Raw genomic sequence first — 115,343 nt, forward strand, 5'->3', positions numbered from 1 at the left:
TGCTAACCGCCACCATCATAATTAAAATGATCGTTAGCAGATTAATGATTTACTGTTTAGGGAGATATTTCAGAAAACTGCCCCAGCCAGTTGGCTGGGGCATCAACGATTAATACTGATTAAACATCGTCTGGATCTGTTTCGGATCTTTGGTCTGGGTCAACGCCAGTTGCAGCAGCACACGTGCCTTCTGTGGGTTCAGGGAACCAGAGGCAACGAAACCGTACTTCGCATCATCAATTTCAGCATCCTGCGTGGTTGAACCGGTCGGTACGCGGGAAGAACGCACCACAACCGTCCCTTTATGCGCCGCGGTTGCCAGCGTATCGAAGACCGTTTTGTACAGGTTGCCGTTACCCACACCAGCGCTCACAATCCCATCATAACCCGCATCCACCAGCGCTTTTGCCGGCAGATCTGAAGCATTCGCGTAGTTATAGACGATACCCACCTTCGGCAGTTCATTCAGCTTAGAAACGTCGAAAGGCGTGGAGGTGGTGTGCTTACGCGCAGGCGTACGTTGGTAGTCGATTTTGCCGTTATGAATGTAGCCCAGCGGTCCGTAGTTTACGGATTTGAAGGTCGCCACATCCGTGGTATTGGTCTTGGTCACATCGCGACCGTCAAGCACAGTGTCGTTCATCACCACCAACACGCCACGATTAGCAGAAGCTTTATCCGCTGCCGTTACAACGGCGTTGTAGAGGTTGAACGGACCGTCCGCGCTCATTCCGGTAGACGGACGCATCGCCCCAACCAGTACCACCGGCTTGTTGCATTTCACGGTCAGATCGAGGAAGTAAGCCGTCTCTTCCATCGTGTCAGTACCGTGCGTAATCACGAAACCGTCGGTGCTGTCACATTCGGTATTGATCTTCTTCGCCAGGGTTAACCAGACGTCGTCGTTCATATCCTGTGAACCAATATTGACAACCTGTTCGCCCTTAACGTTAGCAATATCCTTAAGTTGAGGAACGGCTCTGACCAGGTTCTCTACGCCAACCTTACCCGCCGTATAGTTGGATTTGGTTGCGGAGTCACCGCCACCGGCAATCGTCCCGCCCGTCGCTAAAATAGTGACGTTTGGTAAGGCGAGCGCCGCGCCGCTGAAGCCCATAACCAGTGCAGCCAGTGCCGTTTTCCTGAAAAACTCCATGTTATTTCTCCAGTTACGTGAATTTGCCGCATTATCCCAATGCCAGAGATGAATAATGTGATTTCATCCAATTAACCAGACAAATGTATCTATCAGATTGTTAAATTTAGAGGTGGATATCAAAACGAGGTGGAAAGGCAAAAGAAAATGGCACAGAGGCGATCTGTGCCATTGTTTTATATGAAAAGTTTATTTAAGGGTGCTGACCAGCGCCTTGCGGTTATCTTCCAGCGTCACCACGCGACTGCACACGTCTTTACCGAACTGCTGGAAATCTTTTTCCTGCTTCTTCCATTCGTCCTGAATCGATGTCTGTAGTCCGCCAAGACTGCCCAGTACGCCCTGCAGCGGGTTACCGCCGCCTTTCAGGACGGCTTTTGCACCCATTTCGTTGATGCTGTCCTGCAAAATGCCGCCCATCGCCTGGTTCACCAGTTGCTGACCGTCGGCACGGACCTGATCGATAGCCTTGTAGTGGAACGTCAGGCCGTCAGTGCGATGCTCGATAATCCGGTTCATCTGCTCTTTCAACTGAGCATCCAGCTTCGTCAGACGACCCCGCATGTTGCTGCTCTCGCCCACTTCTTTGGCGATAATTTTATCCAGTGCCACGCGCCCTTTTTCGACACGATTTCTGGCACCTTCATCAATCCACGGCAGCGCGCTGCGCAGTTCGGCCTGGTAATCTTTCGCCTGCTCGCGCTGTGCGGCGCTCAGCGTGTACTGCTTACCGTTGTATATCACATTGCCGTCCGGCGTGATCACCAGGTTGCCGTTTTCACCCTTCACCTGCACCGTTTGCGGGCTCAGAATCACATCGTCACGCGGCGTGACGCTGCACTGGTAGTCTGCATGAGCGGCCATCGCCGTTACAGAAAGGGCTGCCGCCAGCAGCGTTTTGCGCATCATAACTTTCCCTCAAGACAAATCGGGCCAGCAAATGCTGGCCCCGTATGCGTAGTTAGTCCCACCAAACGTCGAAAAGTTCGCTGGTACGCACTTCTTCAAGTTTGTGTTCTTCCAGCCACTTACGCACAATCGCCTGATGCTCTTCAGTGCATTTGCCGATTTCCTGCATGCAGATCAGACCTTCCCAGGCCAGATAACCGCTGCCGTCAAAGGCCAGTTTGTTCGGTTCAATAACGTCATTGATAAAGTCATCAACGATTTTATCAACCTGCTCTTCAGATGTGCCTTCCGGGAAACGCCATGCCACCGAAAATCCTAATTCCTGGAATTCGTCGATGTGCATTTTTTTACGCAGACGACGGCTACGGTTCTTTGCCATTATTTCACCCTCTCGAACATTAAGTCCCATACGCCGTGACCAAGACGATGGCCACGTTGTTCAAATTTGGTTACCGGGCGCGATGGTGGGCGCGGTACGTAATCGTTACTCTCCGACAGGTTTTTATACCCGTCAATGGAGGACATCACTTCAAGCATGTGCTCTGCATAGGCTTCCCAGTCAGTCGCCATGTGGAACACGCCGCCCAGTTTCAGTTTGCTTTTGACCAGCTCGGCAAACGGTACCTGAACGATACGGCGTTTATTATGACGTGCTTTGTGCCACGGGTCAGGGAAAAAGAGCTGAACCATCGTTAAAGAATTGTCAGGAATCATTTTATGCAGTACTTCGACCGCGTCATGACACATCACGCGCAGGTTCTCAACGCCCTCTTCATGCGCCGACGCCAGACATGCGCCCACGCCTGGTGAGTGAACTTCAATACCGAGGAAATTTTGCTCCGGACGCGCTTTCGCCATCGCCACCAGAGAAGCGCCCATACCGAAGCCAATCTCCAGCGTGACCGGCGCTTCACGGCCAAACAACGTCGCGAAATCCACCGGCTCTTCGCTGAATTCAACGCCCATCACCGGCCAGTAGTTTTCCAGCGCGTGCTCCTGCCCTTTGGTCAGTCGCCCCTGGCGACGAACAAAACTACGAATCCGGCGCAGTGGACGGCCGTTTTCATCAAATTCCGGTGAGATAACGTCGTTTTTCATAAAAGTTAAGTCTGCTTGTGGTTGAGGTCTGAAAACGGGCATTATCCAAAGTTAGTTGCCGGATGCAAGTAAAGGAAGCGCTCACGCTGCGGAAAGTTCCGGTTTACACCCTGTTGCCTCTGTGCTGCAATCTTGCCCCCAACCATAATGAATTCGGTGACCATGCAAGCGTCTCAATTTTCAGCCCAGGTTCTGGACTGGTACGATAAATACGGGCGAAAAACCCTGCCCTGGCAAATTGATAAGACGCCTTACAAAGTATGGCTCTCAGAAGTGATGCTGCAACAGACCCAGGTGACGACGGTCATTCCTTACTTTGAACGGTTTATGGCCCATTTCCCGACGGTGACCGATCTCGCCAACGCGCCGCTGGACGAAGTGCTCCACCTGTGGACGGGGCTCGGTTACTACGCCCGGGCGCGCAATCTGCACAAGGCGGCGCAACAGGTCGCCACACAGCATAACGGCGTGTTCCCGGAAACCTTTGAAGACGTGGCGGCGCTCCCCGGCGTCGGGCGTTCAACCGCTGGCGCCGTACTGTCACTCTCGCTGGGTAAACCTTTTCCGATTCTTGATGGCAACGTTAAACGCGTGCTGGCGCGCTGCTATGCTGTTAGCGGCTGGCCGGGTAAAAAAGAGGTTGAGAAAAAGCTCTGGGATCTGAGCGAGCACGTTACGCCGGTGAAAGGTGTGGAGCGTTTTAACCAGGCGATGATGGATTTAGGCGCGATGGTGTGTACGCGCTCAAAACCGAAATGCTCGCTGTGCCCGTTGCAGAACGGTTGTGTCGCCTGTGCGAATGACAGCTGGTCACTTTACCCCGGCAAGAAACCGAAACAGACGCTGCCTGAGCGGACAGGCTATTTTCTGCTGCTGCAACACCAGGACGACGTTTTACTGGCACAGCGCCCGCCAAGCGGATTGTGGGGCGGGTTATTCTGTTTTCCGCAGTTTGCCAGTGAAGAGGAATTACGGGAATGGCTGGCGCAACGGCATGTGAACGCTGATAATTTGACCCAACTTAACGCGTTTCGCCATACGTTCAGCCATTTCCATCTGGATATTGTGCCTATGTGGCTTACGGTGTCTTCATGCGGTTCATGCATGGATGAAGGCAACGCGCTCTGGTATAACTTAGCGCAACCGCCATCTGTTGGCCTGGCGGCTCCGGTGGAGCGTTTATTACAGCAGTTACGTACCGGTGCCCCCGTTTAACGCACCGGACGATGAAGAGGATGAGTTATGAGCAGAACGATTTTTTGCACTTTCCTGCAGCGTGAAGCAGAAGGACAGGATTTCCAGCTGTACCCGGGCGAACTGGGGAAACGCATTTATAACGAGATTTCAAAAGAAGCGTGGGCGCAGTGGCAGCACAAGCAGACCATGCTTATCAACGAAAAGAAACTCAATATGATGAACGTCGAGCATCGCAAACTGCTGGAGCAGGAGATGATCAACTTCCTGTTTGAAGGTAAAGACGTGCATATCGAAGGTTATACGCCGGAAGATAAAAAATAAGCACGTTGCCGGATGGTTCAACGCTGTCCGGCAACACCGCACAACGACAAACACAACACGCACTCCCGGAATGATGAAAAAATTTCTCGCGCTTGCCGTTATTGCACCGTTGCTTATCTCCTGTTCCAGCTCGACCAAAAAAGGCGATTCTTATAATGAAGCCTGGGTCAAGGATACCAACGGTTTTGACATTCTGATGGGGCAGTTTGCCCACAACATTGAAAATCTGTGGGGCTATCAGGAAGTGCTGATCGCCGGTCCGAAGGACTACGTGAAGTATACCGATCAGTACCAGACCCGCAGCCATATCAACTTTGACGACGGGACCATTACCGTTGAGACCATCGCCGGGACGGAACCTGCAGCACACTTGCGTCGCGCCATCATTAAAACGCTGCTGATGGGTGACGATCCCACCTCCGTCGACCTCTACTCTGACGTCGATGACATACAGATCTCCCGAGAGCCGTTCCTGTACGGCCAGGTGCTCGATCACACCGGACAACCAATCCGCTGGGAAGGCCGGGCGACGAACTTCGCCGATTACCTGCTGCAAACGCGGATGAAAAGTCGCAGCAACGGGATCCGTATGATTTTCAGCGTGACGATTAACCTGGTGCCGAATCACCTGGATAAACGTGCGCATAAATACCTCGGCATGGTGCGCAAGGCTTCCCATAAATATGGCATTGATGAGTCGCTGATTCTGGCGATTATGCAAACGGAGTCGTCCTTCAACCCGTACGCCGTGAGCCGTTCTGATGCGCTGGGTCTGATGCAGGTGGTTCAGCATACCGCCGGGAAAGACGTTTATCGTTCGCAGGGCCGCTCCGGTACGCCGAGCCGCAGTGAACTGTTCGATCCGGCCAGCAACATTGATACCGGCACCGCGTATCTGGCGATGCTCAATAATGTCTATCTGGGCGGAATCGATAACCCTACCTCGCGGCGCTATGCGGTGATTACCGCTTACAATGGCGGGGCGGGCAGCGTACTGCGCGTCTTCTCCAGTGATAAAGTGCAGGCCGCGAATATCATCAACAGCATGACGCCAGGGGATGTGTACCAGACGTTAACCACGCGTCACCCCTCTTCTGAGTCGCGCCGCTACCTGTATAAAGTCAATTCCGCGCAAAAAACCTATCGGCGGAACTGATCCTTCTCTTCCCCGCTCCCGGTAAAACGGCGAGCGGGCGATCCAAAAGCGTGATAACCATCACCCTTTCGCATTGCAAAAAGGTATTGTTTTGCAATTATTTGTCACAGGTAACAAAAAATCACCCATCGTCGTTGATAGAATCACATCATACAGTCACGGCATTTGTGCCAATCGAAACATCCATTCGCCTTCCTGTGTGAGGAAATTAACATGAATCTTAAGCTGCAGCTGAAAATACTCTCCTTTCTGCAGTTCTGCCTGTGGGGAAGTTGGCTGACCACCCTCGGCTCCTATATGTTTGTCACCCTCAAATTTGACGGTGCTTCTATTGGTGCTGTCTACAGCTCGCTGGGGATCGCGGCGGTTCTGATGCCGACCCTTTTGGGGATCGTGGCGGACAAATGGCTCAGTGCAAAGTGGGTCTACGCCATCTGTCACGTGGTGGGTGCGGTGACGCTGTTCATCGCCGCCGAAGTCACCACGCCGGGAGCGATGTTCTTTGTGATCCTGCTTAACTCGCTGGCATATATGCCAACGCTTGGGCTGATCAACACCATTTCCTATTACCGCTTGCAGAACGCCGGTATGGACATTGTTACCGACTTCCCGCCGATTCGTATCTGGGGCACCATCGGTTTCATCGCCGCCATGTGGGCCGTGAGCTTCTCCGGTTTCGAACTGAGCCATATGCAGCTGTATATTGGCGCGGCGCTCTCTGTGGTACTGGTGGTGTTTACGTTGACCCTGCCGCACATTCCGGTGGCGAATCAGCAGAAGAATCAAAGCTGGACTTCTATGCTGGGTCTGGATGCCTTCGCACTGTTTAAAAACAAGCGCATGGCGATCTTCTTCATCTTCTCGATGATGCTCGGCGCAGAACTGCAAATTACCAACATGTTCGGGAACACCTTCCTGCACAGCTTCGACAACAACCCGCTGTTCTCCGGAAGCTTTATCGTTGAGCACGCGTCGGTGATGATGTCGATCTCGCAGATCTCCGAAACCCTGTTCATCCTGACCATTCCGTTCTTCCTCAGCCGTTACGGGATCAAGAACGTCATGCTGATCAGTATCGTGGCGTGGATGTTGCGCTTCGGCCTGTTCGCCTACGGCGACCCGAGCCCGTTTGGTACCGTGCTGCTGGTTCTGTCGATGATTGTTTACGGTTGCGCCTTCGACTTCTTCAACATCTCCGGTTCGGTGTTCGTTGAGAAAGAAGTTCGCCCGGAAATCCGCGCCAGTGCGCAGGGCATGTTCCTGATGATGACCAACGGCTTCGGCTGTATCCTCGGCGGCGTGGTAAGCGGGAAAGTGGTGGAGCATTACACCCTGAACGGCATTACCGACTGGCAGACCGTGTGGCTGATTTTTGCCGGCTACTCACTGGTTCTGGCCTTTGCCTTCGTGGCGCTGTTTAAGTACAAGCACGTTCGCGTCCCGACCGGCACGCAGACCGTCGCACATTAATCTCTCTGCCGGATGGTGACGCTTTCGCGTCTTATCCGGCACACCGAACACCAGGCCGGATAAGCGCAAGCGCTATCCGGCATTCTCCTTCGATTACTTCAAAACATACCCGTACAACCGCTTAATGCCATCGGCGTCGGTTTCACTGTAAACGCCCTGCAACTCCGGAGAGAAGCCCGGCAGCATGTTGACCCCTTCTTCCAGCGTCAGGAAATAACGCTGCACCGCACCGCCCCAGACTTCGCCCGGCACCACGCACAGTACGCCAGGAGGGTACGGTAGCGCTCCTTCCGCGGCGATACGGCCTTCGGCATCACGAATGCGCACCAGTTCAACGTCACCACGAATAAAAGCGCTGTGGGCATCCTGTGGGTTCAGCGCCACCGTCGGGAAACTCTCCTGACGGAACATCGCTTTTTGCAGATCCTTCACGTCAAAACTGACGTACAGATCGTGCATCTCCTGACACAGTTCGCGCAGGGTGTAGTCGCGATAGCGCACCGGATATTTATTGAAGATAGTCGGGAGCACCTGCGCAAGCGGCGTGTCGTCTTCAATATGCTGTTCGAACTGCGCCAGCATCGCCGTCAGATGCGCCATCTTTTCCGGACTCTCGGCGGGCGTCAGCAGGAACAGAATCGAGTTGAGATCGCACTTCTCCGGCACAATACCGTTTTCACGCAGGTAGTGGGCCAGAATGGTGGCCGGAATACCAAAATCGGTATAACGCCCGGTCTGCGCATCAATACCCGGCGTGGTGAGCAGCAGCTTGCACGGATCGACAAAATACTGATCGTCGGCATACCCTTCGAAGCCGTGCCATTTCGCGCCCGGCGCAAAGCTGAAGAAACGCCGCTCGCGGGCAATCACCTCAGTGGGATACGACTGCCACGCCTTATCATCCACAACCGGCGGAATGAACGGCGCAAGCAGCTTACAATGGGTCAGGATCGCCTTACGCGCCTCGATCCCCAGCGTCACGCACTCTGCCCACAGGCGTCGACCACTCTCCCCTTCGTGGATTTTGGCATTGACGTCCAGCGCGGCAAACAGCGGGTAGAACGGACTGGTTGAAGCGTGCAGCATGAACGCGTTGTTCAGCCGCTTATGCGGGCAGAAACGCGCCTGACCACGAATATGGTTGTCTTTCTTGTGGATCTGCGAGGTCTGCGAGAACCCGGCCTGCTGTTTATGCACCGACTGGGTGACGAAAATACCCGGATCGTTTTCGTTGAGCTCCAGCAGCAGCGGCGAGCCGTCGGCCATCATCGGGATAAACTGCTCATAGCCGACCCAGGCTGAATCAAACAGGATGTAGTCACAGAGATGACCGATTTTGTCGATCACCTGACGGGCGTTGTAGATCGTGCCATCGTAGGTTCCCAACTGGATGATTGCCAGCCGGAAGGGGCGCGGCAATTGCGCCTTTTCGGCTGCTACGTCGCGGATCTGTTCGCGCAGATACGCTTCATCAAAGCAGTGTTCATCAATCCCGCCGATAAAACCAAACGGATTACGGGCAGCCTCCAGATACACCGGGGTGGCTCCCGCCTGAATCAGCGCGCCGTGGTGATTCGATTTGTGGTTGTTGCGATCGAACAGTACCAGATCGCCCCGCGTCAGCAGCGCATTGGTGACCACTTTATTCGCCGCTGACGTGCCGTTCAGAACGAAATAGGTTTTATCGGCGTGGAAGACTTTGGCGGCAAACTTCTGCGCATGTTTGGCTGACCCCTCATGAATCAGCAAATCCCCCAATTTCACGTCGGCATTGCACATGTCGGCACGAAAAACATTTTCGCCAAAAAAGTCATAGAAATGACGTCCGGCGGGATGCTTTTTAAAGAACGCGCCGTGCTGATGTCCCGGGCAGGCGAACGTGCTGTTCTTCATTTCCACATACTGCGTTAGCGTGTCGTAAAACGGCGGCAGAAGGTCTTCCTCATACAGGCAGGCGGTAGATTCCAGCTCCAGCCACTCCTGCGCATTGCCGCGAATAACGGCCGTCGCGCCTGCGGGTAAAGCGATGTTCTCTTCGGTGAGAATAAAGACCGGCAGATGAAAGCCCGTGCGTTTGAGTAGCGCAAGAATGCCGCTACGGCTATCGGCAACGGTCATGACGACGGCAGCGACATCGGTAAAGTCGGTACTGTCCAGCGCCACAACGCCGCGATGAGTAGATAAACGAGAAACCAGTTCACTACTGGCGGCAATGTTCATTGATTTCATAAGCGCAAAAACCCGTTTCGGGAGAATAAGAGTCCCGGACAAGGCACATTGCCCTGCCCCACGAGATGTTTAGGTCAAACTGGTCACCAGCTCCGACCGCCAGACATCAGTAAAAGCAGACCGCTTCTGATTTTACTGTTGTCCTGCAGTGAGCATACGTTGCCCTCACCGCATGGTGAGTAAGAGGGAAGGAATAACGAGAAGGGGCAGCCATCGCGCTAAGCGGCGATGCGAAAGGCGATGTGAAGGTGTTGCGTTCATCCCATGCGGCCCCGAACAGACTGGAGAAAATTCGCGCAATCATGGCACCTTTAACCAGGGGGGGCAAGATTTAATTCTTATGCACACTTGTTGCGGTTAAACAACACGGTAAATGAGAATCAGGTCATAATAATGCAATCTGACAAAATAATTAGCAGGAGCTTACGTGGTAATCGGACCTTTTATTAACGCCAGCGCCGTTTTGGCGGGTGGTGTTATTGGCGCCCTTCTTAGCCAACGTTTACCGGAACGGATTCGTGTCTCCATGACCTCTATTTTCGGTCTCGCGTCGCTTGGCATTGGTATCTTACTGGTGGTCAAATGCGCCAATCTTCCGGTTATGGTGCTGGCAACGCTGGTCGGCGCGTTAATTGGTGAGTTTTGCTATCTGGAAAAGGGGATCAACACCGCCGTCGCCAAAGCGCAGACACTCTTTATGCGGTCGGGTAAAAAGCCGCCCCATGAATCGTTTATCCAGAATTATGTCGCCATCATTGTCCTTTTCTGTGCCAGCGGTACGGGGATTTTTGGGGCAATGCGCGAAGGAATGACCGGCGATCCGAGCATCCTGATTGCTAAATCCTTCCTCGATTTCTTTACCGCCATGATCTTCGCCTGCTCGCTGGGTATCGCCGTGTCGGCTATCTCGGCTCCGATGCTGCTCATCCAGCTTTCACTGGCAACCTGCGCGGCGCTGATATTGCCGCTCACTACCCCCGCAATGATGGCCGATTTCAGTTCAGTCGGGGGATTATTGCTGGTCGCCACCGGTTTACGCATCTGCGGGATTAAGATGTTTGCCGTGGTCAATATGCTCCCGGCGCTGCTCCTCGCCATGCCGCTTTCCGCCGCCTGGACCGCGTATTTCGCTTGAGAATGCGTGCAATAACAGCAAAGTGGTGATAGATTGTGCAGTCTGCGTTGAATTGAAGAAATTTCGTTGACGAAACGAGGCGGATCGGTTTTAATGCGCCCCGTTGCCCGGATAGCTCAGTCGGTAGAGCAGGGGATTGAAAATCCCCGTGTCGGTGGTTCGATTCCGCCTCCGGGCACCACTATTCGAAGCACGCTGGTCAGAGGTGAGAAAACTGACGGGCGTTTAACGGGAGTGGTACTTGTTGATGTTGATCCTCACATCAGCATACATCAAGAAGTTACCCTCTCGGTTAGGGAGCCTGTTACCCGCAGGCTCCCTTTTCTCGATCACTGTGAATAATTACAATGACGTGACTGAATGTCAACCATTGTAAAACATCTCTTCAGCCTTATCGGTGTAAAGCGCCATTTCTTTCTCCAGCGCCTTACTGACAATATCCATACTGATATCAACGTATTCCATCGTAGTGCTCACATTACGATGCCCCAGCAATCCCTTAACCAGTTGCAGGTTTCGTTCAGGGGAGCTCATCAGTGTTGTGGCAAGCGTATGCCTGAACCGGTGGGGTGAAATGTCAAATCCGCACTCTTTTGAGAGACGCCGGAAAAATGAACGTAATGGCTGCAGCGAGGGCTTTTCAGAAAGAGATGCCCTGTCAGCAGGCGAAGACACAAATCTCTCATAATGAAACAGCGCGTCATTGTTGCCGGCACCGCAGTCTCTTGCACGTTGCAGCAATCCCTCTAGGCGCGGACGTAAATGGCTGACAACGGGTACCCGCCACTCACGATAGGTTTTGCTGCCTTCTGTTCTCAGCTCAATCCAGCCATCCTCAAGACAGACGTCTTTCAGACGAATGTGCAGCAATTGATTCTGGCGCATCCCTGTATAACGCAGCGTGTCCAGAACTGCCAGCCAGTACCACACAGGGCGTATTGCACATTTTGATTCGGACATTTGTTCAGAAGAAAACTGCTGCATGGTCAGCCAGATCTTTGTCATCTGGTTTTTGGTGAGCGTCTTTTTCCTTTTCTTGTCATGTTTAACCGAAACGCCGCTGAAGGGATTTTTTGTAAAGTCCGTCAGTTGAGAAGTAATGGCAAAATTATACAGTGCGCGCATGTGAGTGACCTTATTGTTCCAGGTATGTGCTGACAGGCCCTGTTTTTTTAATACGTGTCTTCGCCACTCAAGTACTTCACGACTGGTTATACTGTAAGGTGCCCGCGCTTCCCCGATATGCTTTCTGAACCCGCGAACCACTTTCTGATAACTCCATTCTGTGTCTTCACGTAGCGACTTACAGAAAAAATATTCATCCAGAAGTTCTTTCCATAGCCAGTCAGCGTTCATTTCGTTCATTTTCCATTCCTCTCAAAGTTACAGATACGCACCAGATGTCAGACCGCGATTACGGTCAGGGAAACAAAAGGAACTGACTGTCCTGAGGGATTGTCTTTCTGAATACCTGTCTGCTTTTAACCAGATAGCCTTTCATCCGTTTAAACTTGCCTGATTTATCGGGGGTATCGAACAACTGAGCGAAGTAAAACCTCCTGTTATCCCGACGTTTATGTAAATTAAGTTGCTCAAAAGACGACTGAACTTTCTCCCGATTATCTGTGGAGCCGGTGGCCTTAAGGTAGTCAAAAAAAATGCCGGGGACGGGTAAAAAGACGTAACCGGCAATAATGTGAACTTTGTCATCTTTACCATTAAAAGCGATCTCTCCCCGGTTGATCCCTTCCCGAAGCCAGTCAAAAAAACGCGTTCCTTCCACTTCTTCAGTACCGCTGACTGCCCCGGATGCGGAATGTAATCTTTCATCACATTTGTTAACAAAAGCAACTGCAGAATGTTCTGAGTTTTCCTCTGTGGAATGACTGTCTGGACTTTCAGAAAATTCAGTATTTTCAGTGGGGTATGATGGAGAATTTTTCTCGTTTTCAGAGAAGGGCTCTTCAGGTAAAGCCTCACTGCTATCACCGTCTGTTGCCATCTTTTCCGGTACTTCAAACAGAGATAAAAGCACGTCAGTGTCGTCAGCAACTGCCGTCATTACTGTCTCGTTGGCAGGGCTTTCTGATCCGGAATCGCTGAGGTCATCTGACAAAAGGCTGTCAGTTTGAGAAGCCGGCTCAATACTGGAAGCAAGATCAAAAATTGCCGGAGCCGCTAAAGCATCTGCCGTATTCGTATCTGATTGTTGAGAAGAAACGTCCGGGGATAAAATCGAAGTGTGTATCGTCTGAACCGTGGTTTTATCTCCATATAGTCCACCTGCTAAGGTATTTACTACTTCGTCAGTCTCCGACTCTATTAGAGGAGAATCTGTTTTCTCTGCAGCCTGCTTCATCAGACTGCGTATCAATGGCATGCCCGGATGCTGATTCCAGAGCGCGCCGGCCAGGTTGCCCAGTGCCCCGGGATTCTCTGCCAGCCAGCCCGTTGCCTCTGCCGGCATAAGTTGCCCGGCGGCAAGCGCCGCAAACGCTGATGCGTTCTCTGCCTCCCGGAACCGGAAACGATAAGGCGAGTCCGGAACGGTCATTCCCGGAAGCCAGCTTTTACCGTCAAGCAACTCCCCCTCCAGAGTCGCAAGAAGAGGCAGGTGCCAGAACAGCGCCGACCAGTAAATCACCGCATTCCACATCACATTCTGCGCTGCCTGCTCTTCCGGTGCCGCGCCGGGGGGGAACATGTACCCTTTTGCCAGCCTGACCGCACAGGTCGTGAACTGCAGCGTAAGGTCGCCGAAACCGTCTGACTGTGACCACCTTCCCTTTTGTGCGGCCGGCACATTCTGTACCCTGGCTAATAAACCATTAAGAGGTGCCAAATAGAGTTGCTGATAGATGTCTGCGGGCAGAGAACAGTTCTCCCACAATTGCTGCAGGCAGGTTTCACGTAGCGGGCTGGCGCACAGCCTGCTGGCCTCACGCGGGGCGTGGTAGCCGACAGGCGTGACTGTGGATATAGGATGTACTGCTTCTGGTTCGCCTTTTGAAAACAGAGACCTCAGGGTCCGGATTCTGCTGAGCATAATGTTCTCCTGGTACAGGGCTGCTCAGTGTTATGACCCTCCCTGCGCCACACCATGAAAAACCAGTTATTCAGTCCCGGAAGTTTCTCCCGTGTCGCCGGGCATAACGGCATCGTTCTAATCCTCACCCTCACCGGCTTCGCTGCCGTTTTCATCATCGGCCTCGCTGAGCCAGCGCATCAGCTCGTTAAGCACAAGCGTCTCTCTTGCCCGGGTGACAGCCACATACAACAGGTTAGTCTCATCCTGCCGCTCTTCCTGCGAGAGGAGCGGATCGGTAATGTCTGTAAAATCCTCACTGAGCATTACCACCGGCCATTCCAGCCCTTTGCTACGGTGTGCGGTGGAAACCGTGACCTGAGCGTCTTTTTCATGAGTGACTACCTGACGGCGCATAATGGCCAGTTTTTGCGGAAGCGGGAAAAAGTCATCGAGCAGGCGAATAGCCTGATTCATCTCCACGTCCTGGGTGGCTTTGGCTATCGAGCAGTACTCGTCAAAATCCCGGTAGTCCCGGCTGAGGCGCGGGGACTGCATCTTTTCAGGCATATCGGCCGAGAACCAGTACAGGTCTTCCAGCTCTTCCGTTTTATAGCCTTCAATCCCCCCGACCCAGAAGACCTTTTTCTCCATAAGGCTCGCCGTCAGGGCGCTGCCGATCACGCCGGACACCGTACGGCTCAGTACAGCAATGTGCTCAGCCCCTGCCGGAAGGCTGCTGACGACAGCATCCTGGCCTCCGTTACCTGTCACGCGCTTTTCCTCTCCGGCACGTTCAAGCAGGATGTTAGCGATCCGCGCGACCTCAGGGCCAAACCGAAAACTTGCTGTCAGCCACAACCGGTCTGCCTTCGCCAGCTGCGGGGCGCTGAGTGCATTATCTGCTCCGCGAAACCGGTATATCTGCTGGTAACGGTCGCCGACCAGAATGACCCGGCAGGGCTGATTCAGTACAAACGCACTGGTCACCGGATTGGCGTCCTGGGCCTCATCGAAGAGGATGGTATCCCAGCGTTTTGACAGGTCAGGATGAGAAAGCTGGAACAGTTTAAGGTAGGTGTCGTGCGTGACGGGAAAGACTGAATCAGTACGGCTCATTTCATACCAGAGGATCTGAATTGCCCCCAGAATTTTACCTGCATCGAGACCGTGGCGATCATCCTCAGCGGGCAGATGCATCAGCCCAGGATCGGGGTCTGCGCTGCAGAGGAACATGTTCAGCCCGCTGAGCGCCAGTCTGGCCAGCGGCCAGTGGCGGGTGTTGAGCTTTCTGGCCACATCCGTAATGCGCAGACTGGCTGTCAGCCGGTCACGGAAATGTTTCCCGAAACGTGCCCATGCCAGCTGATGCGACGTTTTACACTCTACGTTATAGGGAAATTTGCGTTCAGCCTCATCCCGCACAGCGCGGTTGTAGGCAAGGTAAAGCATTTTACTTTCCGGGTTGGCTTCAGCGTAGTTCACTAACGTGGAGGTTTTTCCTGTGCCGGCAAACGCATTGACCACGAGATGGCTGCCCTTCCACTCGATGATGGCGTTTTGCTCGGCTGTGGTTTTCCAGGTCATGGGGTTCTCCGGCAGGTGCATATGAAATAGCCAGACTGGCAGCGGGAGGCGTTAACTACGATAAAAAACCAGATACCCTGCTTCAGAAATAAAAAACGCTCCCGTTCGGAGCGTATGGTGGAAATTATGAAGCTTGAAAGTACCGCGAATCAAGACCAACAGGCATGCTACCGAGGTGGAGCCGGGGACGTAAAGTTTCCAGCGTCTTTAATACGCCTGAGTGTTATCGGTCACAACCTCGCTGGCAATCTTGCTCAAAGACATAGTCAATATGCCGGAAGAGCTCTGAAAATGGATGGTCCAGTTTCCCGGTTTACTTACACTTTTTCCAGCCCTGTTCTTGGCATTTCAAGCGAGCAAAATAGTTTTAGAACAGCTTGGGCACGAAGCGGACATGCAGTCGCGGCAAGTTCCGCTATGAGCTGTGAGTTCAATGGCTCGATGCAACGCTATCCTTAATCAAGGGGGGACGTTGCCATGAAACGAAGAACTCGTATTAACTACACGCCAGAGCAGAAGGCAATTATCTGGGATAGATATAAACAAGGTGATTCCCTGCATGATATCGCCAGAATGTTCGACAGATTTCATTCTTCTATCATGCCCACAATCCACCAGACAGGTGGCTACCGTCCTCCCGTTCGAAAGCGGCATCGATTAGCGCTTACGCTTGATGAAAGAGAAGAAATATCCAGAGGACTGGTAGCAAAACTCAGTATCAGGGACATCGCTGCCAACTTATCAAGAGCACCCTCAACGAATAGCCGCGAGGTCAGGAGGCACGGAGGTGCCAAGCAATACCGTGCAGCAAAAGCCGACAATGCTGCTTGGGAAAATGCTCTGAGACCAAAACCTTGCAAGCTAATTGAAAGCCCCACATTGTGTAAAATCATTGCAGAGAAGATGCATCAGGACTGGTCGCCGGAACAGATCGCCGGTTGGCTGAAACGCTGTTATCCGGATAATCAGGAAATGCATGTGTCACACGAAACGATTTATAAAACGCTTTTTATACAAACCCGGGGGGCATTAAAAAAAGAGCTGCAGCAATGCCTCAGAAGCGGAAGAGCGGTTCGTAGATCCCGAACGTCATCACTTAAAGGGAAAGGATTAGGGAAAATCCCGAATGCGATACCTATCAGCGAAAGGCCACCGGAAGCCTCAGACAGAGCCATCCCTGGTCACTGGGAAGGTGATCTGATCCAGGGCTCGAAAAACTCCTATATCGTCACCCTCGTAGAACGCCATTCCCGCTTTGTTATGTTAGCCAAAATCAGGGACAACAAGACCATAACGGTTATATCTGCACTCATCAGACAAGCCCGGGAATTACCTGTTGAGCTATATAAAACATTAACCTGGGATCGGGGAGCTGAAATGACCAGCCACACCCGGTTTACTGTAGCAACAGACATCCAGATTTACTTCTGTGATCCTCAATCTCCCTGGCAACGTGGCTCAAATGAAAATACGAACAGGTTGCTAAGACAATATTTTCCAAAAGGAACTGACTTATCGGTTCACAGTCAGCACAGACTAAACAGCGTTGCTAGACAGCTCAACGAAAGACCGAGAAAAACGCTAGACTATGAATCACCCGCAGAACGGTTCAATAAGTGTGTTGCGTCCATCAGTTGAACTCACAGCGAAAAACGGACATTATGGTTAAACGGTAATATCGTTCTGATGTTATTAATTATGAGCTGTTATCAGAAAACATATTTTCAGCCATAGCCACCAGGAAAGTGTTAGCAGAGTTAGCGTAAGTAATGTGACCATCGACTGAGAAAAGAGACTGCTTTTATTTTTTTAGCGTCAATATACTAAAATAGCCTTGACGGTAACGGAGTGAAATTTCATCTCCAAAAAAATTGCAGTAAAGTGACCTTTAACGGCAGGTTTTACTATATAGTGACCATAGCACTAAGAAAATACTGAAAAAAATAATTAATAATCTTAAAGTTACACAACTTCCCGTTCGCTATCGATAAACTCTAAAACACGTATCCCTCACTCCTGTAACAGCTCCTTGAGTTTTGTAGACTGTCGCTTGACGGGGTTGTCTTCGCTCATCTTGCGCTTCTGATGGCTGCGTTAAGGCATCAATAATATTCAATGCCATACATTCACACAATCAATGGTCTGTCATATCAATAATCCATTAGACAAATAACACGTACAGGATAAAGCTAACAGGATATACCAGCCGGAGTATTCCCATGTCGAAAACGCTTGTCTTACTTTTCCATCCTGATATTACTCGCTCCTGTGCAAACGCTGCTCTTTCCTCTGCCGCCTCCAAGCTTGCTGAGGTCGAAATCTTCGATGTACAGCAGGCCTATCCCAATGGCGTGATTGACACCGATGCCGAGGTGCATCGCTTGTTGGTCGTGGAGCGTATCGTCCTGCAGTACCCTATGCAGTGGTACGCTACCCCACCGATATTGAAGGCATGGCTTGATGCCGTGCTAACTCGATTGTTCTACATTAACTACGAGTCGGAGGGGCGCAGGCTACGAGGCATGCCTATAATGGTCTCGGTTACCGCAGGCAATAGTCCTGACGCTTATAGCCAGCGCGGACGTAATATGTTCACCATGTCAGAACTACTTGCTCCTGTTCGCGCTACAGCCCACCGTTGTGACCTGACCTGGAATACCCCATTTATTGTGTACCGTGCCAATCAGCTGTCTCGGGACGAACTCAAGGACGAGGGAACCCGTTATGTTGAGGTATTAAAATCCTGGATTTCTTCAACCGGGCTGCAGGAGATCTGATATTGGTCAGTAGTACAGGATAGCAGACAAGCTTGGTCTTTCTTCGTAAACATCAACTTGTCTCAGCTACTAAGCCCTTCAGGGACTGATATAGCTTTCGACATTCGTACTTATGCCAGAAAGATTAAAGTTCGATAAGATATTATCGAACAGAAGTTACGTTACCCTCTTTTTGAAAGAAGGATCGTAGTGTTTCGATTACATGTTTCACGACCAAATCGCTATCTCTTCGCGTATGCCAGGCTAAATGCAGACTGAAGCCTGGCACCGGGGTAGGTGGCTCGAAAAGCGCCAGGGATTGGGTGTCAGAAAGACAATTCATAGGCGTAATAGCAATCATATCCGTTGCTTTAAGCAAAGGTTCGATCATGGTGAAATTCGGTACAACCGCGCCAACATGACGAGCTTTTCCTTGTTGAGCTAATACTTCTTCCAGAGACCCACGTATATTCCCTTCGCCGGAAACAACTATATGGGGCCATGCCAACCACTCATCCACGTTAAATTTCTGAACAGCAGGATGCGAGGCCCGCATGGCCACAACATAGCCTTCATGTCCAATTTCCTGGCGATGAAATTCTGGAGGAAGCGCAGGAAACGTTGAGATCGCAATGTCAGCCTCACCATTCTCCAGACGATGGAGGGCATCCTTACTGCTGCGCCATGGCAATAGCGCTAAATTCACCTTCGGAGCGCTGGTACTTAATTTGGTTAAAAGATGGGTCATGACCGCCAGGCCTGGTTGATCAGCCATTACCAGACGAACAGTTTGACGAATATGCGTCAAGTTAGTTTGTGGTGTCTCTACAACGGCCGATATGGCAAGCAGTGCCTGGGACAACGGCTCTTTTAACGACTGTGCCTTAGCCGTTAATCGCATTTCACCTGCGACACGCTCCAATAATGGATCATCAAAGACATGTCGACACCTGTCCAGAGCGTTACTGGTTGCTGGTTGTGACAGCGCGAGACGTCGTGCAGCTCGTGTTACGTGCCGTTCCTCTAACAAAGCATGCAGGACGACCAGCAGATTAAGATCCAGAGAGCGAAGATTGGCCATGTCAATTACCAGGATTAAAAGAGTCTGTTATTCAGCATGTTTATTGTTCCCATTGATTTCTTGCCAGATGAGATAGCTATCTCCCCACTCTTTCATAGCGTTGAGAACGGGGGTCAGAGTCAGCCCAAACTCTGTTAGCGAATACTCGACGCGTGGTGGAACTTCGGCAAACACCTCCCGAGAAATAATACCGTGCGATTCAAGCTCCCGAAGTTGCAGTGTCAACGAACGCTGAGTGATGCCGCCGATGAGTTTTCGAAGTTCTCCAAATCGTTTGGTTCCGCTGAGCAGGTAGTAAATAATCAGCGGCTTCCATTTTCCTCCAGCAACCACAACGGTTGCTTCAACAGTACACCGATACTCATGAGTCGCTTGCTTCTTCATCAGTTGAACATCTACCTTAAGTATAAAATATATCCCTATGTATCAAAAGATTCCCTACTTTTCAATGTAAACCATAGTATCTAAAATATCTTTCTCGTAGCGCACGGTACCGTGCCGCGTTCTTTTTTCTTGAAGAAATTGAAGGATACAGTGATGAAAGCCGCTTTTTATGAAGTCCAGGGCAGTGCTCGTGATGTTTTGAAAGTCGGCGAATTGCCAATACCGGAACCGGGTCCAGATGAAGTGCGCGTGCGCATTCATGTTTCTGGGTTAAATCCTACCGATGTTAAAGCAAGAACTGGCTTCTCCGCAGATATGCCTTATCCACGCATCATTCCTCATCAGGACGGCGCAGGCGTTATTGATGCGGTTGGCGCGAACGTGTCACCGGAAAGGCTTGGTGAGCGGGTTTGGGTATACGAAGCACAATACGGCCGGGCAACAGGCACGGCAGCAGAGTTCGTTGTGGTTCCGTCTCTTCAGGCGGTTCACTTGCCAGATACGGTCTCATTCGAAGTAGGAGCTTCCCTCGGGATCCCCGCGCTCACCGCTCATCATTGCCTGTGTTTTGATGGCCGTCTCGAAGGCCAGCGAGTGCTGATTCATGGCGGAGCTGGAGTGGTCGGAACAGCGGCAATTCTGTTGGCAAAGTGGGCAGGCGCATGGGTTGCAACTACAGTAATGAACGCAGAACAAGCCGCCGTAGCGAAGGAGAACGGTGCAGATTTAGTGCTCGACCGGACATCGGAAGATATCGCGACTATTATTATGAAAATGACCGAAGGATTCGGCGTTGACCGTATTGTTGATGTCGCTTTGAAAGATAACCTTGATATCAATTTAGCTTGCTTGTCCCAGGGTGGGGTTATAAGCGCCTATGCAACTTCCAGCGCATCGGACGAGCTTTCCATTCCCTTGCTGCAGGCAATGAAGCATGGCTGTGTTTTGCGTTTCGTATATATCTACAATGTTTCTAACGAGTTTAAAAAAACTGCTATAGAAGATATCAACTCGTGCCTTGAATCAGGATGCTATTTGCCAAAAATCGGATTAAATATGCCTCTCCAAAATATAGCCGAAGCTCACGAGGCACTGGAATCATCCAAAATTATAGGCAAGGTTCTTATACACATGTGAGCTGAATTGCGCATGGTAACTGTCGCCGGATTAAGTGTCTGACCTGATTTGCAACAGACTGGAGAAAGGTAATTTTGAGAGTGAAGGATCCGACATTATTACCTGAGGGCTATATCTAATACTGGCGGGCAGGTCAGCCGGGGTGTTCAGGCAAAGATGGCCCCGGGCAAAGCGGCTATTGATACTGTCCGCCAGGTGATGGAAACAAATTTTTCGTCAGGCAGTGCTGTCTCTTTTACGGGCTGCACCTGCAGCCCGTCTAGTAACGTTTCCAGTTCATTTGGTTCGCTTACGTTTAACGCTGTACTGGTCTCGGCGTATTATCCTGCACCAGGACCTCTTATGGTTATGGCAGACAGGGGGAAACGATAGATCCCACCAGGAGCGGAATCTATTACGGAGCGGTTAAATCGACTGCCCGCCGGAAACTTCAATGCGTTGACCATTGACCCATCGGTTGTCCTCGCCCAACAGGCTTGCGATCATCGGGCCGATATCATCAGGTAGTCCCACACGACCAAGCGCCGTCATACCTGCAAAGGCTTTATTGTAATCGGAAATGTCACGTACAGCACCGCCAAGGAAGTCCGTTTCGATCGCGCCAGGAGCAATGGCATTAACTGTAATGCCGCGTCTACCTAACTCTTTAGCCATATAAACGGTGAGCACTTCTACCGCACCTTTGGCTGCCGAGTAGGCCGAGAACCCAGGGAATGACACTCGAGTCAGACCCGATGAGAAATTGATGATCCGTCCATAATCGGTCAGGATCGGCAGAAGTGACTGAGTCAGGAAAAATACGCCCTTCACGTGGACATCAAAGAGCGTGTCAAACTGCTCTTCTGTGGTATTCATGAAATCGGTCATTTCTCCATGTCCGGCATTATTGATCAGATGGTCGAACGTATCGCGTCCCCAGTTGCTTTTCAATGCCGCTCTTATGGCGGTCACGAAATCGGGAAAGGAGGACATGTTGCTCACGTCCAGTTGAAGTGTAATTGCCTTACGGCCAAGGGACTGGATGTCTGCCGCCACTGCGTCTGCAGCTTCTTTACTATTACGATAGGTGATGATCACATCGCCGCCATAGCGGGCAATGTTCAGTGCTGTGTTTCGACCAAGGCCGCGACTGGCACCGGTCACAAGAGAAATGGTTGTCATGAAATATCTCCTGATGAATGGAGATAAAATACTACCCATCACGAAGCATTTTAGGTTGCCTGATAATATCGAAAACTTGCCTGATAATTTTGAAATTTCTTTTCAACCAGAACCGCACTAATATTAGCGCACATTAAAATCACATTTCTTAGCCTAAAAATATGATAGCGATGCCCCGATTATCTGAGGGATGCGCCTTAGACACTGAGCAGTCTGAAGGTGCAAAGACGTCTGCGGCGCTACTACGCGTGGCGCGGAAATATGCCGAAGCGCACCTCAATAAAGAAGGTGTGGCAACAACCCCCATTCCAGGAGTATTCATTTTAAGCGAGACCGCACCTTCCATGTTGCAGTTCGCCATTACTAAACCACTGCTTGCACTTGTGCTGCAAGGCCGAAAGCGCGTGACGATGGGAAGTCATACTTTCGATTTTGGCATGGGGGAGTCTTTGCTGGTCACGATGGATGTGCCGACAGTAAGTCAGGTAATCACGGCCAGCGCCGCCACCCCATATTATTCATTTGTCGTGGAGCTTGACGCCGCTGTGATTACCGAACTGGTTGGCGATATGGACAAACTGGAGGCGTCTCCGGATTTGCCCGTGAGGGTTGACCAGATCGAAGAGGATGTTGCAGAAACTGCGTTGCACCTGCTGAAATTGCTCGACAGACCGCACGCGTTGAAGATGCTGGGTCGCCAGTTGGTACGCGAGTTGCACTACTGGCTGCTGTCCGGACGATATGGCAAATCTATGCGCGCCCTGGGAAATACAGATAGCCATGCCCGCCGGATCGCCCGGGCTGTCGATATTATTCGGGCTAAATATGATCAGTCGTTGCGGATCAAAACACTGGCCGATACAGCGGGTATGAGTATTTCGGTGTTTCACAAGCATTTTCGCAACGTCACTACGCTTACACCGCTGCAATTTCAAAAACAGTTGCGCCTGGTCGAAGCCCGAAAACTTATGCTTGTGCAAGGTGCAGCAATCAGCACCGCTGCCCACCGCGTAGGCTACGAGAGCGTGACGCAGTTTACACGTGAATATTCGCGTATGTTCGGTCAACCACCGGCTCGCAGTATCCGTGACGCTCGCGAAAGTGGATAGTCGGTAAAGTGCGTTGCGCCGACAAATGGCCTGGCTTAACAGGAGGAATCGTTTTCAGCGCATGCCCTATCCCGAAGCTCATCCAGTCATCATCAGGAATAACCAGCGTCGACTGCCGGTTACGTACCACTGGTTACTTTCAACAGCGGAGGTGCAATCTGATTAGGAGGGGATGGACGTATGAAGACGGCTAGGCTAAGTGCCAGCAAACTGCACCAGAAAACAAGGTGATAGCCGCTGATATGTGCGGCAACGTGCGCTTCTCGCGCCAGCAATTGAGCGATTCCCGCCACCCCTGGTTCAGCACGTTCCACTACCCAGGGATCGCCAGCCGAAAAATAATTGCTCAGGCTTGCGCGACTGGTGTCACCGGATATTCGCAGCCACGTTGACATGACTGTACCGGCCGCAACCGGCATCAGCACGCGGGCGATGGATACGTATGCCCCCAGCGCCACACCGTGCAGTGGATTGAGATTAGTGACGAAAGCGGCAATAAGGCCGGTAAGCATGATGCTTTCGCCTAACGACTGCATGACAAGGATCGTGACGAATTGATCCACCCTCCAGTCATGGCTGATGTGAGAGCCTTGCCAGGCGGTCAAGGCAATAACGATAAGGCCGCAGATGATAAGGAGCCGGGGTTCCATTCGTCTTGCCAGGTAAATGGCCAATGGTGTCGCAGCAAGGTAGGCACCGAAAGCAATCCACGTCGATGTGCCGGTCTGCATTGGCTTCAGGTTCCCCATTTGCGTCAGAAATGTCGGGATCAGTAGAGACGTGGGGGTCATCAGCACGCCGAACAGGCAGGCGATCATCAGACAGATGCAAATATTGCGGTTGCCGAAGGCAATGAGACTTGGAAAGCTGTTTTCCTTGCTCAAGGCGCGCAAGACGGATGCGCAGAACAAAACGGATCCACCGGCCAGCGTGGACATGGCGAGTCCAGAATCGCTCCAGCCCAGCCGCTCAGCTGAGTCAATGCCAATGAAGGCCAGTACCAGTCCCAGGCAGAACATGGTCATCCCCGCCAAGTCGCCCTGCCGCAATCGGGATTTGTCGAGCGGTGACAACGGCAACGCCTTCCATGCCAGAAAAGCGATGATCGGGCCGACAAAGGCAGTTATCCAGTATACCCAATGCCAGCCAATGTCCTCGACCAGAAAAGCGGAGGTGCCATAGCCCGCGTCCATACCCGTGGACACGCGCAGGCTGTATGCCCCCATGATCAATAACCAGAAACGGGGGTGTAAGTTTCGCAGCGCCAGCGAAATGGTTAACGGCAGATAAATTCCCAGGCACAACCCGGCAATGGCGTGCAGCGTGACCAGCACCGGATAGTGGTGGGCAAATGCGGGGATAAGAAAGGTGACGAGCCCCAGCAGGAAGCTGGGCGCGATCAGTACACGGGTTGGACCAATTACCGTGGCAAGCCAAGGAACGATCGGCATTGTGACAAGTTGCGCGCCATTCAATGCTGTACCCAGCCAGGCGGCTTCCAACAAGTCCAGGCCGAACTGTCCGCGCAGGTCAGGCAGGGCCGCCGAGAATAAGCGCCCCTGCAATGTGGTGAGCACCGCGCCAAGAAAAATTGTCGCGACCGTCAATATGGGGCGCGGACGCGTCGTGTTTGCAAAAAAGTTGATCAGCGCCATAGTCAGTCTCCTGCACGGCCAGGGCCGGTAGCAAGTTGCACTGTTTTCTGCATGCCCGCCGCATAGGGCGCAATAATCTCCCCTCTGGTGTCGATGCGTGTTTCTACCGACATGCCGGCCCGCAAGCGGCTCAGATCATTCTGGCCCGGCTCCAGCTCGATACGCACTGGGATCCGCTGTACCACCTTGGTGAAATTGCCCGATGCGTTATCCGCGGGCAGCAGAGCGGACTCTGCACCGCTCATGGGCGCTATTTCAGAAACGCGGCCCCGGAACGCTTTGCCTGGCAAGCCATCCACAGTCAGTGTCACAGATTGTCCCGCTTTAACATGGGCAAGCTGGGTTTCCTTATAGTTGGCAACCACGTAGGACTGCGAGTCCGGCACGATCGACACGATCTGCGCTCCATTGCCGATCAGGTTGCCCACTTGCACATGGCGTTTATTCAACATGCCGTCAAAGGGCGCGACAATACGCGTATAGGTCAGATTTCTGAGTGCGGTTTCCAGCTGAGCGCTGGCGGCATCGACATCAGCCTGTCGCACGGCACGCTGACCCTTCAGGACTTTCATAGAACGGTTTGCCAGTTCCAGCTCTGCAGCAGTCGCGTCACGCTGGCTGACGGCTTGATCGAAGTCTGCCTGAGCCGTTTCGAAACGCTGACGTGACAACGCGCCTTGCCTGACGAGTTCCGCCTGCCGTGCCGGATTATTCTTGTACTGGATAATCCTTACCTCTGCCGTTTTGACGTTGGCTTGCGACGCTTTGATACGCGCATGTTGCTGGGCAATTTCACCGTCCAGGTTATCCAGGTTCGCCTGTGCCTTAGCTAGGGCAGCCTGTGCCGCCGCTACCGCAAATCCATATTCGCTGTCATCTATCTGCGCGATCAGGTCACCTGCGTGTACTTTTTCATAGTCACCCACTGGCAGGCTTTTGATATAACCGGATACTTTAGCACTTAATACAGCGTAATCCGATTTCACATACGCATTCTGGGTCGTCTGAATTCTGTGTCTGCTCGTCCATTCAGACCATTGCGTCGTTGCCAGGAATACGAAGGTGATGACGGCAACGCACCCCAGCCAGGGCGCAATACGTAGCGCAAAAGGACGTCGTTTAGTTGCTTTTTCAGGAGTGCTCATGATTATTTCCGCAGGATATTGCTTGTTGCATCGGTTGCACTAAAGCCACCGCCCAAAGCACGATTGAGTTCCGCGTCCAGAACAAGCGCGCGTTTTTTCAGGGTTAACTGCTCACGACGCTCATACAGCAGCGCGTTTTGGGCGTTCAGAACTGTCAGGTAGTCGGTCAGTCCGGATTCGTATTGCCTTCGTGCCAGGCTGAAAGCAATCTGCCTGGCCTCCAGTGCCTGTTTTTCCGTGTTGAGTTGCGGTAGCAGAGCATCCAAAGACACCAGCCGATCAGCCACATCGCGCATGGCGTTTAACAACGCTGAATTGTAAGTCTCAATGGCGGCATCCAGCTCTGCTGCCCGGCTTTTGTATTGCGCCCGCAATCGGCCGGCATCGAAAATAGGCAAGCTGATGGCAGGAGTCACACCATAGGTGCGACTGCCTGCGGTCAGCCAGTCAGACAAACCGACAGTCAACCCTGTGCGAGCCAATCCCGCGAACGCACGCAAGCTGATATTGGGGTAGAAATCCGCCCTGGCGACTTCGGCATGTTGTGTGGCAGCTTCCACTCGCCAACGGGCAGCAACAACATCTGGACGATGCCCAAGCAACTCTGCGGGTATCGAGTCAGGAAGCTCGCCGTCCACCGCCGCCGTCATCAAATCCGGTCGCGCATTCTCCAGCGCATCCAGCGGTAGCCCTGCCAGAGTGGATAAGGCATGCCGTTGCAAGGCGATCTGCTCATTCAGTTGCAGGATGTCGCGCTCGGTCACCGGGAGATCGCCCTGTGCCTGCTGACGCTCCACTTCGGTATCCAGGCCAGCGTGAACTCTTTGTTCGACTAACTGAAAGGTCTGACGCCGCAATTCCAGTGATTGCTGTGCCAAATCCCGCATGGCAAACAAATGGGACAATTCAAACCAGGCGCTGGCGATACGGCTGGTCAACATCAGCCGGGCGGCCTCGACCTCGGCATCACGCGCCGCCGTTTCTCCCAGTGCCGCCCGCAGCGCAGCACGCTGCCCCCCCAGAAGTCAAAGGTGTATTGCACGTCCGCACTCAGCGTAAACGTCGTGCCGAAATTTCCTGCGAGTGGCGGGGCCGCGTCATACGCCTGCGCGTAGCGCTTGCGTACCGCATCAGCATCTGCGCTAATCGTCGGCCATCGCTGCGCACCGACCTGTTCAGCGATGGCGGTGGCCTGTACCAGACGGGCCCGGGCTAAACGCACATCCGGACTCAACGACAGGGCGCGATCCATGAGGCTGTTCAGTTCCGGGTCACGATAACGCTCCCACCAGTGAGGGGATGACCATCGCCAGGGCGCATCGCTGACGGTGCCCACTGCCGTCGTTGTGAGCATCTTTGCCCTGGGTGTATTGCGATCCAGCCCCCCCATACCGGCACACCCTGTCAGGCTTGCCGTCAGTAAACCGATCAAAAGATGGTGTTTCATTTCAAACCTAACGTTGTTAGTCTTTGGGCTGGATGATACACTAACATTGTTAGGTTGCAACCCCATAAGGGATGAGAGAATGAAAGCCCCACGAATACAACGAGAGCAGATTATCCATACCGCTCTTGCACTGCTGAATGAGAATGGCCTCGAAGGGTTGACCCTGCGCAAGCTCGCACAGGCATTGCGCATCCAGGCGCCCTCTCTGTACTGGCATTTCGGAAGTAAGCAGGCGCTGATCGACGGCATGGCCGATGCATTGGTGCAGGACGTCGCCCTTCACTTTGCCGACGCGCAAACATGGGCAGACCGCATCCGACAAGTCGCCGGAGAACTGCGTCAGGCGCTACTGCAACATCGTGACGGCGCGCGTGTATTCGCTGGCACATACGTCGTCACAGACAATGTGCTGAGAACCAGCGAAGCGTTGATTTCCGCTATTGTTCAGGCAGGCGCAGACGTTCAACTTGCAGCGACGTGCAGTTTCAGCGTGACCTATTACGTGCTGGGTTTCGTGATGGAAGAACAGGCCCTGGGACCAGGCAGTTCGCTTGATCTTCCTTCGAGAAAGCAGGCATTCATCGAGCTGGCTCAAAAGAAATACCCCCACAACTGGCGTGCGTGTGAAGCGATATTTTCGGAAGAGTTCGAGGGGAGGTTCTCGGTCGGTCTGGATCTGTTAATCGACGGGATACAACTGCGTATTCATGCAGGCACCTGTCCGCCTGCCTGACGTGACAAGGATTTTTCTCATGCACATTTTGCTCGATCAATTCCCGCAAGTATGGGTATCCGCCGCGCCTTCATCCACCTGGGAGGCCGAGCTGGATGCTTTGCTAAGCCGGGGCGAACGTTTTGTCTTATTGACCCGCAACCTGCCTGATAAAGAGCACTCCAGTAGCACAGAGAAAAAAGCGTTCGCTCTGTGGTTTAAACGCAATCGGAAACGGCTTGCCGAAGTTTGCGCGGGCAGTATTGTGATCGTCCCCAACAAAATGGTTGCGACTGGTTTGGCTCCTCTGGTAGTTCCGTTGTGCAGGGTGTTCGGTTATCCGGTTCGGGTCGTGACAGAAGATCGTCTTGATGGCGAAATAGCCAATCTGATTGGCGAATGTTGATGCACGGTCATAGCGACCGGATATGGCTGTTATTTACATTCCGCGACAGGGAAACCGGATTAATGAGGATGCTTTAATGCAAGTCAATCTCCTGTTTTCGCAGCATTCACACAGTTCAAGCTGGCCGGTCCTGTGAAATTGATTTCGTTTCGATATCAATGGAGCCGCTATGTTCCGATAGGGTGTTAACCATGTTTTCTCCGTCACGCTCGACCTTGCGACCAACCGGTTGTGGCTGGCGGACCAGGAACGGATTATGCCTGGGTGGAATTACCACTCGCCAGGCTAAGCAGACCCTATTCATCCCGGGTATTTGTACCTGTTTCATTTTGCCTGGTGCGGCCGGACTGTTGTGTGGAAAGCGCGTGGCCAGCCACAGACAGGCGCGGGAATTCTTGAGTGCATTTGACGCCATCCTGACGAGTTCTTTATATGTATGGACGGCAATGTTTTGACTTCAGACGGAGTAATTTCTGGCCTCGATATGCTTTTCAACACAGTCGCCCTGATACTCGGCGAGGACACTGCACGCCATACTCAATTGTAAATCGATTACGGCCCCGAACCCGAACTGCTTTCCCCAGCGGTAATCCGTGCTAAAGCTGTAGCGCGGACGATGGAATAACGGCTGCGTGTCCGGTGTTTTACTGGTTTAACCGTGAACTGCAGTTGTTATAGTGCCAGTTTACTGGCTATGTTTGCTTCTGATACAAAGCTGCTGCGATGACCGTTACCCTGTGTGACTTTTGAAATCAAGCAGGATGGTAATATGACGGTGGCTGCCCTGTAACGCGGCGGAACATCGTTGCGAAAGAGGAGGCACTCTCATATCCAAGAGACAAAGCCACTTCATTCACGGGTTTGCCTGTTATCAGCAATGCCAGCGCACTAACCACTCAGGCTTGCTGGCGCCAGGCGGAAAACGACATGCCAGTTTGCTGTCGAAAACAGCGACGAAAGGTGCTGGCGCTCATAAACAGCGCGCTGGCCCAGCGCTCGACCGGATCGTGGATGGCTGGGGCGAGTAAAAAAGCCTGACACAGCGCCAACAACCCTGGCTGCTGCGGCAAAGGAATATCGAACTCGCGCACCGGCATCGCCGTTAGTTCCAGCAGCATTAAATCCGTCAGTGCCCGATCGCGTACGCTGTCATAGCATGGCGGCAGATCCACCGCCTCCAGCAGTAGCTGCCGCAATAGCGGCGATACGCTGATCACTTCGCACCGGCTGCTGTTACGTAATTTGTCCGCGCAGGCGGGTTCGATATACAGGCTGCGCGTCGTGACGCCCACAAACTTTACGGCATGCAGTGTTTTGGCAGGGATCCATACCGCATGCTGGGGCGGTACCACCCATTCTCCGTCACAGGTTGAAACGTGCATCAGTCCTGTTGCGCCATACAGAAGCTGCGCGCGGCGGTGCTGGTGTGGCGGCAGGAAAAAACCCTCCGCATAGTCGTTTCCTAGCGCTACTACCTCCCGATTCAGTTGATCGAAATCGTCAATTTTTTCGTTTCGCACATCCGCCTCCTTCTGGCCGGTTTGAAAGGATAATTGAGCGCTATGCAAATGGGAAGCGTGGCACCGGCGCGATAAGCTGCTGGCTCATTTTCACAACGGGATACTTCTTTGAACGATCTGATTATTATCGCACTGGCCGGTTTTACTACCGGCATGACAACAGTGCTTTTTGGCTTTGGCGGCGGCTTTGTAGTGGTGCCCTTTGTTTACCAGCTGCTGGTGCGGCAGCCACCGCTGGCAGGTGATGCGATGCATATCGCCGTGGCCACTTCAACGGCGGTGATGATTTTTAACGCGGGCTGGGTCAGCTTTCAAAACTGGCGTGCGGGCAGGCTTTCTTTGCCCATCTTATTCCCGCTGTTGTGGTTTATCGCCGTGGGCGCAGTGGCCGGTTCATGGTTGGCGGGAATATTAAGCGAGGTGGTGATTCGCGAGCTGTTTATTTTTTATATGCTGATGACGATTGGGGACTGTCTGTTGCGCAAAGGTTTCTTAAGCGGTAATGCGCCGCGTCGTTTGTCACTTTTGACGGTCACCGGTGGCGGTATGCTAATCGGCACGATTGCCGCATTGCTGGGCGTGGGTGGCAGCGTAATGACGGTGCCGTTGTTGCGGCGACACGGTCATACGATGCGAGAGTGTATTAGCGCGGCCAACCCGCTTTCCCTGCCGGTGGCGTTGTGCGGTGCGGTGACCTATGCGATAAGCAGTTGGCACAAAATTTCGGCAGGCGGTTTTGTGGGTTTTATCAGCCTGAAGATTCTGGGCCTGCTCCTGGTAGCTGGCTGGGTGGGTATAGTATTTAGCCGCCGGGCGATCCCCGCCGTCCCTGATGTCTGGCATGCGCGAATCTACGTGATGCTGTTGTGCATGGTACTGGTGGCTATGTTGCTTTAAGTAAATCCTGCTTTACAAATTTAGTTGCTTTTACAGCGGCAATATCTGCATGAACGTCCTTTTCTGACACAAAGTGGATGGCCGTAGTCAAGGTCCGCTTAGAGCGTAAGCGGACCACATTATCTGAAGAAAGGCATCACTGATAATGTCGGGACAGCTCATACTAAAAAATGTATAACTTTTCTTTTCATCGACGATTCAGAAGGGATTTTAATGGTTTCGGTTGAGGAAATAAAAATGAAGTATCCAGGCGCAGATGCCTTGCAAATGGGTGACAGCCAGGAACTGGCTAGCGAGCTTGCGGACTTGATCAAAAAAGGGATTAAAACGGCCTCTTGCGGATCTTTTGCCTCTTACCAGCAGGAGGAATCTGCCCCGAGGATTGGGAGTTATAACATTATCCTTGATGGCCAGAATGTTCCGGTCTGCGTGATCAGACTGGTTTCAATGCGACTGGTGCGTTTTTGTGATGTGACTGAGGCGTTCGCCCGCAAAGAAGGTGAAGGCGATTTAAGCCTTGAATACTGGCAGAAAGAGCATCAGCGGTTTTTCACCCGTGAAGGTCATTTTTCTGAAGATATGGAGTTGATCGCAGAAGAGTTTGAAGTGGTTGAGATGCTGTAAGACGAGATAAACGGATGACGTTTTATCAATTGCCATTTATAACAATGTCCGCTCCTGGCACAGAGCTGACCTGTGATCCTGCGCGCTGGGCGAGGTTTGCTGTAAGATGATCCGAGACGATGTATTCACCGTTTATAATGAGACAGGGATATGACTTTCGGTTCAATTCTCAAATACATATTGTGTACCGCATTTCTTTAACTGCTCCTCATTGAGTTCACTATCGCTAATGGAGTGGCTCATTCAGCGAGGACTTCGAAACTCTGTGCAGCTTGCTCACAGCGAGATTCAGACAAAATAATAAACTCCTCTCTTACTTCGAAAAGGAAACAGCTTTCATGCTTCACAAAAAAACGCTCCCGTCGGGAGCGTGTGGTATTAATTATGCAGCCTAAGTTTGCCGTGGATCCAGACGAACAGGCAAGCTCCCTAGGTAGTGCCCGGGAGTGTAAAGTACCCGGCGTCGTTCACTCGTCAAAGTGTTACCGATCACCACTTCGCCGGCAATCCCGCACAGGGACAGCTGTATGTAAGCCATTCCGGCCGCAAGCGGATCGATATCTGTCGCGGATACCCACAGATACCGGTGCGGTGGCCACCCTGCCTTTTGCAGAACATCAGCAAATGCCAGCACCATGCAGCCGGCCCCGCACGCAGGTTCACTCAGGGTGATGAAGGGTTTGTCACGGAACAACGCTTCAGTGTCGCCCAGCTGCATGGCCGCCATCATTCTGGCCACGTCCCAGGGCGTGAAAAACTGCCCCCGGTATTTGTCACCCAGCTCCAGTTGCATGAACACACGCCCCAGAAAGTCTCCGGGCGCGTCACCCAGCCCGTTAACAACGTGGGCCAGCAGCTGCGCCATGCGCGTGACGTCTTCCTTTTCGTATCCACCGACGATACGCAGATACTTTTGCTCCCGTACCTCACTGAAGTGAAGCCGGTTTTCAAGCGCGATGACGCTGCAGCTGATGAAGTCTTCAAATACCTTGAACCGGTGATGATACCGGGCCGTCTGACTGAACAATTTAACAAAGGCTTTTTCGTGGTTAATCATGTCAGGCATGCGTCTTCTCCATAAAAAAGGGACACGCACCCTGACCAGGGGACGTGTCCCCTGAGGGTAAAAGCCACGGCAGCGCCGTGGCGGGGTTAACGGAGGAGCAGGCTTTTACCCCCGGACCTCACGATAAGATGCAGATTCCTGGGCCGGTGACGCCGGCTCATCGCTGACCAGATAAAGCACCTGACCGGGCTGAGGCACGCCGGACGCGCCTTTGTGTCCGTCAACATGCTCACCGCCGTCATAGCAGTCGTAACCGCTGAGCCCGCTCACGGGCTCGCTGTAGCTGTGACGCACCTCGCAGTCAAATACCGCTGAGATTTCCCCGACAACCTCACCTGACGGCGGGAGCCAGGGCGTATCCATCTGCAGCGTAAGACTGTTTGGCGAATGCCGCTGCCAGGTGACATTGTGCCCGGCCGGCCACTCCATGCCGTACTGCCGGCAGTAGAGGCTGGTAGTGGTCGACACACCGGACATCAGCCCGCCGACACCGTTCAGCTCTGCAGCCAGCCGCGTGGGTATGATGGCCAGCATATCGCAGGGCTGGGAACGTTCAGGATACTGGCTGAGCCGCTCCCAGGCAGTTGCGGCATCAGACTCATCGCCGGCGCTGACCAGACCAAACCAGTCGGTGTATTGCCGGATAATCAGTTCTGCCATCACGTCACGGGATGAGACGGGGATGTTTTCCCATTTCAGCGCACCCAGACCTGACTGGTGATACAGCCGGTCAATGGCCCGGATGGTTTCCGCATCGAGGACGGCATCCTTCAGCAGTAGCGCCAGCCAGCTTTCAAACGCCTGGTTGGCCGCAGTGGAGAGCCCTGTGCCTGCACGGACGAGCCCCTGAAAGGGCGGATACGACGTGGTGCGCACCGGCTTAAGTATCCCCGCCGCACCGGCCAGAAACAGCTGTATGCTCTGCTGCACGGCGTGGCGGTGACGCGGGACGTCAGTGCCGTTTATCCACTGCAGCATGACATCGATGCAGACGGATTTACCGGTAATTTCCAGGCGGTTATGACACCATTCGGACATAGTGAATACTCCTCTTTCATGAAAAAAAGAGGACACAGCCCCGTGAGGAGCGGTGTCCTCACGGGACGGTGACAGTTACGGAACAACCGCCACCGGATAAGTTAATTACGCCGCCACGGCCTGACGTCCAGGCTGCGCCAGCAGGTATTCCGACGCTTCCCGGGCATGCCGGCAGGCGCGGAACAGGGCCTTTTTGTCAGATTTCAGCACCTTCAGCCAGTGGTCCACATAGCTGTCGTGCTGAACCTCACCGGACACGCCGAGCTGCGCGCACAAAAACGCACTGCCCATTTCAGCGATGATCTCTTCAAAGGCATATACCGGGTCCCCGAACTGCCGGGATGAGGATGTTATCCCCTCCCGGTTAAGTCGTTTCGCATGGCCGGTACTGTGTACCAGCTCATGCAGCAGCGTGGACCACCAGTCCGCTTCCGTAAAAAACTGCCCTGCCATTGGCATCACAATTTCATCCGTCAGCGGGCGGTAATAAGCCCGGTTCTGAGGCAGCGTCCGGTGTTTAACCCCTGAGGCGTTAACCATCCGGAGCACCCTGTCCATCACGTCCGGACTGAGTATGCCGTCCTCATCCACCGCCGGCGGTTGCTCAGGTGAAGCCGCCACCTCTGCCGGCAACCCCTCACACTGCTCAGCGTTGAACAGCTGCAGGGGTTTAAGCATCGGCACGGTTTCCGTCAGCGGTTTGCCGTCGCTGTCATAAAGACGGTTGCCTTCACGGTCTTCCGCCTGTTTCGTCCAGTCCCTGTAAACCACCGCCAGGGTGGCTTTCTCACCCTTACGCACCTGGCCGCCGGCCTGCTGCGCCTGCCGGTAAGTCAGCCAGCGGTCATTGCGAAAACCCTGTTCTTCCGCTGACATCCAGAGAAGCAGGACATTCACACCGCTGTAGTGACGTCCGGTGGTGGCATTCAGGGGCAGACCCGCCAGACCGCTGCCGGCAGCTGCACGCCACGGCTTACGCCAGGGCGCGACACCGTTTTCCAGCGCGACGACGATGCGGTCGGTTATCTGGCGATAGAGATCAGTCTGTTTTGCCGGACGGCGGGCCGCCTTGCGTGAAGTTGTTTTTTTCATGAGATATACCTTTATCAGAGGCATACCCCTGCGCCGGCGGGCGCAGTGATACGCCCGTCGACGGGAACGCTCACACGGGGATGAGCGAAAGAGAAGAGATTACAGCGCGTCAGTTTTTTCAGTGACGCGCTTCAGTTCGTACAGATGGAATTCCGCCAGCACGAAGGCATTCCAGTCCTCACTGCTCAGCACCCGCTCACCACCGGAGAGCAGCTGCAGCAGCAGGGAATCAAACGCCCCCTCACTCACCGGCGTTTGCAGTACCGGCTGAGGCGTTGTCAGTGAAGATTGCTCAGGCAGGCCAATATGACGCTCAATCCAGCGCAACGCTATTGCCCAGCTGCGCCCTTCGTCAGAAGAATGTATCCGGAAGCTGCCCGGACACAGGTTGTGCAGCAGGACCATCACAACACGCGCAAAGAAATCGCAGGGCTGATGCTGAAAATCCAGCTCCTGAATACTCAGCGTATTATTGCTGCGCTCGCGCTCAATGGTCATGCTGACCGGCCAGAAACTGCCGCCTGAATCGCCACAGAATGCCATGACGCCAGCAACCGGAAACAGGTCAGCCGCGCGGTTAAGCGACGGCAGATACATATTTCCCGGACGCAGACGCACCGGCAGTTGCCAGAAGGTTTCTGTTACGGCCAGAACGAAAGCATGCCAGTGACGCAACGGAACCGTGCTGACGTGCTCGATGGTATAGACAACCGACATGGAAGCCGGGGAAGAAGACAGGTCTTTCATTGATAAATCCTCCGCGAAGAAAAAAAAGGGGGATTTATCCCCCGGACGGGAATAAATCCCCGTCAGGGTGTGTTCTGTCTGCTGGTTACATCATTTCGAGGGCGGCAATAGCTTTGTCACCACAGGCCTCATCCTGCCCGCGGGCCACAGCCTGCTCCCAGAAAGGCCTTGTTAATTTCTTTACCGAGACCGTCAAGGGTGCAGAGAAGTTCTCTGGCAGAGGCAGGCAGCGGTGGAATATCACCGTCCCTGAGAAAACAGACAAACCAGCCATAGGCTGTGCCGGCGCTAATGATGGCTTCTTCCGGATACGTCAGTTCATTCGGTTCATCCCGGTCTGTATGTAGATCGAGACGCTGAAATGCCCTGATGCTCAGGAGTTCACTCTCAAGCAGGCAAAGCCAGCTGAGCGTGTCCAGAGGTGTCTTGAGTGTGTAAACGTCTGCGTGCATGGGTATATCCTCAGGTAAGTAACGGGATATCCCCTCCGACGGAGAGATATCCCCGTCAGGGTCCACAACATTTGCTGGCTGAAAGCTATCAGCCGTTCAGTTCAGTGGATATAAGAAAACGATAGCGCAGGTGTGCCAGGTGCTGTGCCTGACGGCAGGCATAATGGTATGCGTTCCGGCGACCTGTCATTCCCTCAGGAAAGGAAACCGGCAGACGGTGAAACACATACTCAGCGCGGTGGCACCCGGTACGGACGGTAAGAAAGACCCTGGAGCCCTGGCCTTTGACGGAGGTGATATGTGCACGAACGGCACAATTGCCCGAGCCGTTGACATACCAGACGCTGTTGCGGCGCAGATAAAAGAGAGATTTTAATCTCCGGACAGCTGCGTCAGCAGACTGCTGAAATTGCGTAAGAAGGTGTTCAGGGAAAACCGCAGAAGAGATGACAGACATGATGTTTCTCCATAAAAAAGGGAAACACCTGCCCGAACGGGAAGTGTTTCCCGTCGGGGAGTCAGAAAAAACGACATTCTGACTGTCTGATTAGTTGAAATGACCTCAATCACTGTTCAGTGATCTCCGTTTCCAGAGGTTAAACGGATTTCCCACCTAAAGGCATCCTCTCTCAGGCAATGAGGATTTTCCGGCCACCCGAAGGTGTTTCTCTCAGACCGGTGAAACGTTGGCTGGCAGTCACCCGAAGGCGCTCCTCTCAGACTACCGGAGCATTAGCTGGTTGCACGAAGCAACAAGTAAGCATGGTCATTTTCAAATCAAATGGAGTTTCTGTCAACTGTGGTATCAAATGGGTATACCTGTAAAATACTGTCCAGTTTATTGACAGAATATAATTAAGTTACCATTCAAATGATACCGACTAAAATGTGACTATCTTGATGTTACTACCGGAGGGACTTTGTTCATATTTGGATATCTTCGTGCTTCAACTCACAAACAGGATGCGTTGCGTGCGAAAACGAGGCTAAAGGACTTTGCTCAATTACACAACCATCGCATAGCTGGCTGGTATGTTGAAAATGCTTCAGGATACAGAGCCAGGGGATGCGATACTTATAGAACAAGTGGATCGACTTTCACGCCTGGATGATAATGGCTGGGCATCTTTGAAAAAGATGATAAATGAAAAATCACTTTCAATAATAAGCCTTGACCTGCCAACAAGTCATCTTGCCCTTTCCAGATCATCAACAGATGACTTTACCAGTAGTATGCTCCGTGCAGTGAATAATATGATGCTTGACATGTTAGCAGCAATAGCCCGTAAGGATTATGAAGATCGACGCAGAAGACAGATGGAGGGAATTACAAGCGCCAGGGAAAAGGGTAAATACAGGGGAAGGTTGCCAGATAAGGAAAAACATGAATTAATAAGAACGCTTCGTAAGAAAAATGGAAAGTCAATAAACGAAACGGCAAGACTTGCTGGCGTATCACGCATGACAGTTATCAGAGCATGTAAGGATTCAGATTAGTTTTTAATAAGCCACAGCCCTGATTGTGCTGTGGCGTTACGTCCTGAAGTAATGTGTAAAAACGTCTATTCTGTTTCCTCACGAAAATAGACCTGTTTGATATATCTCCCCCGGCCATCACCATGCCCTAAATCCATCGACACTAATGCCTCGGCTTCATCACGACTCATTCCATTTTTAATATGATGATTCACAGCATCGCGAGAGTAAGCATAACGTAAACTGTGCGGCGCATTTTTACCATTCATTCCTGCCTCTCTTACAATATTACGGTAGCGATCAATAGCGGTATGCAAAGAGGGTTTATCAATCAGTTTTCCGTTATGTTCACTGACATAATGAATTGCCTTATCAAGAATTGATAAAACTTTTTCGCGATTAAAAACTGTCGTTTCCCTTGGACGTCCGCCTTTAGTCCCGAAAACAACACGGACACGCTCATGATTATTAATCAGTGCCTGCCTCCATGTTTTTAAAGACTTTGCAGACTGAACGGTTTCTTCTGTTCTCAATCCGAGATACCGGGAAAGTTGCACAGCAAGAGCAACACCTTCATCTTTTCTTTGTGCAAAACTGACCACCGCATTAAGTTTCTCGTCTGTAATAGGAAGTTTAGTTCCATCCCGGTTAGCTCCAGAAATTCCGAGCGCCTGATTACTCAGCTTAGTGTGACTGGGATCGGCAAGTTTATTTCTTCCTGCTGACAATAAAACAGAACGGATAGCCGACATCTCATTCTGTAACGTCCTCAGAGACAAATTGTCTGCCTTCCTGCTCTCAATATACTTTTCAATATGGGAAGTTTTAATATGTTTTACGTCCCTGATCTGAATATTCAGTTCAGAAAGTCGTTCAGAAAAACGTTCTGCAATTCTTGAACGGTCAGCCACCGTTTTATAACTTCCCCGCCCCTGACGGGCAAGCGTGACGAGTTGTTTGCACAGCTGTTTACTGAATCTGGACATTTCACTCTCTCCAAAGGCATACACGTCCCTCTGCTTGTAGAGAAGCAGACGGATCTGTAGACCAGCCATTCATTCCCCGACGACACGGTTGCTTTTGCGCTTCCTGCGTCTCGACTGGTATCTGTGCATCGGGGCGGCGAATTGTTGAGTTCTTGCGAGGCACCCCAGATCTCTGATCTGTTTGCTGCTTATGCAGAGCTGACTTACGTCAAGCTGCCTCCAACACTACTGCTCGTAGTGTCGCCATCGATACCGAGTCGATTTCCTCCTTACTGATAGTTGAACGTTCAGACGGCCTCCCGTCGTGCTTACGTTGATGTGAAAGTGATTTTAAAACCGTACTGACACGGGCTACATGTTGGTCAGATGGTAGTAAAACGTTGAAAACCACGTCGTACGTGGGTTGAGACGTTATGCGCTGCGCGCGTCACTTGGTAGTGTCTCCGCCACTTCACAAGTGACGCCGCGCAACTTGGTGCTCCTAATGCAACTCCGTAAGTGGCCAAATGTACCAAATGGCCTTATCCGTCGACGCAAAAGTCGTACGAAACTCAGGGCGTATCCCTGGCAAGAATCATAACCTACTGGAAAATCAGAGCCTGATTCAGCTCATTTAATGACAATTCAACATCATGAAGATGTGAATTATTGAGGCGTTAGCCGGCCAGTTTTTGGTCGGTGACCTTATCCACGTTAGTGGCCCCCCGTTTTCAAAGGTTAAACGGGGTTAACGCCATAAGGCCTCACTCTCAGGTATGTGAGACATTGGCTGGCAGTCACCCGAAGGCGCTTCTCTCAGACCGCTGAAGCATTGGCTGGTAACCGCCCGAAGGCACCCCCTCTCAGGTTACAGGGGTTTTGGATGGTCACCGTAGCGACTTCTAATGCACTGGTGATGTTAGCAACGCCCCTGATGATGGTCAACTTTCTTGTATTATTCATTGTTAGGGTCTGCATATATCACCATTCCAACAGCCATTAGATCCTCAATATCATTAGCAAGAAAAGGTATAAAAGATTTGCTTTGAGTTTTTTCTACTATATTTTTCCCAACGACTATAGGTACTTATTGATGGCTAGGAAAAATATCATTTGGCTTACCTACCAGCAAACCTCCGGTATATTCATGGCAATCAGGAAATACATTTAAATGAGTACTCAGACATGAAATATCAATCAAATGACCAGTATCTGTTGTATACCAGGCATGAAGATTTAGAGCAGGCGTCTCAGAAAAATCTTCGGGCTGAAATCCCTTCCTAAATAGCTGTTCGGAATATTAGATCACTTTGCGGGAACTCAGCCCGGATTGTGCGATCTGATCAATCGCCAAACCAACCCTATCACCAACCGGACTGAGCGATGCCGACCGTAGCACCAATACCCCGCAATGAACGACGACTGATGCAGAAAACTATCCACAAAACCCGGGATAAAAACCATGCCCGCCGACTGATGGCGATGCTTATGCTGCACCGGGGAGACGCCATCAGTGAGGTTGCCGGAACGCTCTGCTGTGCCCGTTCATCCGTTGGCCGCTGGATACCTTTTATTGCACCGATGGACTGAAATCGCTGCCACCTGGACGTGGACGACGCTGGCCATTTGAGCATATCTGTTCGCTCCTGCTCCAACTGATAAAACACGCGCCGGATGAGTTTGGTTATTAGCGCTCACGCTGGAGTACTGAACTTATGGCAATAAAAATCAGAGAGATAACGGTCTGTCATCTGCATGCATCTATTGTCCACCAGTGGCTTCCCCAGGCTGGCCTTGTCTGGCGAAGAGTCACTCCAACACTCAGGATCCGTGATCCGCACAAGGAAGAAAAAATGGCTGCTATCCATGCCGCTCTTTCACAATGCAGCCAAGAAAACCCGGTGTTTTACGAAGATGAAGTGGATATCCATCTCAACCCCAAAATCGGCGCAGACTGGCAACTTCGCGGTCAGCAAAAGCGAGTGGTCACGCCGGGCCAGAATGAAAAGTACTATCTGGCCGGGGCCTTACACAGTGACACGGGGAAGATCAGTTAGGTTGGTGGCAGCAGCAAAAGCTCGGCGCTATGCATCAGCATGCTGAGACACCTGAAAGCCACATATCGACGAGCAAAAAGTATCACGCTGATCGTGGATAACTACATCATCCATAAGAGCCGAGAAACGCTGCGCTGGCTGAAAGAGAAACCAAAGTTAAGAGTGATTTACCAGCCAGTTCACTCACCGTGGGTCAACCATGTTGAGCGTTTATGGCAGGCACTGCACGACACCATCACCCGCAATCATGAGTGCCGTTCAATGTGGCAACTGTTGAAAAAAATTCATCACTTTATGAAAACAGCCAGTCCATTCCCCGGAGGAAAACATAGCTTGGAAAAAGTGTAGCGGTATTAGGATCAGCTATTTAGCTTATATATTAAGCAGTAGGGAGTAATTTAAAGTATATTGCCAAGTAGTGTATTGATAGGTAAGAAAGAGAGGGCTGGCATATTCAATGCCAGCCATAACAATTAATGAAATTCCGGCCAGTACGCCTGATTAGCCTCGATTAAATCATCGAGTAATGCTTTAGTGACCGAAGCGCTGGGCACGGTTTTCGATAGCGTAATTGCCTGCCACAGTTTTTGATAGCTTCCTTCAATCCAGGCATCAACCACCAGTTTTTCAACGGCGACCTACTGTAATTGAATTCTCCGGTTAGAAATTGCAATTGCAAGCTCCCTAGGGTTCCAGTCGTTCACCCTTACTGGCGATGATATCACGGTACCAGTAGAAACTCTTCTTCCTGCTACGTTTCAGTGTACCATTCCCCTGATCATCCCTGTCGACATAGATAAATCCATATCGCTTGGAAAGCTCGGCATTTGAAAAGCTGACCAGATCAATTGGTCCCCAACTGGCATATCCTAGCATCTCAACACCGTCATCAATGGCTTCTCTCACCTGCACGAGATGATCATTAAGATATCGGATACGATAATCGTCATTAATGGTGCCGTCGGATTCCACTTTATCTTTAGCCCCAAGGCCATTTTCAACAATGAATAGTGGTTTCTGATAACGATCCCATAGCGTATTCAGAAGAATGCGAAGACCTTTGGGATCGATTTGCCAGCCCCAATCACTCGCAGGAAGATAGGGATTATGGACCATACTCAGAATATTACTGCGCGCCCTCTTATTTTGTTCCTCATCCGTGGTAACACAACCACTCATGTAATAGCTGAAAGAAATAAAGTCAACGGTCTCTTTCAGTACTTCTTTATCCGCATCTGTAATATCCAGCACAATACCCTGCTCTCTGAAATAGCGCAACATATATCCCGGATAGCTTCCCCTGCTCTGTACATCACCAAAGAACTGCCAGGTATGATTTGCCTGCATTGTTTCCAAAATATCTTCTGGCTTACAAGTAAGAGGGTACATTATCCCACCCAGTAGCATATTCCCGATTCGGGCATCTGGTATTATCTCATGACAGGCTTTTACTGCCAATGCACTGGCCACAAGTTGATGATGGATGGCCTGGTAGATATCGCTTTTGCTGCTGTCGTCCGGGATCCCCACTCCGGTCAGAGGTGCATGCAGGGAAATATTGACTTCATTAAAGGTCAGCCAGAATTTAACTTTTTCCCTATATCGATTAAATACAGTTTTCGCATAACGTTCAAAGAAAGCGATAACTTGTCTACTCCCCCAACCTCCGTAATTTTTCACCAGTGTCCAGGGCATTTCATAGTGAGACAAGGTTACTACTGGTTGGATATTGTGCTTGGCCAATTCATCGAACAACCTATCATAAAAGGCAAGACCCGCATCGTTGGGTTTTTCTTCGTCACCGTTAGGATAAATGCGGGTCCATGCAATTGAAAGGCGCAGACAGGTAAATCCCATTTCGGCGAACAACGCAACATCTTCGGGATAACGATGATAGAAATCGATAGCCACATCTTTAATACTCCAGTCAGCCCCCGTTCTTTCCCTGATAGGTGCCCACATCCCATCAGGCTGTACATCTGAGGTAGATATGCCTTTACCATCTTCCTGGTAGGCACCTTCCACTTGGTTTGCCGCAAGACCGCCTCCCCACAAAAATGTGTCCGGAAATGCTTTCATATTCATTGACTCCTTACTTTATGGTTTATGACTTAATCCCAGTAATGGTTCACCGGCATGTATAGATTTACCTTTAACTATGTTTTCCACAGAAGAATAATCATCACTGTTGCTAATAATAATTGGAGTGATGATATCATATCCAGAATCTATTATTTTTTGTCTATCAAACTCCAGCAACACATCCCCACTGTGAATCCGATCACCTGTCTTTACATGCGTAGTAAAATAATGTCCATCCAGTTTTACAGTATCGATACCAATATGTATCAATAACTCTGTACCGTCATTACTGAGTAGACCTATCGCATGTCGAGACGGGAAGAGAGATGATACTTCGCCATCAAAAGGAGCAATAACGCGTCCATCAAGTGGAATGATTGCAACCCCCTGTCCCAATAAACCGCCAGAAAATGTGTTATCTGGTACATCAGAAAGCGAGACAACAGCACCACTCAGTGGAGATAAAATGGAATACCCATCATATTTAACATCATTATTCATTGATGCTGGTTTACCTTTTTTATCTTCAGCAGGTACACCTGCTATAAATGTCATCACACATGCCAATACTAAAGAGATAGCCAATCCAAGCGCCGCTCCCCATACCGTAGAATCAATACCGCTTGGCGGAATAGTCTGGATCAGAGTAAATAGATTAGCGAGACCGAAAGAATAGACCTGAGTATTAAAGAAACCGACTACAGCTCCCCCGGCTCCGCCAGCAATACAGCCAAACAGGAAAGGACGTCGATAAGGCAGGTTGACACCATAGATTGCAGGTTCTGTAATTCCGAAAAAACCCACCGTAGTAGCGGAACCAGCCAGCATTTTGAGACGAATATCGCGAGTTTTCAGGAAAATCCCCAGACTTGCTCCCACCTGTCCCATAACAGCTGGTAAAATCATAGGGATCATCGAGTCATGACCAAAAACAGTAAAGTTATTAATAATCAGAGGAACAAGGCCCCAATGTAGACCGAAAATTACTGACACCTGCCAGATCGATCCAATGAGTCCACCAGCGAGCCAGGGCGCAACGCTGTATACCGCCTGATATCCATATGCCAGCATTTTACTCAGCCATGTTGCCGCAGGCCCAATCAGCATGAATGCCAGTGGCACCGTAATCGCAAGGCACAACAAAGGCGTGATAAAACTTTTCACGGTTGCAGGTATGATTTTATTACTTTGCCTTTCAATCCAGCTACTGGCCCATGATGCAAGGATAATGGGAATTACAGAAGAACTGTAGTTAATAAGAATGACAGGGATGCCAAGAAAATGCTCTCCCACCAATACCAGGTTTCCCGCAGACTGTAAGGACTGCATGATTACCGGATGTAACAGGCTACCACCGATGGCCATCGTAATGAAAGGATTCCCACCGAATTTTTTCCCAGCTGTATATCCGATAATAAGAGGTAGAAAATAAAAAAGGGAATCGCTTGCAGCAAACCAGATTTTATAAGTCCCATCTTTTTCAGTCAACCAGCCACAAACTAAGCTTAAAGCAAGTAGACCTTTGAGGATACCTGATGCAGCCATTAGTCCAATAAAAGGGGTAAATATTGCTGATACAATATCAATGAGGCGGCTCAGTAAAGTTACTTTCTCGCCAGGTATTTCGGCCAGAGGTTTATCATCATTGATTCCTACAATCTCACATACAGCCTGATAAACATCACTGACATGACTACCAATGACAACTTGAAACTGTCCGCCACTTTCGACGACCATTATTACACCTGGATTTGATTTCAGGACTTCAGCATCAGCCTTACTTTTATCTTTTAACTTAAACCGCAACCTTGTGGAGCAGTGTACAAGGCTAACCACATTACCCCGGCCACCGACATTGTTGACGATCTCCGTCGCTAGTTCATGATATTTCATTTACTTTTCCTTTAAACATGACTTCAATCAGGCAGAATTGACTGAATCGAGTTAAAAAAAAACCTGAACTCTCCACTTTAGAGATATTCAGGTTTTGCCTACTCGAAGTAGTAACAATCCTATTAGAATAATAATCTAAACAATCAGCACAGGCTCTCAATCAAAAAAAATAACCCCTTATAATTTTCGACTTTCTTTTCTGACTCGCTCTATATGAATCGAAAGAAACATCACCTCTTCGGTTGTCAGTTCGCGTTGATAATTTCTCAGCAAATGCTCACTTATTATCTCAGAACAATGCCATGCCAATGCATAATTATCTTTAACAGCTATATGCATACTTGCGTCATCATCCTTAATCACTGTTTTGTTGAGCATTCGGTGAGCAAAAAACTTCAAGTGGGTTACAAAACGCTGATATGTAAGACTGTCTTCATCATATTCAATACATAACTTTATCCTGACAATCTGCAGTATCTCCTGCATTACTGAAATAATATGCTTTACCTCAGTCATTTCACTGTCCAGCTGCGCTGTAACTAGATGCAGAGCTATGAAACCTGCCTCATCCTCAGAAAGCAGGACGCCCAAATTTTTATCAATAATTTGCAGCGCTTCCAGCCCAAGCTGAAACTCTTTTGAATATAGCTTTTTTATTTCCCATAAAAGTACATTACGGATTGCGATTCCTTTTTTCTGTCTCTCAATGGCAAAATAACAGTGATCCGTCAATGCGATATAAAGATTATCCTGCAATGTCCCCAGACGCTGGGTGGAAAGTTCAATAATATACATACAGGTAGTCATAACTTCTGAAGGAACCTGTCGAATCAATTCGCTCAGTTTTCTCATCAGTTCACCATCCTGCAGGGAGAAGATTTTTTCAACCCTGTCGTCTGGCACAAGATCCCCTGGATGTTTACCAAAACCTAGTCCACGGCCCATGACCACCTGTTCGCATTGGTGATCATCGAGAACAAGCACGGCATTATTATTCAGTATATTGGCGATCTTCATTACGACTCCAGAAACAAAAAAACCCAACTTCTGGCCAAAGACCAGAAATCAGGTTTCGCCTGCTGACGCAGTAACAATCCAGATTTATGTATAATCCTATGTATACTATTTATGCAACTTACAAAAGATGCAAATGTGAAGCTCATCGCATTTTCTAGAAAGGTTTATCCAGCAATAGGCTTTGTTGAATAAATCGAACTTTTGCTAAGTTGACGGCTCAGATCACGTATCCCCTGACAACGCAGGCTGTCCCTTGGCAGAGTAAAAGTTCAGAGTTACCAACTGGCGTACTTATAAAAAAGCCCTTATCAAATGCGGCTCCGTCACTTTCTGGCAGGATGACGAGGCAATAAAGGTCTGATATGAGTCAGCGATGGCCACATCACGGGGACGACCTCAAGGCTATTCTGCCCTCGCCCTCGCCATCACCACTGTCCTGGGGGTGAAACGATTATTTCGGCTGAACCTGCGGGCCGTTCAGGGCTTCATTGACTCCATCTTTACCGTGATGGTTTCCCTCTGCGCAGTCCGGATTACGCCAGTGTCAGCAAGCGGGCAAAGAAGTTTTAAAACACACACTCGCGGTGAAATCGCGTCCCTGGTGATTGATTCGACCGTGTTGAAGGTCTTCGGCGAAGGTGAGTGGAAAGTCAAAAAACATGGCAAAGAACGCCGTTGTATCTGGCGGCAACTGATCTGGCTGTTGACACGAAAACGCATGAAGTCATGTGTGCTGACCTATCGCTTTACAACGTTACGGATGCAGAGGTCTTCCCCGGACTCGTCCGGCAGACACATCGAAAAATCAGGCCAGCGAACGGCGCTTATGACACCCGGTTATGTCACGATAATCTGCGCCGTAAGAAAATTAGCGCCCTCCCCCTCCGCGTGTACGATCCGGAGACATGGTAGACAGGTGTTCGGGGACATGGTGAACACTCTTTACCCATGATGATCGACCCGTTTTTCAGGTCGATCATCCCCACTTTTGTACTGTACCACCACACTTCATAACAGCCTTCCTCTGCCGTTTCACCTAGTCCCACTTGCTCTCCCCTGAACGCTTTTCCCGCGCTCAGACTCACCCCTTTTATGCTCAGTTTTCCGCGGGTATCCACCTTGCGCACCTGCACGCCTTCATCATATTCCGGCGGCTGTACGGCCCCGTTGTTCTGCCTTGATGATGGCTGATAGCGCGACGCAGGCACCACCATCACGAGCGCCTCATGTGGACGCTCATAGTTGTAGTCCGTCCGCCAGTGTTCGAACACCTGCAGCAACTGGCTGCTGTCCGTAAACCACTGCCCCTGCGGCACTTTCGCCTTCAGGCTGCGGTGAAAATGCTCCAGCTTGCTCTGCGTCTGAGGATGATAAGGCCGTGAGTGGCCCAGCCGGATACCCTGGCGCATCAGCCAGAGCTCCAGCGGGGTCCAGCTTCCGGTAGTGTCACCCAGGGCGCGCCGTTATCCATGGTCATCCGCTCCGGCAGACCGTAGCGTTCAAACACCTTAATCAGTTACGCCGGCACGGTGGCGCGGCGTTCATCAGAACAGTGAGCCAGGCAGAGCGAAAAGCGGGAATGGTCGTCAAGCAACGTGAGGGGATGACAGCGCCCGCATCAAAAGGGAAATGGCCTTTAAAATCCATCTGCCAGAGCTGATTGGGGGCACTGTGTTCAAAACGTCCGGTGACCGGAATGCCAGGCGGCAGACCGGGACGCAGGCCATGACGGGCCATCAGGTTATGTACGGTGCTGAAGGCCGGGAGGGTATGCCCTTTATTCTCAAGCCAGCGCTTAATCTTGCGGGCCCCTAGCAGTCATGCTCTTACTGCGCCATACGCAGAAGGTCAATGATGCTGTCGTCTGTTCCTGAATGGGAATGATGCGGCGCACGGGAACGGTCAGTGAGGCCAGCGAAGCCTTCTTCTGCAAAGCGTCGGAGCCACTTGTAGGCGGTGGTGGGTGAAATGCCGAACCGGCGACAAAGCGCACGGATGTTCGCTCCGTCCTGTGAGGCGAAAAGGACAAACTCAGAACGTAATGCCATGGTATCTCTCGCATACCACGGCATAAGTGACTCCAGAAATGGGTTCTTATGCCTTAGTTGTAAATGTCGACCATGTCTCCGAACAAGTGTTCACGATGTCTCCGGACTGTACAAGCGAAAGGGTGCGGGTTACTAGCTGGATGAGTATGCAGATCTTAACCACACTGTTGCGAATCAGCGGTTGATTGGGAGCAATGCCAGGCAAGGGGGAGTGGCTGACTGACTGAAGATATTATCCAGTTATTAAGCGTTCTGACAGCGATAAGCAGACAATAAAATTGCTGAAGATGTCAAACTTATGAAAAAATTTGGTTTGCGCAGGCGATAAATGCAGGATTGATTAGAATAGGTAGAATCAACATAATGTGAGTTACCGGCCACAGGTAACTCGCATGCTTAAAGGGATATATTTTTTGAGTTGGAAATCCGTTAAAAATTTATATATCAGTTCTTTTTTAACATTAGAAAAAAATGGGCATTTCAACTATTTTTATTTCCAATCATTATTGCCGGAACTGCCATGGCAGTAGATAAGGTAAACATACTAACAAGAATGAGACAGATTTGTAGTCCAGTAAAGTGCGAAATATAGCCAATTAATGCCGGTCCCATAAGGATCCCGAGATAGCCCATCGTGCTTGTTGCAGCTATTGCTGCAGAAGCTGACATAACATGTTGTCGGCCAGCGGCTGTTAATATTATCGGAACTACATTTCCTGCTGCTAAACCCGCGACACCGATACCCCCCAGGACAATCAAAATTGGAGTGGCTATTACTGCTACAGCAAGTCCGATACCTGTCAGGAAAATACCGGAGAACAGAACTATGCGCGCTCCTGCCCGTGAGACCAGCCAGTCGCCAAAAAAACGGCTAATGGTCAGTGAAAACGCAAAAACAGTATAACCAATACCGGACCGGGATACTTCAATATGTTTAACCTGCGTCAGTAAAATAGCTCCCCAGTCAAGCACTGCGCCTTCAGCCAGGAATATGGTAAACAGCAGTAATCCCATAACAATAACCACTCCTCTGGGGAGCACAAAAGCAGAATGGCCAGACTGTGCACGCACTTTCATGAACCCTGGGGCGGCCATAAGCACAGCCAGAATAATCACCCCAGAAGCCAGCATTGCAGCGCTGGCGACATGAAGTCCCGCAGCAATAGCCAGCGTCATGCCACTGGCACCGGCAAGTCCCCCGATACTGTAAAGCCCATGAAATCCGGACATCAGCGGCGTACTGGCGGCGTTCTGAACTTCAGTTCCGTGGATATTGGCAGCAACATCCACGGCACCGACAGAAGCCCCCAGCAAAAGTAGACTCATTGCAAGTAACCAGGGATTTGTCATGGTTGCCAGCAGTGGCAGAGCGATACATAAACCGGCGGCCCCTGAAATGACAGAAATCCGCGGACCTTTACGCGCAACAACCCCCCCCGCCACTGGCATACCGACCAGAGCCCCAAGACCCAGACACAATAAAATACTGCCCAACTGTGAAGAATCTGCCTGAAGCCGTTCCTGGGCGAAAGGCACCATAGGGGCCCAGCAGGCAATACCAAATCCACCGATAAAAAATGAAAGCCGGGTCGAATGCTTGGCTCGAGGGAGACCGGTTGCTTTCGCCTTATTGACGCCGCCTCCTGACGCATAGCTTGACACATTTCGTGCCCTGTTTCCTGCCGCCATCGTTAATTTTACTCTGTCTGTTGTACATACAAAATATTATGGATAAAGTGGAAAAGACATGAAATCGATAAACTGACAAATTATGTCTTCAAAATGCCAATATCACCTAAATCCCGATCTTGCAAAAGCCCCGGTAGTTGGCAGGAGTGATTTTTCAGAGCCAGAATTTGTTCCGTATCATAAACACGAAAGGCATCAACTCAGCTTTGCCATCGCAGGCGTTCTCCATCTTACAACGACCGAGGGAAAATGGGTGTTACCTCCCAGCAGAGCGATGTGGATAAGGGCAGGTACCGAACATGCAACCGAAGTGAAACGTCCGGCACAAATCAGAACTTTGTATATTGATGCGAACGCATATCGCGCGCCAACACACGAGCAGTGTATGGTGGTTGAAGTCACCCCTCTGTTACGTGAACTTATCCTGAGCTGTGCCGAATTCCCATGGAACTATCAACCTGATTCAGTTCAGTCACGGCTAGCTCATGTTCTTGTCGATCAGTTCCAGAATATGACACAGGCCTCTGTTGATATTCCACTGCCGGTAGATCCCCGTGCCGTCAGGGTTGTCAACCTGTTACGGGAAGACCCGGCAAACCGTGAATCTCTTCATATTCTTGCCCGGAAATCAGGGGCCAGTGCACGCACTATTGAGCGAATTTTTGCTCAGGAAGTGAAGATGACTTTTTCGGAATGGCGTCTGCGGTTGAGAATGACCACCGCGCTGGAACTTCTTGCCTATGGAGAAAATGTCACGAATGTAGCCATCAAAGTCGGTTATGAATCTTCGTCAAGCTTTGTTGCGGCCTTTCGCACGCGGTACGCCACTACACCGGCACGATTTTTCAGAAATTCAGGATAGTTTACGTAGTGTAGTAGGAGACACAGAGGTTGCTTTGTTTCAGAAGTTTTCTGTTCATGACCCTTTATGTCTCCTTTTCGAATATAAATGTCATTAAGCGAAAGTGTGATATGTGGTAAATTTTAACAATGTTGATTTTATTAACGTTTCCTTCTGAGCGAAATGTCACTTCAGCATATTTTAAGCGTTTCCCTGTTTCTAGTGATGGCCATTTATTACCAAAGAAACCGGTTAACCATAACTTAAAACTGGAAGTTATTAAATTAATTACATCTCCTATGGCACAGGCTTATATATACAGCGACATTGAGAATGATATTTGACATTATCTGATAGCAGACAGGTTTTTGAAGAGCAATGGCCAGAGAAAGTATAGTTAATTAAAGACATAATCAAAGAAATGACCTGCACTCGAAATATAAAAAATACAGGCATCGCGATAATTTAATTGTGTGGTATTTTACAGTGAAGCCATTTTTAACACAGCCAGAAAGTATGTAACAGGCAAAATTATATATGGTTTTACTTGAACATAAGGGAGTCAGACTTGTTCTCCCAAGAAGTGGGACAGAGTACATTGTGACTCGTTCCTGAATTCCAGATCTTGCAGTTAAGCATAACCAACTTAGTTGATAAAAACATGATGCCATGATCGGGTTCTTCTGGCACCATATTTATGGTGATCCATGTAATGTATTGCTGACTTTTGATTATAAAATTTAGTTAAATAATCATCAATTAATTTATGATAAGTAATAAGTTGGTTATTCCCATTGTCGAATTTTAATGTCCTTGATTATGAAACCAACATTATTATTACTTGTAACTTTGCTTACCTCGAGTACGACGAGTACTGAGTCGGTTACCAGGCCCTTGGCGCAACAGCGTGCGGTTCTGACTCAGAGTACGTTGCTGTCGTTTGATTACCCCAGGCACTCATGGAAACTGACCAAGGTAAACTTGTTGACATGGGCCCGGAGTAGATTGACCTAAAGCTGAAGCGTGTGGACATGGCGGTCATCGACAGAGGATCCATCATGGATAGGTCCCCTGCCCCAGCAAGCCGCAAAGCTTCTCCGGGCACTATAACTCCTCTGTTACCATGATTGTCATAATGTGAATTCGTACCATCCACCATGTAAATGAGCTTCTCAATGCCACTTTCCGAAGGCCCTTTGCATATACCAATCCTCCATAAGAAGCCAGAAAGGACAGGTTAAAATCTATTGCGAGGGCAACAGGAGAAGAAGCCTTGACCGGTGAATAGCAGAGCCTTCCTGATTCATCTTTGGTGTGTAAAGTCGGCAAATTACACGTGACGCAGGCATAATATTTCCCGACTCAAATAACCAGTGCAGCAACCTGCTGAGCAGCGATATCCAGTGCTCTCGTTCGATGATCCGGCCCAACGTTGTGCCCTTCGGCAATGACAACCTGCAGTTTTGTTACACCAATAAAGCTGAAGATAGCCCTCAAATAAGACTCAGCATGCTCCAGCGCTTCAGCGGAAGAACCATGTCCATAATAACCTCCGCGCGCAATCGCAAGGATAATCTTCTTGTCTCCGACCAGGCCAACTGGCCCGGCTTCCGTGTAACGAAAGGTTTTTCCGTTGATAGCAATACGATCAATCCAGGCTTTAAGCTGGCTGGGAATGGAAAAGTTGTAAAGCGCGGCCCCAATAACGACCACATCTGCATTAATAAACTCATTGAGTACTTCGCTGCTCAATGCTAACTCGCTCTGTAGAGTACTGTCATGACCAGTGCCTGGACTACCAGAGGCTGCCAGATAAGCACCCGAAAGGTGCGGAATTGGATTGTCAGCCAAATCCCGGTATTTCACGATAACGGGCTGAACCTGATGACTTATCTTTTGGACAATATCAGCTGAGAGCTGCCTGCTGACCGAGTTCTGTCCAAGAATGCTGGAATCGAGATGCAATAATTTCATAGCTAGTTCCTCTTCCTTCGTTAGTGTAAAATTGATACTAGAGACTTAATAAGAACCAGACAAGAGGGCACATGTGTGATACCTGATAACTCAAGTGTGACTGAGAAAAGCAGTTCTGCAGTTCTTAAATGTTGTTCTGCTGTCCTGGAAACGCTGGCGCGAATTGGTGACAAGTGGAGTGTGATGACAATCATGCAGCTTGCCGGTGGGCCGCGAGGATTTAATGAGATCCGCAGGATGATCGGTCATATCTCACAGCGCATGCTGACACTGACGCTACGAAAACTCGAGCGCGATGGACTGGTCACTCGCACTGTCTATCCAACAACGCCCCCCCGGGTGAGTTATGAACTTACTGAACTGGGGCATTCTTTGCGTGACCCGCTTGACACTCTGGGTGCATGGGTTGCTAAAAATCAGCACCAGGTTGAGAATGCTCGTCATGAATTTGACCAGCGGATATCAGAATAATTTATGTTTTCAGTGAAGAGGTTAGGTGATCCTACCCACGTAATGTGGACACGCCCTAAGCGAGGATTTGGTTTTCGAACTGTTCCGGGCTAATACCACCGCAGGCACTGTGGCGACGCCAGCGATTGTAATCACACTCGATATAATTGAACACCGCCGCCCGCATTATTTCCCGGCTGGCAAAGCGTTCTCCGTGGATACATTCCACCTTCAGTGAGTGGAAGAAGCTTTCCGTGCACGCATTATCGTAGCAGTTGCCCCTGGCGCTCATGCTCCCGCGCAGGTTATGCCGCTTCAGCAGTGCCTGAAAGGCCGCTGAGCAGTATTGTCCGCCCCGGTCCGTATGCATAATTACGTTCTCCGGCCGTTTACGCCGCCACAACGCCATCTGCAACGCATCGCAGGCAAGCCGGGCCGTCATCCGCGATGACATCGACCAGCCGATGACGGCCCGCGACCAGAGGTCGATGACCACCGCCAGGTACAGCCAGCCCTCGTCGGTACGCAAGTAGGTTATGTCTCCCGACCACTTCTGGTTCGGGCCGCTGGCGTAAAAATCCTGCTTCAGCAGGTTCTCTGACACCGGCAGGCTATGTTCACGGTAGCTCACCGGGCTGAACCGGCGTGCGGCTTTCGCCCGTAACCCCTGACGGCGCAGGCTGGCAGCAATGGTTTTCACGTTGTACGCCAGGCCCTGCGCACGCAGCTCTTCTGCCAGACGGGGCGCACCGTAGCGCTGTTTTGCCTGGCCGAAAGCATTACTGACCGCGCTGTCGCAACCCTGCCGGAAACGCTGGCGGGCACTGATGACGCTGCGGCGCTTGCGCCAGGCATACCAACCGCTACGGGCCACGCACAGTACGCGGCACATGGCTTTAATGCTGAATTCAGCCTGGTGTTGTTCGATAAAGACATACTTCATTTCAGGCGCTTCGCGAAGTATGTCGCGGCCTTTTGGAGAATGGCCAGTTCCTCTGCCTGCTCAGCCAGCTGACGTTTGAGACGGGCATTTTCAGCCGCCAGTTCACTCTCGCGCTCAGAGGATGCGGTCTGATGCTGCTGCTTGCTGCGCCAGTTGTAGAGTTGCGACTCATACAGGCTGAGTTCGCGGGCGGCGGCAGCGACACCGATGCGTTCAGCGAGTTTCAGGGCTTCATCGCGGAATTCAGGCGAATGCTGCTTACGGGGTTTCTTACTGGTTGATACGGATTTTGTCATGTGAGCTACCTCTGGTTGAGAGTTTACTCACTTAGTCGCGTGTCCACTAATGGTGGGTAAGATCAAGGCGCCTGCTTTAAAACGAGTATTAAAATATATAATAACAAAATCGACATCCTTGTCGATTTGAAACTTCATAATGTTATATATATTTATTTTCTTTGCACTCAGGAAATGTTTTTACCATTCGAAGCAATGACCCCCTTATACCATTCGAAGGATTTTTTCTTAATCCTTGATAAGGAACCATTTCCTGAGTCATCTTTGTCAACATAGATAAAACCATATCTTTTCTTCATTTCCCCTGTACCAGCAGAAACAAGATCAATACATCCCCACGGAGTATAACCAATTAAGTCTACACCATCCTCTACTACCGCTTTTTTCATTTCAGCGATATGCGATTCCAGGTAATCAATTCGGTACTGATCATCAACAGTATTACTTTCATTGATTTCATCAACTGCTCCAAGTCCGTTTTCAACGATAAATAAAGGAAGTTGATAATGGTCATAGAAATAATTTAAAGAATAACGTAATCCAACAGGGTCAATTTGCCAGCCCCAATCAGATTCCTGAACATGCGGATTTCGCACAAGGTGCTTTGTCTCGATATAATCAAACTCAGGATTATCAGCTGTTGCTTGTGTGGTGAATGACATATAATAACTTAATGCGATATAATCTACACAACCGTTCTTCAGGATATCGAGATCTTCGTTGGTCATATCAAGCAAATAGCCTTTCCTTTTGAGATATGACATAACATGTGACGGATATTTACCTCTGACATGCACATCCGTAAACCAGTAACGTTTATGCATTGCGCTTAATGCCATCATTATATCATCCGGTGCGCAGGTGAGCGGGTAAATAGGACACATTGCAATCATACATCCGATTTTAAAACCAGGGTTTATTTCACGTCCAATTTTTACAGCTAGCGCACTTGCAACAAGCTCATAATGCGCAGCTTGATACATTACAGCCTCTCTATTCTCACCTTCAGAATAGATTATTCCTGAGTTTGTAAATGTAGAAAAGTCATCGTTATAATTAGCCTGGTTATTAATCTCATTAAATGTCATCCAGTACTTGACTTTATTTTTATAACGTTTGAATACAACTTCAGAAAAATTTATAAAAAAATCTATTATTTTCCTGTTACGCCATCCACCATATTTTTTTACTAGATTAAAAGGCATTTCAAAATGAGAAAGAGTTACCACTGGCTCAATTCCATATTTGATCAGCTCATCAAAAAGGTTATCATAGAAAAGCAAACCGTCTTCATTAGGAGTTATTTCATCACCCTCAGGAAATATTCTGCTCCAGGCAATTGAGGTTCTGAAACATTTGAAACCCATTTCAGCAAAAAGTGCGATGTCATCTTTATATCGATGATAGAAATCAATGGCTTCATGATTCGGATAGTACTTATCAGGTATAACGCCATCCGTTATTTCTCTTGGCACAGCATGTGAAGCAGCAGTCATTACATCTGCAACACTAATACCTTTATTTCCTTCCTGCCATCCACCTTCCAGTTGATGAGCAGCAACGGCTCCGCCCCATAAAAATTCGTCGTTAAAACCATTCATATACAACTCCTTATATTTATCTCAGACATTTAGTATGAATAAAGTAAGAAAATCATCAATGCAACCGATTGCATTATCGGGTGATTGATATATTTATGCAAGATAAAATTAGTAAATTACAAAAAATTACAGTAGGTACTTCTGATATTTAAATTTAACTACAATTATTCAAAGGACATAATTCATTCGCTAGATTGTTTAGCGACTCAAGACCTGATTTTTTTATAATAGACAAGCTTGAGGTTAACAATGTTATTTTATACCAAAATTGAACGGGCCTGGGCCAACGGATTTTCTTTCAATAAGTATTCCATCGACAGATGGTAATATATTTACAACATTTTGATTAATCATATTAATTAACTGTTCAATTGCTAGTTTCACCATTGCATCAACTGGCACACGGAATGTAGTAAGCGGAGGAACAAAAAATGAAGCCACAGGGATATCATCAAAACTCACTATCGACATATCACCCGGGATCCTAAGTCCTTTCTCATAGATGGAGTTAGCTGCACCAATCGCCATATAATCATTACTGGCAATAATGCTGGTAACATTATTCATATGAGCAAAAAGAGTATTCATTGCTTTTCTTCCACTTTCCATTGACCAGTCGCCAAAGCAAACATTATTTTTATTGAAGGGTATATTATTTATTTTTAATGCCTCAGTAAAACCAGTTAATCTTTCTGATCCAGTTTGAGAATCCTTTGGACCAGAAATAAAGAAAATGTCACGATGCCCATGACTGACTAAATAATTAACCGCATTGTACGTATCCCTCCTGTGGTTAACGGATACTGCGAACTCTTTAAAATCATTTAACTTCCGGTTAAAAATTAAAACAGGTTTTTTATATTTTTTAACTATCTCTTCAAGCTCTTTGATTGATAAATACCTGGAATAAACAATAATCCCATCACACTGAAGGTCCATTAAAAAGTCAATGGCTTGCCTTTCCTGTTCATTACTATGCTTGCCATCTGCCAGTATAAGTTGCCCACCAAATTCTTCAGTTACTGTTGCAATTTGATAAATCAATTCACTGAAATATGGTCCATTATAAAGAGTATTTGCCACCATAAGGCCAATGTTTTTGGTGCAGCTAACGGCCAAATTTCGGGCAACAAGATTTGGGCGGTAACCAGTTTCATTAATGGCCTTCATCACAATATCACGGGTTGCTTTGGATATCTTTGTATTTCCGGAAATTACCCGTGACACAGTTGACTTCGAAACACCTGCTTGTTTGGCTATGTCCGACATTGTAACCATTTTGTCTTGCTCTCTAACGTTAATAGACAGATCTATTTTATCATATCACATATATCTTTATCACCTGAAAAACTGTTTGATCTGTCATACCCCGCCCCCGATAATCCATTAAACACAGAGGATTATCGGGTTTGAGTTTAATTTATTTTACTGTAATTAAAGGTGTTCCAGTTGTGACTACACGTGGTTCTCGTTCAAAATAAATTGTGTACTCATCACTATTCATGATCAGAACTGGCGTCGTCAGATCGTAACCAAGTTCCGCAATGTAGTTGTTATCAAAATAGATTAGAGGTGTACCGGCCTTGACTCTGTCTCCTATTTTGATGTTGCTGTCAAAGTACATACCTTCCAGTTTGACGGTATCGATTCCTACATGAATTAATATTTCAGCACCATTTTCACATAGTAATCCAACAGCATGTTTGGTTGGTGTAGTGGTTGCAACCTCAGCATCACATGGAGAGCAAATTATGCCTCCTGAAGGTACAATAGCTATTCCGTTTCCAAGTAATCCTCCGGAGAAACTTTCGTCTTTTACATCCTCGATAGGTATAATTTTTCCATCAACTGGACATAATAGTGTTAAAACATCGTTCTCAGGCAACTCTGCAACATTCTCATTATTAACTTCTTCTTTGGGATCATTAAAACCTAATGCAAATACTAACGATGAAGTCACAATTATCGCAGTTATGCATCCAAGCATCATTCCCAAAAATGAATGCGCATTAGTTGTACTTATAGCGTTTACTGTTGTCAGAATACTTGCCAAACCAGCGTAAGCATAATATGTACTGCCAAAAAAACTTGAAACAACTGCGCCCAATGCTCCACCTATACAACCATATATGAAAGGTTTTTTTAGCTTTAATGTAACACCATAAATTGTAGGCTCCGTAATTCCAAAAATAGCAGTTACTCCCGCAGAGTAAGAAACTGATTTTAAATTTTTATTCTTTGATTTTATAGCACATGAGAATGCGGCTGCCATCTGAGCTACAACTGCCATGGTCATAAAAGCCTGCAGGGAATCATTTCCATACATATCAAAATTTGCCATGACTACTGGAGTGAAACCCCAATGCACACCAAATATGACAATGATCTGCCACAGACCACCAATTATAGCCGCAGCCAAGGCTGGATAATTATGATATAGCCAGTTATAGCCTATCGCGATACTGTCTGATACACCCGCAGTAACCGGGCCAATAAGTAAGAGTGTTAATGGAACCATAATGATCACGCACAGTAGCGGCGTTAATAACGGTTCAACAATCTCTGGAAGTATTTTCTTTATTTTTTTCTCAACTAAAGACAATCCCCAGACAAGAAAGAGGGGGGGTAATACAGATGAAGTATAAATTGTTTTCGCAAGTGGAAGATATAAAAATGAAATATTTTCTCCACTTGCTATTCTTGACGCAATTGCAGCCCAATCCGGACTAACTAAAGCGCAACAACATAGTAATGAAATATAGATGTTGCATTTGAAATATTTAGATGCTGTTACTGCGATCAGTACCGGGAGAAACGTAAATGGGGTCCAGGATATGAGATCCATTACATAAAAAGTACCCGTTTTATGAAAATCTAAAAAAAAGTAATTTATTATGATCAAAAAACCTTGCAGAATACCTGCCGCGGCAAGAATGTAAACGATAGGTGCAAACACTGATGACATTGCTGAAATTACACTGTCGACTAAATTTCCTCGACTTCCCTCCTGAAGTTTAGAAGGGTCAACAATATCATTTAAAGCATCGTACACATCCGCAACATGTGTTCCGATAACCACCTGGAACTGACCACCGCTCAAAACAACCGTAATGACTCCAGGTAATTGCTTTATTGTTTCAACTGCACTTTTTGGAATATCTTTCAATACTAATCGAAGTCGGGTAACACAGCGTGAATAGGATACAATGTTGTCTTGTCCTCCTACCTCCTGAAGAATATCTCTAGCTAATTTATTGTAATCTCTTATTTTTTTCATTTATTTTTCCTGATTTCCAGTTCAATGGAGTCATGTAGTTAACAAGCAGGGCAACCGGTTGCACATTGACAGGACACTTCTCTTCATACAACAGATTTTATCGAAAAGTGTGCGCGACATCTCATTTGAAGTCTCATATTGCGATGAAAAGAAACATGCATAATAATGCAAACACCCCAAATTCATTCTTAATGAAAATATAAAATACCATTTTATAAGTTAACTTTACCCACCGACCAAGCTTCTTATTCGATAATAAAATAACAATAATTAAACTAGCATAGTAAAATGTATATTTTCAAACACACCAACACCCTTTGGCCGACGAAAAAAATATTTACGCCCTCTAATTAATATTTGGATGCTACTTAATTTGTTGCCTCAGATATTATCATTCACTGCCCTGAAAAAATCTTATGAATCACCTCAATACTATAGTTTGGTGTCACCGCGATCGTTTAAATCCTCATTTTCACGGGTTTGATTTTTTTTCATGTTCAGACCGCATTATTTATACCGCTACTCAATACAATTTATGAGTGTTTATACTATATTGATGATGATCATTTTTGTTTTAATAAAGAATTTCATCTAAATTATTGAATCCCCATCTGGCTTTGTTGAATAAATCGAACTTTTGGCCGTAGTCAGGATCAGATCACCATATTCCCGATCCTGTAGCGGTATCACGTGGCAAAACAAACGTTCAAAATCACCAACTGGGCTGACTACAACAAGGCGCTCGTCAATCGGGGCTCACTGACATTCTGGCTTGATGAGTCGACTACTCAGGCCTGGTATGAACAGCCCAACACGTCTTCACGTGGTCGTCCTCAGCGTTATTCTGAGCTCGCTATTACCACCGTACTGATGCTCAAACGCGTCTTTCACCTCACACTGCGCGCCGCGCAGGGGTTTATTGACTCTATTTTTATCCTGATGAAGCTCCCGCTCCGTTGTCCGGATTACTCCTGCGTCAGCAGACGGGCTAAGTCCGTCAATATCCCGTTCAAAACCCCCACGCGCGGCGAAATAGCCCATCTGGTTATCGACTCCACCGGATTAAAAGTCTTCGGTGAGGGTGAGTGGAAGGTGAAAAAACACGGCCAGGAAAAGCGCCGCGTCTGGCGTAAACTGCACCTGGCGGTAGACGCCGGTACGCATGAGGTTATCTGCGCTGAACTTTCCCTGAACAATGTGACTGATGCAGAGGCATTCCCGGGGCTTATCCGTCAGACGCACAGGAAAATTCGGGTCGCCTGCGCAGATGGGGCGTATGACACAAAACGGTGCCACGACGAGCTAAGGCGCAAGAAAATTATGGCATTAATCCCGCCGCGAGCGCGTTCCGGTTACTGGCCGGCGGAGTATGCCGACAGAAATCAGGCGGTGGCGAGGCAGCGTCTGACGGGGAGTAATGCTTACTGGAAATGGCACACGGCTTACAACCGGCGTTCTGTGGCAGAAACGGCGATGTACCGTGTTAAACAACTGTTCGGTGGGCATCTTACGCTGCGGGATTATGATGCGCAGGTTGGAGAAGCTATGGCCATGACCCGTGCCTTAAACAAAATGACGCGAGCAGGCATGCCAGAAAGTGTACGAATTGCCTGAGGAAGTGACTGAAAGGGAAAGTTTTTATTTAAACTCGATTTATTCAACAAAGCCACGAATTGCCTGAGGAAGTGACTGAAAGGGAAAGTTTTTATTTAAACCCGATTTATTCAACAAAGCCATTATCATGTAAAAACACACACAAAGCTTATTCAATATACGATAATATGTATGCGTAAATCTTATAACGATAAGACTTTCATTTTTCCCAGCACTATGTAATTGTGAATTAACTTCGTGATCTCCCTCACAATTATAGAAACGGTAAAACCATGTTGTCCAAAGACGCAAGCGTTAACCTAATTGATGTATTTATTGATATTTACTCGACGTTATTTAAAATTGTGAGTTATCGCACCGGAACGGTGCATGTTGCGCAGGACATAACGCAAGACATTTATTTCAAGATATTCAAAGTTGCCAATGAATTTCCGGCGTACGAGGATGCGCGTAACTACCTGATTCGTGTCGCTCTCAACGCCTCCAGCGATTATCGTCGCACTGAACAGCGTCGGGTGCAGATCCTCAACGCCGCACTGCACATGTTTGAAAACTACTCCCCGTCACCAGAGGATAACCATTATTCCATCGAGAAAATTAACCTGCTCGATAGCACTCTCTCAACGCTTCCAGAAAAGTGTCGCGAAATCCTCTATCTCAGTCGCGTGGACGGACTGACCCACAAAGAGATTGCACAGAAAATGGGCATTTCGGTCAGCCTGGTGGAGAAATACGCCGTCCGCACGCTGCTGCACTGCCGGGATACGCTAAAAAATCCGGAGAATAAGCTAAAGTAGAGTCTGTAACGTCATGACCTGATTCATAAACGGAAGCGAACCGTGGTGCACAACAACTCATATTCTTCGTCAGACGAGGACACCCTGGAAACCGAAGCTATTCACTGGCTGGTTAGACTTACCTCTGGTGATATCAAACCTTCCGAATTGAGACAATTTAGCCGTTGGCGTAGTTCCAGCCCGGCGCACGAGGCAGCACTGACCACCTCGCTGGAGTTGTGGCTGCAGCTCGGTAGACCGCTTGAGGCACAATACCGGGCGATGATCTTCCCAGCCCATACATCCAGCGGCTGGGCTCACGCGCCGTCGCCGGGAAGGATAATGGCCGGGTTGTTTTTACTGCTGGTCAGCGTACTGGGTTGCTATCAGTGGATGAACTATTGGCGCTTCAACTACGCCACCCGACTCGGCGAGTTCCGCCAGATTTCACTGAACGACGGTAGCACCATGTGGCTTAATACCGACAGTGCAGCCGATGTCGAGCTGACATCGGCCACCCGTCATGTGCGACTATCGCGCGGGGAGGCCTATTTCGATGTCAAACACAACGCACAGTTGCCGTTCACCGTCGACGCCGGTGGCGGCCATGTTCGTGTGCTCGGTACCGCCTTCGCGGTCAAAATTGACGGTAAAAACACCGTAGTGACTGTGCAGCGTGGCAGAGTCAGCGTTAGCGACGCCGCGCAGAAAACTGTGGTGATCCAGCCCGATCAGGCCGCCACCGTGAATCCGACCGATCGCACTCTGGCCGTCGCCAGTGTCGACGCACGACGGCAGCTGGCCTGGCAGCAGGGATTGCTGATCTTTGAAAACAGCACCCTCAGCGACATCGTGCAGACCTTACGCCGCTACGACCGGCGGATGGTCTATCTCAACGCATCCCAGCAGGATGAGCTGCGCCTCAGCGCCAGTATTAACATCGCCCGGGTCGACGACTGGTACAGCCAGCTGGAGAAAGCACTGCCGATCCGCATCACCCGACTGGGGCCGATCATCTGGATACACGATGCCCCTCCTACGGCTCCTGACGCGCGCGGTTAATAATTTCCTTCCCACCGATTGCTGATTATCCACCGCTCACGCGTTCTTTAAGCAACCCGTTAATCCTCCCGCCTTCCAGGGAGGACGCGTAACTGACTTAACGATAAGGTGACGTAATGCGTAGTGACACAGGCAAAGCCGGCGAAAAGCGCCCGGGAGCGGCGTAATGAGAGACAGCAAGACGCCCGCCATTGATAAAAAAGATTACCGCATCTCGCACCTGTTGCTGCGCCGGGTGTGGATGCTGACCCATCCCTTCTGGCGGCAACGGGAGCACCGCCGCTGGTGGGTGCTGATGTCGGCCCTGCTGCTGATGACCCCCGCCTTTGCAGCGATCGGCTACTGGACCGCCAACCTCACCGCCGAGATGACCAACGCCATCGTCGCCCGCAACGAAGGCGGCTACTCCAGCCTGTTCTGGCTGATTGCCGGAGTAACGATGGTCAGTTGGGTCGTTCAGGCGGTGATGTACTACATGAGCAGCGTACTCACCGTGCGCTGGCGCAGCTGGCTGACCGAGTGGCTGGTCAGTCGTTACCTGCATCACCGTACCTACTACAGCATCACCGTGCATGAGGATCTCGATAACCCCGATCAACGTATCCAGGGTGACGTCGACCCCTTTGTCACCACTATGGCCGGCATTCCGCTCCAGATTGTCGCCCAGTTGATGGGGCTGCTGACCGGCGGGATTATCATCGCTTCGATCAGCCAGACCATGATGTGGTACGTGGTGCTCTACGCCGCCGTTTCCACCCTGGTGACCCTGGCAATGTACACGCCGATGATCCGGCTGAACTTCAACAGCACGGTGGCGGAAGCCGATCTGCGTTACGGCCTGCTGCATGTGCGCGACAATGCGGAAACCGTGGCGTTCTACCGCGGGGAGGCCACCGAGAAACAGCAAATTGATGGACGCCTGGCCACCGCCACAGACAGCCGCATGGCAATCCTGGTGTATCAGCTGAAAATGTCGATGATCAACTTCGGAATGGGGCAACTCTGGAATCTGGCACCGTTTTTCCTCATCGCCCCACTTTTCTTCGAGCATAAAATTGAATACGGCGCAATCGCCATGGCCACCGCCGCCGCCACGCAGATGATGACTGCGCTTACCACATTGTCGCAGTTCATCCCCACCGTCGCCAGTATGGCGCCGAGCGCGGTGCGGCTGGCGCAGATCGTCGAACGCTTCGACCAGCTGGACCGCCAGCGCGAAGAGGAAGGCCAGCACCGCATCCATATCCGGCGCGGCGCGGGGATCGCGCTGCGCAATGTCAGTCTGGAAACCCCCGGTGGCGAACAGACGCTGACGCAGCATCTGTCGCTGACCGTCTCACCGGGCCGCAACCTGCTGATTCAGGGGCAGACCGGCGTGGGTAAGAGTTCGCTGCTGCGGGCGATGGCCGGGCTGTGGCAACGCGGCCAAGGCGAAATCCTGATGCCGCCGATCGAAGCCTGTTTCTTCCTGCCGCAGCGGCCCTACATGATCCTCGCCGATCTGCGCTCCCAGCTGCTCTATCCCGCTACCGACCGGCAGGTGTCGGACGAGACGCTGCAGGCCTGCCTGGAAAAAGTCAGCCTGCCCGACCTGCGCGATAAATACGGCGACTTTGACAGCGTGCGCGACTGGGGCAAGGTTCTGTCGCTCGGCGAACAGCAGCGCATCGGTTTTGCCCGCGTGCTGCTGGCGCGGCCGCAGTTTGCCTTCCTCGACGAGGCCACCAGCGCGGTGGATATCGCCACCGAGCGGCGTCTTTATCAGCTGCTGGCCGAAATCGGCACCACCTTTATCAGCGTCGGCCACCGCCCGTCGATTGCCGAATTCCATCAGGAGATGCTTTACCTGCTGCCGAAAGGCGAGTGGCAGCTGGGCGCCAATCCTGCGGCGCAATATCACCAAGATGGCGCAGAAAATATCCGCGCATCACTGGTCAGCGGCTAGCGTCTTTATGCTGGCGGTGGCAAAGCTAATTCCGCCGCCGGCAAGAAATAAAAATATTACGTTTATTTGGCGAAATGATTGCGGGAAGCGCCGGGCTGGCGCGTTTATCTGAAAAACAGCCGGGAGATCCTCCCGGTTATTTCGCTCATTGCGGCCAGAGGATATTGCTTACCATGTTGACCACCGTTACCCGTTTATTCCGCACCCTGCGCGCGCCCGGCCGGCTGATGGCCGCCGCGCCGCTGTTGCTACTCCTCACCACGCTCCCTGCCGCGGCGGAGGAAAGCCTGCAAACCGCCACCGCGCCAGCGAGCAGCATTAGCCCATCACCACCCGCGGCCGCATTGGATTTCTCGCCGCTGGCGCTCTATCAGCACGCTGACGGTGTTGGCAAACTGGTGATCCTGCTGCTGCTCAGCGGTTCGGTGCTCAGCTGGTCGGTATGGCTGGGGAAAACGGTCAGCATCGCGTTTTACCGCCGCCGCCTGCGGACCAGCACCTTCCAGCTGGCCGCAACCACTTCGCTGGAGGAAACACGCGAGCTGGTATCACCTTCCTGCCGCACCATCGGCGAACAGGCGCTGATCGAGCTGGACAACCGCCGCGAAAGCGGCAAACGGCTGGTGGCGGAAACGCTGAAAGAACGGGTGCAGGCGCGGATCGGTCGCGTTGAAGCCTATGAAGCCCGCCGGCTAACTCGCGGCGTCAGCATCCTCGCCACCACCACCGCGGTCGCGCCGTTTATCGGCCTGTTCGGCACGGTCTGGGGGATTATGCACAGTTTCACCGCCATCGCGCGAATGCAGTCGACCAATCTCAGCGTGGTGGCCCCGGGCATCGCCGAATCGCTGTTCGCCACCGCGCTGGGGCTGGCGGTAGCGATTCCGGCGGTGATCTTCTACAACATGCTGACCCGCCACATCAGCGGCGCGCGCCAGCAGATGGCCGATGTCTCCACGCTGACGCTGTGCCTGCTCAGCCAGCAGCTGGACGACGAACCGTCGCCGCTGCACGTGGCACACGATATTAAGCGGGCGGGATAATTATGGCCTTCTCATCCCCCTCCTCGCATGATGACGATCTGAACGCGCTGAGCGAGATTAACGTCACGCCGTTTATTGACGTGATGCTGGTGCTGCTGATTATTTTTATGGTCGCCGCGCCGCTGTCGACCAGCAATCTCGATATCGACCTGCCTTCGACCAGCAAAGCGCCGCAGCAGGATAATGCCCAGCAGCTGATCGTCAGCCTGCGCGAAAACGGCGAGCTATTTATCAAGGACCAGCCGGTCGCCAGCGGCGCTTTTCTGGCAGCGATGAAAACCGCCAGCGGTGACAACAGCGGGGCGCGCATCTTTATCCGCGCCGATAAAAACGTTAGCTATCAGGCATTGATGACCCTGATGGATCGCCTGCGCGACGGCGGCTACAGCAAAGTTTCGCTGGTCGGAATGGAATCAGACGGCGGCGCGGCGGGGAACGCACCATGACCGCCGTGCCGTTCCCGCCGCTACACAACGGGTTCCGCCTGCGCCGTGGGGTGCGTTGGCTACTGCCCCCGTTGCTGGTTGTCGGCGGGCATGTCGCGGTGATCGCCCTGCTGCTGCGCTCGGCGGCGCTCGCCCCGGTGCTGCCGCAGCCCCCTGCCGCAGCACCGATCGTTATTGAACTGGCTACACTGCCGACCACCATGCAGCCGCAGACGCAGCAGGCACCCGCCGTCGCCGCCCCGCCGCCGGAACCGGAAGTAGAGCCTAAAGCGGTGCAGGCGACAGAAAAGATCATCCCGCAGGCCGAAGCGAAGCTGACCGTCCGCGAGCAGCCGGAGGAGAAGCGCCCGCCGCCGCCGGAGGTCAAAAAGAAACCGCCGCGCGAGAAGCAAAAACCGCGCCCGGAGCGGCAGCCAGCCGCACCGCGTCAGCAGCTGGCTGACAACAGCAGCAGCAAAGTGGCCGAAACCAACCGCGCCCCACAGGTAGGTGCCGCCAGCGATATGGCGCTGAAGGTTAAAATGAACTGGCAGTCGGAAATTCTGGCGCGGTTGCAGAAAGAGAAGCGTTACCCGCCCTTCGCGCTGCGCACCCGCCAACAGGACACCGTGCTGCTGCGCTTTCGGGTGGATAAAGAAGGCCATATCAGCGACGCGGTGATTGTGAAAAGCCAGGGTTTTACACTGCTCGACAGCGAATCGCTGGATCTGCTGCAGCGGGTTGCACCGCTGCCTGAACCGCCTGCCGATATGTTGACGGCGGGCAAAACGGAAATTATCGTTCCGGTCCAGTTTTACATCGCCGGGAATAATTAATTCCCCGGCACCATCGGCGAATGTTGCAAATATAAAGATAAAAATTATTTAAAAACGAGTGATGAATTTAAGTAACTGCTTCGTTTTATTTAACGCAGCCAACTTTCTGGGGTCATTCAGGTAATGGAAAAACAATGAAAACAAAAATGCTATCATTATTAATCGCCTCGGCGATATTTATTCCGTCGGCGGCGACATACGCCGCCGTAGAAAATAGCGAACAACAGGCAACACAGACGGATTATCAAATACCCGCCGGCAATCTGAGTCTGGCGCTGGTACAGTTCAGCCTACAGAGTGGCCTGCAGCTGATTGCTCCCAGCCCCCTGACCGACGGGCACGCCACCCAAGGACTGAGCGGCAGATTCAGCCCGACGGATGCCCTCGTGCGGCTGCTGGCGGGTAGCGGGCTGAGTTTCAGCCTCGACGCCCAGCACAACACAGTCACGCTGAGTAACGCAGCGGCAGCCGACAGCAGCGCCAGCGTGCTCGATGCGGTGCGGGTCGAGGGCATGCAGAGTACGGTATCCGGCGGTGCCAACGGCAGTACCGACATCACCGCTACCGAAGGTAGCAATAGCTATACCACTACCGCGGTCAGCATCGGCGGTAAGACCCCGCAGTCACTGAAGGAGACGCCGCAGAGCGTCAGCGTGATTACCAGTAAACAGATAAAAGATCAGAATCTGACCGATTTGGATACGGTGATGACCAAAGTGTCGGGCGTCACCACCAAACGTGCCGGCGATACCGAAGAGTACTATTCGCGCGGCTGGCGCATTACAAATATTCAACTTGACGGTGGCACCCCGATTCAGCTCTACGACAACATTTTGAACGATGATAGTTCATTCTCCTCGTTCGACATGTCGATGTTTGACCATGCGGAAATCCTGCGCGGCGGCGACAGCCTGAACAGCGTCGGCAGCAGCTCTCCCGGGGGCAGCATCAACCTGACGCGTAAACGCCCGCTGGATCATGGACAGATCGCGGTGAGCGGTCAGGCCGGTTCGTGGAACGACTATAGAACCTCACTGGATGTGACTGGCCCCCTGGGCTTTGACGGCAAACTACGTGGCCGCGCGGTCGCCACCTGGCAGGACAAAGATCGCTATTATCATCCGTCTGAGGACGGAACCCGTCTTCTTTACGGTATACTTGAGGCCGATCTGACCCCGACCACTCTGCTGACTTTCGGTGGCAGCTACACCAAGAAAAAGAGTTTGCCGTGGGAAGGCGGGCTCCCGCGCTACCAGTCCGGGCGTGATGCAGAACTACCGCGAGATACCAGCCTGGCACTGCCGTGGAGCCACCGTGAAATTATTTCCCGCCAGTTGTTCGCCCAACTGCGGCAGGAGCTTGGCGAACACTGGACGCTCAACTCCCAGTTGACGTGGCTCAGCCAGAACTACACCAACCGCCAGGGATCGCTGGTAGGCGCGCTACCCGATCTGGCTGAGGACGATCGTTACACCCAACTGACTGCTGAGGATGTGCACGGTAAACAGTACCTGGCGGATATCAGCATGGTGGGGAAGTTTGACCTGTTTAACCTGCCGCAGCAGCTAGCCTTTTCAGGCAGTTATCAGAAGAACCGTAGCAACGTCAACTCGTTCACGCAGGAGCTTGATGCGCCGTCTCTCGCCCTCCCCCAGCCCGACTGGCAGCCAGAAGGGAATGTTCTGGCGCGTTATACTACGGCAAATCTGGTGGCAAAAGCTGACGCCGTGCTGCTGCCGTTCCTGCCGGACCTGCATTTCCAGTCAGCATTGCGCTGGGACAGCTACGACGCCAACTTTGCCCCGGTGTTAGGTTCTGGCCTCGGGATTAAGATGAAAACAGAGCGCACCTCTGTGCCCTACTACGCGCTGCGCTATGACCTGTCCTCTGACTGGTCAGTGTACAGCAGCTATACCGACCTTTATCAGTATCAGGCCTACATGACCAGCGTCAGTGGCGCAACGTTGCCGCCGATGACCGGCAACACCAAAGAGGTCGGCGTAAAGTACAGCAACGGCGCGACCAACGCATCGTTCGCAGCTTATCATAGTGTGCGCCGTAACAAAGCCGAGTACGACGATCTGAACGTCGGCTGTTCTCTCGGGTGTTACCGCGTCGGCAGCACCGAGGAAATCAGCGAGGGGTTCGACTTTGATATCACTGGCGAGCCACTGCCGCGCTGGTCGGTTAACTTCGGCTACACCTACAATAACAGTAAAACCAAACCTGACCCCAAGGCGGCCGATCAGGACCGAACGCTGGCGAGCTTCGCGCCCAAGCACCTCTTCAAGCTATGGAACGATGTACAGCTTAGCGGCGGGGAGTACCTGAATAAAACTCGCGTCGGGCTGGGCATCATTGCACAGACCCGCAGCTTCACCAGCGGCCAGGTGTGCAGCAAAGCCAACGCCGACGATACCTGTGACGACAACTACATCGACTATCAGTTCGGCCAGGGTTTTTACAGTGTGATTTCCACCCGGGTCGGTTACCGATTCAGCGACAACTGGTCGGCGGCGGTTAATTTTAACAACCTGTTTGACCGTCGCTACTACAGCACCACTGGCGGTGTGGATAGCGGCAACTGGTACGGCGCGCCGCGCAACGTGGTGCTGAGCATCGACGGCACGTTCTGATTCAGATGGAAGAAAAATGATGACAACAGTTAACCCAAAAACATCAACGGTTCCGATGACCGATGCATCAGCGCTGACCGTCCCGTGCGATACCTTTACGTTGGAAAACGGCTTAACAGTGATAGTGCATGAAAATCATCAGGCGCCTGTGGTGGCAGTCAATGTCTGGTATCGCGTTGGCGCAAAAGACGAGCCCGCGGGAAAAACCGGTTTCGCCCACCTGTTCGAGCACCTGATGTTCGGCGGCAGCGGCAACCTGCCCGGCTCCTATCTGGAGCGGATGACAGAGGCGGGAGCGCTGACGGTAAACGGCACCACCAATCGCGACCGCACCAACTACTACCAGACGGTGCCGCTGGAGGCGCTGGACTTTGCGCTGTTTGCCGAATCCGACCGTATGGGCCACTTCATGGAGGGACTGAATCAGTCGGTGCTCGACCGTCAACTCAAGGTGGTGCTGAATGAGAAGCAGGAGCGAGAGGGAGCGCCCTACGGTATGGTACCGGTGCGCATCACAAAGGCCTGCTTCCCGTCAGGTCATCCCTATGCGCACACTGTGCTGGGCGAAGAGGCCGACCTGAAAAACGCCACCCTGGAGGACGCACGCGGCTGGTTCCGCCGCTGGTATAATCCGTCCAACGCAGTGCTGACGCTTGCGGGTGCTATCGATCTGGCATCGGCGAAGGAGAAGATCAGCCGCTTCTTCGCGCATATCCCGGCGGGTGAGCCACTGCAACGGCCTTCGACCTGGGTAAGCCCCATTGCGGGTGGTCGCCGCGAAGTTTTGGAGGATCGCGTGCCACATGGCAGGGTCGTCCTGAGCTGGAACCTGCCGCCCTGGGGCGACGAGGCGACGACAGCTTTGCTGCTGCTGCCGAATATTCTGACCCAAGGTGTGCTGTCGGTGATGCACCGGCGACTGGTGCATGAAAGCGGCCTCGCCGCCTTTGTTAACGCATGGATTGAACCCGGACAGGTGTGCAGCCAGCTGAGCATTTCTGCTCAGGTGCAAAGCGATGGCGATCCCGCGGAGCTGGAGGCGGCGATGCTGGACATTCTAGCAGCGTTTAACGCCAATGGCCCGACGGTGGAGACGCTGGATAGGGTGCGGGATCTCTACCTGAATAACATGGTCAAAAGTTACAGCACGGTAACCGATATCGCCGACTTACTCTCATCCAGCTACGGCATGCTCGGCGACGCGCAGGGTTTCAGCCGCATGATGAACGCCGTTGCAGCGATCGACTGCGAAACCATCCGAAGCACCGCCGCGCGCTGGCTCAATGAAGATCGTTACACGCTGCACGTTGTGCCCTTCACCGCCCGCAGCGCGGAACCACTCACCGCGCCACGCGCCGTGCCGCCGGTCGAACTCACAGGTGATCTGACCTTCCCTGCCCCGCAACGCGCAATGCTGACTAACGGTATTATGATAAGCTTTGCCGCACGGCTGCAGCAACCGGAAACCCTGATTTCGCTGACAGTGCCGCGTGGCACGGCCTGGGACGGCTTTGCCGCGCCCGGCGCGGGCCAACTGCTAAGCCACCTTCTCAACGAGAGCGGCGCGGGTGACCTCAGCGCCGAGGAGCTGGTGGAACAGGCCGAGCGACTCGGTGCCGATATCGACATCAGTATCGGTCAAGATCACCTGTTCATCACGTTACGTGCGCTTACCGCGCGACTGGAGCCGGCACTGGCGCTATTTGCCACACGGGTTCGCGACAGCCGCTTCAGCGAGCAGGAATTTGACCGCGCACGCCGCCGCCAGATTAACCGACTGGAGTCGCAGCTGAACGCGGCGGACGGTATCGTTTCGCTACTGCTTTCACAGACGCTTTTTGCCGCTGGCCACCCGTACGCACAACCAATGTTCGGTGCCGGGACGCCCGCATCGCTGGCAACGCTGACCTTTGCAGGACTGAAAGCGCACCAGCAGCGGCTATTGATTCCCATAGGCGCCCAGCTGACTGTGGTCGGCAGCGCCGACTTCGATGCAGTGGTCAGCCAGCTTCAGACACTGCTGGGCGACTGGCGCTTGCCGGATGATGGTACAGAGCTGACACTACCTGCCTTCAGCACTGGCCCGGCCGGGGTCTGGCTGGTCGATAAGCCCGGCGTGGCGCAGACCACCCTCGCCGCCGCCACCCTGTTGCCGCGCCTCGAGGGTCTGGAAGACACGGCTTTTACCCTGCTGCATGAGATTCTGCTCAACGGCTTCGCCTCCCGGCTGAATACTTCGCTGCGCGAGGAGCACAACTGGACTTACGGCGTGAACAGCATCCTGACACTGGGACGCGCGGCACGGGTACACGGGCTGTTCACATCGGTGCAGACGGACAGCAGCGCCGCAGCACTGGCTGAAATCTGGCGGCAGCTGGCGGCGATCAGTGGTGATCGCCCGGTCACCATGGACGAGCTGGAGAAATTCCGACGCAGCGAGCTTCTGAGACTGCGCGGAGGCGCGGAGGGAGTCGGCCAGTTGATGAACGCGCTGCGCTTCACCACCACCCAGCAACTGCCTGACGACTACTGGCACATATACGCGCGAGATCTGGCAGCTCTGACCCTGGCGGATCTGCAGCGGTTGGCTGAGGTGCTGGTTAACCCGCAGCATATGGTGTGGATTGTGGTCGGGGATTTAACGCAGCTCGGCGACAGTCTTGACGTTGTGCTGCCCACAGGGCTGCCGCGTTACAGGCTGAAGGAGAGCGAGCTGCCCGGTCTGCGCGCGAAAACGGAGGAACAGCCGTGAACGGGCATCAACTCCACTCAGCAGAATTGGCCGATTTGCTCGCGCAGCATGAGACGGTGCTGCTCGATTTCCGCGCCGACTGGTGCCAGCCCTGCCAGCTGATTGCCCCGCTGATCGATGAAGTGGCGCAGCAGCAGGCCGGGCAGCTGCACGTGGCGTGGATCGATATCGATCGCCAGCCGGAACTTGCCGCGGAGCTGGGCGTGCGCAGCATCCCAACGCTTGTGCTGTTCCACCGTGGCCGCGAAACGGCACGCCACAGCGGCCTGTTCAACAAGCTGCGCCTGCGTGCCTGGCTGGCCGCAGGGCAGCGGAGTATGCCATGAGACGCGCGTGGGGCGGCAGCGCCACAGCCAGGGATCGGGTACTGGCCCAGTTGGAGGAGAGCCTGCGGCAGGGACGCATCCGCGCAGACGGTGCACTATGGCAGGACGGCACGGGCACCTTCAGTGGCTGCGCGGTGCGCGGCGGGCTGGAACAATACCAGGCCGTCACCGGCCTGCCACCGTCGTTTGCCCTGCTCGCCGACCGGCTTGCATTTGACGATGATCTGCCGGACGCCGCGTGGATGCGGCGCTGGTTTAAGGCACTCCGGCCGGGTGCCTGTCTTGAGGTGATTGAATCCCGGCTGCTGACTGCGCTGCTGCCGCCACTGGCGGAGCAGCTGCACCGCGCAGAACTGCCCTTGCTACCTGCCCGGCGCGCGGCGTTCACGCAACTGACAGTTTTGCACCGGGCCAGTGAGACCGCAACGCCCGAACAGTGGCAGTCTTTGCAGGCAGACCTGCTAACACTACCACCCGCTGATGGGCTAACCGAATGGCTACTAGCGACGCTGACTGAGGCGCTGTGCTGGCCAGCCGGAGAATCGGTCACAGCACTGGCCGATATGCTTCCCGCGCTACGCGGCCTGCATGAACAGCTGGCACGCAACCAGTCAGGGTGGGATGCCAGCTGGCAGCAGCGAGAGGACGAAATGAATCAGTATTATGAGGATCAGCTATTCAACGCTGATATCGATAAGCCCGGTAAATACAGCGAACAGGATGTCATCGCTCTGCGGCAGCGAATTTATATACAACTTAAAGACCGCTATGCCGACTATTTTCAGCTACTGGATGATACTAAAATTTATTGCAACCAACAGTATCAGGGACTGAAAAATTTATTAATTCACCTGCTGGAAACCAGCAGCGAAGGATAATCCGCGCTGCACGGTTCCGCAATGCTACTTAACGTTCAGGAGTTAACTATGTCAGCGAATCCGCTTTATATCGGCGAAATAGCACCAATCTTCCCGCGCCTTGAATTTATTAAGGGCGAACCGTTCACAGAATTTCAGCCAGGGCAGATTTATGTGCTGGAGTGCTGGGCCACATGGTGCGGTCCCTGTGTGGCTACCTTCCCACACCTCAGCGCGTTGCAGCAGCGCTATCCTGAGGTGACAGTGCTCGGTGCCGCCGTCTGGGAAGATGACATCAATTCGGTGCGTGACTTTGTGCGAGAACACGACGACGAGATGCGTTACAGCCTGGCCTTTAATCCTACCGCCACGGCAGATCGGCCGGGCGATATTCCAACTGAATGGCTGAAGCCGAGCTGGCAGGAAGGCATTCCGACCGCATTTTTGATCGACCAGCAGGGCCGCATCGCCTGGTTCGGCCATCCGCTGGACCTGGATAAGCCACTGGCTGAAGTGGTGGCCGGCACCTTTGATCTGAGCAGCGCCGCCGCAGACTATAGAAATTGGGTAGCAGAAAGCATGGTTGCAGAGAGAACTACGCTGGAAAAACAACTTGCGGAGCTCTCTGCCCGGCAGGATCTGGCTGGCGCAATTGTCGTCTGTGAGGCTGCGTTTGCCACTACCCCTGAACTGGAGCGCGTATTGGGACTTGAGAAGCTGGCCCTGCAACTGCGTCTTGGCGACGGCGACGCTGCTCTGGACTATGCACGTCATCTGGAGACCACTTTCGGCGCGACGTCGCCAACGCTGCGACAGGAACTGGGATACATCATAGTCGACGGTATTGACGCCGGACCGGAAATGAATGAGGAGGCTGCATTACTTGAGGTTGCTGCCACTGTGTTACTGCTCGCGGAAAGACAGGCAAAGGCAGAAGAAAACGCGATGGCACTTTGCCATGCCGCCCGCAGCCTGACGCTGGTGCGATTTAAACAACACCAGCACCAGGAAGCATGGCAGCATGCACAGGACGCGATTACGGCGGCGCATAAGGCCGACCTTGCTGACGACATCATTACCATGCTGACCGAACTTGCCACTCAGGTTCGCGAGCCGATGTCCGATGATAGTGTGAAAAAAAAGGTAGCCTGTGACGGTGAGCGCTGCTGGATAGAATAACCCCGAAGGTATTCTTCTAACCAGAGATATTACAGCACCACAGAATTCGTCCTAGATAATGTCGCTTACTGCGTTTCCCGAGTAGAAATATTATATTTAGTAAACTGTGCTGTAAGCTTAATTACTATGCCTTCGTTATCTAAATGGAAGGGGTGTTAAATATATTTTTCTGCTATATGTATGGTAAACTGTTCTGCTCTACATTAGCAGAACCCATTCCAGCGGGAAGCTGATAGGATAAGCTTCCCGCAGGGGATGTACCGCCTGGCTCTTCTGAGCCGGCATCAGAACTTTTGTTTAAGCACTAGCATTTCCTACAGCATCTTCTTTTCCAGGCTCAAATCTGCAACCTGCCTCTTCAACCGCTTATTTTCATCCTCCAGTTACTCGAGTGTGACCCTGACCTGAAGCGGTCAATAAAAACTGGCCACAGCTTTAGAGTTTTTCCAGTAGCAGTTTTCCGATTCGTTTGGTGGTAACCCACCATTATATTCATGCGGTCTGAGTGCGCTGTAATATCCAACGATTGACCCTGGCCCAAAATCAATGCAGTGCTAAATCAGAGATCTTCGTCTTTTTGTAGGCTCCGGATAAATTCAGCCGGGGTCATGTCATTTAATGATGAATGCGTTCTCTCATGATTATATTCCCTGCGCCAGTTGCCGAGTTTATCCTGCGCATCTTCCAGTAAGAGGAACCAATGAATGTTCAGACATTCATCCCGCAGACTACCGTTAAATGATTCAATAAATGGGTTATCTGTCGGCTTTCCTGGACGAGAGAAGTCCATTGTCACCCCATTTTCATACACCCATTTATCTAGGCTCTTCGAGATAAACTCGCTGCCGTTATCTGTCTGAATACGCACAGGCTGGCGTTTACTCAGTAACCGTAATGCTTCCATCACAGCGACCACATCCTAGCCCTTCAGCGACTTTCCTGCGTGGATCGCCAGACACTCACGGCTAAAATTATCCACTACAGTTAACGCCCGAAAACGCCGTCCGTTAAACAGATTATCCGACACGAAATCCATACTCCAGCACTGATCGACACCGGTCAGGAAGGGGCGCTGTTGGCGATGTGCTGCACTGACATGCCTGCGCGGACGCTTTCTCCGCAGGTTCAGTCCTTGCAGACAATAGACCCTGTGTGTTTTCTTGTGGTTAACAGGCCAGCCTTCCCGTCGCAACTGAATATGAATACGCGGGCAGCCGTAGCGGATCCGGGTTTCCGCTATTTCCCTGATGCGAAGGGTAATCGCCCGATCATCCCGCCGACTCTGCCAGTGGTAAACGGTTCTGCTCTGCATCAGCAGTCCACATCCCCACCGGACACTCATACGGTAAGCTTCCCGCAGGAAATGTACCGCCTGACGCTTCTGAGCCGGCCTCAGAATTTTTGCTTCAGTTCCTCCTGTAGCATCTCTTTGTCCAGACTCAGGTCAGCGACAAGCTTTTTCAGCCGCTGATTTTCATCCTCCAGCTGCCGTAAACGACGCAGTTCTGTCAGGCCCAGACCAGCGAATTTCTTATTCCAGTTAATGGGATGGACTACCTCCTCCCGCTGCGGTTAACTGTACGAAATGTGCTCACCAGGAGAATCACCATGAATATCGTATTTCTGGGTATTGATCTGGCTAAAAATGTTTTTCAGCTCTGCGGGTTAAACCAGGCCGGCAAACCGGTTTATACGAAACGAACTGGCCGAAAGGAATTGCTCCAGACGCTGGCAAATATTCCTGCATGTCTGATTGGGATCGAAGCGTCCACCGGGGCATTTTACTGGCAGCGTGAGTTTGAGAAACTGGGGCGCAAAGTAAAGGTCATCAGTCCTCAGTATGTAAAACCCTTTGTCCGCGGGCAAAAAAATGATGGTAATGATGCACAGGCCATCGCAGTGGCTCTGATGCAACCGACAATGCAGTTCGTGCCGCCAAAAAGCCCCGAACAGCAGGATATCCAGGCTTTACACCGGGCAAGGGGCTTTGTTGAATAAATCGGGTTTAAATAAAAACTTTCCCTTTCAGTCACTTCCTCAGGCAATTCGTACACTTTCTGGCATGCCTGCTCGCGTCATTTTGTTTAAGGCACGGATCATGGCCATAGCTTCTCCAACCTGCGCATCATAATCCCGCAGCGTAAGATGCCCACCGAACAGTTGTTTAACACGGTACATCGCCGTTTCTGCCACAGAACGCCGGTTGTAAGCCGTGTGCCATTTCCAGTAAGCATTACTCCCCGTCAGACGCTGCCTCGCCACCGCCTGATTTCTGTCGGCATACTCCGCCGGCCAGTAACCGGAACGCGCTCGCGGCGGGATTAATGCCATAATTTTCTTGCGCCTTAGCTCGTCGTGGCACCGTTTTGTGTCATACGCCCCATCTGCGCAGGCGACCCGAATTTTCCTGTGCGTCTGACGGATAAGCCCCGGGAATGCCTCTGCATCAGTCACATTGTTCAGGGAAAGTTCAGCGCAGATAACCTCATGCGTACCGGCGTCTACCGCCAGGTGCAGTTTACGCCAGACGCGGCGCTTTTCCTGGCCGTGTTTTTTCACCTTCCACTCACCCTCACCGAAGACTTTTAATCCGGTGGAGTCGATAACCAGATGGGCTATTTCGCCGCGCGTGGGGGTTTTGAACGGGATATTGACGGACTTAGCCCGTCTGCTGACGCAGGAGTAATCCGGACAACGGAGCGGGAGCTTCATCAGGATAAAAATAGAGTCAATAAACCCCTGCGCGGCGCGCAGTGTGAGGTGAAAGACGCGTTTGAGCATCAGTACGGTGGTAATAGCGAGCTCAGAATAACGCTGAGGACGACCACGTGAAGACGTGTTGGGCTGTTCATACCAGGCCTGAGTAGTCGACTCATCAAGCCAGAATGTCAGTGAGCCCCGATTGACGAGCGCCTTGTTGTAGTCAGCCCAGTTGGTGATTTTGAACGTTTGTTTTGCCATGTGATACCGCTACAGGATCGGGAATATGGTGATCTGATCCTGACTACGGCCAAAAGTTCGATTTATTCAACAAAGCCGGGGCATGACCATCCTGAGAGAATTCATACGTTCACTCGCCATCCCTCAGGAACAGGAGCCCGTCGTGCGCTTCGAAACAGAACCAGGACAACAGATGCAGGTTGACTGGGGTGCCATGCGTAATGGCAAATCACCACTTCATGTGTTCGTTGCCGTTCTGGGGTACAGCAGAATGTTGTATATCGAGTTCACTGACAATATGCGCTACGACACCCTGGAAGAATGCCACCGTAATGCGTTCAGCTTCTTCGGTGGCGTACCGCGTGAAGTGCTCTACGACAATATGAAAACAGTAGTGTCACAGCGAGATGCCTATCGGACCGGGCAACACCGGTTCAACCCTTCACTGTGGCAGTTCGGCAAAGAGATGGGCTTCTCTCCACGACTGTGCCGCCCCTTCAGGGCACAGACTAAAGGCAAGGTGGAACGGATGGTGCAATACACCCGCAACAGCTTCTACATCCCGCTAATGACCCGCCTGCGCCCGATGGGGATCACCGTCGATGTTGAAACCGCCAACCGTTACGGCCTGCGCTGGTTGCACGATGTGGCAAATCAGCGCAGGCACGAAACAATCCAGACCCGGCCCTGCGATCGCTGGATCGAAGAACAGCAGTCCATGTTGGCGCTACCGCCGGAGAAAAAACAGTATGACGTGCAGATAGACGAAAGCCTGGTGACCTTCGACAGACAGCCGCTGCATCACCCGCTGTCCATCTATGACACGTTCAGCAGAGGAGTCGCATGATGGTCGAGCTGCAACATCAACGACTGATGGTACTCGCTGAACAGCTGCAACTGGACAGCCTTATCAGCGCCGCACCCGCTCTGTCGCAACAGGCTGTGGATCAGGAATGGAGCTATATGGACTTCCTGGAGCATCTGCTTCACGAAGAGAAACTGGCCCACCATCAACGTAAACAGGCGATGTATACCCGGATGGCGGCCTTCCCGGCAGTGAAAACGTTCGAGGAGTATGACTTCACCTTCGCCACCGGTGCCCCACAGAAGCAAATCCAGTCGCTGCGTTCACTGAGCTTCATAGAGCGCAACGAAAACATCGTGTTGCTGGGGCCATCCGGCGTGGGGAAAACGCATCTGGCCATAGCGATGGGCTACGAAGCGGTGCGGGCGGGTATCAAGGTTCGCTTCACAACAGCGGCGGATCTGTTGCTTCAGTTGTCAACGGCGCAGCGTCAGGGCCGTTATAAAACAACGCTTCACCGTGGCGTTATGGCACCAAAGCTGCTCATCATTGATGAAATAGGCTATCTGCCGTTCAGTCAGGAAGAGGCAAAGCTGTTCTTCCAGGTCATCGCCAAACGTTATGAGAAGAGCGCGATGATCCTGACCTCCAACCTGCCGTTCGGGCAGTGGGATCAGACGTTCGCCGGTGATGCGGCGCTGACATCCGCTATGCTGGACCGGATCTTACACCACTCACACGTTTTTCAAATAAAAAGAGAGAGCTATCGACTGAAACAGAAACGAAAGGCCGGGGTTATCGCTGAAGCTAATCCTGAGTAAAACAGTGGATCAATATTAGATCGTCGGTGGAGATGAAAGTGGATCACTTTTTACCCGTCGTTGACAGGGTATGACGGTGAGTTCGTTTGCAGAGCGTGGCTGGCTATAAAGGAGAGTAAAAATGTCATCAAATGACTTACAGCAATGGGGATTATGTCGCAACATCTCACCATGCTTTGGCGCACGGCTCGTACAGGAGAGGAGCCGTCTGCACTTTCTGGCTGACCGCGCCGGTTTTAACGGTCAGTTCACCGAAGAGCAGGCGCTGCGACTCGACCAGGCATTTCCCCTGATGATGAAGCAACTGGAGCTGATGCCCTCCACCGGTGAGCTCAATCCGCGCCACCCGCACTGTGTCACCCTTTATCACAATGGACTGACCTGTGAGGCCGATACACTGGGGAGTTGCGGCTACGTGTATCTTTCTGTTTATCCAACCCCGTCATCAGCATAAAGGAGGCAGCGATGCCTGTCCCTGTGGCACGCCTGAATAGCTTATGGCGGGAACTGGGAAACATGGCCGTCAGGGAAGAAGAGGGGACGCAGGTCATCAGCGAGCCTTTTATTCACTTCCCCGCCGGAACACCTGTTTTCGATATCTGGACCTAGTTTGAAGCCAGTAATAAAGATTTCGTGGTTGCCTGCAAACTTTACGGGTAAAAATCCGAATTAGCTGTATTTAACTTTATTTAAACAGGAGTTAATTTTATGCAGTTTTTAACTGAACCGAATACTAAGTCGGGCGGCTTTTGCATCGTCCCGCTGCACTGCATCTTTACCAGCATACAGTGCAGTACTGCTCACATAATGGATCAGGACAACGAACGGTTTTATCAACTGTCGCATGATCAGACTGAATACAGTGATGCGGAGTGGATTCACTTTACCGGAACGGGCTACTTGCTCCGGCTCAGTGCCTTGCAATACCCAGTGCTCAGATTGAAACGACTAGGCCTGTCGAAAGCGTGTCGTCGATTGATCCTGATGTTATCCCACCAGTATGCGATCACCTCTATCCATCTCAATGCTGCGGGAGATGTGCTGCCTGGAGTGGAGCATTTCGATTGGTGATTCGTTGTGCAAGATATTCATGAAAAAGCCCCTGCTGAAGTGGTAAAAATCAATGCGGGGGCATTAAAGAGGGCATGCTTGAAGATCGAATGTGAAAAAATTTATTATTTTCATAGAGTTTATATGTCTTGTTATGTTCCTATTATCACCTGATTTTTATACTGGCCTCAGAGGCCGTCCAGTTGTTGAGGCGATTGTGTGCGAATTACCCATTTGGGCACAGATTTTCCTGATGCCGGATAGATGTAAGCAACAACCCAAAACCAGATTCAGTACTTGCAAAACGGAGGTAGTCCATAGATATAAAAAGTGGCTTCAGAAATGCCCATTTTTCTGCAGACTTCCCCGACGCGAGTATCGGTTTCGGCCTGTTTCAGCGCAAAGGCTATCTGTTCTTCGGTATAACGGGTCTTTTTCATGGCGGTGTGCCTCTCTTTGAGATGGAAGAAAGACCGGAAACTTCAGTTTAGCCTGGCACTGTTTTCAGGGGGAAGGTCATCACAATAAATTAATCGGTTAATTTTTTTACAATTTTCTCAATATCTTCCCGGGTTGGAGGGTCATCATCAACAGACCGGTGAATACTATACCCTTCAAGAAGAGCATCCAGCGCATCAGCCGTAATCTTGTCAAAAAATCTCAGCAATTCGTTCCTGACTTTATTGAGCCATCGAGGGAGAATCTTACCAGAGTCCCCGCCTCTGCCAGAAAAAGCATAAAGCTCATAACAAAGCAAAAGATTGCGTCTTGTAGCCCACTCTTCACCGGACATATGACTGATTACAGCATTTATGGCATCTTCGCGCGTCTGACAGATTTCCATCTTTTTTTCAAGGTATGAGTACATTTCGTCAGCAAAGCGCGACATGGCTTCACAGAGAAAAGCCTCACGGTCTGCGAAATGATAAGTCATCGATCCCAGAGGAACATCTGCCGCAGCGGCAACCCGGCGTAAAGAAGTTTCTGCAATGCCATGTTCTGCGATAACGTCCAGAGCTGAGGCAAGTATTCTTTCCCGCCGGTCCGGATCGAAACGTCTCTGGGCTCGGTTATTTTTCACAATTCCTCCACTTAAACATAAGAATACATATTGCTATGTACGCTCGTACATAGCAATATGTACGCACGTACATTGTTTATCATTTTAATTTATCAGGTAAGTATATGAAAGAACTGTATCGTACCCGGAGAGGATTGTTCTGCTGTTTCATTGTCCTGGGATTCACTATGGCATCCTGGATAGTCAGGACCCCTTCTATACGAGATGCGCTCAGCGCAACAACAGGGGAGATGGGACTGGTTCTGTTTGGATTTTCCCTGGGCTCTATGAGCGGGATCCTGCTTGCTGGAAATATAGCCAGACGCCTCGGTACGTCCCGGGCGGTCTTCAGCGGATTACTGATTGCCCTGTCAGGCCTTCTCGTGCTGGCCGGAGGAACGATCATCGCTTCGGCATGGCTGTCGGGCCTGGGGCTCGGCCTGGTGGGATTTGGTATGGCCATTGCTGAGGTTGCTGTCAACATTCTTGGCGTACAGGTTGAAAAAGGATTAAAGCACCCCGTACTTACCATGGTCCACGGCTGTTACAGTATGGGAACCGCTATAGGCGCAGTGTGTGGGCTGGCGATCGTTGCATGGCGGTTGCCTGTTGAATGGCACATGCTGATTACCAGCATAGTTTTGCTTCCGGCCGTAGCCTATGTCATTGCTACAGTCCGCACCATACCAGATCATTCAGGTTCAGCCGGTGGCACATCTGGCGGAGTAACAACGGTCCTCCGTAACGACCCCCGGATCCTTCTCGCCGGACTAATCGTGTTGTCGGTCGCCCTCGCTGAAGGAGCGGCGAATGACTGGCTTCCGCTACTCATTGTGGACGCCCATGGGGTTTCCGAGAAACTGGGATCGCTGGTTTTTGTCGCCTTCGCGATAACAATGACGGCAGGTCGGTTTATCGGCACGCCCATTCTTCGCCGTTTCGGACCGGTGACCGTTATACGGGCCTGTGGAATCATCGGTGCACTGGGAATTCTGGGTGTGATTCTCTCCCCTAATGTATGGATGGCTGGTGTGGCGGTTATTTTCTGGGCAATGGGAGCGGCACTTGGATTTCCTGTTGCTATTTCAGCCGGTTCGGCGAACGGTCATGACACGGCTGCGCGTGTCAGTATACTGGCAACCGTGGGATATACGGCCTTTCTTGTCGGCCCTCCCATGCTGGGTTTCATCGGTGAACATGCGGGTTTAAGAATGGCTATGGTGGTGGTCGTGTCACTGCTCATTTTCCCGGTCATACTGGCTCCTGTTTTGCGTAAACGCAGCTCTGACTATTGATGAAAGAATTACAGTCTTACCTTTAAACTGAACGTACCCTGAGGTGAATGATGAGTGTGAAGATAATTGCAGTAGACATGGATGGTACCTTTCTGGATAACAACAGTGAGTATGATCGTGCTCGTTTCCGGGAGCAGTACATTGAAATGAAAAAAATGGGGATCCATTTTGTTGTGGCAAGCGGTAATCAGTATTACCAGCTGGCCTCTTTTTTTCCTGAAATAAGAGACGAGATTGCTTTTGTCGCGGAAAATGGTGCGCTGGTGATAGATGCCGGAACACAGGTTTTTCATGGTGAACTCGAATCACAACAGGTGACGAATATAAATAATATACTGGAAAATTATGGGGGCATTGATTTTGTCGTTTGTGGTCTGAGGAGTGCCTGGGTGAAGAAAAGTACTCCCCGGAGTTTCCTGGATATTATGAGGAAATACTATCATCGTCTGCAGCTTGTAGATACATACGACCAAATTGATGATGTCATTTTTAAATATGCCCTGAGCCTGGATGATGCGGCCATTCCAGCTCTTTACGGGAGTCTTTCCACATCACTACATGGAACTGTTAAACCAGTGACAAGCGGTCATGGGTTTATGGACTTGATCATCCCCGGAGTACATAAAGCCAGTGGAATTCAGAGACTGATGAATCGCTGGAAAATTACTGCTGAAGAAATAGCTGCTTTCGGTGACAGTGGAAATGATATTGAGATGTTGTCACTGGCAACTTATTCATTTTCAATGGAAAACGCTTCTGATTCAGTCAAAAACGTTTCTGTCTTTAATGCCGGGAAAAATACAGAAAATGGCGTTCTGGATGTCATTGACAGGATACTGCTCCGTCAGGAGCCTTTTGCTAAAAACTGACTCGTCGGGGCCGTCACCGGAACTCTCTATATGTTAGTGGATGCGTGCAAAATTTTCTACGCACACATCCATACAGATTTTGTTTAATGGCCTTTCCCTCATGACTAAATAGTAGCGCGGCGCTTACTGAAAAAAGTGGCGCTTCCACAACTTGGATCAAGCCACTAGAGGTCAGACGCTCATTGGAACGAAAACTCACATTAAGTGTATTAGTGAATAGCCATGGCTTACATAATCATTTTTTTAATGTAAATAATTGAGCACTAAGTTCTCCTTCCCGCTCGTAGCAGATATTACGAGACGCAGGGCTCTCAGGCAGTTGTTACGGATGCTCGTAATTGTACAAAAATTCCGCTATAGTTCATACGTGACTTATTGAAACCGGAGGCGCGATGTATCAATCTCAAGACAAATTCTTCCGGGATCGTAGTGCCCGCCTTGCCGGTATATGGAAACAAGCCATAACTACTCTATTAAACTGGGATAAACGGTGTGTGTCGTGGGCGGCTACTCATCGTCTACCGTCTTGGTGTGGGCATATCCTAATGATACCCATTGCATGTTTTGTAATCCTCACTATTGGATCATTGTTTCTCATTAGTGCCGTGCTCTCACCTCATAGAAAACATCTCTCCGAAAGTGAAAATGCACCATGTGGGAACTTTATGGGAGAGCAGCCAGGTTATGGAAAATATCGTGATGGCCAGCATGGATGGGGATGGTACGACGCTGCAGGGCGTATGGTTAACGAGGATGAGTAAGGGCTCCCCCTTACTCATTTGTGACGCTTTACGCTTACTTCATAGCTTTATTTGCAACAGCATTAGCTCCTGCCTCTCCCAACTTACCTCCAGAGCTTTCAGCTTTTGCTGTTCCTTGCTGATATGCTGAGCTTAAAGCATTCCCGATGGTAACTCCTGCCCATGATAATGCCCCTAACCAAACAGCAGGAAGTACCAGAAACATAGTGCCCATAACCAGATTCATGATCAGGTCATCGGTACTGTTCTGCAGTCCCGCCATATTAAAGCGGCTATGTGTGTCAGAACTGTATAATGCGGTCAGCAGCCAGCTGTCGAGCCAGCGCGCCAGCTCCCACCAGAATGTCAGGAAGTTCAGGGCGAAAATGACAAACGTAATCGTGATTACCGTTTTGAATTCATAGGCCGCAAAGGCCAGAATCAGCGGCAGTATGACGTAGATTGCCATCAGCAGGATAGCCTGCACCATTGGCAGCGCCTGTCGCATCGCATCGAACGCCGGGAACGCCGCCAGACTGCCGAGAGATGTACCGCCAATAGCCGCCACGCGTGCCGCTGCATTATCCAGGGTAAAATCGGCGTTGCCGCCATAGCCGGCATACACATGGCCACTCTGTGAGACCGTCAGGCTCTCCGGGCTGACTAGGCGCCGTATGACAGCTTCCTGATAGTCACTGTCGTTAAAGCCTGACATTTTCATGGCGGCCGAGATACGCAGCCACATATCGGGGTCAGCCTGGTCCTTCACGCGGGCTTTCAGACCGTTATCCGCACTGCTCCACCACTCGCTGCAGGTGGGATACCCGCCTCTTCCGGTATTGGGCCGGCCACTGTCCCGGCTGTCGCTCCACGGGAATGCCGCCCGTGGCAGTTTCGACTGCAGCGACGGATAGTACCGGCTCAGGAATGTACTGCTGCCAATCCATTCGATATCACGCAGCGTGGTTTTGTCCTTTGTCTGGCCCTGATCCTGTTGCTTCCACAGATAGAGCGCGACTGAGTAACAGTCGTTGGTGAAGTCCTGCAGCTCCTGCGCCAGCGCTTTGTTGTCGATACGCGTGTGCTGTACCTCAAAGCGGATCTGACGCATGTCAGGGCGGCAGGGAATGGTCGCCACGGCCGCCTGGGTGACCCCTTTCGAGAGTTTATGAATCAGCACCCACCATACCGGTGCTGCAGCCGTCTGGTCGTTGAGACTGGTGACAACGCCGGCATAGCCGCTTTCATCCGGCGCTTTTGGCGTCCACACACCACAGCTCTTTGCCCGGGTTGTGTCGTACTGCATCGTACTGAGGCTGACATTAATCAGCGGCACGCAGCAGGCAATCATCACCAGGAACCCGGCATACAGCGCGTTCTCGTTACGGGGCAGCGACAGCATCCCCTTGTTGCCTTCATCCTCCCCCTCTTCACGGACCCTGAGCCAAATACCCACCACCTTGAACGCCAGCGGCAGGACAAAAAGGCCGGTGCTCAGCAGGACATTCCACAGGCCGTTATTGATCACCCAGCCGAGCAGCGTGAGAAAATACTCAAGATAGCTGTTTGTCGTCATCTTCAGGCTCCCGGACCGGTAAACATCGCGTACTCACACAACGCGATAAAAAGCACACTTACCATACTGATGCGCAGCAGCGGCCGCCTGTACATCTCCTGAAAACCTGGCGCATGCCGGATTTTCCAGAGGCCCCAGCCAACCAGCGCATAGAGTGCCAGTCGCCATATCAGCCAGCCGTAGCGCGTTGACTGCATCCAGCTCCGGAATGCAGCTGCTTCAGTCGGATGTTTCATGGCGGTGTCAGCCATCATCAGTGAGACCACCATGAACAGCGCCATGCAGGCGAGGAAGATGCCGGCACGGGTAAGGACTTTCCTGACAGTCGTTTTATTACGCATTCTTATTCCCTCATTCAGCCGACTGCGGCGCTGCCATCTGGTTGAAGCGACTGTCGGTATTGTCATCAGACTGGGTCTGCGGGTTGGTTTCGACGCGCTGATTCTCCCTGTCGATAATGGTCAGCACTGAATTACGTGACAGTTCACGCTTCATCTCCATCTCGTTTTTCAGCGCCGCAATTTCCCGATCCAGCGCCTCGATACGCTGGCCGGCGGTATCAATGGCCTTTGGCTGGGCAGCGGCATTCGGCTCCGACATACCGGTAACCATCATGCGACGCATCAGCAGCGCCGTTTCCACCGTGTCAGACATGGCCAGTTCGCCTGCAAGGCGGGCCGTCAGGGCCGCGTTATCCGGATCACGCTGCAGGGCTTTAATCACGCCGGCCGTTACCGGCAGTCCGCCGGTTTTCAGCTTCGCCAGATTCGCAGCCGTGGGCTTTTCCGTACCGTTGACGAGCCTTACCAGCTGCTCAGCGTTGGCTTTGGTTGCCTCTTCCAGCAGTGGGACAAAGCCGGTGCCGGCAACGGTCGTACCGGGCTGGTCATCCGCATCACCGCTTGTACATTCACTTGCGTTGGCACAGGTACGCATCGAGCGATCGCCCAGTACCTTCACGGTCATGGCCGCCGCCTCTTCCGCGCTGCCGAATTTAGAGCATGCGCCACCGTTACAGCTGCTTTCGCCCACAGTCGAATTACCGCGCTTGAGCCTGGCCATCCAGCGGCCGCCGAACCAGACGAGCAGCAGCGGCATGACCAGCAGGCCGGTGGGCACAACAACCCATCCGGCAAGCGGGATAAACGGCAGTGACAGGAGCAGACCCGCACCCGCGCCGGCAAGGGCTGCCAGCCCCATCTCATGGGTGGTAAACCCGCGAAACACCACGGGTTCACTGTTGAGACGGTCAGGTAAAAAACGAATGGTCTGCATCGTCGTGAACTCCTACAGAATGATTTCTGCTGACTTGCCCAGCAGCCAGATAACCGCAACCAGCAGCACCACACCCACCACGATGATGGAGCCAAATTTGGTCCAGGTTGCCCGCTCGTTGCGGACTTCCGTGAAGGTATGGACGGCAGCAATCGCGACGTTGATGAAGGCGATGGCTGCCACAACCAGACCACCAATGACCACACCGTCCTGCAGGTAGCCCTTGATCTGACCCATCAGACCGGTTCCACCACTGGACTGAGGTGCTTCAACGCTTGGCAAATCCGCAAAGGCCGGCCTGCAGGTGAGCCAGCCCAGAAGGGCCAGCGTACCGGCGCGGTTCATCGCGCGGCTGGCGAGACGGCGCAGACGGGAAACAACAGACTCAGATTGATGCATGGAATTTATCTCCTGACGTAACGTTAATAATCGGGTTAACTGGCAAACATCCAGATACACACAAGCAACAGCAACACGGTGCGGACGGCAAAACGCCCCAGCGCCGCGTCCCGCACCTTTGTGTTACTCCAGCCGGTCCAGACATCCGACAGCGCCCACGCGGCCCATAAAAAAAGAAATGCCAGCAGTGCCCCGATGCAGAGCAGATGAAGGATGTTCACATCAAGACTGCCGGAGCCGGCTTTAAACGCGTTCGTTTGTTCGGATGTCATGGACATCAGGGCCGCTCCCGCCGGTAATTACCGGCCACAAAAGACGGGTCGCGCGGTTGCGCGCGGGAGGGCTCCAGATAGCGGTCAATACCGCTACGGATGGTGTTGAGATCGGATGTGGCCTGACGGTAATCAAAGAAAAAGCGGCCATGGTCAGCCGGGTCGGCCTGTGCAGCCGCCACGCGGGCCCGTTCAAGCGACGCCTGAACCTGGTCCAGCTGACGCTGAACAGACGCAAGCTCGTCTTTCTCGGATGCCTGTGCAGCAGCTGATGCCAGAAAGGTCAGCAATACCAGGCCAGTGATGCCCGGGACACGACGGTTGCGCCGCATGGCCGGACGATTTGAGTTCATACGCACCTCCAGAAGGATTAAGGGGTGCGAACAGGATGCGGGAGCACGTTACTGAGGTCTGCGATAAACCCAAACTGCAATCCTGAAAATTAATCCTCTGCGGCAGGTGCTGCCGGAACAAAGGTTGCAGGCAGGAATTCAGGAGGAAAAATCACAGCCGGCCAGAGTTTGATTAGCCATGTTATTGCAGGTTGAGCGCCAGTAATCTGGGCAGGATTTTACCGAGAGGAGATGATAGATATGAATGGCACTTTATTGTTAATAGTGAGCTTTATCGGTTTAGCGGTTTCCCTGACGGTAAGATTCCGTTATATCAACAGAGATGAAAAAAGCCGCGAGTATTACCGTGGAAGCTACTTCCCTGCTCTCGTGGATCTGCTGATCGTTATCGCGGTAATTGGCATGCTGATGGGAGCCGTCAGCACCTCAGGCCCATTTATATACAGGGGATAACAGGTTGCTCCGCTGACGCGCCCGGGCAGGTTCTCCCGGGGCTTGTCTGCTGACGGCAGGCGCACAAAACAAGTTTTGCACGCCTCCGTCCAGCTCTGATTAAAGGTAATGAAATGAGCACCTCCCTTCTCTTAAGGTGAGGCGGTAGTGTGGAGCTGGCAGGCCGAAGTCAGTTACATTTCAAAATGAATCAGCGTTCCATTTATCCGAATGGTGTCGAACGAACGGGCTGAATTCAGGTGCCTGAGGTTTTAATGTCTTATCATCATTGAAATCCTCTTCTCTGTTGAAGGGGATAATGGGCCATTCATTGATATTGCTAAGCCTGATTTCGAAATCTTTCACTTTTTCATCGAGAAACTGCTGCTGTTTTTCTTTGGCTAACCCATCAAGGCCACCGCGAACACCATGGATCAGGTAAGGTTCGAGCATCGTATAACCTATATAGTGGAGGGCATGTATAGGTGGCCATAACATTAAACGCATGTCGCCATCACGTCCGTTATACCCGCAGGCATTTGCAGAAGCACCGGCGGATACTGTCAGTAAAGCCCGTTTCCCCTTCATTACGCCATTTTCATGGCGGTGGCTGCTGTCATAAATCCCGCCATAAACAAATACCCGGTCCATCCAGCCTTTCAGGATTGCCGGCATACCGAACCACCAGAAGGGAAAATGCAGCAGTAACAGGTCAGAATTTTTCAGTAATTCAATATGCCTCGTAACATCTTCGGGCAGCTTATGTGCGTTCCAGTGGTGCCGTTGCTCCCGCAGGGCGTCAAACCTTTCAACGTCCTGCCTGTCAGGGTAAAAAATTTGCCCCTCACACGGTTCAAAGTTTTCACGGTATAAATTGACTGATTGAACGAGTGAGCCCTTTTTTTCAAATATTCTGGCGGCTTTAGATGCGAGATATGAGTTAAATGAGTCTGCTTCAGGATGAGCAGTGATAATCAGTACATTCATAATGATACTCCGTAACGACTGTTCATCGTTATAGTGTTTTCTTTTATTATTTCCTTCAATTACGCACCTTGAGGTAACCACCCATGGCATATCCAGGAAACGTTTACTCAGCCAAGTGTTCAGCCCGGGATGCGCTGGCGCTTATCTCGGGCAAATGGGTAATGCTCATACTCCCTGCCCTGGAAGAGGGCCCGATTCGCAACGGAGAATTGATGAGAAAAATAGAGGGCATCTCACAAAAAGTTCTTACCCAGACGCTGCGACAGCTCGAACGACATGGACTGGTGTCCAGAGTCGACTACGGTGAAAAACCCGCCTGCGTGGAATACAGCCTGACTGGTGTGGCTGAGTCACTTGTCAGCACACTCAAAGCTCTTGACCGCTGGGCAGAGCTAAATTTTCCTGAACTTGACGCAGCGTGGAGCAGATACGATCTGGAAAACGACCGTTTTTAACCATGCAGGAGGAGACAAAAATGAAACTCATGCCAGTTGGTGTCGACATTGCCAAGAACGTGATGCAGGTTCACTACGTGGATATGGATACGGGAGAAATTTTTAACAAGGCCATCAGGCGCGCGAAGTTTATTGAGTTTTTCACCAATCGCGCACCCTGCCTCATTGGCATGGAAGCCTGTGGTGGCGCACATCACTGGGCCCGCCAGTTGAGCAGGCTCGGCCATCAGGTAAAACTGATGCCGGGCGAATTCGTCAAGGCCTTTAATATCCGTAACAAGAATGATACGGCCGACGCACAAGCCATCTGGCGCGCGGTTCAGCAACCGGGAAAGGCTGTGGCTGTAAAAACCGAACAGCAGCAGGCTATGCTGGCACTGCACCGGATACGCTCACAACTGATGAAATTCCGGCTGATGCAGACCAACGCTTTACACGGTTTACTTGCAGAATATGGCGAGGTGATGCGTACAGGGCATGCCAGCCTCATTAAAAATGTCCCCGATATTCTTGCCCGCCTGTCCGAACGTTTACCGGCAGTGCTCATCGACAGCCTGCGTGAACAACTGGGTGAAGTTGAAAGAACGGACGGTCGGATTGCTGATATTGAACGGCGGATACGCGAGCTGAGCAGAGATGACCCCGGAGTAAAAGCCATCAGTGCCATTCCCGGCGTGGGCTTCCTGACCGCCACTGCTGCGGTCGCGTCAATGGGTAGCGCGGACGCATTCCGTTCAGGTCGGGAGTTTGCCGCCTGGGTGGGGCTTGTCCCGAGGCAGACCGGAACCGGCGGGAGGATACAGTTGCTGGGGATCAGCAAGCGGGGCGATAAATACCTGCGCAAGCTGCTGGTCAACGGTGCGCACAGCGTCATACAGAATGCCCGTGAGCCGGGGCCCTGGGTCACCGACCTGCTGAAGCGGCGTCCGGTAAACGTTGTCTCCGTGGCGCTGGCCAACAAAATGGCACGAATCATATGGGCTGTGCTGGCTCATGGCAGGCCCTACCAGAAGGAAGCGGCTCTTAACTGAGCACTTACTTGCGAAATCACAGTGTATAAGCAGAACGTCAGCAGGTTGCGCAGGCAGTGTATATAATGGCAGAGCAGGTCAGACCGTGATTCACCAGGCCTGAAAAAAGTATCGAACTCCGGGTTCGCAGAGGTAATTGAGGCGTGAGTCAGCGGATTTCATTAGGGTCAGCAGCCGCTTTCGAAGCTGCATAAAGACCGGATATATAGCCGCAATCGTCCTGTCCGTCATCAAGTACAAAACCTGGCAAACGGGAGGCGCTCATATATATTTTTTGAAGGATGCTGTCGTCACCGTCACCGCAATACCAAGCAGGATCGCAGCCGGAAGCAACAGCAGATTGGGATAAACCGCTGTAGGCCATGACAGATAAAGCATCGCGGGTACAATCGCTGCAGGCCTGACCATTTTCTTGGCATGATGATAGACAAACGAACTTTCATACCCCGCGCCGTACCGCCGCAGATCACGCCGCCCCAGCCCCTCAACCAGCGCCACCACCACGACCAGCACAAACAGCGGCACGGACAGTACAAGGATGGTGACACGTACCAGGGTGATAATGCTGATCCATACCGTGGCCAGCAGGTACTCACGCAGGTAGCCGGCAAGCCAGCCGCTCCAGCTGTTGATTTCCCGGGTGACTGCATTGTCACTGTGCATCTGGTACGCATACTGCTGCCGGACCCAGTCAAGGAAGCCACTGTCCACAAAGGCCCACTGATAGGCGGTGCTCACCCAGCGCACAACCGTCACAGATGGCTCAGACAGCAGCAGGCTGCGGGTGAACTCTGTGGACAGCCATCCCAACTCGGTGTTCATGACCGCTTCACTGTGCGCCGCCCCGGCTTCCGGCCAGAAGAAGGCGATGCCGATATATTCAATCAGCAGGCTCAGCAGCAGCGAGGACAGCACCACGCCCACCAGGGCCCATGGCCAGCCCCAGAGCAGATTATACAGAATGCCGTGCTTGCGTTCCGGCAGTGTCTGCTGCTGTGGGGGACGTTTTACCTCAGCCATTCGCCCCTCCTGTGACCGGCACGTTCAGGGCCGGACCATCCCGCCACCAGGATTCGCCGCTGTGATAGCTGCGCCGCATCTCTTCCGCTATTTTCTCAATACTTTCCGGCATCAGCACATCATCCGCATCCCCCGCAGGCAGCGGCATACGGATTTTCCACAGTTGCCCGCCTTCCAGCAGGGCAAACGCCTGCCCTTTTGGCAGCGTCACGATATCGGCCGGCTCCAGTAGTGGGACTTTTACCGTCCCGACGCGGTCCTGGGTGCTTGAGGTGAAGTCCTGGTCTGCATTGACATCTGCCGTGTCCTGGTGCCCGGAGACCAGCGTTTTGGTGTAAATCTCCACCTGCGGCAGCTGCGTGGTCAGCAACTCGGCGGTGCGGTTTTCCCTGACGCGCAGCATAATCAGGTTATTAAAGTTACCCTGTACCTGGGCCGTCTTGGCCGCATTCCCGATGCGTGCCTCAATATCAGAAGACGTCTGGGTATAGGCCGTTACCTGCATGCCGGCACCGCCCCCTTTGTTGATAAGCGGGATAAACTCATCCCCCATCAGCTCGTTAAACTCATCGCAGTGCAGGTTAATCAGGGACTTCCCTTCTTTCCCGCCCGGCAGGCCCGCATTGATACCGTGTTTATAAATGTGCCCGGCCACACTCACCAGATCGGCGAACATGGAGTTACCGACCGCGCTCGCCACTTCACTGTCACTGAGCGCATCGAGCCCCACATACACCACGGCTTTTTTACGGATGATCTGTTCCCAGTCAAAAATCGGCCGCGTGTCGTCAATGTCCTGATAATCCGGCGACAGCAGCTCGGCGGTCTTGCCGGTGGTCAGTTTTTCCAGCAGCGGCAGCAGCGACGCCACGATTTTGTCAAAGTAAGTACAGTCATAACGTACCGCTGACCGCAGCCCGTCAAGGATGGGATCATAGAGTTTTTTACCCTCTTCTGAACTCAGGGCAACTTCAATGGCCCAGATACGTAAGGCATCCGGCTGCCCCTGCATGTTGCGGGGCACGTCGTCCTCGCCCAGCACCTGCTGATTATTCTCAATCTGCGTCTGCAGAGCTGGCAGCTGCGCCTGGATGATTTTTTCCGCATAGCGGATATAGAGATCGGCGATATTGTTCACGTAGCGCATGATCAGCGTGTAGTCAGGGCGCTCACCCAGGGCGACCAGCGCACGGGCGATAATGTTGACGAACCGCCAGGCAAATTCACGGAATGCCGCGCTGTTCCCCTCAGCCGACAGCTGACCGGCCACGCGGGACGCCACCTCTGACACGCGACCAAAACGCCCGACGGCATTATAACGGGCTGAAATTTCAGGCCAGCCGAGATGAAAGATATACAGCTCATCCCCGCGCCCGGCCCGGTGGGCCTCTGCCCAGACGCGTTTCATCAGGTCTGCGTCGCCTTTCGGATCAAACACGATGGTGACTTCACCCCGGCGGATATCCTGGGTGACCAGCAGCTCTGCCAGCCGGGTCTTACCGACGCGCGTGGTGCCGTACACCACCGTATGGCCAACGCGTTCCCCCAGGGCCAGGGTAACGTCTTTTTCGTCGGGCTCGATGCCGTGCAGCGCCGGATTCCCGCCCACCGGCGGTAACGGCCGCACCGGGTTCAGCGGCGTATCAGCACTCAGCAGCTTTCCCAGCCAGGGCAGACGGTGCTCTGTCATCATTTCGAGCTGACGGGCCCCCAGGTAAAAGCGGTTTGGCTGCAGGTAACGGGCCACTTCAGGGCGCAGCGTATCCTGCAGGCGCTGGGTGTGTTTCTGGGTCCAGCGGAAACCCCGCCCGAGAAACAGGCGACGATGGCTGACGGGGATCTGCTTAGTGCTCATGACATAGCGCGGCAGGCGGCGGAGATTCCGGCGGTAACGAATAATCTTCATCCCCTGATGCGTGCGGGTGACGGCCAGCGCCGCAAACCCGGCGGCGGTGACATAGCTGACAGACGGAGCCAGAGCGACAGCCCAGGGTGCCTGCACACAGACATACGCCGCCAAAGTCCTCAACATGTGCGGGGGAAACAGCCCGGCTGTAACGTTTGGCCTGAATCAGCCAGTATTCCCCGTCAATAATGACCTGACCATCAAGGCCGCCGTCACCGCTGTAGGAGACATTGCGCACCACGGTCAGCCCCTGGCGTTCAAAGGCAGACAACAACAGCTCTTCAAAGACATAGGGGCTGATTTTGCGCAGATAAGTCAGTCGCTGCCCGTCTCCCGGCAGGCGGGTCAGTTTATCCAGTACCCGCCCCGCCTTTGCCCGGTATCGCCGGTGACGGCGGGTGCTGGCGTTCTCCCGGCGGCGCAGGTTCAGAAAGGCCATCACCACCAGGAACAGGATGGCCAGCATGGCAATCCCCACGGGGTGGACTGTCAGCAGACCGTTGAGCTGTGTCGCGACCATTACGGCTTAACCTGCTGCGTCATGCCGGTATCGGTGATGAGTACCGGATAATGCGCAATCTGCAGGCGACGGGCCAGCTCGCTGCCGGAAGCCGGGGCCAGACTGACACCGGGTGCCAGCTCACGCAACTCACGCACGGCAGTCATATCTGTGACGTTGACGATCATCCCGGCCGCATGCTGTTCAGCCAGCGCGCCGGCATTGGCCTTCAGCCAGTCACGGGACAGGGCATCATCCCCGACCAGAAACAACGCCCCGATGCCGGGCAGCTGCAGCGGCCGGTCGGCCACGCTGCCCGGGCGCAACTCCGGCGTGAATACCGGCAGCATGGCAGCCTCGCCCTTCAGCACGGGTGCCCATGTTGACCGGCAGCGTGCCCGGATAACCGAGTATAACCTCAGAACGGCTGATTATGCGCAATGTTACATTGCTGCCCGCGATGCTGCAGAACATCACACTTCCGCATGGCCTAATATGTGCAATAACTTAAAAAGTGAATACGGACGCTCTCTCAAAGGCTCATGTTTAAGACTGCAAAACAGCTCACAAGTATCTAGAACAAACTTCTGTTTTAATTTTCTTCATTAATCTTTAATTAGGAGAGGGTTTAACCCTCCCCTTTTAGAAAGGCATTCAAAAAAACCTCTTTACCTTCCCGATTTCTTCATCCCAAACCCAAGTTACTTCTTTACCAAATCTTATTCTATTGGCAGGTGGAAGTTCATCAGCCATATACTCAATAACAAATGATTCATAATCATTTTTATTTGATTCTACTTGTTCCTCAACAAAAACCTTAAAATTATCGTGAAGCTCATCAACCCCATAGCGGATTAATTTAAGGTCTTTCAGGTTTTGTATGCATGATGGAATTAACATCCATATTAACGGATGAGAAACATGCAAGTAATATTCGGATATTATTTCTTGATAGGTGCTTTTCCCTAATTTCTTTATTAAACCCAAAAGTATTATTTCATTTTTATCCAACCCGCTATTAGCCCTTGGTAGATTATCAAAGATAGCTTCAAATAAATTAGAAAATCTATATTCAGATTTGCATTCTCGGCAATATAAATTATGTAACTTATCAAGCTCATCTGAGACAAACCATCTCCACAATTTACTCGACACCAAGATTAAATCGGATTTATTAGAAATTAATTCAGCCTTTGAATCATCAAAATCATTCAGTTCTTCGCCTGCAATGACCCCATCAAAATAAAAAATATTCAGACTATCAATCGGGTAGTTCGGTGATGAATTTATTATGTTCAATAAAAAAACCAACGTGGATTGTGAGACACCACTCCTATCAAACCAAATATCCATGTCAATATTATTTGATATCGCATAAAGAATGGATTGGAAGTCCGTTATATTTTTTTCATCGGGGTCGAAAACCCTCAAGGTTTTAAATGCTTCTGGTTTTTCTAGTCTCAATTCCTTTCTTATCAAGAAAAACTTTCTTCCTTCTTCGTTTACCAGAGGGTCATTTATCAAGTCGGGTTCAAAAATAACAAAATCCACATCTACTTTACCATATTTACTACTAATGATAGTATTTTTTTTGCTTGCAACGAGTGCCTTAAACAAACCCGCAGATGACGCATCAGGCATAACAATAATTTTTTTCATTTAGACCTCTTTCCATTGAAACATTAGTGTCACTGAATAAACGATTGAGAGACCATTTTTCCTCAACAAAATCGCGCAAATGATAGAAATAGCCCCACAAAGCATTTTTAGCAGGGGACTTGTTAGCCCTGCACACATCAGCATAAGTTCAGCCCATAACTGATCATGAATCACCTCTCCGTAGAGGTCACGAGGCAGTGGTCGAGCAACCCAATTACATTTTCAGATAAGGAAAACTTTCCCTCCACCAAAACTTATAAAAGTTCCTCTTACAGGACTCTATTAAAAAAACTCAATCTTTGTTGTGGTTTTTTTTCTTCTCAGACGTTCCATGTTCTGGATACCTTTTTACAATATATTTGGGCAATTAATGTTATACATGAAGTCGAAACTACTTCTAATCGTTATCGTGCTAATCCTGGCTGGCACGGCTACAGCCTTCTTACATACGAGCCCGAACACTGTACCTGCTATTAACACCATAGCCGTTCGGATAGGAGACATTGAAAAAAGCGTACAAGCTGTAGGAAAAATTGATGCTGCAGAGCGTATTAACGTCGGAACCCAAGTTTCAGGGCAGATTAAGAAGGTTTGGGTCAAGCCAGGGCAAAGTGTGAAAAAAGGCCAGACAATTGCTGAAATTGACGACCAGCCTCAGCGCAGTGAACTGCGTATCGCTATGTCACGCCTCAATGAACTCCTTGCTAATCAGCGAGCCCGTGAGGCATCACTTAAGCAGGCCTCACAACGTTTCCAGCGAGAGAAACGTCTGTTTATCGGAGACGCCGGTTCGCAGGAGGACTATGAAGCTGCGCAGGCCGCCCTTGCAGGTGCCCGTGCAGATCAGGATGTTCTTAGTGCCCAACTCACACAGGCCAGAATTGAAGTTGAGAAAAAACAACTCGATTTGGGATATACGCATATCACATCCCCCCTTGACGGTATCGTGATCTCGATTTCTGCCCTGCAGGGGCAGACAGTGAATGCCAGCCAGAATACTCCGACCATTGCTCTACTGGCGCGACTGGATCGTATGAACGTTCGGGTCAATATTTCTGAAGCTGACATCAACACTATTCACTCTGGACTGGATGCTTATTTTACCATCTTTGCTGATCCGACCAAAAAATATCCGGCAGTGCTAAACAGCGTGGCCCTGGCACCCGATAACTTTACAGGCAGCGAAAGTAATAACTCTGTGCAGGCAGAGGGAGCCGTCTACTACACGGCTATGCTGGATGTACCCAATCCGGATGGTACTCTCAGGATAGATATGACGGCACAGGTAACCATCATTCAAGCACATTCCCGTGATGCGTTGCTGGTGCCCCTGATTGCCTTACACCAGAATGGCGGAAACACGTTTGTTCAGATATCGAATCCGGATGGCACGTTAGAGAACAGACAGGTCACCACCGGGATTAATGATGGCAATGAGATTCAGATTATCTCTGGCATTATTGCAGGAGAAAGAGTTGTACTGACACAAGCCACATCTGCCTCTGAATCTGATGAAAATACAGGGGCGCAACCATGAGAACAGTCGCTGAGCTGCGCAACGTGTATCGTATTCATCATCATGCGGATCAAAGTCAGAATGTGCTGGAAAACATCTGTATTAAAATTGAGGCAGGGGAAATGCTGGCGATTACCGGGCCTTCAGGTGCCGGAAAGTCAAGCCTGATGAATCTGATAGGCTGCCTGGATTATCCTTCTCGAGGAGAATGTATCATTCAGGGGCATTCCATTACAGAGTTACACCCTGACGATCTCGCGCGGTTACGCCAGATACATGTAGGATTTGTTTTTCAAAAGTATCATCTGATCCCTGAACTGGATGCACTGTCTAATACGGCTCTACCCGCCGTTTATACACTCCAAGGCCGTCAGGCCAGGTTGTCACGAGCAGCTGATTTGCTGAGACGCCTGGGACTGGCTGAACACCTGCACCACCATCCCGATGAGATGTCTGGTGGCCAGCAGCAACGAGTGTGCATTGCCCGGGCGCTGATGAATGGTGCTGAAATTATTCTCGCAGACGAGCCGACCGGAGCGCTGGATACTGCCGCAGGCGAAGAAGTCATGGCAATACTGGAAGAACTCCATCATCTGGGTCATACCGTTATCATAGTCACGCATGATGATCAGATTGCGGCCCGCGCTCCACGAATTATTAAACTCCATGATGGCAGGATTGTTGCTGATAGCGGTGTTCCGGTCATTCATGCGTCGCGTAAACATTTTCATAATCCTCGTACATCTCACTGGCGAAACCTGTATGTGCGAATGTGTGAAGCTTTCATGATGGCACTACACTCGATGAAATCCAGACGGCTGCGCACCACCGTAACAATGTGTGGCATGGTCTTTGGTATTGCAGCCGTCGTCATGGTGACGGCCGCAGGGTCAGGAGCCCGACAGCAGACGCTGCAGCAGCTGCGGAATCTGAGCCCTGGTGTGGTGCAGCTCATTTCCGGACCTGGATTATTCGAAGAAAAAATCGCTGGCAATCCCATAACTCAGGAAGATATGGAAGTTCTGGCACGCCTTCCTGGTGTGAGGGCGATCAGTCCTCAGTTCCTGTCATCTGGTAAAGTCAGTTTCAGACAAAAATCTAACGATGCATTACTGCAGGGGGTCGGCCCGGAATACTTTCGTATCCATGCGCTACCGATACTCGATGGTATCTTATTTCCTGGTGAAACTGACCAGTCCGCTGTCATTGATGAAAGCACCCAGCATGCACTTTTTGATGCGAGTGGTTCTACGGCGATAGGGAAAATCATATACGTCAAAGGTGTTCCGGTACGGGTGGTTGGCGTGATCCCTGATAACATTTACAGCAGACCCGGGCAGGTTTCTGTCTGGCTTCCATGGCAAACGATGATAGTCAGGATTATCGGGCAGCAGCCCCTGCAAAATGTAGATATCCAGCTGCAGGAAAATATTCATAGATCATCTACCATGCAAGCTGTGAAGTCGCTGATATCACAGCGTCACAATGGACGTCATGACTTCACCCTAATAGATAACGATCGTACCCGCCAGCAAATCCTACATACAGCATGGATATTCAACCTGCTGATCCTGATTGTAGCGGGCGTTGCACTGGGCATCGGTTACCTGGGTGTAATGAACATCATGCTAGTCACAGTTTCTGAACGTACCCGTGAGATCGGTCTCCGCATGGCCGTGGGGGCAAGACGTGGGGATATTATGTCGCAGTTTATGGCTGAAGCGCTTCTGGTTTCGCTTGCTGGTGGCTTACTGGGGTTACTGCTTTCAGCGGTTCTTGGACCGGTGATGACAAATCTGGTGGGCTCACAACTAATTCTGCTGTTTTCATGGCAATCTGCTGTGCTTGCATTTTTCTGCGCCCTGCTGACAGGCATCGTCTTTGGGTGGCTTCCCGCACGTCGGGCAGCACGAATGGAACCTGTACAGGCACTGGCGGGAGAGTGAATGATAAATATCAGGCAATTATTTCTCGTCACTGTGCTGCCATTTCTCTCGGGGTGTGGAGGATTGATTAACAGCAAGTATTCCGCTCCACCGATGATCTTACCTGAACATTGGCAGAGTGTGACAATAAATGAAGCTGCTGGTTATCCTTACGCCTGGCAGGAATTCAATGACCCTCTGTTAATCAGTCTTCAGAAACAAACACTGCTCCGTAACGCAGACGTTGAACTGGCCGCAACCAGGGTAAAACAGGCAGCTCTGAGTTTGGAACAGACCTCCGTACAATTTGAACCTGCTGTTTCAGGCAATATCGGTGCCAGCTCCGGTCGTCCACTTGATTACCACAATAAATGGAATCGCAGTGTGTCGGCCAGCTTGGGAATAGATAGTGAAATTGATCTCTGGGGTATACAGACGCGACAACGGGATGCAGCCGCCCTTTCAGTGAAATCTGCTGAGCAGTCTCTGCGGCAGACATATCTGTTGCTGATGGAAAGCGTCAGCGACAATTACTGGTTACTTGGTGTACTGAATGAACGTCTCACATTCAGCCTGCAGGATGAGGAAACCGCCCGCGCGACACTTCAACTGGTTATGCTGCGCTGGCAGGCTGGAAAAGTCAGCGCTGTTGATGTGGTTAATGCCAGGCAAAATATGATTTCCCAGGAAACAAACACCCGACAACTTAAACGTCAGCTGATCGAGGCTCGTAATACCCAGAGTCTGCTGGCAGGAATGCCCGTTGGTAAAATTCTGGCGGAGCCTTCGGCTCTTCACAGGGGAAAACTTCCGCAGGTTCGGGCAGGACTGCCTGTCAACATTCTTGCTCGACGCCCAGATGTGAGTCAGGCAGAACTGGCCTTGCGGCAAGCACTAACAAACGTTGATATCAGCCATGCAGAACTCTATCCCGGATTCAGCCTCTCCACCTCACTTGGCACCAGTAGCACTGAGCTGATGTCATTCATCAGCAATCCCGTAGCCTCACTGTCAGCGGCTTTTTCCTTACCGTTTCTGAACTGGCGCGCACATGAACTTAGCATAAAGCAGGCACAATTGAGTTACCAACAGGAAGTTATTCACTTTCGTCAGACCCTCTATGCAGCTATGGTAGAAGTTGATAATACACTGACACTGCAGGCACAGCTGCGGGAAGAGCAGTCACAACTTGAAGAACTGCTACAGCTGGCGTACCGCTCAGAAACATTAAGTCGAATTCGTTACCAGGCCGGAGCTGCACCACTGAACTTCTGGCTGGATGCCCAACAGCAGCGGCGGCAGGCAGAATATCGGGTGACAGAAAACCGTTTCAGCCTCTATCAGGCCCTGGCAAGACTGTCAGTTGTTAGCGGTGGCGCACAATGATGCTATACAGAGGTGGGGGTAACAATACCAACTGAGCACCCTACATGGCAGATAGGGCAACTTCGAGAAATCCTCTCCCAAAGAGAAATATGGGAATAAAGATACAAATTTTTAATGTGATTTTTTTACTGAAATTTGAAAGTCATGGTTCCATCCTGGAACCATGCCTCTGAACCTGTACCAATAGTTCATGGTTAATATCACATCTCCGAGCCAGAGCCTTATTGGCCGACGTGTAATCTAACGGAGGGTCACGCCTTACAACCTCATCCAGGTAACATAATGGGTCGCTATACTGTTCAATCGTTCGTCTGTAGAAACGAAAAATCTGATTACCGCAGTCGCGGGGTACTTCAAAGCCATCTTTAAATTATCAAATTTATGCCCTGCTTCCAATCTATAACATTAAGCCAGTCAGTTTCTTTTCTTTTCGGAACTTTTCCATCCTCAAGCGGGTGTCTTTGTTCCGATATTCAGAATTCAGTTAGGTTGCAGTTTCATTCTTATCATCCGGTACCTTCTGCTTTACAGATTTCTCATTGCGCGACTGACGTTTGGAAGCTGCAACAAGCAACTCAATACTTTCGACGTTTACCGGTGGAGAGAAGCGTGAACGGCGATTCCCCAGCAATATCGCACTATCCAGCTCACCAAATTGTTCGATTGCCTCACGGGAAACATCGTTATCTGAGGCAATATCCTGGCGGGTCACGGGATGGGAACGGTAACGCAGGGCAATAGAGAAGATACGGCGTATTTGATGGCTACAGCGATGTATCCAGGCTTTACGCTCTTTAAGGGACATGAGACCGTAGTGGTGAGCTTGGAAAACACGCAAAATGAGTTGATCAAATCCCACAAGAAGGTACACGCTGTGGTATCCCAATGGTGAATGGCTGTGAACGCCAATACTCAACGGTGCCGAAGAGGTACCCTCGGATATAGAAGCGTTCACTGGCAGCATCGCCATCAGCAGATCAATATCATTCAGCCATTTCTGGAATTTCTGGCTGGCCTGCTCCAACTGTGTTTCCACTTCCAACAGCGATGCATCCGCCCATGGGTTATCCGCCAGTGAATCGCGGTTAATTCGGGAAATGAGCTTGAAGAATAGCGGCATCCCGATCAGTGATGGCTTCCCATTCGAGGCAGGGCGCCCGCTCCAGGTGTTGATAGCGTATTGGGTATGCAGTTCAATGCGTAGCTCTGAGTGCAGCGCACCAGCTCTCTTTTCTTTCTTGTCTGACATGATCATCCATCCGTTGAAAGTTAACGTGATGGAAATTTTTAGGGATTACTCAAGACAAAAACAACACAAAAACATTTTTAAGATAAAAACCTTAGCTTCATTTTTACCAAAACTCGTTATAAAGTATCACTCAGCGCCCTTCGTAATGTCACAATGAAATTTGCATTTCACATCACAAGGATTGAAAATGAGAGAAATGGGATTGGACAAGGTAACAATGAATCTTATCCATTTACTAAGCACAAAAAGGGATGGCTTGATTTTATTAGACGGAAAATGGGGAACTGGAAAAACCCACTATTTAACCAATGAGTTAAAAAATAAATATGGGAATAAAACAATCTTCATAATCTCCATGCTTGGTGTTAACTCCCTAGAAATGTTCAAGTCAGAGATTATCAATGTAAGCTATCTAAACACACCAGAAGATATTAAAGAAGCCACCGAAATAATAAGCCCACTAATAGCTTTTAGCGCTCAAACCCCCGCAGCAAGCGCCCCAATAAAAGGAATGCTTTCTGGTTTTTACAATGCGATTTTGAAAAACACATTGTCAAAAACCGAAGGTTTATTCGTGATTGATGACATTGAGAGAATAGACAATAAACTAGCAGATGAAATATTAGGCTATTGCCACTCAATTTATATGAAGAACGACAAGGTTGACTTTATAATTGTAAGTAATACAAGCAAAGAAACACCATTTAAAATAGAACACAAAGAAAAGATCATTTCAAATATTGTACCATTCACTCTTACTGATCATGATATATACGACATTTTTGAAGAAACACTTCCGCATTTTGGAGATGATTATGTAAAAAGCTTAAAACACACAATAAACAAACACAAAATTGTCAATATTAGAGTTATTAACGCAATCATATCAGGGCTTTCACCTTTATTTAAGCATCATAAAGAACACCCTAACAAACAAATTAAAGTAAGCTTGGACCTGGTTATTTCCACTTACTCTGCATTGGTAATATTATCTAAAACATTTCATTACACACTACAAGATATCGAAACAAACAAAAACTCAATTAAAAAAGAAAACTCTGAATTAAATAGCTTGTTAGATGAAGCAACAGCAACTGGCGTACCCAATACAGTAAAACTGTATGCTTTCAACATATCATCAACAACAGACGTTATTGATGATATGTTTTACGAAAAAAAACACGTTAAAATTGAAGAGATTGTTCTAACTGACAAAATATTGACTAGTGATACTGATGAAAAAGAAACAGTTCAAGAACTCATTAGACTGGTGCACTCATCGGAAAAAAAACCATTACTGGAATGGTTAAATGCAGTGAAAAACTGGCTTTGTTGAATAAATCGAACTTTTGGCCGTAGTAAGGATCAGATCACCATATTCCCGATCCTGTAGCGGTATCACATGGCAAAACAAACGTTCAAAATCACCAACTGGGCTGACTACAACAAGGCGCTCGTCAATCGGGGCTCACTGACATTCTGGCTTGATGAGTCGACTACTCAGGCCTGGTATGAACAGCCCAACACGTCTTCACGTGGTCGTCCTCTGATCTTACCCACCATTAGTGGACACGCGACTAAGTGAGTAAACTCTCAACCAGAGGTAGCTCACATGACAAAATCCGTATCAACCAGTAAGAAACCCCGTAAGCAGCATTCGCCTGAATTCCGCGATGAAGCCCTGAAACTCGCTGAACGCATCGGTGTCGCTGCCGCCGCCCGCGAACTCAGCCTGTATGAGTCGCAACTCTACAACTGGCGCAGCAAGCAGCAGCATCAGACCGCATCCTCTGAGCGCGAGAGTGAACTGGCGGCTGAAAATGCCCGTCTCAAACGTCAGCTGGCTGAGCAGGCAGAGGAACTGGCCATTCTCCAAAAGGCCGCGACATACTTCGCGAAGCGCCTGAAATGAAGTATGTCTTTATCGAACAACACCAGGCTGAATTCAGCATTAAAGCCATGTGCCGCGTACTGTGCGTGGCCCGTAGCGGTTGGTATGCCTGGCGCAAGCGCCGCAGCGTCATCAGTGCCCGCCAGCGTTTCCGGCAGGGTTGCGACAGCGCGGTCAGTAATGCTTTCGGCCAGGCAAAACAGCGCTACGGTGCGCCCCGTCTGGCAGAAGAGCTGCGTGCGCAGGGCCTGGCGTACAACGTGAAAACCATTGCTGCCAGCCTGCGCCGTCAGGGGTTACGGGCGAAAGCCGCACGCCGGTTCAGCCCGGTGAGCTACCGTGAACATAGCCTGCCGGTGTCAGAGAACCTGCTGAAGCAGGATTTTTACGCCAGCGGCCCGAACCAGAAGTGGTCGGGAGACATAACCTACTTGCGTACCGACGAGGGCTGGCTGTACCTGGCGGTGGTCATCGACCTCTGGTCGCGGGCCGTCATCGGCTGGTCGATGTCATCGCGGATGACGGCCCGGCTTGCCTGCGATGCGTTGCAGATGGCGTTGTGGCGGCGTAAACGGCCGGAGAACGTAATTATGCATACGGACCGGGGCGGACAATACTGCTCAGCGGCCTTTCAGGCACTGCTGAAGCGGCATAACCTGCGCGGGAGCATGAGCGCCAGGGGCAACTGCTACGATAATGCGTGCACGGAAAGCTTCTTCCACTCACTGAAGGTGGAATGTATCCACGGAGAACGCTTTGCCAGCCGGGAAATAATGCGGGCGGCGGTGTTCAATTATATCGAGTGTGATTACAATCGCTGGCGTCGCCACAGTGCCTGCGGTGGTATTAGCCCGGAACAGTTCGAAAACCAAATCCTCGCTTAGGGCGTGTCCACATTACGTGGGTAGGATCACTCAGCGTTATTCTGAGCTCGCTATTACCACCGTACTGATGCTCAAACGCGTCTTTCACCTCACACTGCGCGCCGCGCAGGGGTTTATTGACTCTATTTTTATCCTGATGAAGCTCCCGCTCCGTTGTCCGGATTACTCCTGCGTCAGCAGACGGGCTAAGTCCGTCAATATCCCGTTCAAAACCCCCACGCGCGGCGAAATAGCCCATCTGGTTATCGACTCCACCGGATTAAAAGTCTTCGGTGAGGGTGAGTGGAAGGTGAAAAAACACGGCCAGGAAAAGCGCCGCGTCTGGCGTAAACTGCACCTGGCGGTAGACGCCGGTACGCATGAGGTTATCTGCGCTGAACTTTCCCTGAACAATGTGACTGATGCAGAGGCATTCCCGGGGCTTATCCGTCAGACGCACAGGAAAATTCGGGTCGCCTGCGCAGATGGGGCGTATGACACAAAACGGTGCCACGACGAGCTAAGGCGCAAGAAAATTATGGCATTAATCCCGCCGCGAGCGCGTTCCGGTTACTGGCCGGCGGAGTATGCCGACAGAAATCAGGCGGTGGCGAGGCAGCGTCTGACGGGGAGTAATGCTTACTGGAAATGGCACACGGCTTACAACCGGCGTTCTGTGGCAGAAACGGCGATGTACCGTGTTAAACAACTGTTCGGTGGGCATCTTACGCTGCGGGATTATGATGCGCAGGTTGGAGAAGCTATGGCCATGATCCGTGCCTTAAACAAAATGACGCGAGCAGGCATGCCAGAAAGTGTACGAATTGCCTGAGGAAGTGACTGAAAGGGAAAGTTTTTATTTAAACCCGATTTATTCAACAAAGCCACTTTCCGGATAGCGGATGCAAAGGTCATCAAGGGAAAGACGTTTTTCGACATAATCCTGTGCTGGAGAAGGGAAACCGCAGGAGACTCCATCGCCAAACAATGGAACGCATGCCAGTGAACGGTCACCACCAGGAAGTTTGGCGTACGCCACCATCAGCAAAGCCGGTACACTCGCATCATTTTTAACGGGAGGGTTATATCTCTCCACCAGTTGCTCTAAAGAGTCTGCCATCTTAGTCCCAACCCAAAAATACTGTTTATACATACAGTATAGTGATTGAAATCCAGCGATTACAAGCCCTGGCTGGATAGTATGAAGCAACCTGATGAGTTTTAATGAATTAATTAGTTTCCTAGGGGATACTAACAGCCCTTGGTAATTGCACAAAAAACCGGCTATGGCTATAGTGGTCTTGAGACTTACCAGGTATGGAGGAATGTAATGCCTCAATCTCAAAAAAATCGAGCGTGGAATCGTGGAGCAAGACTTGCAATCCTTTATAAGCAAATGAAAGCTAAGCTCCTGAATTTTGATAAAGTTTGCGTAACATTGGCAAGTAAAAATAGAATACCTACATGGATTGGCCATATACCCTTGGTTCTGGTTTTTGCCGGCACACTAGCAGGGCTTTTGACAGTGGGTTTTGTTATCTCCGCATGCCTGATCTTTCTTTTATGTATTACCCTCATTGCAAAAAATGTCAGCTCGTCAGCTCCTGACGATGATGATTCAAGCACAGGCCCCGGTTACAGATATGGTAAAGATGGATATGGTTATTATACGGGTTCTGATGACATTACGTCTGAGAAACTAGATTAAGCGAGGCATTCACGCCTCGCTTAATATGCCATTATAAACGAACACTTTTTTTAACTGAATCTACAGCTGCTCCCCCGGTTTCTTGAGGTTTAGAAACCCCAGTTTTAAGTGCCCCAGAGATTACATCGCCTATTCTTACTCCCGCCCAAGATAATGCTCCTAACCATACTGCAGGCAGTACAATAAACATCGCCCCCATTACCAGATTCATAATGAGGTCATCTGAGCTGTTCTGCAGTCCCGCCATATTAAAGCGGCTATGTGTGTCAGAACTGTATAATGCGGTCAGCAGCCAGCTGTCGAGCCAGCGCGCCAACTCCCACCAGAATGTCAGGAAGTTCAGGGCGAAAATGACAAACGTAATCGTGATTACCGTTTTGAATTCATAGGCCGCAAAGGCCAGGATCAGCGGCAGCATGACATACATTGCCATCAACACGATGGCCTGTACCATAGGCAGCGCCTGTCGCATCGCATCGAACGCCGGGAATGCCGCCAGACTGCCGAGAGATGTCCCGCCAATAGCCGCCACGCGTGCCGCTGCATTATCCAGGGTAAAATCGGCGTTGCCGCCATAGCCGGCATACACATGGCCACTCTGTGAGACCGTCAGGCTCTCCGGGCTGACCAGGCGCCGTATGACAGCTTCCTGATAGTCACTGTCGTTAAAGCCTGACATTTTCATGGCGGCCGAGATACGCAGCCACATATCGGGGTCGGCCTGGTCCTTCACGCGAGCTTTCAGACCGGTGTCCGTACTGCTCCACCACTCGCTGCAGGTGGGATAACCGCCTCTTCCGGTATTGGGCCGGCCGCTGTCCCGGCTGTCGGTCCACGGGAACGCGGCCCGGGGCAGTTTGGACTGCAACGAAGGATAATACCGGCTCAGGAATGTACTGCTGCCAATCCATTCGATATCACGCAGCGTGGTTTTATCTTTTGTCTGTCCCTGGTCCTGTTGCTTCCACAGATACAGCGCAACCGAATAGCAGTCGTTGGTGAAGTCCTGCAGCTCCTGCGCCAGCGCTTTGTTGTCGATACGCGTATGCTGCACTTCAAAGCGGATCTGCCGCATGTCAGGGCGGCAGGGAATGGTCGCCACCGCCGCCTGGGTTACCCCTTTCGAGAGTTTATGAATCAGCACCCACCATACCGGTGCTGCGGCCGTCTGGTCGTTGAGACTGGTGACCACGCCGGCATAGCCGCTTTCATCCGGCGCTTTTGGCGTCCACACACCACAGCTCTTTGCCCGGGTTGTGTCGTACTGCATCGTACTCAGGCTGACATTAATCAGCGGTACGCAGCAGGCAATCATCACCAGGAAGCCAGCATACAGCGCGTTCTCGATACGGGGCAGCGACAGCATCCCCTTGTTGCCTTCATCCTCCCCTTCTTCACGGACCTTCAGCCAGATCCCCACCACCTTAAACGCCAGCGGCAGGACAAAAAGCCCGGTGCCCAGCAGGACATTCCACAGGCCGTTATTGATCACCCAGCCGAGCAGCGTGAGAAAATACTCAAGATAGCTGTTTGTCGTCATCGTCAGGCTCCCGGACCGGTAAACATCGCGTACTCACACAACGCGATAAAAAGCACACTGACCACACTGATGCGCAGCAGCGGCCGCCGGTATGCCTCCCGAAAACCCGGCGCATGCCGGATTTTCCAGAGACCCCAAGCGACCAGCGCATACAGCGCCAGTCGCCACATCAGCCAGCCGTAACGCGTCGACTGCATCCAGCTCCGGAATGCAGCAGCTTCAGTCGGATGTTTCATAGCGGTGTCAGCCATCATCAGTGAGACCACCATGAACAGCGCCATGCAGGCGAGGAAGATGCCGGCACGGGTCAGGACTTTCCTGACAGTCGTTTTATTACGCATCCTTATTCCCTCATTCAGCCGACTGCGGCGCTGCCATCTGGTTGAAGCGACTGTCTGTATTGTCATCAGACTGGGTCTGCGGGTTGGTTTCGACGCGCTGGTTCTCCCTGTCGATAATGGTCAGTACCGAATTACGTGACAGTTCACGCTTCATCTCCATCTCGTTTTTCAGCGCCGCAATTTCCCGATCCAGCGCCTCAATACGCTGGCCGGCGGTATCAATGGCCTTTGGCTGGGCAGCGGCATTCGGCTCCGACATACCGGTAACCATCATGCGACGCATCAGCAGCGCCGTTTCCACCGTGTCAGACATGGCCAGTTCACCTGCAAGGCGGGCGGTCAGGGCAGCATTATCCGGATCACGCTGCAGGGCTTTTATCACGCCGGCCGTCACCGGCAGTCCGCCGGTTTTCAGCTTCGCCAGATTCGCGGCCGTGGGCTTTTCCGTACCGTTGACGAGCCTGACCAGCTGCTCAGCGTTGGCTTTGGTTGCCTCCTCCAGCAGTGGGGCAAAGCCGGTGCCGGCAACGGTCGTACCGGGCTGGTCATCCGCATCACCGCTGGTACATTCGCTCGCGTTGGCACAGGTGCGCATCGAACGATCGCCCAGCACCTTCACGGTCATGGCCGCCGCCTCTTCCGCGCTGCCGAATTTAGAGCATGCGCCACCGTTACAGCTGCTTTCTCCGACAGTCGAATTAGCGGTGACAGGTAAACCGTTCATCATGTTGTAGCCGGCAGCAACAAGGTCATGGGTGACACGGATGGCGGGCTGCCCCGTTACTTTATTCGAACCCCTTATACTAGGGGTGTTAGCCAGCCAGACCCGGCATGATTACTGCCCCCAGTCGTCCATGATCCGGGGGGTGATGTCACCGGGTCTGGTGGGGCGCTGGTAACCGCTAATAGGGGCTAGGTCAGGCACTTTATGCCGGGACCGTCTGTAACGTGGATGCCGGTACCTGCTCCCCGAGGTTATCTGGTTAACCCGTATAAACAGGGAGACAGAATGACCGAATCCAGCGATTACGAATCAGTCCAGGTCTTTATTGGCGTTGATGTCGGTAAAGATACCCATCACGCCGTTGCCGTTAATCGTTCAGGTAAACGCCTGTTCGACAAAGCATTACCCAACGACGAAAACAAACTCAGAGCGCTGGTATCTGACCTGAAACAACATGGTCAGATACTGCTGGTTGTTGACCAGCCTGCCACCATCGGTGCGTTACCCGTCGCCGTTGCCCGTTCTGAAGGTGTCCTTGTCGGATACCTCCCCGGGCTGGCAATGCGCCGTATCGCCGACTTACATGCCGGTGAAGCCAAAACCGATGCTCGTGATGCAGCCATCATCGCCGAAGCTGCCCGTACTCTGCCTCACGCGCTACGCACTCTGAAGCTGGCTGACGAGCAAATCGCCGAGCTCTCCATGCTCTGTGGCTTCGATGATGATCTTGCTGCACAGACAACGCAGGCCAGCAACCGTATCCGCGGTCTCCTGACACAGATACATCCGGCACTGGAGCGCGTTATCGGTCCGCGACTGGATCACCCGGCAGTACTCGATCTTCTCCAGAGATATCCCTCACCCGATAAACTTGCTTCGCTGGGTGAGAAGAAACTGGCAACCCAGCTCTGCAAACTCGCGCCCCGTCTGGGAAAGCGCCTTGCTACAGATATCACCCAGGCACTAACACAGCAAACCGTCGTCGTTCCCGGCACGAATGCCGCTGTCGTCGTTCTGCCACGCCTGGCACTCCAGCTCATCACGCTGCGTAAGCAAAGAGACGAGGTGGCCCTTGAGGTGGAACAGCGGGTTCTTGCTCACCCTCTTTACCCGGTCCTGACCAGCATGCCCGGAGTCGGTGTCAGGACCGCAGCCAGACTCCTCACAGAGGTCGCCTGCCGCGCCTTCGCCTCTGCCGCACATCTCGCTGCTTATGCTGGCCTTGCGCCGGTAACCCGGCGCTCCGGTTCGTCAATACGTGGCGAACACCCATCAAGGCGAGGCAATAAAACCCTCAAACGGGCGCTGTTCCTGTCGGCCTTCGCGGCGCTAAGAGATCCGCTCTCCAGGGCTTACTACACACGCAAAATGAGGCAGGGAAAGCGACACAATCAGGCACTTATCGCCCTGGCAAGACGACGCTGTGACGTTCTGTTCGCCATGATGCGTGACGGTACTTTTTATACCCCTGCGGCATCATAAACATGCTTGACAACTTTATAGGGGCACCCCCCCACGTTTCTGACCACCAATCCAGTTGTTGCCCGACGTGCCGGTGACTTTCCGCCCCGCCTCATCTGCACGAACCGCGTCAGTATCTCCGCTGTTCACAACAGACTTGTATTCATCCATCATGGCCTGCTGCGTCCAGTTACTGCTGTCGCTGAAGTCCATCATCTTTTTCGCCATGTTCTGGCAGTTAAGCTGCGCCTTGTCGAATGACACATTGGCCTGAAGAACGCCGTTGGTGAGCATGTCGTACAGACCCGGGTTGGCCCGCTGAATGACCATCGCCGGCAGACTGGCCACCGCGCCGGTGGCCCCCTGAATCACGTCGCCCATCAGGTTTTTAAAGCCGGATGTGACGCCGTTGAGCTGGTTGCCGACGGTGGTTTTCAGGTCAAAATTGCCGCACATCAGGTCACTGCTCCAGCCGGTATTCAGCCCCAGCTTCTGCATATTGCCGCGCGTGGCCGGCTGGGAAATGACCGAGCCGCCGCCGAGGGTGTAAAAGAGCTTGTCCGACACGGTAGGATGCAGGGATGACGGGATGCGAATATCAATAATCTGCGAGAGAGGGTCACGCTGGGCCGCCTGCGGATCGGTACTGACCAGCAGATAACGATCGTAGCGCACCACTTCCGGCGCCCGCGCATACTCGTCCGGAGAGACCGGCTGAACGTTGCGGGTGACGGTGGTGCCGGGTGTCGGGTCCGCAGGCGCACGTTGCTGCAACTTTTGCGGCTGGGAAACACAGCCCGCAAGGAGCAGCAGGGGAAGAACAGTGGCAAGCCTGCCTGGTGAAAATATGTTGTGAGAGGTGTTACGTTTCATCCGGAATTTTCCTGTACAGTGATAAAACAGCCCTCACTGTGCGGAATCGGTCCGGTTTCACTCAATTAACAACTGATTTTCCGTTGATGAAAAAAAACGCCGGCAAAAGCCAGCGTTTTTCACTAATAGCGCGCTGTCAGGCTACTTTATGGGGACGATGGGTCACATCGCCGCGGCCTTCAAGCAAACCCGCAATAGAAATGTCTTCGTCCAGCGCGTCCCAGTGGATACCACGGGGACTCAGTTCATAGCTGTTAAGCTGTTCAGTTGAAGCATGCAACAGGCGTGGAAACCATGCCAGCGGCACACCGATGGTACGGGCGTCGTTGAGTTCAACCCACATCGTGGCCTCATCGAAGCTGACCCGTTTAGCTGAAATAGTCATTCCAGGCCTCCAGAAACAATGCTTGGTTATCTTCAACGATCCCCGTCAGTTCTTTTAATACCCGTGAATTAAACCCATCGTTACTGGCCAGTGCCACTGATGGCGTTAACCAGAATTTGGCTTCACTACCTGCTTTCATTACGTGAATGTGTGCAGGTTCGAGCGGGTTACCTTCATTAGAATAAAAAAAGAACCGGAAACCGTTGATCCTCAGTATAACAGGCATGTCAGTTATCCTTAAATGCTGACCGAATTATCTGTAAGTTCAGAGCAACTGCCATAAAGGCTGTTCAGAGTGCATGGATTGCCGATTTTGGTACTCCATACCCGAATCCAATGAACGGTATATCGTCATCGAAGTCCATCGGTGGCGCACCGGCACTGCTGCCGGAAGCCTGGCCACTGTGAGTCGGTCCGGAAGGTTGCTGAGGCTGGCCCCAGTCATTCCGGGAAGACGTATTCTGACCGCTGCCGGACTGGCGACCGCCAAGCATCTGCATGGTGCCACCAATGTTTACCACCACCTCTGTGATGTATTTCTCCTGGCCGGACTGATCGGTCCATTTGCGTGTGCGCAGCTGGCCCTCGATGTAAACCTGGGAGCCTTTGCGCAGATATTCACCCGCAATTTCTGCCAGCTTGCCGAAAATAACCACCCGGTGCCATTCGGTCACTTCTTTCTGCTCGCCGGACTGCTTATCGCGCCAGCTCTCAGACGTGGCCAGAGAAAGGGTGGCAACTGCACTGCCGTTGGGAATATATCGAACTTCAGGATCCTGGCCGAGATTACCGACAAGGATAACCTTGTTAACGCCGCGTGAGGACATAATCATTTCTCCTGTAAGGAATAAAGAAACACCCCGCGAACGGGGTGTGTCAGGTGCGCATCAGAATGAGTTTTCTGCATAGTCGCGTTGTGCGGCAGAGCCATTCTGTGGCGGCACGGAGTCAGATTTTTCAGTCTTGTAGACCATGTCCTGGCCTATTTTGATCCAGTCCACCTTTATCAGGCGGGCTTTCACACTGACGCGCTGTTCGCCGGCATGGTCGCCTTTGTTCAGCGTAAATATGTCCGTGGACGGGTTACTCAGGTTAAAGCCCAACAGGACTTTCTTGTCTTCATCGACGGCTTTCTGGCAGCGGGCGATAAGGCTGGTTGCCTCTTTACCTGCGACAGAAATGTCAAAACGGACGTAGGCCGGATTATCAGTCGGACCACTCAGTGCATTGATTACGCAGCTGAGGAACGAGCCATTCTGATGGTTAACCTGGCGGATGTTGCTGAGATACCCGATGCCTTTGATAGTCAGGTTGAAGTACTCAGATTTTGCAGATGCAGAAGTGTTGTTTGCAGACATGATGTTTTCTCCATGGAGGTAAAAAAAGGTACGGCGGAGAAACCATCTGCCCTGACGGGAGTGGTTTCCCGTCGGGGGTCAGGATCGGTTGAATCCTGAGAGTCTGGTATGTTGAAGGAACCTTCATCGCCGCGTCGTAATGCGCTTGTACAGGCGATATCTGCTTTCAAAGGTGCGCAGATGTACCAAAGTTTGCTCCCTTTCAGGTTACAGGAGCTTTCGCTGTAGCCACCCGAAGGCGATTCTCACAGGCTACTGAATCATTGGTGGTCGAATGAACGACGGTTTAGCACTTTTATAATTAAACCGTCCTCCCGGAATGTCAACGGTCTAAATGGAAAACGTGATCCGTAAAAATAAAAGGGCACCGTTTCCGGGGCCCTGGGGTCAGTGCCTTAACCTGCGGTCGTCTCATCTGTCTCCGGGGAATAATCCCGACGCGGTTTTCACGGAGTGCATGCGTCTTACAGGTCAGTTAGTGTGCAATAACTTCCTGCCAGGCCTGCTGGGGGTAAATCCCGTTAAAGTTTACCTTACAGCACCGTGGCCAGTGGGGCACCTATGCATCAAAGCCTGGCAACAATAGCAGAACCCGGCCCGGGGTTGTACAGTGAAATAGTTCAATACTGCGCGGATTATTCTGTTTTAGCCTTAACCGATGTTTTTTTACGCTTCGCTGCTTTCTTCTTACCTGTACTGATAATTCCCTCACAGTCCGGATAGCGTATGCACCCCCAAAAATCACCATTTTTACCTTTACGTTTACGCGTGGGTCCTTTGCATAACGGGCAGGGAGGCGTGACGGGAGCAGTAATTTTCACACTGTCCTGGCGGCCTTTTTCGACAAGGTGACGGGTCCACTGCAGCTGCTTTTGCATAAAGACCGCAAGCGACATTTTCCCCTGCGAAATATCATCCAGTGCCTGCTCCCATAATGCGGTCATGCCCGGGCTCGTCAGCGTTTCCGGCAGGGCCGCAATCAGCTCCCGGGCCATCTGCGTTGAGTGGATGTGCTTCCCTTTTTTCTCCAGATAGTGTCGTTTGAAGAGGGTTTCAAGCACAGCCGCACGCGTCGCCTCTGTGCCCAGACCGGCGTTATCACGCAGCACTTTCTTCAGCTTCGGGTCACTGACGAAACTGGCCGCGTTCTTCATGGCAGCAATCAGCGTCCCCTCCGTGAACGGTTTGGGCGGACTGGTTTTCATATCCTTAACCTCAGAACCGGTGACCGCGCAGATATCCCCTTTTGCCAGCGCCGGCAGCGCCATACTGTCACCGTCGACGTCCTCTTCATCGTCATCTTTTTCAGCCTGGAACAATGACTTCCAGCCCGTCACCACACCGACTTTCCCGCGTGTACGGAACAGCTGGCCACCGATATTGAAAGACGCCTCCGTCACGTCAGATTCCTGCAGCGGAAGGAACTGGGCGAAATAATGCTGGCGAATCAGATGGTAGACCTTCAGCTCATCGGCGCTGAGGCGCGACAAATCAAATGCCTGTCGGGTGGGAATGATGGCATGGTGCGCGGTGATTTTCTTGTCATTCCAGACACGCGAGACAAACTTCCTGTCCAGCTGATTCAGTACCGGGGCCACAGCGGGATCGGATTTTGCCACTGCCGCCAGAACGTCGGGTATTTCCTGCTGCATCGAAGTTGGAAGGAAACTGCAGTCTGTCCGGGGGTAGGTGGTCGCTTTATGGGTTTCGTAAAGTGACTGAGCAATGGCGAGCACATCATTTGCGCCCATTCCGAATTTTCGGGAACAGACCTGCTGAAGGGTACCCAGGTCAAAACAGAGGGGGGCCGCCGTTTTCTCCCGCTTCTGTGTCACCTCCAGTACCGCAGCCCTGCCCTGCTGCTGACACAGCTGTCCCACCGCCCGGGCTGCCTGAGGATTGATGCAACGCTTTTCCTCGTCACAGTACTGCTCAACGGGCACCCAGCCAGCCCGGAACCGGACGCCCTCTTTTTCAATAAGCGCATGTACCTGCCACCAGGGCTTTGGCACGAAGGACGTGATTTCATTATCCCGGTTAACCACCATAGCAAGCGTCGGCGTCTGTACCCGCCCGACGGACAGCACTTCTGACATCCCTGAGTCACGGGCCTTAAGGGTATAAAGACGCGTCAGGTTCATGCCGATGAGCCAGTCCGCCTGGCTCCTTCCCTTGCCGGCATCATACAGCAGGGCTGTTTTTTCCCCCGGAAGAATACTGCTCAGTGCTTCCTTCACACTGGCCTCATCCAGGGCTGATAACCAGAGCCGGCGCACCGCGCCACTGTAGCGGCAGTATTCCAGCAGCTCACGCGCGATAACTTCTCCCTCGCGGTCGGCATCGGTGGCGATGACCACCTCAGCGGCCTTTTTGAGCAGCTTACTGATAACGGTGAACTGCGATTTTGTCTGCTCTTTGACGACCATTTTCCAGGCCTCAGGCAGTACAGGCAGAACATCGGCACGCCATGGCCTGCCATACTGCTCGCCATAGGCTTCAGGGCTGGCAGTTTCGAGTAAATGGCCGACCGCCCAGGTCACAACGATGTTACCGCCGCTGATAAATCCCTGCTCACGCTTGCTGATACCCAGCACGCGGGCAATATCCTTTGCCTGGGAGGGTTTTTCACACAGAAAGAGTTGCATGTGTTGCCTCCCACATCAGCGTTTTTCACCCGCCGCAACAGCGCGGACATCATTCATCAGCTTCGTGACGCCGGACCCGGCCAGACGCTGTGATGATGATGAGCGATAGACAACATAGAGCCTGCTGCCGGACCCGTTTTTCTCGATTTCAATATCCAGGTGATCACGTCCGTTCCAGTCGGAGCCCATTTTGTAGTAGCTGCCCGGCATGGCGTCCCAGACGGGATGCGCATCATCTTCAGCCGCCGCTTTCCAGTCCCCG

The 115,343-nt window shown here is 51.6% G+C and carries 96 protein-coding genes, 1 tRNA gene and 19 pseudogenes (1 of these 116 only partly in view); 53 read left to right on the forward strand and 63 right to left on the reverse strand.

Features of this window, described 5'->3' with window-relative positions; translation table 11 throughout:
- Positions 1-109 precede the first annotated feature (109 nt).
- From ansB to trmB, 4 genes are all read right to left on the reverse strand, one after another.
- On the reverse strand, positions 110-1,156 hold the full coding sequence (gene ansB, locus WM46_RS15110; protein ID WP_061076324.1) for an L-asparaginase 2: 1,047 nt from the start codon (positions 1,154-1,156) through the stop codon (positions 110-112).
- A 189-nt stretch (positions 1,157-1,345) separates the two neighbouring features.
- Entirely contained in the window at positions 1,346-2,065 is a 720-nt protein-coding gene (locus WM46_RS15115) for a DUF2884 domain-containing protein (RefSeq protein ID WP_061076323.1), read from the reverse strand.
- A gap of 52 nt (positions 2,066-2,117) precedes the next feature.
- Positions 2,118-2,444 (reverse strand): YggL family protein, encoded by a 327-nt coding sequence (locus WM46_RS15120; protein ID WP_061076322.1) that lies wholly within the window; start codon positions 2,442-2,444, stop codon positions 2,118-2,120.
- The gene (trmB, locus tag WM46_RS15125) at positions 2,444-3,163 is read right to left on the reverse strand and encodes a tRNA (guanosine(46)-N7)-methyltransferase TrmB (protein WP_061076321.1); all 720 of its coding nucleotides are present in this window, start codon (positions 3,161-3,163) and stop codon (positions 2,444-2,446) included. The genes WM46_RS15120 and trmB overlap by 1 nt, the downstream gene beginning before the upstream one ends.
- Positions 3,164-3,325: 162 nt before the next feature.
- Between trmB and mutY the strand changes: the two genes are divergently transcribed.
- The 4 genes from mutY to WM46_RS15150 all read left to right on the forward strand — a co-directional run bounded on the left by mutY (position 3,326) and on the right by WM46_RS15150 (position 7,307).
- Positions 3,326-4,378 carry an A/G-specific adenine glycosylase gene (gene mutY, locus WM46_RS15135; protein ID WP_102602690.1) on the forward strand — a complete coding sequence of 351 codons (1,053 nt, stop codon included), beginning with the start codon at positions 3,326-3,328 and terminating at the stop codon, positions 4,376-4,378.
- A gap of 27 nt (positions 4,379-4,405) precedes the next feature.
- Positions 4,406-4,681, forward strand: coding sequence for an oxidative damage protection protein (locus tag WM46_RS15140; protein ID WP_042998071.1), 276 nt, complete (start codon positions 4,406-4,408; stop codon positions 4,679-4,681).
- A 73-nt stretch (positions 4,682-4,754) separates the two neighbouring features.
- Complete coding sequence (gene mltC / locus WM46_RS15145) at positions 4,755-5,837, forward strand: membrane-bound lytic murein transglycosylase MltC (protein WP_071887622.1); 1,083 nt, start codon at positions 4,755-4,757, stop codon at positions 5,835-5,837.
- 213 nt (positions 5,838-6,050) lie between these two features.
- Entirely contained in the window at positions 6,051-7,307 is a 1,257-nt protein-coding gene (locus WM46_RS15150) for a nucleoside permease (RefSeq protein WP_061076318.1), read from the forward strand.
- A 93-nt stretch (positions 7,308-7,400) separates the two neighbouring features.
- On the opposite strand, the gene WM46_RS15155 is transcribed toward WM46_RS15150, so the two are convergent.
- On the reverse strand, positions 7,401-9,536 hold the full coding sequence (locus tag WM46_RS15155) for an ornithine decarboxylase (RefSeq protein WP_102602691.1): 2,136 nt from the start codon (positions 9,534-9,536) through the stop codon (positions 7,401-7,403).
- 427 nt (positions 9,537-9,963) lie between these two features.
- Here WM46_RS15155 and WM46_RS15160 point away from each other — a divergent pair, with 427 nt between their 5' ends.
- Positions 9,964-10,671, forward strand: a complete 708-nt coding sequence (locus tag WM46_RS15160; RefSeq protein ID WP_061076316.1) for a DUF554 domain-containing protein — start codon at positions 9,964-9,966, stop codon at positions 10,669-10,671.
- A gap of 105 nt (positions 10,672-10,776) precedes the next feature.
- Positions 10,777-10,852 (forward strand) — tRNA-Phe (locus WM46_RS15165).
- A 182-nt stretch (positions 10,853-11,034) separates the two neighbouring features.
- Here WM46_RS15165 and WM46_RS15170 read toward each other — a convergent pair.
- The 3 genes from WM46_RS15170 to WM46_RS15180 form a co-directional block, all read right to left on the reverse strand.
- Positions 11,035-12,036 (reverse strand): tyrosine-type recombinase/integrase, encoded by a 1,002-nt coding sequence (locus WM46_RS15170; protein ID WP_102602692.1) that lies wholly within the window; start codon positions 12,034-12,036, stop codon positions 11,035-11,037.
- A 55-nt stretch (positions 12,037-12,091) separates the two neighbouring features.
- Complete coding sequence (locus WM46_RS15175) at positions 12,092-13,717, reverse strand: conjugal transfer nickase/helicase domain-containing protein (protein ID WP_102602693.1); 1,626 nt, start codon at positions 13,715-13,717, stop codon at positions 12,092-12,094.
- Between the two features lie 117 nt (positions 13,718-13,834).
- On the reverse strand, positions 13,835-15,283 hold the full coding sequence (locus WM46_RS15180) for a UvrD-helicase domain-containing protein (protein ID WP_102602694.1): 1,449 nt from the start codon (positions 15,281-15,283) through the stop codon (positions 13,835-13,837).
- A gap of 477 nt (positions 15,284-15,760) precedes the next feature.
- Here WM46_RS15180 and WM46_RS15185 point away from each other — a divergent pair, with 477 nt between their 5' ends.
- Complete coding sequence (locus tag WM46_RS15185; protein ID WP_102602695.1) at positions 15,761-16,921, forward strand: IS30 family transposase; 1,161 nt, start codon at positions 15,761-15,763, stop codon at positions 16,919-16,921.
- Between the two features lie 581 nt (positions 16,922-17,502).
- The gene (locus WM46_RS15190; RefSeq protein ID WP_102602696.1) at positions 17,503-18,060 is read left to right on the forward strand and encodes an NAD(P)H-dependent oxidoreductase; all 558 of its coding nucleotides are present in this window, start codon (positions 17,503-17,505) and stop codon (positions 18,058-18,060) included.
- Positions 18,061-18,202: 142 nt separating this feature from the next.
- On the opposite strand, the gene WM46_RS15195 is transcribed toward WM46_RS15190, so the two are convergent.
- The gene (locus WM46_RS15195) at positions 18,203-19,120 is read right to left on the reverse strand and encodes a LysR family transcriptional regulator (protein WP_102602697.1); all 918 of its coding nucleotides are present in this window, start codon (positions 19,118-19,120) and stop codon (positions 18,203-18,205) included.
- A gap of 27 nt (positions 19,121-19,147) precedes the next feature.
- On the reverse strand, positions 19,148-19,504 hold the full coding sequence (locus WM46_RS15200) for a winged helix-turn-helix transcriptional regulator (RefSeq protein ID WP_048244755.1): 357 nt from the start codon (positions 19,502-19,504) through the stop codon (positions 19,148-19,150).
- 153 nt (positions 19,505-19,657) lie between these two features.
- Here WM46_RS15200 and WM46_RS15205 point away from each other — a divergent pair, with 153 nt between their 5' ends.
- Positions 19,658-20,641, forward strand: coding sequence for an NADPH:quinone reductase (locus WM46_RS15205; protein ID WP_102602698.1), 984 nt, complete (start codon positions 19,658-19,660; stop codon positions 20,639-20,641).
- 405 nt (positions 20,642-21,046) lie between these two features.
- Here the strand turns inward: WM46_RS15205 and WM46_RS15210 are convergent, their stop codons facing one another.
- Positions 21,047-21,802: an SDR family NAD(P)-dependent oxidoreductase gene (locus WM46_RS15210; protein ID WP_102602699.1), complete on the reverse strand. Its 756-nt coding sequence runs from the start codon at positions 21,800-21,802 to the stop codon at positions 21,047-21,049.
- A 248-nt stretch (positions 21,803-22,050) separates the two neighbouring features.
- On the opposite strand from WM46_RS15210, the gene WM46_RS15215 reads away from it, so the two are divergent.
- Positions 22,051-22,911: an AraC family transcriptional regulator gene (locus tag WM46_RS15215; protein WP_102602700.1), complete on the forward strand. Its 861-nt coding sequence runs from the start codon at positions 22,051-22,053 to the stop codon at positions 22,909-22,911.
- A gap of 119 nt (positions 22,912-23,030) precedes the next feature.
- On the opposite strand, the gene WM46_RS15220 is transcribed toward WM46_RS15215, so the two are convergent.
- The 4 genes from WM46_RS15220 to WM46_RS15235 are packed head-to-tail and all read right to left on the reverse strand — an operon-like array spanning position 23,031 to position 27,158.
- Positions 23,031-24,566 carry an MFS transporter gene (locus WM46_RS15220; protein WP_102602701.1) on the reverse strand — a complete coding sequence of 512 codons (1,536 nt, stop codon included), beginning with the start codon at positions 24,564-24,566 and terminating at the stop codon, positions 23,031-23,033.
- Between the two features lie 2 nt (positions 24,567-24,568).
- Positions 24,569-25,711 (reverse strand): HlyD family secretion protein, encoded by a 1,143-nt coding sequence (locus WM46_RS15225; RefSeq protein WP_102602702.1) that lies wholly within the window; start codon positions 25,709-25,711, stop codon positions 24,569-24,571.
- A 2-nt stretch (positions 25,712-25,713) separates the two neighbouring features.
- The gene (locus WM46_RS15230) at positions 25,714-26,733 is read right to left on the reverse strand and encodes an efflux transporter outer membrane subunit (protein ID WP_102602703.1); all 1,020 of its coding nucleotides are present in this window, start codon (positions 26,731-26,733) and stop codon (positions 25,714-25,716) included.
- On the reverse strand, positions 26,652-27,158 hold the full coding sequence (locus WM46_RS15235; protein ID WP_187394381.1) for a hypothetical protein: 507 nt from the start codon (positions 27,156-27,158) through the stop codon (positions 26,652-26,654). The genes WM46_RS15230 and WM46_RS15235 overlap by 82 nt, the downstream gene beginning before the upstream one ends.
- A 79-nt stretch (positions 27,159-27,237) precedes the next feature.
- Between WM46_RS15235 and WM46_RS15240 the strand changes: the two genes are divergently transcribed.
- Both WM46_RS15240 and WM46_RS15245 read left to right on the forward strand, forming a co-directional pair.
- Complete coding sequence (locus tag WM46_RS15240) at positions 27,238-27,891, forward strand: TetR/AcrR family transcriptional regulator C-terminal domain-containing protein (protein ID WP_102602705.1); 654 nt, start codon at positions 27,238-27,240, stop codon at positions 27,889-27,891.
- 19 nt (positions 27,892-27,910) lie between these two features.
- Complete coding sequence (locus WM46_RS15245) at positions 27,911-28,276, forward strand: hypothetical protein (protein WP_102602706.1); 366 nt, start codon at positions 27,911-27,913, stop codon at positions 28,274-28,276.
- 752 nt (positions 28,277-29,028) lie between these two features.
- On the opposite strand, the pseudogene WM46_RS15250 reads toward WM46_RS15245, so the two are convergent.
- Positions 29,029-29,796, reverse strand: a pseudogene (locus tag WM46_RS15250) (AraC family transcriptional regulator).
- Between the two features lie 108 nt (positions 29,797-29,904).
- On the opposite strand from WM46_RS15250, the gene WM46_RS15255 reads away from it, so the two are divergent.
- Both WM46_RS15255 and WM46_RS15260 read left to right on the forward strand, forming a co-directional pair.
- Positions 29,905-30,693: a sulfite exporter TauE/SafE family protein gene (locus WM46_RS15255; protein WP_102602707.1), complete on the forward strand. Its 789-nt coding sequence runs from the start codon at positions 29,905-29,907 to the stop codon at positions 30,691-30,693.
- A gap of 213 nt (positions 30,694-30,906) precedes the next feature.
- Positions 30,907-31,317, forward strand: coding sequence for an ASCH domain-containing protein (locus WM46_RS15260; RefSeq protein ID WP_187394382.1), 411 nt, complete (start codon positions 30,907-30,909; stop codon positions 31,315-31,317).
- A gap of 391 nt (positions 31,318-31,708) precedes the next feature.
- Here the strand turns inward: WM46_RS15260 and WM46_RS15265 are convergent, their stop codons facing one another.
- From WM46_RS15265 to WM46_RS26385, 6 genes are all read right to left on the reverse strand, one after another.
- Positions 31,709-32,383: an N-6 DNA methylase gene (locus WM46_RS15265; RefSeq protein WP_102602708.1), complete on the reverse strand. Its 675-nt coding sequence runs from the start codon at positions 32,381-32,383 to the stop codon at positions 31,709-31,711.
- 105 nt (positions 32,384-32,488) lie between these two features.
- Positions 32,489-33,421, reverse strand: a complete 933-nt coding sequence (locus tag WM46_RS15270) for a DUF1281 domain-containing protein (RefSeq protein WP_102602709.1) — start codon at positions 33,419-33,421, stop codon at positions 32,489-32,491.
- 105 nt (positions 33,422-33,526) lie between these two features.
- On the reverse strand, positions 33,527-34,513 hold the full coding sequence (locus WM46_RS15275) for an ArdC family protein (protein ID WP_102602710.1): 987 nt from the start codon (positions 34,511-34,513) through the stop codon (positions 33,527-33,529).
- Positions 34,514-34,612: 99 nt separating this feature from the next.
- Entirely contained in the window at positions 34,613-35,260 is a 648-nt protein-coding gene (locus WM46_RS15280; RefSeq protein ID WP_102602711.1) for a hypothetical protein, read from the reverse strand.
- A gap of 128 nt (positions 35,261-35,388) precedes the next feature.
- Positions 35,389-35,712, reverse strand: a complete 324-nt coding sequence (locus tag WM46_RS15285) for a hypothetical protein (protein WP_262360395.1) — start codon at positions 35,710-35,712, stop codon at positions 35,389-35,391.
- An 88-nt stretch (positions 35,713-35,800) separates the two neighbouring features.
- A complete protein-coding gene (locus WM46_RS26385; RefSeq protein ID WP_187394383.1) occupies positions 35,801-36,169 on the reverse strand; it encodes a hypothetical protein in 369 nt (122 codons plus the stop codon).
- 463 nt (positions 36,170-36,632) lie between these two features.
- Between WM46_RS26385 and WM46_RS15300 the strand changes: the two are divergent.
- A pseudogene (locus WM46_RS15300) lies at positions 36,633-37,209 on the forward strand (recombinase family protein).
- A 65-nt stretch (positions 37,210-37,274) separates the two neighbouring features.
- On the opposite strand, the gene WM46_RS15305 reads toward WM46_RS15300, so the two are convergent.
- Positions 37,275-38,174: an integrase domain-containing protein gene (locus WM46_RS15305; RefSeq protein WP_102603840.1), complete on the reverse strand. Its 900-nt coding sequence runs from the start codon at positions 38,172-38,174 to the stop codon at positions 37,275-37,277.
- Between the two features lie 1,362 nt (positions 38,175-39,536).
- Between WM46_RS15305 and WM46_RS15310 the strand changes: the two are divergent.
- A pseudogene (locus WM46_RS15310) lies at positions 39,537-40,558 on the forward strand (IS630 family transposase).
- 125 nt (positions 40,559-40,683) lie between these two features.
- Here WM46_RS15310 and WM46_RS15315 read toward each other — a convergent pair.
- The 4 genes and pseudogenes from WM46_RS15315 to licT all read right to left on the reverse strand — a co-directional run.
- Positions 40,684-40,848: pseudogene (locus WM46_RS15315) on the reverse strand (6-phospho-alpha-glucosidase); the annotation flags it as partial.
- Between the two features lie 46 nt (positions 40,849-40,894).
- Positions 40,895-42,289 (reverse strand): glycoside hydrolase family 1 protein, encoded by a 1,395-nt coding sequence (locus WM46_RS15320; RefSeq protein ID WP_102602713.1) that lies wholly within the window; start codon positions 42,287-42,289, stop codon positions 40,895-40,897.
- Between the two features lie 18 nt (positions 42,290-42,307).
- On the reverse strand, positions 42,308-44,185 hold the full coding sequence (gene bglF / locus WM46_RS15325; protein WP_102602714.1) for a PTS beta-glucoside transporter subunit IIABC: 1,878 nt from the start codon (positions 44,183-44,185) through the stop codon (positions 42,308-42,310).
- A gap of 177 nt (positions 44,186-44,362) precedes the next feature.
- Complete coding sequence (gene licT / locus WM46_RS15330) at positions 44,363-45,202, reverse strand: BglG family transcription antiterminator LicT (protein ID WP_102602715.1); 840 nt, start codon at positions 45,200-45,202, stop codon at positions 44,363-44,365.
- A gap of 373 nt (positions 45,203-45,575) precedes the next feature.
- Between licT and WM46_RS15335 the strand changes: the two genes are divergently transcribed.
- Positions 45,576-46,154 carry a transposase gene (locus WM46_RS15335; protein WP_102602716.1) on the forward strand — a complete coding sequence of 193 codons (579 nt, stop codon included), beginning with the start codon at positions 45,576-45,578 and terminating at the stop codon, positions 46,152-46,154.
- Here WM46_RS15335 and WM46_RS15340 read toward each other — a convergent pair.
- Together WM46_RS15340 and WM46_RS15345 are read right to left on the reverse strand one after the other, a co-directional pair.
- Positions 46,138-47,286 (reverse strand): annotated as a pseudogene (locus WM46_RS15340) (IS481 family transposase); the annotation flags it as partial. The gene WM46_RS15335 and the pseudogene WM46_RS15340 sit on opposite strands and share 17 nt — an antisense overlap.
- Positions 47,287-47,730: 444 nt before the next feature.
- On the reverse strand, positions 47,731-48,912 hold the full coding sequence (locus WM46_RS15345) for an MFS transporter (RefSeq protein WP_187394384.1): 1,182 nt from the start codon (positions 48,910-48,912) through the stop codon (positions 47,731-47,733).
- A gap of 109 nt (positions 48,913-49,021) precedes the next feature.
- Here WM46_RS15345 and WM46_RS15350 point away from each other — a divergent pair, with 109 nt between their 5' ends.
- Complete coding sequence (locus WM46_RS15350) at positions 49,022-49,801, forward strand: AraC family transcriptional regulator (protein WP_102602718.1); 780 nt, start codon at positions 49,022-49,024, stop codon at positions 49,799-49,801.
- A gap of 128 nt (positions 49,802-49,929) precedes the next feature.
- Positions 49,930-50,124 (forward strand): hypothetical protein, encoded by a 195-nt coding sequence (locus tag WM46_RS26390; RefSeq protein ID WP_187394385.1) that lies wholly within the window; start codon positions 49,930-49,932, stop codon positions 50,122-50,124.
- Between the two features lie 1,018 nt (positions 50,125-51,142).
- Here WM46_RS26390 and WM46_RS15355 read toward each other — a convergent pair.
- On the reverse strand, positions 51,143-51,754 hold the full coding sequence (locus WM46_RS15355) for an FMN-dependent NADH-azoreductase (protein ID WP_102602719.1): 612 nt from the start codon (positions 51,752-51,754) through the stop codon (positions 51,143-51,145).
- A gap of 75 nt (positions 51,755-51,829) precedes the next feature.
- Here WM46_RS15355 and WM46_RS15360 point away from each other — a divergent pair, with 75 nt between their 5' ends.
- Positions 51,830-52,225: a winged helix-turn-helix transcriptional regulator gene (locus WM46_RS15360; protein WP_262360396.1), complete on the forward strand. Its 396-nt coding sequence runs from the start codon at positions 51,830-51,832 to the stop codon at positions 52,223-52,225.
- A gap of 55 nt (positions 52,226-52,280) precedes the next feature.
- Here WM46_RS15360 and WM46_RS15365 read toward each other — a convergent pair.
- The 4 genes from WM46_RS15365 to WM46_RS15380 form a co-directional block, all read right to left on the reverse strand.
- Positions 52,281-53,443, reverse strand: a protein-coding gene (locus WM46_RS15365) for an IS3 family transposase (protein WP_102602369.1) whose coding sequence is annotated in 2 segments (ribosomal slippage) — positions 52,281-53,182 and positions 53,182-53,443 — 1,164 coding nt in all. Because the reading frame shifts where the segments join, the coding sequence is not laid out codon by codon here.
- 167 nt (positions 53,444-53,610) lie between these two features.
- Positions 53,611-55,044, reverse strand: a complete 1,434-nt coding sequence (locus WM46_RS15370; protein ID WP_102602721.1) for a 6-phospho-beta-glucosidase — start codon at positions 55,042-55,044, stop codon at positions 53,611-53,613.
- Between the two features lie 252 nt (positions 55,045-55,296).
- Positions 55,297-56,322 carry a LacI family DNA-binding transcriptional regulator gene (locus WM46_RS15375; protein WP_102602722.1) on the reverse strand — a complete coding sequence of 342 codons (1,026 nt, stop codon included), beginning with the start codon at positions 56,320-56,322 and terminating at the stop codon, positions 55,297-55,299.
- Between the two features lie 142 nt (positions 56,323-56,464).
- Positions 56,465-58,321, reverse strand: coding sequence for a glucose PTS transporter subunit IIA (locus WM46_RS15380; RefSeq protein ID WP_102602723.1), 1,857 nt, complete (start codon positions 58,319-58,321; stop codon positions 56,465-56,467).
- Positions 58,322-59,011: 690 nt separating this feature from the next.
- On the opposite strand from WM46_RS15380, the gene WM46_RS15385 reads away from it, so the two are divergent.
- The 13 genes and pseudogenes from WM46_RS15385 to WM46_RS15440 all read left to right on the forward strand — a co-directional run bounded on the left by WM46_RS15385 (position 59,012) and on the right by WM46_RS15440 (position 73,772).
- Positions 59,012-59,935, forward strand: coding sequence for an IS5 family transposase (locus WM46_RS15385; RefSeq protein ID WP_102602724.1), 924 nt, complete (start codon positions 59,012-59,014; stop codon positions 59,933-59,935).
- A 272-nt stretch (positions 59,936-60,207) separates the two neighbouring features.
- Positions 60,208-60,732 (forward strand): RNA polymerase sigma factor, encoded by a 525-nt coding sequence (locus tag WM46_RS15390; RefSeq protein WP_102602725.1) that lies wholly within the window; start codon positions 60,208-60,210, stop codon positions 60,730-60,732.
- A 45-nt stretch (positions 60,733-60,777) separates the two neighbouring features.
- A pseudogene (locus tag WM46_RS26860) lies at positions 60,778-60,918 on the forward strand (FecR/PupR family sigma factor regulator); the annotation flags it as partial.
- A 135-nt stretch (positions 60,919-61,053) separates the two neighbouring features.
- A complete protein-coding gene (locus WM46_RS15395; protein ID WP_262360397.1) occupies positions 61,054-61,773 on the forward strand; it encodes a FecR family protein in 720 nt (239 codons plus the stop codon).
- A gap of 166 nt (positions 61,774-61,939) precedes the next feature.
- Positions 61,940-63,718 (forward strand): ABC transporter ATP-binding protein/permease, encoded by a 1,779-nt coding sequence (locus WM46_RS15400; protein ID WP_102602727.1) that lies wholly within the window; start codon positions 61,940-61,942, stop codon positions 63,716-63,718.
- A 173-nt stretch (positions 63,719-63,891) separates the two neighbouring features.
- Positions 63,892-64,761, forward strand: coding sequence for a tonB-system energizer ExbB (gene exbB / locus WM46_RS15405; protein ID WP_187394386.1), 870 nt, complete (start codon positions 63,892-63,894; stop codon positions 64,759-64,761).
- A gap of 2 nt (positions 64,762-64,763) precedes the next feature.
- The gene (locus tag WM46_RS15410; protein ID WP_102602729.1) at positions 64,764-65,207 is read left to right on the forward strand and encodes an ExbD/TolR family protein; all 444 of its coding nucleotides are present in this window, start codon (positions 64,764-64,766) and stop codon (positions 65,205-65,207) included.
- The gene (locus WM46_RS15415) at positions 65,204-66,022 is read left to right on the forward strand and encodes a TonB family protein (RefSeq protein ID WP_102602730.1); all 819 of its coding nucleotides are present in this window, start codon (positions 65,204-65,206) and stop codon (positions 66,020-66,022) included. The genes WM46_RS15410 and WM46_RS15415 overlap by 4 nt, the downstream gene beginning before the upstream one ends.
- A 146-nt stretch (positions 66,023-66,168) precedes the next feature.
- Positions 66,169-68,658 (forward strand): TonB-dependent siderophore receptor, encoded by a 2,490-nt coding sequence (locus WM46_RS15420; protein ID WP_187394387.1) that lies wholly within the window; start codon positions 66,169-66,171, stop codon positions 68,656-68,658.
- Positions 68,659-68,674: 16 nt separating this feature from the next.
- Positions 68,675-71,410 (forward strand): M16 family metallopeptidase, encoded by a 2,736-nt coding sequence (locus tag WM46_RS15425; RefSeq protein WP_102602732.1) that lies wholly within the window; start codon positions 68,675-68,677, stop codon positions 71,408-71,410.
- On the forward strand, positions 71,407-71,736 hold the full coding sequence (locus WM46_RS15430; RefSeq protein ID WP_102602733.1) for a thioredoxin family protein: 330 nt from the start codon (positions 71,407-71,409) through the stop codon (positions 71,734-71,736). Before WM46_RS15425 ends, WM46_RS15430 begins: the two co-directional genes overlap by 4 nt.
- The gene (locus WM46_RS15435) at positions 71,733-72,614 is read left to right on the forward strand and encodes a hypothetical protein (RefSeq protein ID WP_102602734.1); all 882 of its coding nucleotides are present in this window, start codon (positions 71,733-71,735) and stop codon (positions 72,612-72,614) included. The genes WM46_RS15430 and WM46_RS15435 overlap by 4 nt, the downstream gene beginning before the upstream one ends.
- A gap of 48 nt (positions 72,615-72,662) precedes the next feature.
- On the forward strand, positions 72,663-73,772 hold the full coding sequence (locus WM46_RS15440) for a TlpA family protein disulfide reductase (RefSeq protein ID WP_187394388.1): 1,110 nt from the start codon (positions 72,663-72,665) through the stop codon (positions 73,770-73,772).
- Between the two features lie 559 nt (positions 73,773-74,331).
- Here the strand turns inward: WM46_RS15440 and WM46_RS15445 are convergent.
- Positions 74,332-75,314 (reverse strand): annotated as a pseudogene (locus WM46_RS15445) (IS3 family transposase); the annotation flags it as partial.
- Positions 75,315-75,380: 66 nt separating this feature from the next.
- Here WM46_RS15445 and WM46_RS15450 point away from each other — a divergent pair.
- A pseudogene (locus WM46_RS15450) lies at positions 75,381-75,755 on the forward strand (transposase); the annotation flags it as partial.
- Positions 75,756-75,809: 54 nt separating this feature from the next.
- On the opposite strand, the gene WM46_RS15455 reads toward WM46_RS15450, so the two are convergent.
- A complete protein-coding gene (locus WM46_RS15455; RefSeq protein ID WP_102602736.1) occupies positions 75,810-76,733 on the reverse strand; it encodes an IS5 family transposase in 924 nt (307 codons plus the stop codon).
- 79 nt (positions 76,734-76,812) lie between these two features.
- Here WM46_RS15455 and istA point away from each other — a divergent pair.
- From istA to WM46_RS15475, 5 genes and pseudogenes are all read left to right on the forward strand, one after another.
- Positions 76,813-77,559, forward strand: a pseudogene (gene istA, locus WM46_RS15460) (IS21 family transposase); the annotation flags it as partial.
- Positions 77,556-78,338: an IS21-like element helper ATPase IstB gene (gene istB / locus WM46_RS15465; protein WP_102602737.1), complete on the forward strand. Its 783-nt coding sequence runs from the start codon at positions 77,556-77,558 to the stop codon at positions 78,336-78,338. The pseudogene istA and the gene istB, both read left to right, overlap by 4 nt.
- A 121-nt stretch (positions 78,339-78,459) precedes the next feature.
- Entirely contained in the window at positions 78,460-78,792 is a 333-nt protein-coding gene (locus WM46_RS15470) for a type IV toxin-antitoxin system YeeU family antitoxin (protein ID WP_102602738.1), read from the forward strand.
- Positions 78,793-78,803: 11 nt separating this feature from the next.
- Positions 78,804-78,947 (forward strand): hypothetical protein, encoded by a 144-nt coding sequence (locus tag WM46_RS26395; protein WP_187394389.1) that lies wholly within the window; start codon positions 78,804-78,806, stop codon positions 78,945-78,947.
- Between the two features lie 99 nt (positions 78,948-79,046).
- Positions 79,047-79,409, forward strand: a complete 363-nt coding sequence (locus WM46_RS15475) for a DUF5983 family protein (protein WP_102602739.1) — start codon at positions 79,047-79,049, stop codon at positions 79,407-79,409.
- A gap of 302 nt (positions 79,410-79,711) precedes the next feature.
- Here WM46_RS15475 and WM46_RS15480 read toward each other — a convergent pair.
- Positions 79,712-79,828, reverse strand: a pseudogene (locus WM46_RS15480) (transposase); the annotation flags it as partial.
- 89 nt (positions 79,829-79,917) lie between these two features.
- Positions 79,918-80,469, reverse strand: a complete 552-nt coding sequence (locus tag WM46_RS15485) for a TetR/AcrR family transcriptional regulator (RefSeq protein ID WP_102602740.1) — start codon at positions 80,467-80,469, stop codon at positions 79,918-79,920.
- 104 nt (positions 80,470-80,573) lie between these two features.
- On the opposite strand from WM46_RS15485, the gene WM46_RS15490 reads away from it, so the two are divergent.
- Positions 80,574-81,743 (forward strand): MFS transporter, encoded by a 1,170-nt coding sequence (locus tag WM46_RS15490; RefSeq protein WP_102602741.1) that lies wholly within the window; start codon positions 80,574-80,576, stop codon positions 81,741-81,743.
- Positions 81,744-81,793: 50 nt separating this feature from the next.
- Positions 81,794-82,612 carry a Cof-type HAD-IIB family hydrolase gene (locus WM46_RS15495; RefSeq protein ID WP_102602742.1) on the forward strand — a complete coding sequence of 273 codons (819 nt, stop codon included), beginning with the start codon at positions 81,794-81,796 and terminating at the stop codon, positions 82,610-82,612.
- A gap of 795 nt (positions 82,613-83,407) precedes the next feature.
- Here WM46_RS15495 and WM46_RS15500 read toward each other — a convergent pair.
- The 7 genes and pseudogenes from WM46_RS15500 to WM46_RS15525 form a co-directional block, all read right to left on the reverse strand.
- Positions 83,408-84,928 carry a conjugal transfer protein TraG N-terminal domain-containing protein gene (locus WM46_RS15500; RefSeq protein ID WP_102602743.1) on the reverse strand — a complete coding sequence of 507 codons (1,521 nt, stop codon included), beginning with the start codon at positions 84,926-84,928 and terminating at the stop codon, positions 83,408-83,410.
- A 2-nt stretch (positions 84,929-84,930) separates the two neighbouring features.
- A complete protein-coding gene (locus WM46_RS15505) occupies positions 84,931-85,269 on the reverse strand; it encodes a hypothetical protein (protein WP_102602744.1) in 339 nt (112 codons plus the stop codon).
- Between the two features lie 10 nt (positions 85,270-85,279).
- Positions 85,280-85,969, reverse strand: a pseudogene (locus tag WM46_RS15510) (integrating conjugative element protein); the annotation flags it as partial.
- 9 nt (positions 85,970-85,978) lie between these two features.
- Positions 85,979-86,203 (reverse strand): annotated as a pseudogene (locus WM46_RS26650) (TIGR03750 family conjugal transfer protein); the annotation flags it as partial.
- A 12-nt stretch (positions 86,204-86,215) separates the two neighbouring features.
- A complete protein-coding gene (locus WM46_RS15515) occupies positions 86,216-86,602 on the reverse strand; it encodes a TIGR03745 family integrating conjugative element membrane protein (RefSeq protein WP_102602746.1) in 387 nt (128 codons plus the stop codon).
- 35 nt (positions 86,603-86,637) lie between these two features.
- Entirely contained in the window at positions 86,638-86,880 is a 243-nt protein-coding gene (locus WM46_RS15520) for a TIGR03758 family integrating conjugative element protein (RefSeq protein WP_004115536.1), read from the reverse strand.
- A complete protein-coding gene (locus tag WM46_RS15525; RefSeq protein WP_016151316.1) occupies positions 86,880-87,227 on the reverse strand; it encodes an RAQPRD family integrative conjugative element protein in 348 nt (115 codons plus the stop codon). Before WM46_RS15525 ends, WM46_RS15520 begins: the two co-directional genes overlap by 1 nt.
- Before the next feature lie 240 nt (positions 87,228-87,467).
- Here WM46_RS15525 and WM46_RS15530 point away from each other — a divergent pair, with 240 nt between their 5' ends.
- On the forward strand, positions 87,468-87,680 hold the full coding sequence (locus tag WM46_RS15530; protein WP_016151315.1) for a hypothetical protein: 213 nt from the start codon (positions 87,468-87,470) through the stop codon (positions 87,678-87,680).
- Between the two features lie 180 nt (positions 87,681-87,860).
- Here WM46_RS15530 and WM46_RS15535 read toward each other — a convergent pair whose 3' ends face one another.
- Positions 87,861-88,646, reverse strand: a complete 786-nt coding sequence (locus WM46_RS15535; RefSeq protein WP_102602747.1) for an NAD(P)H-dependent oxidoreductase — start codon at positions 88,644-88,646, stop codon at positions 87,861-87,863.
- 83 nt (positions 88,647-88,729) lie between these two features.
- Here WM46_RS15535 and WM46_RS15540 point away from each other — a divergent pair, with 83 nt between their 5' ends.
- Entirely contained in the window at positions 88,730-89,101 is a 372-nt protein-coding gene (locus tag WM46_RS15540) for a winged helix-turn-helix transcriptional regulator (RefSeq protein WP_102602748.1), read from the forward strand.
- 20 nt (positions 89,102-89,121) lie between these two features.
- The gene (locus tag WM46_RS15545; RefSeq protein WP_102602749.1) at positions 89,122-90,132 is read left to right on the forward strand and encodes an IS110 family transposase; all 1,011 of its coding nucleotides are present in this window, start codon (positions 89,122-89,124) and stop codon (positions 90,130-90,132) included.
- 261 nt (positions 90,133-90,393) lie between these two features.
- Here WM46_RS15545 and WM46_RS15550 read toward each other — a convergent pair whose 3' ends face one another.
- The 5 genes and pseudogenes from WM46_RS15550 to WM46_RS15570 all read right to left on the reverse strand — a co-directional run bounded on the left by WM46_RS15550 (position 90,394) and on the right by WM46_RS15570 (position 95,216).
- Positions 90,394-91,152: a TIGR03747 family integrating conjugative element membrane protein gene (locus WM46_RS15550; protein WP_102602750.1), complete on the reverse strand. Its 759-nt coding sequence runs from the start codon at positions 91,150-91,152 to the stop codon at positions 90,394-90,396.
- A pseudogene (gene traD, locus WM46_RS15555) lies at positions 91,145-93,169 on the reverse strand (type IV conjugative transfer system coupling protein TraD); the annotation flags it as partial. The gene WM46_RS15550 and the pseudogene traD, both read right to left, overlap by 8 nt.
- Positions 93,138-93,578: pseudogene (locus tag WM46_RS15560) on the reverse strand (restriction endonuclease); the annotation flags it as partial. The pseudogenes traD and WM46_RS15560, both read right to left, overlap by 32 nt.
- Positions 93,578-93,931: pseudogene (locus WM46_RS15565) on the reverse strand (integrating conjugative element protein); the annotation flags it as partial. The pseudogenes WM46_RS15560 and WM46_RS15565, both read right to left, overlap by 1 nt.
- 280 nt (positions 93,932-94,211) lie before the next feature.
- Positions 94,212-95,216 (reverse strand): hypothetical protein, encoded by a 1,005-nt coding sequence (locus tag WM46_RS15570; protein ID WP_102602752.1) that lies wholly within the window; start codon positions 95,214-95,216, stop codon positions 94,212-94,214.
- A 331-nt stretch (positions 95,217-95,547) separates the two neighbouring features.
- Between WM46_RS15570 and WM46_RS15575 the strand changes: the two genes are divergently transcribed.
- The 3 genes from WM46_RS15575 to WM46_RS15585 are packed head-to-tail and all read left to right on the forward strand — an operon-like array spanning position 95,548 to position 100,043.
- A complete protein-coding gene (locus tag WM46_RS15575; RefSeq protein ID WP_262360399.1) occupies positions 95,548-96,753 on the forward strand; it encodes an efflux RND transporter periplasmic adaptor subunit in 1,206 nt (401 codons plus the stop codon).
- The gene (locus WM46_RS15580) at positions 96,750-98,678 is read left to right on the forward strand and encodes an ATP-binding cassette domain-containing protein (RefSeq protein WP_102602753.1); all 1,929 of its coding nucleotides are present in this window, start codon (positions 96,750-96,752) and stop codon (positions 98,676-98,678) included. The genes WM46_RS15575 and WM46_RS15580 overlap by 4 nt, the downstream gene beginning before the upstream one ends.
- Positions 98,679-100,043, forward strand: coding sequence for a TolC family protein (locus WM46_RS15585; protein WP_102602754.1), 1,365 nt, complete (start codon positions 98,679-98,681; stop codon positions 100,041-100,043). It begins immediately after the preceding gene.
- 484 nt (positions 100,044-100,527) lie between these two features.
- Here the strand turns inward: WM46_RS15585 and WM46_RS15590 are convergent, their stop codons facing one another.
- On the reverse strand, positions 100,528-101,292 hold the full coding sequence (locus WM46_RS15590) for a PFL_4669 family integrating conjugative element protein (RefSeq protein WP_102602755.1): 765 nt from the start codon (positions 101,290-101,292) through the stop codon (positions 100,528-100,530).
- Between the two features lie 187 nt (positions 101,293-101,479).
- Here WM46_RS15590 and WM46_RS15595 point away from each other — a divergent pair, with 187 nt between their 5' ends.
- The 4 genes and pseudogenes from WM46_RS15595 to WM46_RS15610 all read left to right on the forward strand — a co-directional run.
- Positions 101,480-102,628, forward strand: a complete 1,149-nt coding sequence (locus tag WM46_RS15595) for a hypothetical protein (RefSeq protein ID WP_102602756.1) — start codon at positions 101,480-101,482, stop codon at positions 102,626-102,628.
- A 66-nt stretch (positions 102,629-102,694) separates the two neighbouring features.
- Positions 102,695-102,841: pseudogene (locus tag WM46_RS26655) on the forward strand (IS5/IS1182 family transposase); the annotation flags it as partial.
- A 63-nt stretch (positions 102,842-102,904) separates the two neighbouring features.
- Positions 102,905-104,067 (forward strand): IS3 family transposase gene (locus WM46_RS15605; RefSeq protein ID WP_102602369.1). Its coding sequence is split into 2 segments (ribosomal slippage): positions 102,905-103,166 and positions 103,166-104,067, totalling 1,164 coding nucleotides; the frame shifts between segments, so codons are not numbered across the junction.
- A gap of 28 nt (positions 104,068-104,095) precedes the next feature.
- Positions 104,096-104,878 (forward strand): annotated as a pseudogene (locus WM46_RS15610) (IS5 family transposase); the annotation flags it as partial.
- Between the two features lie 39 nt (positions 104,879-104,917).
- On the opposite strand, the gene WM46_RS15615 reads toward WM46_RS15610, so the two are convergent.
- On the reverse strand, positions 104,918-105,166 hold the full coding sequence (locus WM46_RS15615; RefSeq protein WP_410374612.1) for a hypothetical protein: 249 nt from the start codon (positions 105,164-105,166) through the stop codon (positions 104,918-104,920).
- Between the two features lie 210 nt (positions 105,167-105,376).
- On the opposite strand from WM46_RS15615, the gene WM46_RS15620 reads away from it, so the two are divergent.
- Complete coding sequence (locus WM46_RS15620) at positions 105,377-105,754, forward strand: hypothetical protein (protein ID WP_079450189.1); 378 nt, start codon at positions 105,377-105,379, stop codon at positions 105,752-105,754.
- Between the two features lie 31 nt (positions 105,755-105,785).
- On the opposite strand, the gene WM46_RS15625 is transcribed toward WM46_RS15620, so the two are convergent.
- The 3 genes and pseudogenes from WM46_RS15625 to WM46_RS15635 form a co-directional block, all read right to left on the reverse strand.
- The gene (locus WM46_RS15625; RefSeq protein WP_102602757.1) at positions 105,786-107,294 is read right to left on the reverse strand and encodes a conjugal transfer protein TraG N-terminal domain-containing protein; all 1,509 of its coding nucleotides are present in this window, start codon (positions 107,292-107,294) and stop codon (positions 105,786-105,788) included.
- A 2-nt stretch (positions 107,295-107,296) separates the two neighbouring features.
- Positions 107,297-107,635, reverse strand: a complete 339-nt coding sequence (locus WM46_RS15630) for a hypothetical protein (RefSeq protein ID WP_032636816.1) — start codon at positions 107,633-107,635, stop codon at positions 107,297-107,299.
- Between the two features lie 10 nt (positions 107,636-107,645).
- A pseudogene (locus WM46_RS15635) lies at positions 107,646-108,413 on the reverse strand (integrating conjugative element protein); the annotation flags it as partial.
- Between the two features lie 231 nt (positions 108,414-108,644).
- Here WM46_RS15635 and WM46_RS15640 point away from each other — a divergent pair.
- Positions 108,645-109,841: an IS110 family transposase gene (locus WM46_RS15640; protein ID WP_102601400.1), complete on the forward strand. Its 1,197-nt coding sequence runs from the start codon at positions 108,645-108,647 to the stop codon at positions 109,839-109,841.
- A 27-nt stretch (positions 109,842-109,868) separates the two neighbouring features.
- Here WM46_RS15640 and WM46_RS15645 read toward each other — a convergent pair.
- The 7 genes and pseudogenes from WM46_RS15645 to WM46_RS15675 form a co-directional block, all read right to left on the reverse strand.
- A pseudogene (locus WM46_RS15645) lies at positions 109,869-110,426 on the reverse strand (integrating conjugative element protein); the annotation flags it as partial.
- 403 nt (positions 110,427-110,829) lie between these two features.
- Positions 110,830-111,078 carry a DUF2442 domain-containing protein gene (locus tag WM46_RS15650; protein WP_004115558.1) on the reverse strand — a complete coding sequence of 83 codons (249 nt, stop codon included), beginning with the start codon at positions 111,076-111,078 and terminating at the stop codon, positions 110,830-110,832.
- Positions 111,062-111,304 (reverse strand): DUF4160 domain-containing protein, encoded by a 243-nt coding sequence (locus WM46_RS15655; RefSeq protein ID WP_016807972.1) that lies wholly within the window; start codon positions 111,302-111,304, stop codon positions 111,062-111,064. Before WM46_RS15655 ends, WM46_RS15650 begins: the two co-directional genes overlap by 17 nt.
- A gap of 64 nt (positions 111,305-111,368) precedes the next feature.
- The gene (locus tag WM46_RS15660; protein ID WP_016807973.1) at positions 111,369-111,905 is read right to left on the reverse strand and encodes a single-stranded DNA-binding protein; all 537 of its coding nucleotides are present in this window, start codon (positions 111,903-111,905) and stop codon (positions 111,369-111,371) included.
- A gap of 60 nt (positions 111,906-111,965) precedes the next feature.
- Positions 111,966-112,436, reverse strand: a complete 471-nt coding sequence (locus tag WM46_RS15665; RefSeq protein ID WP_102602758.1) for an STY4534 family ICE replication protein — start codon at positions 112,434-112,436, stop codon at positions 111,966-111,968.
- A gap of 635 nt (positions 112,437-113,071) precedes the next feature.
- A complete protein-coding gene (locus tag WM46_RS15670; RefSeq protein WP_102602759.1) occupies positions 113,072-115,081 on the reverse strand; it encodes a DNA topoisomerase III in 2,010 nt (669 codons plus the stop codon).
- A gap of 15 nt (positions 115,082-115,096) precedes the next feature.
- A protein-coding gene (locus tag WM46_RS15675; RefSeq protein WP_102602760.1) for a hypothetical protein crosses the window boundary here: on the reverse strand, positions 115,097-115,343 show its end. Its footprint extends 308 nt past the window's final position; 247 of the gene's 555 nt are visible here — the last part of the coding sequence; its start codon lies beyond the right edge, outside the window; the stop codon is at positions 115,097-115,099.

This window comes from Citrobacter freundii complex sp. CFNIH2, assembly GCF_002880615.1.
Taxonomy (GTDB): domain Bacteria; phylum Pseudomonadota; class Gammaproteobacteria; order Enterobacterales; family Enterobacteriaceae; genus Citrobacter_A; species Citrobacter_A amalonaticus_F.

Bases quoted from the DNA above. Each gene is read 5' to 3' on its own strand.
- ansB (WP_061076324.1), bottom strand. From the start codon at position 1,156: ATGGAGTTTTTCAGGAAAACGGCACTGGCTGCACTGGTTATGGGCTTC.
- WM46_RS15115 (WP_061076323.1), bottom strand. From the start codon at position 2,065: ATGATGCGCAAAACGCTGCTGGCGGCAGCCCTTTCTGTAACGGCGATG.
- WM46_RS15120 (WP_061076322.1), bottom strand. From the start codon at position 2,444: ATGGCAAAGAACCGTAGCCGTCGTCTGCGTAAAAAAATGCACATCGAC.
- trmB (WP_061076321.1), bottom strand. From the start codon at position 3,163: ATGAAAAACGACGTTATCTCACCGGAATTTGATGAAAACGGCCGTCCA.
- mutY (WP_102602690.1), top strand. From the start codon at position 3,326: ATGCAAGCGTCTCAATTTTCAGCCCAGGTTCTGGACTGGTACGATAAA.
- WM46_RS15140 (WP_042998071.1), top strand. From the start codon at position 4,406: ATGAGCAGAACGATTTTTTGCACTTTCCTGCAGCGTGAAGCAGAAGGA.
- mltC (WP_071887622.1), top strand. From the start codon at position 4,755: ATGAAAAAATTTCTCGCGCTTGCCGTTATTGCACCGTTGCTTATCTCC.
- WM46_RS15150 (WP_061076318.1), top strand. From the start codon at position 6,051: ATGAATCTTAAGCTGCAGCTGAAAATACTCTCCTTTCTGCAGTTCTGC.
- WM46_RS15155 (WP_102602691.1), bottom strand. From the start codon at position 9,536: ATGAAATCAATGAACATTGCCGCCAGTAGTGAACTGGTTTCTCGTTTA.
- WM46_RS15170 (WP_102602692.1), bottom strand. From the start codon at position 12,036: ATGAACGAAATGAACGCTGACTGGCTATGGAAAGAACTTCTGGATGAA.
- WM46_RS15175 (WP_102602693.1), bottom strand. From the start codon at position 13,717: ATGCTCAGCAGAATCCGGACCCTGAGGTCTCTGTTTTCAAAAGGCGAA.
- WM46_RS15180 (WP_102602694.1), bottom strand. From the start codon at position 15,283: ATGACCTGGAAAACCACAGCCGAGCAAAACGCCATCATCGAGTGGAAG.
- WM46_RS15185 (WP_102602695.1), top strand. From the start codon at position 15,761: ATGAAACGAAGAACTCGTATTAACTACACGCCAGAGCAGAAGGCAATT.
- WM46_RS15190 (WP_102602696.1), top strand. From the start codon at position 17,503: ATGTCGAAAACGCTTGTCTTACTTTTCCATCCTGATATTACTCGCTCC.
- WM46_RS15195 (WP_102602697.1), bottom strand. From the start codon at position 19,120: ATGGCCAATCTTCGCTCTCTGGATCTTAATCTGCTGGTCGTCCTGCAT.
- WM46_RS15200 (WP_048244755.1), bottom strand. From the start codon at position 19,504: ATGAAGAAGCAAGCGACTCATGAGTATCGGTGTACTGTTGAAGCAACC.
- WM46_RS15205 (WP_102602698.1), top strand. From the start codon at position 19,658: ATGAAAGCCGCTTTTTATGAAGTCCAGGGCAGTGCTCGTGATGTTTTG.
- WM46_RS15210 (WP_102602699.1), bottom strand. From the start codon at position 21,802: ATGACAACCATTTCTCTTGTGACCGGTGCCAGTCGCGGCCTTGGTCGA.
- WM46_RS15220 (WP_102602701.1), bottom strand. From the start codon at position 24,566: ATGGCGCTGATCAACTTTTTTGCAAACACGACGCGTCCGCGCCCCATA.
- WM46_RS15225 (WP_102602702.1), bottom strand. From the start codon at position 25,711: ATGAGCACTCCTGAAAAAGCAACTAAACGACGTCCTTTTGCGCTACGT.
- WM46_RS15235 (WP_187394381.1), bottom strand. From the start codon at position 27,158: ATGAAACACCATCTTTTGATCGGTTTACTGACGGCAAGCCTGACAGGG.
- WM46_RS15240 (WP_102602705.1), top strand. From the start codon at position 27,238: ATGAAAGCCCCACGAATACAACGAGAGCAGATTATCCATACCGCTCTT.
- WM46_RS15245 (WP_102602706.1), top strand. From the start codon at position 27,911: ATGCACATTTTGCTCGATCAATTCCCGCAAGTATGGGTATCCGCCGCG.
- WM46_RS15260 (WP_187394382.1), top strand. From the start codon at position 30,907: ATGGTTTCGGTTGAGGAAATAAAAATGAAGTATCCAGGCGCAGATGCC.
- WM46_RS15265 (WP_102602708.1), bottom strand. From the start codon at position 32,383: ATGCCTGACATGATTAACCACGAAAAAGCCTTTGTTAAATTGTTCAGT.
- WM46_RS15270 (WP_102602709.1), bottom strand. From the start codon at position 33,421: ATGTCCGAATGGTGTCATAACCGCCTGGAAATTACCGGTAAATCCGTC.
- WM46_RS15275 (WP_102602710.1), bottom strand. From the start codon at position 34,513: ATGAAAAAAACAACTTCACGCAAGGCGGCCCGCCGTCCGGCAAAACAG.
- WM46_RS15280 (WP_102602711.1), bottom strand. From the start codon at position 35,260: ATGAAAGACCTGTCTTCTTCCCCGGCTTCCATGTCGGTTGTCTATACC.
- WM46_RS15285 (WP_262360395.1), bottom strand. From the start codon at position 35,712: ATGCACGCAGACGTTTACACACTCAAGACACCTCTGGACACGCTCAGC.
- WM46_RS26385 (WP_187394383.1), bottom strand. From the start codon at position 36,169: ATGTCTGTCATCTCTTCTGCGGTTTTCCCTGAACACCTTCTTACGCAA.
- WM46_RS15305 (WP_102603840.1), bottom strand. From the start codon at position 38,174: ATGTCCAGATTCAGTAAACAGCTGTGCAAACAACTCGTCACGCTTGCC.
- WM46_RS15320 (WP_102602713.1), bottom strand. From the start codon at position 42,289: ATGAAAGCATTTCCGGACACATTTTTGTGGGGAGGCGGTCTTGCGGCA.
- bglF (WP_102602714.1), bottom strand. From the start codon at position 44,185: ATGAAATATCATGAACTAGCGACGGAGATCGTCAACAATGTCGGTGGC.
- licT (WP_102602715.1), bottom strand. From the start codon at position 45,202: ATGAAGATCGCCAATATACTGAATAATAATGCCGTGCTTGTTCTCGAT.
- WM46_RS15335 (WP_102602716.1), top strand. From the start codon at position 45,576: ATGGCCACATCACGGGGACGACCTCAAGGCTATTCTGCCCTCGCCCTC.
- WM46_RS15350 (WP_102602718.1), top strand. From the start codon at position 49,022: ATGTCTTCAAAATGCCAATATCACCTAAATCCCGATCTTGCAAAAGCC.
- WM46_RS26390 (WP_187394385.1), top strand. From the start codon at position 49,930: ATGTTGATTTTATTAACGTTTCCTTCTGAGCGAAATGTCACTTCAGCA.
- WM46_RS15355 (WP_102602719.1), bottom strand. From the start codon at position 51,754: ATGAAATTATTGCATCTCGATTCCAGCATTCTTGGACAGAACTCGGTC.
- WM46_RS15370 (WP_102602721.1), bottom strand. From the start codon at position 55,044: ATGAATGGTTTTAACGACGAATTTTTATGGGGCGGAGCCGTTGCTGCT.
- WM46_RS15375 (WP_102602722.1), bottom strand. From the start codon at position 56,322: ATGGTTACAATGTCGGACATAGCCAAACAAGCAGGTGTTTCGAAGTCA.
- WM46_RS15380 (WP_102602723.1), bottom strand. From the start codon at position 58,321: ATGAAAAAAATAAGAGATTACAATAAATTAGCTAGAGATATTCTTCAG.
- WM46_RS15390 (WP_102602725.1), top strand. From the start codon at position 60,208: ATGTTGTCCAAAGACGCAAGCGTTAACCTAATTGATGTATTTATTGAT.
- WM46_RS15395 (WP_262360397.1), top strand. From the start codon at position 61,054: ATGGCCGGGTTGTTTTTACTGCTGGTCAGCGTACTGGGTTGCTATCAG.
- WM46_RS15400 (WP_102602727.1), top strand. From the start codon at position 61,940: ATGAGAGACAGCAAGACGCCCGCCATTGATAAAAAAGATTACCGCATC.
- exbB (WP_187394386.1), top strand. From the start codon at position 63,892: ATGTTGACCACCGTTACCCGTTTATTCCGCACCCTGCGCGCGCCCGGC.
- WM46_RS15410 (WP_102602729.1), top strand. From the start codon at position 64,764: ATGGCCTTCTCATCCCCCTCCTCGCATGATGACGATCTGAACGCGCTG.
- WM46_RS15415 (WP_102602730.1), top strand. From the start codon at position 65,204: ATGACCGCCGTGCCGTTCCCGCCGCTACACAACGGGTTCCGCCTGCGC.
- WM46_RS15420 (WP_187394387.1), top strand. From the start codon at position 66,169: ATGCTATCATTATTAATCGCCTCGGCGATATTTATTCCGTCGGCGGCG.
- WM46_RS15425 (WP_102602732.1), top strand. From the start codon at position 68,675: ATGATGACAACAGTTAACCCAAAAACATCAACGGTTCCGATGACCGAT.
- WM46_RS15435 (WP_102602734.1), top strand. From the start codon at position 71,733: ATGAGACGCGCGTGGGGCGGCAGCGCCACAGCCAGGGATCGGGTACTG.
- WM46_RS15440 (WP_187394388.1), top strand. From the start codon at position 72,663: ATGTCAGCGAATCCGCTTTATATCGGCGAAATAGCACCAATCTTCCCG.
- WM46_RS15455 (WP_102602736.1), bottom strand. From the start codon at position 76,733: ATGGCAAAACAAACGTTCAAAATCACCAACTGGGCTGACTACAACAAG.
- istB (WP_102602737.1), top strand. From the start codon at position 77,556: ATGATGGTCGAGCTGCAACATCAACGACTGATGGTACTCGCTGAACAG.
- WM46_RS15470 (WP_102602738.1), top strand. From the start codon at position 78,460: ATGTCATCAAATGACTTACAGCAATGGGGATTATGTCGCAACATCTCA.
- WM46_RS26395 (WP_187394389.1), top strand. From the start codon at position 78,804: ATGCCTGTCCCTGTGGCACGCCTGAATAGCTTATGGCGGGAACTGGGA.
- WM46_RS15475 (WP_102602739.1), top strand. From the start codon at position 79,047: ATGCAGTTTTTAACTGAACCGAATACTAAGTCGGGCGGCTTTTGCATC.
- WM46_RS15490 (WP_102602741.1), top strand. From the start codon at position 80,574: ATGAAAGAACTGTATCGTACCCGGAGAGGATTGTTCTGCTGTTTCATT.
- WM46_RS15495 (WP_102602742.1), top strand. From the start codon at position 81,794: ATGAGTGTGAAGATAATTGCAGTAGACATGGATGGTACCTTTCTGGAT.
- WM46_RS15500 (WP_102602743.1), bottom strand. From the start codon at position 84,928: ATGACGACAAACAGCTATCTTGAGTATTTTCTCACGCTGCTCGGCTGG.
- WM46_RS15505 (WP_102602744.1), bottom strand. From the start codon at position 85,269: ATGCGTAATAAAACGACTGTCAGGAAAGTCCTTACCCGTGCCGGCATC.
- WM46_RS15515 (WP_102602746.1), bottom strand. From the start codon at position 86,602: ATGCATCAATCTGAGTCTGTTGTTTCCCGTCTGCGCCGTCTCGCCAGC.
- WM46_RS15520 (WP_004115536.1), bottom strand. From the start codon at position 86,880: ATGTCCATGACATCCGAACAAACGAACGCGTTTAAAGCCGGCTCCGGC.
- WM46_RS15525 (WP_016151316.1), bottom strand. From the start codon at position 87,227: ATGAACTCAAATCGTCCGGCCATGCGGCGCAACCGTCGTGTCCCGGGC.
- WM46_RS15530 (WP_016151315.1), top strand. From the start codon at position 87,468: ATGAATGGCACTTTATTGTTAATAGTGAGCTTTATCGGTTTAGCGGTT.
- WM46_RS15535 (WP_102602747.1), bottom strand. From the start codon at position 88,646: ATGAATGTACTGATTATCACTGCTCATCCTGAAGCAGACTCATTTAAC.
- WM46_RS15540 (WP_102602748.1), top strand. From the start codon at position 88,730: ATGGCATATCCAGGAAACGTTTACTCAGCCAAGTGTTCAGCCCGGGAT.
- WM46_RS15545 (WP_102602749.1), top strand. From the start codon at position 89,122: ATGAAACTCATGCCAGTTGGTGTCGACATTGCCAAGAACGTGATGCAG.
- WM46_RS15550 (WP_102602750.1), bottom strand. From the start codon at position 91,152: ATGGCTGAGGTAAAACGTCCCCCACAGCAGCAGACACTGCCGGAACGC.
- WM46_RS15570 (WP_102602752.1), bottom strand. From the start codon at position 95,216: ATGAAAAAAATTATTGTTATGCCTGATGCGTCATCTGCGGGTTTGTTT.
- WM46_RS15575 (WP_262360399.1), top strand. From the start codon at position 95,548: ATGTTCTGGATACCTTTTTACAATATATTTGGGCAATTAATGTTATAC.
- WM46_RS15580 (WP_102602753.1), top strand. From the start codon at position 96,750: ATGAGAACAGTCGCTGAGCTGCGCAACGTGTATCGTATTCATCATCAT.
- WM46_RS15585 (WP_102602754.1), top strand. From the start codon at position 98,679: ATGATAAATATCAGGCAATTATTTCTCGTCACTGTGCTGCCATTTCTC.
- WM46_RS15590 (WP_102602755.1), bottom strand. From the start codon at position 101,292: ATGTCAGACAAGAAAGAAAAGAGAGCTGGTGCGCTGCACTCAGAGCTA.
- WM46_RS15595 (WP_102602756.1), top strand. From the start codon at position 101,480: ATGAGAGAAATGGGATTGGACAAGGTAACAATGAATCTTATCCATTTA.
- WM46_RS15615 (WP_410374612.1), bottom strand. From the start codon at position 105,166: ATGGCAGACTCTTTAGAGCAACTGGTGGAGAGATATAACCCTCCCGTT.
- WM46_RS15620 (WP_079450189.1), top strand. From the start codon at position 105,377: ATGCCTCAATCTCAAAAAAATCGAGCGTGGAATCGTGGAGCAAGACTT.
- WM46_RS15625 (WP_102602757.1), bottom strand. From the start codon at position 107,294: ATGACGACAAACAGCTATCTTGAGTATTTTCTCACGCTGCTCGGCTGG.
- WM46_RS15630 (WP_032636816.1), bottom strand. From the start codon at position 107,635: ATGCGTAATAAAACGACTGTCAGGAAAGTCCTGACCCGTGCCGGCATC.
- WM46_RS15640 (WP_102601400.1), top strand. From the start codon at position 108,645: ATGACCGAATCCAGCGATTACGAATCAGTCCAGGTCTTTATTGGCGTT.
- WM46_RS15650 (WP_004115558.1), bottom strand. From the start codon at position 111,078: ATGACTATTTCAGCTAAACGGGTCAGCTTCGATGAGGCCACGATGTGG.
- WM46_RS15655 (WP_016807972.1), bottom strand. From the start codon at position 111,304: ATGCCTGTTATACTGAGGATCAACGGTTTCCGGTTCTTTTTTTATTCT.
- WM46_RS15660 (WP_016807973.1), bottom strand. From the start codon at position 111,905: ATGTCCTCACGCGGCGTTAACAAGGTTATCCTTGTCGGTAATCTCGGC.
- WM46_RS15665 (WP_102602758.1), bottom strand. From the start codon at position 112,436: ATGTCTGCAAACAACACTTCTGCATCTGCAAAATCTGAGTACTTCAAC.
- WM46_RS15670 (WP_102602759.1), bottom strand. From the start codon at position 115,081: ATGCAACTCTTTCTGTGTGAAAAACCCTCCCAGGCAAAGGATATTGCC.